This window comes from Campylobacter sp. CNRCH_2016_3089 (genome assembly GCF_025772505.1).
GTDB classification, from domain to species: domain Bacteria; phylum Campylobacterota; class Campylobacteria; order Campylobacterales; family Campylobacteraceae; genus Campylobacter_D; species Campylobacter_D lari_D.
The window spans coordinates 1-115,343 of record NZ_JAKMSF010000003.1 but is presented as its reverse complement, the minus strand read 5'-3'; the positions used below and the strand labels follow the sequence as shown (position 1 = coordinate 115,343).

Here is a 115,343-nt window from a genome sequence, read left to right as displayed (position 1 = left end):
TAACCACTATCATAAATATAAAGATTTTTTTGCGCATATTCATTACAAGCATCACCTACCCTACTCCACTCATCATCGTTTAAATCTGCGATTAGAATTTTTTGCAAAGGAATGGAAGTTTTTGCACTGATTAATCTTTGCATGATTTGCGTAGCAGGCATTTCTAGTGAAAACATCACAACGCCTTTATTTTGTCTTAGTGTTTTTTCTATAAAATTTAAGCAAATTGTAGTTTTTCCCATACCAGGGCGTGCAGCAATGATTACAAGATCGCCGGGTTTAAAGCCTTTTGTCATTTTATTAAGCTCACTAAAGCCTGTATCAAGTCCTAAAATATCTTTGTTTTCAGCTTCTTTTTGCTTTTTAAACTCATCCATAAGTTCAGACATAACCATAGTCATATCTTTAATACTATTACTATTTACACGGTTTGTAAGATTAAAAATCTCTTTGCCTATTTCATCTGAAATTTGAGAAATGCTTTTATCTTCATTAACCCTTGTAGGTATAGTATAAGCAAAATTTAAAAGTTGGCGTCTAATGGACTTTTCTCTTAATTCATAAGCGTATTTACTTACATCTGCTATGGAAGTAGTAGCTAAAACTTCAGCTAAAATTTGCTCATCTACTTTTTTATGTTTTCTTATAAAACTTGCACTTATAGGCTCACCTGCATTTACACAAGCTAAAATAGCTTTATAAATATCTTGATGAGCTTTGAGCGAAAAATCATTAATCTCAATATCCGAAGAAACACTAAAAAAAGAATCTTCACTATATATACAAGAACTTAAAATTGCCCTTTCAAGATCCAAATCAAAATGCTCATTATTTTGACTCATACACACCCCTAATTATAAATTTGCAAATAAATCAGTTGACAAATATCGCTCGGCTGTATCATTTAACATAGTTAAGACTTTTTTATCAGGGTTTTCTAAAGCAATTTTTCTAGCCATATATACATTTGCACCACTTGAAATTCCTGCCATTATGCCGTTTTTACCAAGTTCTAAGGCTGTATTTATAGCATCTTCATTACTTACACAAACTATCTCATCTATAATTTTTTGATTTAAAATTTTAGGGATAAAATTTGCACCTATACCTTGAATTTTATGGCTTGCAGCGGTATTTTGACTCAAAAGTGGCGAAGATGCGGGTTCTAAGGCTATGATTTTGACATTAGGATTGTGTTCTTTTAAAATTTCTCCTACCCCGCTAATAGTCCCGCCTGTACCAAAACCTGCTAAAAAAATACCAAGATCGGGTAAAGCTTTTAAAATTTCTAAAGCAGTATTTTTTCTATGTGCGTTTTTATTGTTGATATTTTCAAATTGACTTACCATAAATGAATTTGGAATTTCACTCAAAAGCTCATTAGCTCTATCAAGCGCTCCTTGCATGCCTTTACTTGCTTGAGTAAGTTCTAGCTTTGCACCAAAAAAACTCATCATTTTTCTACGCTCAATACTCATAGACTCAGGCATAGCTATGATAAGTTTAAGCTTTAAGCTTGCACAAATCATTGCTAAAGCTATGCCGGTATTTCCACTTGTAGCTTCTATAATGGTTGTTTCTTGATTGATTTTACCTTCATTTAAAGCTTGTTTTATCATCTCCACAGCCGCTCTATCTTTTATAGAATGACTTGGATTAAAATACTCGCATTTAGCATAAAGATTTGGAGCAAATTCTTTTAAAGAAATAATCGGGGTATTACCTATACAATCTAAGATATTATTATAAACTGACATTGTCTTCCTTTAATATTTTTAAAAACAATATCAAAAGAAAATTAATACTTAACTATGAAGAAAAACGCAAAAGTTTTTTAACTTTTGCGCAAAGAATTATTTTTTAGCTTTTTTAGCAGTTTTAGCAGCAGCAACTGCATCTTTAAGGTTTTTACCTACTTTAAATTTAGCAACTTTAGTAGCAGGTACTTTAATAGTAGCACCAGTGCTTGGCACTCTAGCTTCTCTAGCAGCTCTTTCAGCTACAGAAAATGTACCAAAACCGATAAAGCTAATGCTATCACCTTTAGCTAATACATCAGTAATAGTAGCGATTACTGCATCAGTAGCTGCAGTTGCATCTTTTTTAGTTAGCCCAGCAGTTTGAGCAACTTGAGAAATAAAATCTGCTTTAGTCATAAAAAGCTCCTTGATTAAAAATGATTGTTAAGTTTAACACATTTATCAAGCTTTTGCAAGAGGTTTAAACCCAAATCACAAAGAAAAATATGCTAAAAAAATGTTTTTGCTAAATTTATTACCATTTCAGGCTTTAAGTCTTTCATGCATTTGTGGTGTTTTAAAGGGCAGACCTTTTGCATACAAGACATACAAGCTAAATTTAAATGTGCTATTTTAGCATTTTCTTGCCAAGGCGAAGTTTGACTAAATTTAGTCGAGCCAAAAATAGCCACCGTTTTCACCCCATAAACTGCACCTATATGCATAGGACCACTGTCGTTTGTGATGAGCAAATCAAGCATAGAAATATTTTTACATAAAGTATAAATACTAGTTTTACCACAAAGATTTTTTGATTTGATACCTTCTTTTAAAAGAAAATGCTCAATTTCATCACAAATTTCTCTCTCACTTTCTACTCCAAAGATTAAAATTTGATGAGTTGAGCTAAATTCTTTTGCTACCCTTGCAAAATAGCTCGCTTCCCATCTTTTGGCACTTCCAAAATGCGCACCCGGGTTTATACCTAAGATTTTTTGAGTTGATTTTGCTTTTATAGGGAGTTTTAAAGCATTTGAAGTGGCTTTAAAATTTAAGGCTTTTTCTATGAAATTTAAGTATTTTAAGACTTGGTGTTCTTCTTTTAGAATATTTTTATCAAAATAAAATCTTTTTTTTGCTTTGATTAGATTTAAAATGATCTTGCTTGAAAATGCCGAGCGAAACGAAAAAGCTAGATCAAATTTACCAAGGTTTTTTCTAGCTTTTAAAAATTGCCTATATCTTTGCTTTTTATTTTCTACTAAAATTTGAGCATTTTCAAAGCGTTTAAAAAGCTCTGTGCTTACAAAAGAACCATAAAAAGTAAATTTAGCTTGAGGGTATTTTTCTTTCATAGCATAAATAGCCGCACTAGCCATCACCGCATCACCAAGCCAAGTAGGAAGGTTGATAAAAATATTCATAATTTTCCTTAAAAATAAAAGCTATAATTATATCAAAAAATAAAGAGCTAAAATGAGTCAAATTTCCATCATACTACCAACCTATAATGTGGAAAAGTATATTGCTAGAGCATTAGAAAGTTGTATTAAACAAACTTTTAAAGATATAGAAATCATTGTGGTAGACGACCTTGGCAATGATAAAAGTATAGATATAGCTAAAGAATATGCTAGTAAAGATGATAGGATAAAAATCATACATAATGAAGAGAATTTAGGAACTTTTGCTAGTAGAAATATAGGTGTATTAAATTCAAGCTCACCCTATATAATGTTTTTAGATCCTGATGATTATTTAGAGCTTAATGCTTGTGAAGTTGGACTTGAAAAAATCAAAAATGTAGATATGGTAGTGTTTGATGCATATGTACATAGGGTGAAATTTAAGAAATTTTATAGATTTAAACAAGATGAACTTTTTAAAAAAGATGAATTTTTGGAATTTTTACTTAAACAAAAGCATTTTTGTTGGAGTGTTTGGGCAAAAGTATATAAGAAAAATTTGATTTTAAAAAGTTTTGAGCATGTTGATTTTAAAGAAAAACTTTGTTATGGAGAAGATGTGCTTTTTAACTATATAAATTTTATGCCAAGTGAGAGCTTTTTTGTATCGCAAGAATGCATATACCGCTATGAATTTAATGAAAATGGTAGATATGAAAACAAAAATAAAGAAATTTTATGGCAAAATTACCAACATAAAAAGCAAAGTTTAAAATGCATTAAAAAATTAACTAATATTTTTCAATATAAGCATTTTAATGAAAAAATATTAGAAGTTTTAGAAAAAGAAATTTTAGGGTTAGAGAGTAGAGTTTGAAAAAAGTAAAAGTTTTTATCATCAATCTAGAACGCTCAGAAGATAGAAAAAATTTTATGCAAGAACAAATTCAAAAACTCTTCACATACAATCCGGATTTAAAAAATCAACTAGAATTTGAATTTTTTAAAGCCATCGATGGTTCTAAAAATGAACATTTGCAGTTTAAAAACCACTTCCCATGGTGGTGTCAATTTGTACTTGGGCGTGAACTTAGCGATAGTGAAAAATCATGCTTTGCATCTCATTATAGTTTATGGAAAAAATGTCAAGAACTTAATAACCCCATCATCATTTTAGAAGATGATGTCATCTTTAGCGATGAGTTTTTAAACAACTCAAATGTCATTGAAAAATTACTAAATAGTAACTATAAATACATAAGATTTTATTACCTTTTTGATAAAAAAATACACCATTTAAATAATAATTTTTATATAAGTTACGAAAATATTGGTGGCACGCAAGGATATTTTATACACCCAAATGCTGCAAAAAAGTTTATTGAAAAAGCGAGATATTGGTTTAAGCCTGTAGATGATTATATGGATATGTATTATTATAATAAAATACAAAACATTATATATAAACCATTTTTGCTTGACTTAAATCATGTAGAAACTACCATAACACAAAGAAAAAAGAAGCTTAACATACCATCTAAAATTATAAGAGAAATTATAAGATTTTATTTTTCAACTTTAAAAATTATTTATAAATAAAAAATTCTTTGCTTTTAAATGTGCAACTTGCAAGTGATAATTATTAGATTTCTACCAAATAATAAAAACAATCATTCTAAAGCAAAATTATTATATGTATTTATAATTCTATCTTTATTTAACAATTTCTCATCAATCCTTGAATTTATAAGGTAAGAAAATTGATCTTTAAAATCACTTAACAATATCCAATCATTTCGAATTTTTAATTTCCTATGCTGCTTTACAAATGGAAAATGCCAATTGGTTAATTCTGTATGATATATATTTCTTCCTTTTAAACATAATATTTCATATGAAGAAAAATTATCATATTGATATAAATTATCTTTAGAAATTTCTATCCAATCAAATCCATCTTCTACAATCAAAACTTCCTCCCATTTTAATTGATTATTTTTTATAAGCCAGTGATCGGCAACATCAACAAAATAATGAGGGACAATATATACTTTATTATTTTCGACAGCAATATTTAATCTAGCTATACTGACTACATCGTTATCTTTTTTGGGTATATAAAAACTTTTATATAATTTTTTAGCATCATAAATATGATCTACATCTATTTTTACAAGCCATTCTCCTTGAGGAATAAAACTTGCAACATAATTATAATAACTATAAAGTTTATTTTCTTCACTTTGAGGATTTTCAATTTGTACTTCATAAGGGTATTTTACTGGTATAAAAGAAGGGTATTGTTTACAAAATTCCAAAATAATTTCTTCACTTCCATCAGTACAATCATTATATCCTATAACGCCTCTTTGTATTGCAGGCAATATACTTTCTAATGAAGCTCTTAAAGTAATAGCTTCATTTTTGACTCTTATAAAAGCCCAAGGATTTAAAGAAGATTTTGTATCTTTTGAGTTTGGATCAAAGTCAAAATAACCATTATGCCCCCCCATTAATGGTTTTATTAATTTTATAAAAATACTTATTATTGTATGTTTTTATTTTATTTAAAATATTTTTGGGTAACTTAAAATCAGTTTTTTGTAAAGATATGGTTTTATTGTTTAAATTATATCTTATCTTTTTTCTTATAGATTTTATTGGTATAAATATAAGCAATAAATTTATAAATATTTTTCTAAATTTCATATTTTTTAATGTTTCCTTATACATAATAAAATAAAAAGAAAGTATATATGAATAATCCTTTAATTACAATTATCATCCCAATATATAATGCAGCACCTTATTTAAGAGAATGTTTAGATAGCGTAATAAATCAAACTTATAAAGATCTAGATATTATTTTAGCAGATGATGGAAGCTTGGATATGTCTTTGGAATATTTGAATAAAGATGAAAGAATATTTTTAATCTCCAAAGAAAATTGGGGATTAAGTTCTGCAAGAAATATGGGATTAGAATTTATAAAAGGAACTAAATTAAGAGATTTTTTTGAAAACGAAGAAAATATATCAGTTATGAAAAATCAAATAATTTTAAAATAGTATAAAAGAGCTCGTAAAAGAATAAAAAAACTTTACCAAACTTAGTAAAAATATAGTCCAAACAAAGTTAAAAAACATTAATGATTTTATCATTCAAGATTTACCTGATGATATTATTCATTTTTTTAGATTCTGTGATTATTTAAAGCTTAATACATACGAGCTTAGGTTTGAGAAAATTAAAAATATTGATATGAAAACAAAAATAAAGAAATTTTATGGCAAAATTACAAACATAATTAATAAAATACATAAATAAATTTTATTTGTTTTTTAAGTTAATATAAAAATCTTTAAAAAATAAAAGGAGATTTTTGGATAATAATCTAATAAAAGACTTTCAAAGAAAACAAAAATGCATTTTTATACATATACCAAAAACAGCAGGAACAAGCATAGAAAAAGCTATTTTTCAAACAGATAAATGGCTTAGTGGACACATTAAAGCTCAAGATTACATACAAAGTGATCCCAAAGAATTTAAAAATATTTTTTCATTTGGATTTGTAAGAAATCCACATGATAGACTTGTTTCTGCTTTTTTCTATCTTAAAAAAGGAGGTGGTAACATAGAAGATTTGCAATGGTCACAAGAACATATGCGAAAATACAGCTCATTTGAGCAGTTTGTTTTAGATCTAGAAAATATAAAAATTAGAAATAAAATTTTTAATTGGATTCATTTTATCCCTCAATATTGTTTTCTTTGCGATAATCAAAAAAATATATTGGTCGATTTTATAGGAAAAGTAGAAAATATTCACAATGATTTTCAATTTGTTTTATCAAAATTAAACATAAAAAGAACATTAACAATATCCAATCCAAGTAGCCATCGACATTATTTATCATATTACAACAAGACAACTTATAAAATTGTCTACAAGCTTTATCACTACGATTATAAATTATTTAATTATAACTCTGAAGAAGAAAAAATAAAAGAAGATTTTTCTTTTTTCTTTAAAGTTCAATTATTCCTAAAAAAAATATGCCATAATTTAAAATTTTACTTTCATCATCCTAAAAAAATTTTTCAGGATAGAACATGAGTCAAATTTCCATCATACTACCAACTTATAATGTAGAAAAATATATTGCTAGAGCATTAGAAAGTTGTATTAAACAAACTTTTAAAGATATAGAAATCATTGTGGTAGATGACCTTGGCAATGATAAAAGTATAGATATAGCTAAAGAATATGCTAGTAAAGATGATAGGATAAAAATCATACACAATGAAGAGAATTTAGGAACTTTTGCTAGTAGAAATATAGGTGTATTAAATTCAAGCTCACCCTATATAATGTTTTTAGATCCTGATGATTATTTAGAGCTTAATGCTTGTGAAGAATGTATTAAAATTTTAAACAAAAATGGTAAAATAGATTTAATATGGTTTGATTTTTTATATCGTTCCAATAACACTGTAGTAAAAAATAAAATCTTACAAGATAATATTTTTTCTATTAATGAATACTGTCGATATGTAATATCACACGACGGTTTATGCTATTGGACTCTTTGCTCAAAAATAATAAAAAAAGAAATCTACACAAAAGCAATGACTCTTTTAGAATATATTAAAACAAAATTAACCATGGCAGAAGATGCTTTAATGTATTTTTTTATCATACAACATTGTAAAAACATCCAAACAAGCTCTCTTAATATATATTATTATTATCAAAACAGCACAGGTTCCATGCTAACAAATAATAAAGAAAGAATTCAAAACTATATAAAACAAGAAACACAAATCATAAAAATAATGAACAATTATCTAAAAAACAATAAGCTCGACACTCTTTTATGTATTTTCCTTACTATTCTAATACAGAATATCAAATTTGGACAAAACGAAAGAAAAATACAACTATATAAAAAAAATTATCTAACCTACTTAGTATGCTTCAAATTACCCTTAAAAATAAATAGAAAAAGAATTATACTCTTAAAAAAATATCTAAAATTTATCTTTAATAAAAAGTTTTATCAATGAAAACAACACTTTCCATCATCATACCAATATACAATGTGGTACCTTATTTAAAAGAATGTCTAGATAGCGTTGTCAATCAAAGCTATAAACATTTAGATATTGTTTTAGTAGATGATGGAAGTGATGATGGAAGCTTAGATATAGCTTTAGAATATCTCAATAAAGATGAAAGAATATTTTTAATCTCTAAGGAAAATGGAGGATTGAGTTCGGCAAGAAATATGGGATTAGAATTTATAAAAGGAACTAAACTTAGAAGCTTTTTTGAAGATGATAAAGAACAAGATATAATCTCTTTTGCCTCAACTCATACCTTTGACAAAAATACAAAAATAATCAACAAAGAAACTATAAAATCAAATTTTATACAAATTCAAAAAAGATACATAAAAACAAATATAGAAAATATAAATGATTTATTAGTGCAAGAGTTGCCAAATTCTATAATTCACTTTTTAGATTCAGATGATTATTTTTTAAATGATTGTATAGAGCTTTGCGTGAAAGAAATGATTGAAAAAGATTTGGATATTTGTGCGCATGGGTTTGAAGAATATCATGAAGAAAATTCTTGTTTTTTAAAAAAACCGCCAACAGACCTAATACAAAAAAGTAAAAAAATATTTTTTAATACCGGTATAGAGCTATTGCAAGAAAATAACTTTTTTCAGTTTTATTTTGCTTGGCAAGGAACTTTTAAAGCTAAAATTTTAAATCAATATAATCTTCGTTTCACACATGGAATTTATCATGAAGATCATGATTTTGGAACTATATTGTTTTGCTTGGCAAAAAAAGTTTTTTATATCAATACAACCTTAATGATATATAGAATTAGAAAAGGCTCCATAACAAATATCCAAAATACTTTAATACCGCAAAAATTACCTAAATATCTAGAGCCACTAAAAGAGCATTTTAGTGATTATAAAGAGCTTAGAGAATATTTTAGAATTTATTGTCTTGTTAAAATAGCGAAACAATTATATATTTTTAATATTGATATTAAAAATGATTTTTTTAAAAAAAGCATCAAAGATTATTGTATGTATTATTTTAATATGCAAATAGCTAAAGATCCTCTAAAAATCAAAAAAGAAATTATTTTTTTTAAAAAAAATATTGAAATTTATAAAAAATACCTGAAATTCAAAATAATTATTCGTCATCCTAAAAAAATTTTTCAGGATAGAACATGAGTCAAATTTCCATCATACTACCAACATATAATGTAGAAAAATATATTGCTAGAGCATTAGAAAGTTGTATAAACCAAACTTTTAAAGATATAGAAATCATTATAGTAGATGATTGCGGTAATGATAAAAGTATAGATATAGCTAAAGAATATGCTAGTAAAGATGATAGAATAAAAATCATACATAATGAAGAGAATTTGAAACTTTTAAGAGCAAGATATGAAGGTGTTAAAGTAGCAGCTTCACCTTATATTATGTTTTTAGATCCTGATGATTATTTAGAGCTTAATGCTTGTGAAGAATGTGTTAAAATTTTAGATAAACAAAAAGTTGATTTAATATGTTTCAATTATTACGAATGTGATGATTATAAAAAAGAATGGAATTTTTTTGAAAGTGCATTTTATAATAATGAAAATTTTTGCTATTTTTTATTTTCAAGGTATCCTAAATTTAGTTGGAATATTTTCAATAAAATATTGAAAAAAGAGTTATATCTTAAAGCTTTTAATACAATTAGTCTTCAACCAAATGAAAAAAATACTATGGCTGAAGATTTTTTATTGGTTTTACATAGCCTAAAATTTATAAATGCAATTGGTATCACAAAACAATATTTATATAATTATAATATTTCAAATGAAAATTCATCAACTAGGGAAAAAAAAGATCTTAATAAAATTAAATCTTATATCCATGACTTATCTTTTGTTTCAGAAAAAATTTCAAGTCTTACTCAAAATCAAACAAATAAACTTCATTCACTGATTTTTAAAATCGCTATATACGATCTAAACATCCATAAAATAGATTTAACATATAAATACACAAATAAAAATTTTTTTGAAAAAATTTTCCTTAAAATACAAAGAAAAAAAATTAAAATTAAAAAAAATATCCGAATAAAAAATGCTAAAAATATCCTAAAGGAAGCAAATGTATCACATTGTTTTTAGTGCAGATGAAAATTATATTAAATACACAGCTGTTTTGATTACAAGTATTATTAAAAATACAGATAAAAATAAATTTTATCAAGAAAACGAAATATATTATTTTCATATTTTAAGTAATTCTATTAGCAATCATACTAAAAATAAACTTCAAAAATTAGAACAAGAACTTAATTTAACTTTCCCATGTAAAATACAAATTCATATTCAAAACGATGATAATTTTAAACATTATCCTATCAGTGGAGCTGCTCATAGCTCAAAACTTCCTTATTATAGATTAAAATTAAATTCTATATTAGATGATGAAATAAATACTTGTTTATATTTAGATTCTGATATGCTATGTTTGTGTGATATAAGAGAAATTTTTACTATCAACTTAGAAGGAAAAATAGCCGGTGTTGTAGGCGATCCTGGCTCCAAACGTACAAAAATAAAATTTAAAGAAAATAACCAAAAACACACTTTGCATTTTGATGAAAATTATTTTAATTCAGGTTTTTTACTTATCAATCTAAAAGAATGGAAAAAACACAATATAGAACAAAAATGCGAGGATTTAGCTAGCAAATGCTACTACATAAAAGCCGCAGATCAAGACTTACTTAATGCCACCATAAAACCACAATATCAGCTAAAGCTTAATTTTTCATATAATTTCAATATCATTACTCTTTTTTATGCTATATGTAAAGATGAACAAGCAAATAGACTTAACTACACAAGAGATGAATTTACCAAAAGTGCAAAAACACCTAAAATTTTACATTATGGAGAAAAACCTTGGAAATTTTTAAAATCATACACAGATTTGCAAGGTAAAAATATAAATGATTATTGGTGGCAAATAGCAGAAAAAACACCTATTTTTAATGAAGAATTACTTGAACAAAAAGCAAACATTAAAGATTATTTGCTTTATAGTGCTTTGGGATTTGAGCTTTTAAAAGCTATAAAAAGTTTTAATTTTGCAAAAATATCATCTTTAATACATAATACCAAGCAAGATGAGTATTTTTTAGAAAAATCACAAAAGATTAATGATGATATTTTTGGACTTTGTTGCATGCTCGGAGAAAGTATTTTATATGCAAGAAAAAACCAAAAAAACACTTTCAGTGTTTTTTTAAAAGCTATCAAAATGCTCAAAAATTTTAAAAAATACGCAAACAAATCAAGAGTTTAACAACTCTTGCCATTTTTGCATAACTTTTTCTTTAGAGAAGTTATAAGAAATATTTTCTTTTGCACTTTGTCCCATTTGTTTTCTTAAATTTTCATCATCCATAAGTAAACAAAGCTTATTTGCAAATTCTTGCAAATTACTATCCTCGATTAAATATCCACTTTTACCATTTTCTATAATATCACTTGGTCCTGTATTTATGTCAAAGGCAATGCTAGGAATTTGATAATTTGCACTTTCTATTAAAACCATTCCAAAACCTTCCCATTTGCTTGTCATTACATAAACGCTAGCATTTAAATATTCTTTTTCTATGTCTTTAGTAAAAGGTTTTAAGATAATTGAATTTTCTAAATTATTTTCTTTTATTTTATTTTCTATAGTATTTTTAAACTCACCTTCTCCAACTATAGTTAAAGTCCATTCTTTGTATTTTACATTTTTTTGCACAAGCTTCCAAATTTCAATAAGTCTTAAAAACCCTTTTTCATCATTTGCTGTCATACGGCCTATGCTTAAAATATTTTTTTGACTTAAAGTAGAATTTATATCAGACAAATAAGGCAAAAAATTTGGTATAACCCAAACATTCTTATGATATTTTCTCCACTGATTAATTTGCTTGGCTGATAATACCACTAAAGCATCAAAATAATTATTTTTAAATCGATATTTTTTAAAATGATTATGAATAAAATTAATATATTTTGTATTCTTATTTTTAAATAAAGGAAAATGAGGGCAATTATTAAAAATCATCACATCAACATCTTTATATCTTTGTTTTAACAAAAAACTCTCATAATACTTATAATATAACTTATAAAATAATTTTTCTTTTTTTACATCAGCTCTTGATTTACTATGCAAGTAATCTATTTTAATATTGTTATTTAATTCATAAGCTACATCAACTCCTTGTTTATAAAAACTAAAAATTTTTACATCATACCCAAGCTCAAAAAGTGCATTTGCTAAATTTACAACAACCCTTTCGGCACCACCTCCTATAGTGATATCCCCGATAAGTAATAAAATTTTCATTTCCAAGTCACTTTTTTATTTTTTATAGTTTCAAGATAAATTTGATGATTGATTACAAGCATATTTTTACTATTTTCTTCATGGTAAATATGATAAGCTAGGGCATTAAATTTAAGCCTTTTAAACACTCCATTATTAAATAAAAATCTAGCTACAAACTCACTATCTTCCCTACCCCAACCTATAAATTTTTCATTAAATCCCTCAATGGCTTCAAAATCACTTTTATAAAAGCTCATATTACAAGTTTTACTACCTTTAACAAGTTGTGATTTTTTAAAAAAATTCTTAGTTAGTTTTGAAAATTTATATATACATTTAGCTAAAAAAATATTTCTTTGATTTTTAAAACCTTTTTTGTCAAATGCCAAACTAAAATCATTTTTGCTTAAAAGTTCTTTGCTTTCTTTTTCATTTAAAATAGTTCTTGAACCTTGCAAGATAGTCTTTAAACTAGCAAATTTTAAATGATCGCTAATGAAGTTTTTTTCTAAAATCATATCACCATCAATTAAAACAATATATTCGCTATTAGAAGCATTAATTGCCTTATTGCGACTTGCCGCAGCACGAAATCCCTCATCTTTTTGCCAAATATGCTCTAACTTACATGGAAAATCTTTCTGATAAGCTTGTATAAGTTTAGCCGTATCTTCCCTGCTTCCATCATCAGCTATTAAAACCTCATCTGGTAAAGGCTCTAAGTTTTTAACGCTATCAAGCACCAAAGCAAGCCTTTCTTTTTGATTATAAGTTGTGATGATTAAAGCACAAGTTTTTGGCTTTTGTTTTTTTAACTCATGCAATTTCATATATTTAAAAAAAGCTCCAAGACCATTACAAGTACTTATGATAAAGCCTTTATAACCATAAAAAATTCCCTTTTTTAAAGCATAATTTCTAAAAAAAGTCCAAATTCCTCTTAGCAAAGCTTTACAAACACTACTTTCTTTATGTAAATTTTGCAAAGCCCAAAGTTTGGAGTATTTTTGAAGTTTATCTAACAATCCATCGATATCATCAAAAGCAAAATGCCTCAAACCATTTTGCAGTTTAATCTTTTTACTGTCTTCGTGCAAAATCAAACTCTCATGCACCAAATTTTCATTAAAACTAGTATGAGTTTTATTAAACACACGCATTACATGATCAGGCCACCACCCACAAGCTTTAATCCACTCTCCATTGTATAAATTTTCTCTTGGTAAGGCTATGATATCTTCTTTATTAGGCTCAATTTGCTTTAGTTCTTGTAAAAATTCTTTCTTAGCAAGCTCATCTGCATCAATATTAAAAATCCAATCATTACTAGCATAACTTATAGCTAAATTTTTCAAAGGTCCAAAACCTATAAATTCATGCTGATAAATCTTGATATTTTTATAACCTTTACTAAATTCATAAGCAATTTTCAAAGTATCATCATTGCTACCATTTTCTATCAAAACGATCTCGCCAAATTCTTGCAAAGACTCCAAGCAAGCTTTTAAAGTTTTTTGGGCATTTTTAACCATCATTATCACACTAATTTGCTTTAAATCCATTTTAAATCCTACAAATACAACTCATGATTGTATCTTTTAAACCTCTTATGAAAGAAAAAATACTCATCAGGTTTAAATTTAATCATCTCTTCGCAACATTTTGCTTGGTATTTGGTAAGCTCTTCTACACTTGCCTTACTTGCATCTAAGGCCTTAAAAGTTTTTACAAAAAATTTTTCATCTTTTTGATACACAAAACAAGGCAAAATCATAGCATTTGTTTTTTTTGCAAGCACGCTTGCACCTGCTATGAAATTTACCTCTTGATCAAAATACTGTATTTTTATACTTTCACTATCTACTGCATCTTGATCAGTTAAAATTCCAAGAGACTTGCCTTCTTTTAAGGCTTTTAGCATTTTTTTAAGTCCGCCTTTTTTTTCTATAAGCTCTATGTTAAACTGCGTGCGATTTTTGCTTAAAATTTTATCCATTATCACGCTATCAAGTGCTCTTCCAACTATGGAAATTCCTTGAAATTTAGCTCCAAAAGACAAAGCCAAAAGCTCCCAGTTACCATAATGAGCCGTAATTACGATCAAGGGTCTTTTACTTTGCATTATATTTAAAATTTGCTCCTCATCATCAAAGCAAATTTTATTGATGATTTCCTCTTTGCTTGCATTTTGATTTTTGATAAAATCAATCCCAAATTTAGCAAAATTTTTATAGATATTAAGACTAGTTTCATCACGCCATTTTTGATCTTTTTCAGGAAAGCAAATTTTTAAGTTTGTGTCAATGATTTTGCGGTGTTTGTGATTAAGCCTATAAGTGATTAAAGCAACCAAATTTGCAAAAGAGTTTAAAAGCTTTGAAGGTAAAATCTTCACAAGAGCTTTTAGTATATAAAAAAGGCTTAGATATACATAATTTATCATTTTTCTAAAAGCTCACAAGCAAGTTTAAAAATATCTTTTTCATCGATATTTTGTATGCAAAAATCACTCTTATCTATATGTTTTGAATGCAGTATTTTTTTACCTGCATTGATTGTTTTGTTGATATTTGTTTCATAGGTATTTCTTTGACTAGGAGTAGCACCAAAAATCGTTATAGAAGGCTTGTTTAGTGCAAAGGCCAAATGAGTAGGCCCACTATCATTTCCGATAATCAAATCACTTGCCTTAGTTAAAGCACAAAGCTCACTTAAGCTTAATTTTGGCGCAAGTTCTATTTTCAAATGCTTTAAATTTAAAACTATATCTTTAGCAAAATTAAACTCATTAACATTGCCCCAACCAAGCATGATTTTTGCACTAGTAAAATACTCTAAAAGCATTCTACAAAGTAGTATCAAACGCTCTTTTGGGTAAATTTTATTAGGCATAGATGAGCCTACATGTATGAGTATATTTGGCGCACTTTCACTTAAAGAAAGCCTTTGTTCTAAGCTTTCTTTTAACTCATCATCTACGCTAAAACAACTTTGTTTTAACTCTATATCGCTATGATCAAAATGCTCATTTAATACATAAGCTACCAAAGAAAGATTACGCACGATAATATTTTCTTCATAATTACACGCAAATTTATGCGTATAAAAATTGCTCGCAAAGCTCTCTTTTATGCTTTCTTGATCAAAACCAAAGGTATTAGCACATAAAAATTTACTCACTAAAGCAGATTTAATCAAACCTTGCAAATCAATCACAACATCATATTTATTTTGCCTAGCTTCAAAAAGCATAGCAAAAACTTCTTTGAATTTTCTATCTTTTAAAGGCAAGGCATATACTTCATTGATCATTGGATGATCTTGCAATAATCCTGCAAATCTTGCATCTACAAACCAATCAATACTCGCCTTAGGATAATGCTTTTTAATAAATTGTAAAACAATTACTGCATGGATGATATCTCCAAGTGCGGATAATTTAACCAAACCTATTTTCATATGCTACTTTATTTTTAAATTTTCTGTTATGATTTTAACAAAGATTTTTTTAAAAAAAGGTTTATCATGCAAGAATATATTTGCGTTTTTGATTGTGAGAGCATTCCTGATGTAGAATTGATAAAACATCTTTATGATTTTAATGGCGATGATTTAAGCATTAGCAAGCAAGCTTTAGAAAGACAAAAAGAAGAAAGCGGAAGTGAATTTTTACCCCTGCCTTTTCATAAAGTTGTAAGCATTTGTGCAGTGATTGCAGATAAATTTGGAAATTTCATCAAAGTCAATAAAATCAAAGGCGCAAACGAAAAACAAATGCTAGAAGAGTTTTTTAACTTCATAGACAAACACCAACCCCGCCTTGTAAGTTTTAATGGTAAAAGCTATGACATGCCTTTGCTTGTTATAAGAGCATTAAAATACAATATCAACGCAAGTGCTTATTTGGACGCAAGCGATAAATGGAATAACTACAAAAGCAAATTTGTAGAAAATAAACATTGTGATTTATTAGAATCTTTAGGAAGTTTTGGTCAAAAAGGCTTAAGACTTGACACGCTTTGTGCTATGGCAGGACTTCCTGGAAAATATGATGTGCATGGAAATGAAGTATTAGAACTTTTTTATCAAAACAAATTAGAAAAAATTCACGAATACTGCGAAAGTGATGTGTTAAATACCTATATGCTATTTTTAAAATACGAACTCATTAAAGGTAATTTAACCCAAGAAGATTATCTTAATATTTTAGAAAATTTCAAAGAAGAACTTTTGCAAAAACATAGCGATAAAAACTATCAAAAGCCATTTTTAAAGGCCATAGAAAAAGAAAAGAGCAAGTTTTAAATTAATTAAGAAAAGTATATTAAAATAACTATTATTAAATATCACAAAAAGGATAAAAATGAAAATTTTAATCACCGGTGGCGCAGGATACATAGGCTCTCATACTTTAAAACAATTTTTAGAAACAAATCATGAAATTTGTGTATTGGATAATCTTTCAAAAGGTAGCAAAAAAAGTTTGGATGAACTTTCTAAAATCAGACCTTTTAAGTTTTTTGAGCAAGATTTAAGCGATTATGCTGGGATTAAAAAACTTTTCAAAGAGGAAAAATTTGATGCGATTGTGCATTTTGCAGCTAGCATTGAAGTTCCTGAAAGTATGGAAAATCCTTTAAAATACTATATGAACAATACCGCAAACACAAGCAACTTAATCCAAACTTGTTTAGAAACAGGTGTGAAAAAATTCATTTTTTCTTCAACCGCAGCTACTTATGGAGAGCCACAAACTCCTATCGTAGATGAGCAAAGTCCATTAGCACCGATTAATCCTTATGGACAAAGCAAACTAATGAGCGAAAAAGTCCTACAAGATGCTAATATGGCAAATCCTGAATTTAAATATTGCATTTTAAGATACTTCAATGTAGCAGGTGCTTGCATGAGTTATCCTATAGGTCAACGCTATCCAAAAGCTACTTTACTTATCAAGGTTGCTGCTGAAGTAGCCACAGGAAAAAGAGAAAAGCTTTATATTTTTGGCGATGATTATAATACTAAAGATGGTACTTGTATTAGAGATTTTATCCATGTTGATGATATTTCAAGTGCACATTTAGCTGCTTTAGAATACCTAGAAAACAATGAAAGTAATATTTTCAATGTAGGCTATGGACATGGCTTTAGCGTAAAAGAAGTTATTGAAACTATGAAAAAAGTAAGCGGGGTGGATTTCACAGTAGAACTTGCACCAAAAAGAGCTGGGGATCCTTCTGTGCTTATTTCAAATGCTGATAAAATCAAAACCCTAACTAATTGGAAACCAAAATATGATAATTTAGAATTAATCTGTAAAAGTGCTTATGAGTGGGAAAAACAGTGTTAAAAAAACTTTTTTTCATACTCAATGCCCATGATAAGAAATTTTTATTTGCTTTGCTAATTTTTTCTATTTTTATAGGATTCATAGAAAGCTTTGCTATTTCTTTGATCATGCCTTTTGTATCAGTGGCGAGTAATTTTGAGCTTTTAGAAAAAAGCTCCTATTTTCAACCTGTATATGAGTATTTAAATTTACCAAGTTATAAGATTATTGCTTATTTTGGCTGTATATTAATCGCCTTTTATATTTTTAGAGCCTTTTTAAATGCCTTTTATTTTCATTTACTTGCGCGTTTTTCTAAAGGGCGTTACCACAGCCTTGCTTGTCGTATTTTTGATAAATACTTACACCTTGAATATGAGAATTTTACTAATAAAAATCAATCAGAACTTTTAAAAACCATCACTCAAGAAGTATTTCATTTAAGCACTTTAATTAGTGCTTTTTTACTTATGCTAAGTGAAAGCTTTGTGGTGTTTTTACTTTATACTTTATTGCTAATTATCAACTATAAAATCACCCTAGCTTTAAGTGCTTTTTTACTTTTAAATGCTTTTATTTTGATTAAAATCCTCTCACCCTTGGTAAAAAAAGCTTCCATAGCTAGAGAAGAGGCGATGAAAAATTATTTTGAAATTTTAAATGCAAATTTAAACAACCTTAAAATCATCAAACTCAAAACCAAAGAACAAAGCACACAAAAGCTTTATGAAATTCAAAGTGGGCTTTTTGCCAAAGCAAACATTAGCAATGAAAGCATGTCAAGCATTCCTAGAATTTACCTTGAAGGTATAGGTTTTTGTATGCTTTGTTTTATCGTGGTGTATTTAGTTTTAAGATATGAAAGTGATATTTCATCTATCTTAGCAACCATTACTATTTTTGTGGTGGCTCTTTATAGGCTTATGCCAAGTGCTAATCGTATCATCACAAGTTATAATGAAATCACATATTATAAAAACTCTTTAGATATTATTTATAATATGCTCAATGAAAAAGAAGAAAAACTAGGCGATGAAAGTATTGAATTTAAAGAAAAAATCGTTTTGAAAAATCTTTTCTTTGCTTATAAGGGTAAGAAAAATTTATTTAAAAATTTAAATTTTGAGCTTAATAAAAATGAAAAAATCGCTTTTATAGGTAAAAGTGGAAGTGGTAAAAGTACTTTAGTTGATCTTATCATAGGACTTTTAAAACCAAGCGATGGAGCTATTTTTGTAGATGGAATTAAGCTTGATGAGAGCAATATAAAAAGTTTTAGAAGTAAAATTGGCTACATACCTCAACAAATTTATCTTTTTAATGATTCTATTGCTAAAAATATTAGCTTTGGAGAAGAAGTAGATGAAGCGCTTTTACACAAAGTGATCAAACAAGCTAATCTTGAAAGCTTTGTAAATTCACTTGAAGATGGAGTGCATACTAAGGTAGGTGATTCAGGTTCGTTTTTAAGCGGGGGTCAAAGACAAAGAATAGCCATAGCAAGAGCACTTTATCAACAACCTGAAATTTTAGTTTTAGATGAAGCAACTAGCGCTCTTGATCAAGAAAGCGAAGCAAAAATCATGGAAGAAATCTATAAAATTTCAAAAGACAAAACTCTCATCATCATAGCCCATAGGCTCTCAACCATACAAGGTTGTGATAGAGTATTTGAAGTAAAACATGGGCATTTAAAGGAACAAGTATGAAAATCACTTTCATCATAGCTACTTTAAATTCAGGCGGTGCTGAAAGAGTATTAGTCACTTTAGCTAATGAACTTTGTAAAAATCATGAAATAAATATTATTAAATTCCACAAAGAAGACTCTTTTTACAAGCTTGAGCCAAAAATCAAACTTTTTACCCTAGAGCAGTTTGACTTTTCCACTCTTTATAATAAAATAGCCTCACGCATTAAAAAATTCAAAGCCTTAAAACAAGCACTTAAAGACCACAAAAGCGATGTTTTTATCTCATTTTTAGATACAACTAATATTGCTTGCATTTGGGCAAACAAAGGTTTAAATACACCTTTAATCATTAGCGAACATAGCTCTTATACTTATTTAAAATCTAAAATTTGGAAGTTTTTACGCCGTATAAGTTTTCCTCATGCAAATGCTTTAACCGTGCTAAGTAATGATGATAAAAATTACTATGAAAACTTTGTTAAAAAAGTTATCAATATGCCAAATCCTTGTCATTTTAGCCCTATTAAAGAAAATTTAAAAAAAGAAAATAATGTCATTTTCGTAGGCAGACTTGATCATAATAAAAATGCTTCTATGTTTTTAAAAGCCATAGCAAGGCTAGATACAAATTTACAAAAACAATACAACTTTTTCATAGCAGGCGATGGAGAATTAAGACAAGATTTAGAACAAGAAGCCAAGAATTTAAATATCAAAGTTAATTTTCTAGGTAAAGTTGAAAATATGCAAGAGCTTTATAAAAAAGCAAAAATAATCTGCCTTTGCTCTTTCATAGAAGGCTTGCCAACAGTTTTACTTGAAAGTTTATATTATCAAGTAGCGCGCATTAGCACTAAATACACAAGCGGTCATAAAGATTTAATTGATGATGGAAAAGATGGATTTTTAGTAGATTTAGATGATGAAAAAGCTTTAAGCGAAAAACTCGCACTTTTAATGCAAGATGAAAATTTAAGAAAAACACTAGCGCTTAATGCACAGCAACGATGTAAAGATTATGAAGTGGCCAATGTAGCACAAAAATGGCTTGATTTAATCAAAGAAGTAAGGGTTTAAAATGAAAAAACTAGCAATTTTTATTTATTCTTTAGGAAGTGGTGGCGCTGAAAGGGTTGTATCTACGCTATTACCTGTGTTAAATTTAAAATATGAAATACATTTAATTTTAATGAATGATAAAATATCATATGATATTCCTGAAGTTAATATCCACTACCTTGAAAAATCAAGTCCAAGTGAAAGTAACTTAGCTAAATTTTTAAAACTACCCTTGCTAGCTATAAAATACAAAAAACTTTGTGAAGATTTAAAAATCAACTTGCAATTTGTATTATTAAATAGACCTAATTATATTGCGTTAATGGCAAAATCCCTAGGACTTAAATCAACCCTTATTATCAATGAATGCACCACTCCAAGTGTGATTTATAAACATAATAATCTAAATTCTTTTATCAATAAATTTCTTATTAAAAAACTTTATAACAAAGCAGATTTAATCTTAGCAAATTCTATAGGAAACAAAGAAGATTTAATACAAAATTTCAATATAGAGGCTAAAAAATGCGATATTTTATACAATGCCATAGACTTAGAAAACATCATAGAAAAATCTAAAGAAAAAATAGACTTTAAAGATCCTTTTATATTAAGTGTTGGAAGGCTTGATCATGGTAAAAATCATGCTATGCTTATAAGAGCTTATGCAAAAGTTAAAACTGATTTAAAATTAGTCATTTTAGGCGAGGGCATTTTAAAAGATGAGCTTTTAACTTTAATAGAAACTTTAAATTTAAAAGATAAAGTCTTTTTACTAGGTTTTGATAAAAATCCTTATAAATACATGAGCAAATGTGACTTTTTTGCTTTTGCTTCAAGTTTTGAAGGTTTTTCCAATGTTTTAATCGAATGCCTAGCTTGTAATACTGCCGTACTTTGCACTGATCATAAAAGTGGGGCAAGGGAGCTATTTTTAGATGATGAGTTTGGACTTTTAGTAAAAGTAGATGATGAAAAAGCCATGCAAGAAGGCTTAGAAAAAATGTGCAATGATGAAGCATTAAAAGCTTCATATAGACAAAAGGCTTTTTTGCGTGCAAAAGAATTTGATAAAATTAGCATAGCAAAGCAATTATTTGAATTTTTCAACAAGGCATAAAATGAAACTGCAACAAAATTTCACTGATAATAATTCTATAAAATATACCTGTATTTTAATCCTTATAGCCTTTGCTTTTAGTGTTTTGTGTAGGTTATACTGGGTGGCTTGGGCAAGTGAGTTTTATGAGTTTTTCTTTAATGATCAACTTATGATTACTACTAATGATGGCTATGCTTTTGCAGAAGGTGCAAGGGATATGATAGCAGGTTTTCATCAACCTAATGACTTATCTTATTTTGGAAGCTCACTTTCTACTTTGACTTACTGGCTTTATAATATTTTACCTTTTAGTTTTGAAAGTATTATTTTATATATGAGTACTTTTTTTGCTTCTTTGATTGTTGTGCCTATTATATTAATCGCAAGAGAGTATAAACTCACTACATATGGCTTTATAGCAGCCTTGCTTGGAAGCATTGCAAATAGTTATTATAACCGCACTATGAGTGGGTATTATGATACAGATATGCTAGTATTAGTTTTACCAATGCTTATTTTACTTACTTTTATACGCTTAACTATCAATAAAGACATTTTTACCCTACTTTTAAGTCCGGTTTTCATCATGATTTATTTGTGGTGGTATCCATCAAGTTATTCTTTAAATTTTGCTATGATAGGACTTTTTGGACTTTATACTTTAGTATTTCATAGAAAAGAAAAGATTTTTTATCTAGCTATTGCTTTGATGATCATAGCTTTAAGTATGCTAGCATGGCAATATAAACTTGCTTTGATTGTATTATTATTTGCTATTTTTGCCTTTAAAGAAGAAAAAATTAATTTTTATATGGTTTGGGCTTTGATTTTTATTAGCATTTTGATATTACATTTAAGTGGTGGTTTAGATCCTGTTTTATATCAACTTAAATTTTATGTTTTCAAAGCTTCTGATGTGCAAAATTTAAAAGATGCTGCCTTTATGTATTTTAATGTTAATGAAACTATTATGGAAGTAAATACTATCGATCCTGAAGTATTTATGCAAAGAATTAGCTCTAGTGTTTTAGTATTTATCCTTTCTTTTATAGGTTTTATCTTACTTTGCAAAGATCACAAAAGTATGCTTTTGGCTCTACCTATGCTTGCACTAGGTTTTATGGCTTTAAGAGCTGGACTTAGATTTACCATTTATGCAGTTCCTGTGATGGCTTTGGGTTTTGGGTATTTTTTATATGCTTTTTTTAATTTTTTAGAAAAAAAACAAATCAAACTTAGTCTAAGAAATAAAAATATCCTACTCATGCTCATTACATTTTTTAGCATAAGCCCTGCCCTAATGCATATTTATTATTATAAATCCTCTACTGTTTTTACTTCTTATGAAGCTAGTATTTTAAATGATTTAAAAAATAAAGCTCAAAGAGAAGATTATGTCGTTGCTTGGTGGGATTATGGTTATCCAATACGCTATTATAGCGATGTAAAAACCTTAATTGATGGTGGAAAACACCTAGGAAAAGATAATTTTTTCTCATCTTTTGTCTTAAGTAAAGAACAAATTCCAGCAGCCAATATGGCAAGACTTAGCGTAGAATACACTGAAAAATCTTTCAAAGAAAATTATCCTGATGTTTTAAAAGCTATGGTAAAAGATTATAACCAAACAAGTGCTAAAGATTTTTTAGAAAGTTTAAATGATAAAAATTTTAAATTTGATACCAATAAAACAAGAGATGTATATATTTACATGCCTTATAGAATGTTGCGTATCATGCCTGTGGTAGCACAATTTGTAAATACAAATCCTGACAATGGAGAACAAGAAAAAAGTTTATTTTTCTCTCAAGCTAATGCCATAGCTCAAGATAAAACAACAGGTTCTGTTATGCTTGATAATGGAGTAGAAATTATTAATGATTTTAGAGCTTTAAAACTAGAAGGTACAACTATACCTTTAAAAGCTTTTGTAGATATAGAATCCATCACTAATGGCAAATTTTATTACAATGAAATTGATTCAAAAGCTCAAATTTATTTACTCTTTTTAAGAGAATATAAAAGCTTTGTGATTTTAGATGAAAATCTTTATAATAGTGCCTACATACAAATGTTTTTATTAAATCAATACGATCAAGATTTATTTGAGCAAGTCACTAATGATGCAAGAGCAAAAATTTATAGGCTAAAAAGATGAAAATAGGAATTTTAACCCATAGTGCAATGAGTGTGTATTATTTTCGTCTTGCACTCATTAGAGCTTTAGAAAAAAATAATCATGAAGTTATAATCATCACTCCAAAAGATGATTTTGCTATTAAGTTACAAGAGCTAGGCTATAAGGTTTGCTTTTATGATTTAGCTAGATCAAGTGTCAATCCTTTAATTGTTTTTAAAAATCTACTTAGTTTAAAAAATACACTCAAAAGTTTAAATTTAGATCTTTTACAAACAAGCGCTCACAAAAGCAATACAACAGGTATTATAGCAGCTAAAATGGCGGGCATTAAATACACTTTTGGTTTGGTTGAAGGCTTAGGAAGTTTTTACATAGATGATGATTTTAAAAGCAAATTAGTAAGAATAAGCATTAATTTACTTTATAAAATTTCTTTTAAACTTGCAAATGGTTTTATTTTTGTCAATGAAAGCAATGCTTTATTTATGAAAAATTTAGGCTTAAAAGAAGAAAAAATCAAAATCATAAAATCCGTAGGGCTAAATTTAAAACAATTTTTACCTTTAAAAATTAGCACAGAAGAAAAACAAGCTTTTTTAAAAGAACACAATATGCCTGATAAACCTATCGTTTTAATGATTTCAAGAGCACTTTGGCATAAAGGAATTAAAGAATTTTATGAAGTAAGCCAAATTTTAAAAGATAAGGCAAATTTTGTTTTAGTGGGTGGAAGAGATGATAATAAATCTTGTGCACCATTAGAATTTTTAAACTCAAATGATGTTTTTTATCTTGGCGCAAGAAGTGATATTGCACATTTATTAAATTTATGCGATATTTTTGTTTTACCAAGCTATAAAGAAGGCTATCCAAGAACGGTTTTAGAAGCACAAGCTTGTAAAAAAGCATGTGTGGTAAGTGATGCTGAAGGTTGCATTGAAGCAGTGAATAATGCCATAGACGGTTTAATTTGTAAAAGCAAAGATAGCAAGGATTTAGCTGAAAAAATCGCAGTTTTACTAGAAGATGAAAAACTAAAAAATACTTTAGCACAAAATGCTTTTCTTAGAGCGCAAAATTATGATGAAAATATCATAGCTTTGAAATATCTTGACTTTTATAGGGGTTTTATAAATGTATAAAAATGGTTTAAAGCGTGTTTTTGACTTTTTTTTGGCTTTGATTTTATTGATTATTTTTTTACCCTTTATAGTGCTTATAGGTATTGTTTTAAAAATCGTTCAAGGAAGTGTGCTTTTTAAACAAGCAAGACCAGGATTAAATGAAAAAATTTTTTATATTTATAAATTTAAAACTATGAGTGATGAAACCGATGAAAATGGAGAATTACTTCCTGATGAATTACGCTTAAAGCCTTTTGGTAAGCTAGTTAGAAGCTTGAGTTTAGATGAATTACCGCAGCTTTTTAATGTATTAAAAGGCGATATGAGCTTCATAGGCCCAAGACCTTTACTTGTAGAATACTTGCCCTTATACAATCAAGAGCAAAAAAAACGCCACGATGTAAGACCAGGCATTACAGGTTGGGCACAGATTAATGGACGCAATGCTATTTCTTGGGAGCAAAAATTTAAATATGATGTAGAATATGTGCAAAATTGCTCTTTTTTATTTGATCTTAAAATCTTTTTTATGACCATTATTAAAGTTTTAAAAAGAAGCGGGGTTAATAAAGAAGGAGTAGCTACAACGGATAAATTCAATGGACACAACTAAAAGTATTTATATATATGGTTCTAGTGGGCATGGTTTAGTCTGTGCTGATGTAGCTAGAAATTTAGGATATGAAAAAATCATCTTTTTGGATGATAATAAAGGCTTAAAATATCACTCCAATTTAGAAAAACACGATATGTTTATTGCTATTGGCGCAAACTCTATTAGAGAAAAACTTTTCAAAAAAGCAAAAGATGATGGGTTTAGATTAGTTAATTTGATACACAAAAGTGCTATTATTAGCCCAAGTGCTTTTTTAGATGATGAGGGTATTTTAATCATGTCAAATGTCGTAGTTAATGCTAAAGCTAGTATTGCAAAAGGTGTGATTTTAAATACTGCTTGTGTGATTGAGCATGAGTGTTTTGTAGATGAGTTTAGCCATATTAGCGTTGGGGCTAAACTAACAGGAAATGTAAAAATAGGAAAGCGTTGTTTTTTGGGAGTTAATTCAAGCGTTATTCCTTGTATAAGTTTAAATGATGATATAACTTTAGGTGCAGGAGCAGTTGTAGTTAAAAACTTAACTTCTAAAGGTATTTATGCTGGAGTTCCTGCTAAGAAAATAAAGGAGGTAAAATGAGATTTTTTCTATCAGCACCACATATGAGTGGAAAAGAATTAGAATACATACACAAAGCTTTTGAAAGTAATTATATAGCACCTTTGGGTGAATTTGTTAATGCCTTAGAACAAAGTATTAAAGATTATACAAAAAGTTCTAACACACTTGCTCTAAATGCAGCCACTGCAGCTATTCATTTAGCTTTAAGAGTTTTGGGCATCAAAGAAGGCGATATAGTTCTAGCTTCAAGTTTTACCTTTATTGCTTCAGTAGCACCTATTTCTTACATGAATGCTACGCCTGTATTTATTGATTGTGATGAAACTTATAATTTAGATGTAAATTTATTAAAAAAAGCTATCAAAGAAAGTCCTAAAAAGCCAAAAGCTCTTATTTTAACACACCTTTATGGTAATGCTTCTAAAATGGATGAGATCGTCCAAATTTGTAAAGAAAATGAGATTTTTTTAATTGAAGATGCTGCTGAAGCTTTGGGAAGTTTTTACAAAAATAAAGCCTTAGGTACTTTTGGGGATTTTGGAGTATATTCTTTTAATGGTAATAAAATCATCACAACAGGTGGTGGTGGCATGCTTGTGAGTGAAAATCATGCTAATCTTGAAAAAGCAAGATTTTACAGTACCCAAGCTAGAGAAAATTGCCTTCATTATGAGCATAAAGAATATGGCTATAATTATAGAATGAGCAATATCTTAGGTGCAATCGGTACTGCTCAAATGGAAGTTTTAGAAGAAAGAGTGAGTAAAAAGCGTGAAATTTATAGCTGGTATAAAGAATTTTTAAGTGGAACTTTTACTTTTTTAGATGAGCTTGAAAATACCAAGTCAAATCGCTGGTTAAGCACTGCTTTACTTGATTTTGATTTAAATAAACTTAATACTTATGAAAAACATTGTATATGTGAAAATAAAAATGTTCAAATTCAAGATAAAATTTTAAAAATCATACAAGTTTTAAAAGATAATAAAATCGAAAGTCGTCCACTTTGGAAGCCAATGCATTTGCAAGAACTTTACAAAGGCTGCGATACTTACTTAAATGGTAATAGTGAGTTTTTCTTTAGTAATGGAATTTGCCTTCCAAGTGCAACTACTATGAGCAAAGCTGATGTAGAGGAAGTTTCTACTTTAATCTTAAACACCTTAAAGGACTAAGATGGATTATAAAAGCAAACGCTTAGGATTTTTTCTAGGCGCTGATATTTTACTTTTTGTTATAAGTATTTATTTATCTTTTTCTTTACGCTTTAGCGCAGACATCCCAAGTGAATTTTATGAAGGTATGTTTAAAAGTGCTGTGATTTTGATTTTACTTAAAATCATTTTTCTAGCTTTTTTTAAAATTTATCAAGTTGCTTGGAGATTTTTCTCCCTTAATGAAGCGCGTAAATTAGTCATCGCTTTAGCTTTGGCTGAGCTTGTATTTTTAGCAATTTATTATTTTTATGATGATTTTTTTAATCCTTTTCCAAGAAGCGTTATAGGAATAGACTTTGTTTTATCTTGTATGCTAATTGGAAGTTTGCGTATAAGCAAAAGAATGATAGTTGATTTTAGAAAGCCAAAATACAACGAAGAACATCCTTGTATAGTAGTTGGCGCCACTTCAAAGGCTTTGCATTTATTAAAAGGAGCTAAAGAAGGGAGCTTAGGACTTTTTCCTGTAGCTGTAGTAGATGAGCGTAAAAATTTAATAGGTACTTATTGTGATAAATTTATAGTTGAAGAAAAAGAAGCAATCAGAAAATATACCGCTGAAGGAATTCATACTGCTATCATTGCTTTAAAACTTGAGCAAGAAGAATTAAAAAAGCTTTTTGACGAACTCATTGCTTATGGGATTAATGATATAAAGCTTTTTTCTTTTACGCAAAATGAAGCAAGAGATATAAGTATCGAAGATTTATTAGCGCGTAAGCCAAAAGATTTGGATAATGCTTGCGTGATTGATTTTATCAAAGATAAAGTAGTTTTAGTTAGTGGAGCTGGTGGAACTATAGGAAGTGAGCTTTGCAAACAATGCATTAAATTTGGTGCAAAACACTTAATCATGCTTGATCATAGTGAGTATAATTTATATAAAATAAATGAAGAATTAAGCTTACATAAAGAAAAAATCGAACCTATTATGATGAGTATATTAGACAAAGAAGCGTTAGAAAAACTTTTACAAGAAAAAAACATAGATTTGATTTTACATGCAGCAGCTTACAAACATGTGCCTTTATGTGAGCAAAATCCACATTCAGCTATTTTAAATAACATCATAGGTACTAAAAATTTAATCGATCTTGCAAAAGCTTATAAGGTTGCTAAATTTGTTATGATAAGCACTGATAAGGCTGTAAGACCGACTAACATCATGGGTTGCACAAAAAGAATTTGTGAACTTTATACATTAAGCTCAAGTTGTGAAAATTTTGAAGTAGCTTGTGTGCGTTTTGGTAATGTTTTAGGGTCAAGTGGAAGTGTAATACCTAAATTTAAAGCTCAAATTGCAGCTAATGAGCCACTTACTCTTACTCATCCTGATATAGTGCGTTATTTTATGTTAGTAGATGAGGCTGTGCAACTTGTTTTACAAGCTGCGGCTATTGCCAAAGGTGGAGAATTATTTGTACTTGATATGGGTGAGCCTGTTAAAATCATGGATTTAGCTAAAAAAATGCTTTTACTTTCTAATAAAAAGTTAGAAATCAAAATCACTGGACTTAGAAAAGGTGAAAAACTTTACGAAGAGCTTTTAATCCATGAAAATGATTTAAAAACTCAATATGAAAGTATATTTGTTACCACTAGTGATCTTAAAGATTTAAAAATTTTAAATCAAGAAATAGAAAAATTACTCCAAAGCACAGATCCTGCAAAAGTTTTAAAGGAGATTGTACCTGAATTTAATCACAATAAAAACGGAGAGTGATTAAATTCTAATTTTATTTTAAAATGATATAATATAAACTTTTAATTGATTAATAAAAATAAAAACGATACAATTACAGTTTTATGTAATTACATCAAGATAAAGGAAAAAAAGTGAAGTTATTAGTAGTTGATGATAGTTCTACCATGAGAAGAATAATCAAAAATACCCTTGTAAGATTAGGCCACAAGGATGTTTTAGAAGCTGAACACGGAGTTGAAGCTTGGGATTTACTTTCACAAAATGATGATATTAAAATTTTAATTACTGACTGGAATATGCCTGAAATGAATGGCTTGGAATTAGTAAAAAAAGTAAGAGCGGAAGAAAAATATGCTGATATGCCAATTATTATGGTAACTACAGAAGGTGGTAAAGCAGAAGTTATTACCGCCTTAAAAGCAGGCGTAAATAACTATATTGTAAAACCTTTTACTCCTCAAGTGTTAAAAGAAAAACTTGAAGATGTTTTAGGAACAAACGAAGGCTAATTATAAGTTTTTATGCAAACACATTATTACGAACTTTTTTTTCAAACAGACAAGGAATATTTAGATTTATTCCTTGATCTTATCTTTTCTCTAGAGATAGACGCTATAGAAGAAAAAAACAATGGTATTTATATAAGATCAGAAGAAGATATAGAACTCATTAAAATAGCCTTGCATGATTTTCATCAAAAATTATGTCAAAAACTAAATACTCATATTAATTTCCACTCTACCTTAGAAAAAAAAGAAAATAAAAATTGGATAGAAGAGTATAAAAAAGGTATACAAGCTTTGACGATCGATAATATCCATATTCACACCACTTGGCAAGAAGCTAAACAAGATAAAATTAATATCATTATAGATCCTGCTCTAGCTTTTGGCTCAGGACATCATGAGAGTACTTATACTTGTATAGAATTTCTACAAAAATATACAGATAATTCCAAATTTTGCTTAGATGTGGGTTGTGGAAGTGGAATTTTAAGCATTATCATGGCAAAACTTGGAGCCAAAGTACAAGCTTGCGATACAGATGAATTAGCTATAGTTGCAAGTAAAGAAAACGCAAAATTAAATCAAGTTAGCTTTGATGATATTTGGGTAGGTTCTATTAATAAAAGCTTACATAAATATGATATAGTTGTGGCAAATATCATTGCCGATATATTGATCATACTAGAAAAAGATCTTAAAGAAAAAACCAAAGAAGGTGGAATTTTGATCTTATCTGGTATATTAAATAAATATGAAGAAAGGATTAAAAATAAATTCAAAGATTTCACTTTGTTAGAATGCAAACACAAAGGAGAATGGTTGAGTTTAGTTTACAAAAAGGAATTGCAATAATGAATAAAAAACCAAATGATTTAAAAGATAATCAAAACAATAATAACTTTTTTAACAAAAATCCCATTTTTATTTTTGCCATTTTTGCCATTGTGATGATTCTTTTATTTAAAGGATTTTTAGATGATGGTAGCATGGGTATTATGGGCGGAGAAAACACTAAAAAAGTTACTTATTCTGAATTAAAAACTTTAATTGAAAATAATCAAATTGCCCAAGTTAATATAGGTCAAACTACTATAAAAGCTGTATCTAAAGCAGGAAATATGGTATATATTACCAAAAAAGTTCCAAATGATGCTACTTTTGTTCCTTTACTTGACTCAAAAGGCGTTTCCTATGGTGCTTTTAATGAAAGCAATTGGTTTATAGATATCTTACTTTCTTGGGTTTTGCCAGTATTTATTTTCTTTGGTATATGGATGTTTTTAGCTTCTCGTATGCAAAAAAATATGGGTGGATCTATACTTGGTATAGGAAGTTCTAAAAAACTTGTAAATTCAGAAAAACCGAAGGTTAAATTTAATGATGTTGCAGGTGTTGAAGAAGCAAAAGAAGAAGTTAAAGAAATTGTTGATTTTCTAAAATATCCTGAAAGATACATCAATCTTGGAGCAAAAATTCCAAAAGGACTTTTGCTTGTTGGTCCTCCAGGTACAGGTAAAACTTTGCTTGCAAAAGCAGTGGCAGGCGAAGCTGATGTGCCATTTTTTAGCGTATCAGGTTCATCTTTTATAGAAATGTTTGTAGGAGTTGGTGCTTCTAGAGTAAGAGATTTATTTGAAAATGCTAAAAAAGAAGCTCCAGCTATTGTATTTATAGATGAAATCGATGCTATAGGTAAATCACGTGCAGCAAGCGGTATGATGGGCGGAAATGATGAAAGAGAGCAAACTTTAAATCAACTTCTAGCTGAAATGGATGGTTTTGGTACCGAAAGCTCACCAGTAATTGTTCTAGCAGCGACAAATCGTCCTGAAGTACTTGATGCAGCACTACTTAGACCGGGGCGTTTTGATAGGCAAGTTTTGGTAGATAAGCCTGATTTTAAAGGTAGATGTGATATTTTAAAAGTCCATATGAAAGATGTTAAAATTTCACCTGAAGTAAAAGTAGAAGATATTGCAAGATTAACAGCAGGTCTTGCGGGTGCTGATTTGGCAAATATCATTAATGAAGCGGCTTTGCTTGCAGGTAGGGATTCTAAAAAACATGTGGAGCAAAAAGACTTAGTAGAGGCAGTAGAAAGAGCCATAGCAGGACTTGAGAAAAAATCACGCAGAATTAATGATAAAGAGAAAAAAATCGTAACTTATCATGAGTGCGGCCATGCTTTAATAGCTGAAACTACAAAAGGTGCTAAAAAAGTAAGTAAAGTTTCTGTTATTCCTCGTGGTTTAGCAGCTTTAGGATATACACTCAATACCCCTGAAGAAAATAAATTTTTAATGCAAAAACATGAACTTTTAGCTGAAGTTGATGTGCTTTTAGGAGGACGTGCAGCTGAAGAAATTTTCATTAAAGAAATTTCAACAGGTGCAAGCAATGACCTTGAGCGTGCAACTGATATTATCAAAGCTATGATTTCTATGTATGGTATGAGTGAAATTGCTGGCTTAATGGTACTTGAAAAGCAAAGAAATACTTTCTTAAGTGGCGGGCAAACTGTAAAAGATTATTCTGATAAAATGGCTCAAGATTTAGATGAGTATGTAAAGAAAACATTGGATGAACGCTATGCGGGTGTAAAAGAAATTTTAAAAACCTATAGCGGTGCTATAGAGGTGATGGTACAAGCACTCTATGAAGAAGAAACTATTGATGGTGCCAAAGTAAGAGAGATTATTAAAAACTATGAAGAAGAAAATAATCTTCCAACACGCCTAGAAGAAAAAGAGCAAGAAGCTACTAAGGAAGACTAATGAAAACAAATTTTATTGCAAAAACTGGTTGGAGTTTGCTTATAGTTCTAGCTATAGTTTTTGCAATATTTCAATTTATATGGGGATTTTCTTGGCTTTTATGGTGTATTTTTATATTTTTTATTTATCTTTTTAGAGCTAAAAAAATTGATTATATAGCAGATCCAAACACCATTATAGCTCCCATAGAAGGAAAAATCAAATGTATCAAAACAAGCTCGTATAAAGAACTTGGCGAGTGTATAGAAGTGCAAATTATCAATAATATTTTTTCCCAAGGAAATATCATAGCTCCGCTTGATATGAATATAGAAGAAACTAGAATAAGGCATGGACTTTTTTTATGTCCATTTATGAAAAATACAAATTTAATGGGTGAAAGAATGTTGTTTTTAGCTAATTCCAAGAGCAAACAATGGGCATTACGCGTTATTTTTGGAGCATTGAATAGAAAAGCTCATATTGATGATTTTGGTCATCATTTAAACCATGGACAAAATATAGGTTTTATGTTTGATGGTAGTGTAAGTTTATTACTTCCAAAAGACACTAGAATTTGCGTAAATGAAAATGATAAAGTACGCATTGGTACATTAATAGGATATTTAAATCCATGAATTTTAAACTAATTTATATTTTACCTAATCTTTTTACAGCCGCTTCCATATTTTTAGGTATTATTTCAGTGATTGCTTCTATTAATCAAAACTTTGATAAAGCATTAATTTATATTATTTTATCATTAATTTGCGATGGTTTAGATGGACGCGTTGCAAGAGCTACTAACTCTACTTCTAAATTTGGAGTTGAGTTTGACTCACTAGCTGATTTAATAGCCTTTGGTGTAGCACCTGCTATGCTTTTTTATATGAGCATAGGTTATGAATATGGTCGTTTTGGCTCATTAATAGCTGGTTTATTTGTAGTTTTTGGCGCTATACGCTTGGCAAGATTTAATGTCACAACAGGAACTTATGAACCATCGGTTTTTATAGGTCTACCTATACCAACAGCAGCGGTTGTAAGTGCTTTATGGGTAAGTGCTTATTTATATTATGATTTTTTACATGATTTTTCTTTAATAATAATATGTATCCAAATGCTTCTAGCCTTTTTAATGGTAAGCAACATAAGGTATCCAAGTTTTAAGAAAATCGATCTAAAAAGAGCAAATGTTTTGAAGGTGTTAATCCTTTTAGTAATTTTATTTTCTATGCTTTATCTGTATTTTTTAGAAAGTGCATTGATTATTGCTAGTTTATATGTGCTTTATGGGATTGTTCGTAGTTTTTTTACCCTAGCTCGTAAATTTAAAAAATATTAATTTTACTTTCACTTCATTTTCTATCAATATACTTTTCATTATTTTTCAAAAAGGAGTAAAAATGAATAAAAACAAATTATTCAGACAAATTCACATTTACATTAGTTTATTTTTCTTACCACTTGCATTTTTATATGCAATCACAGGTTTTGCTTATATAGCTGGTTTTGATGGAGAAAGTGGAGCTAAAATTCAAAATTACAAAGTTCAAGCTATTATTCAAGAGGGTGCTGAAGCTGAATTTTTAATTGATTTTTTAAAGAAAAACAACTTAAAAATTCCTTCATCTTTGGAACCAAAACTCAACAAAAAAGGCGATGGCATAGAACTTGGGACTATAAATTATATAGCAAGTATTATAAAATTAGATGAGAATGACTATGAAATTACAACAAAAGATAGAAGCTTGCTTGGAAATATGATTTTGCTTCATAAAGATAAAGGTATGTGGTACTTTTCTGTACTTGGGTTAGCTTTTGCACTTGCTATGATAATACTTTATATTTCAGGACTTTTAATCACTATCATAGCTATACGCAAAGATAGAGGTAAACAAATAGCAGTTTTAGGTGCTGGTTTTATTATAACTTTAATCATAGCTTATTTCAGTGTATAAATTTAAGGTATATCTTATAAACAATAAGATATACTTTCCCTTTTAATACGGACAGATGGGTGAGTGGCTGAAACCACACCCCTGCTAAGGGTGCAGATCTTAACGGGTCTCGAGGGTTCAAATCCCTCTCTGTCCGCCACTATCTGAATACTATTTTTCCATAATAAAAGGGTATGAAAGAAATAAAAAAATAATACTTAATATTATAATTATTTATTATAACTATTATTTTTAATAAATATTTATATCAAAATCAATATTCTTTTCTAAATTATTTATATAAGAAACATAAACTTTATAAACCATTTCACAATTTGAATGACCTAAGATTTTACTTAACTCAATAGGACTTAAAGACTTTGATAAAAGTGCATTAGTTGCAAATGTATGACGCATTGAATAAAGTCGTCTATATTCTAAATTTAAATCTTTTAAAATTATTTTCCAATAATTTCGACTAAAAACATAATCATCTTTATAAGGATCTGAATACTGAGTTTCCAAAAGATAAGTATTATTTTTGTATTTATGAACATACTCATATAAATCACTATAAATAACATTAAATAAAGGTATTTTTCGAATGCTATAAAAAGTTTTAGGAGTGCTTTCTCCAAATCGCGACCGAGTAGAGTTTATATTTATAGTTTTAGCTTTAAAATCTATATCATTTATTTTTAATGCCAAAATCTCACCAGTTCTCATACCAGTAAAAAAACCTAATTTTAAAAATATTTGAAATTTATCATTATATTTTTTACTAAAATCAATAATTTTTAGAACTTCATCTTTAGAAAATGGCTTAATGCGTTTTTTTTGATGTTTTGGAAGTTTTATATTCTTTGTTGGATTTTTTAAAATTATTTCATCGTCTAAAGCTAAATCAAATATCTGACTTAAAATACCTAAATAATGCTTTTTTGACTTAATACTTACATCATTAATATTGCTTATCCAGTTTTTTATAATGGATGGTTTAATTTCACTTATATCATATTCAAAAAAATAAGAAAGACGATTTTTAATAATACCATTAACTTTATAATGTGTTGAAACTTTATAGTTATTTTGAGAAATTTTCAAAAATAATTCAGAATATGATTTAAAAGACATATTTATAACCTTTTTCAATCAAATAATCTTCTAAATCATCAATATCATTTATTTTTATTTTTTTAGCATCAATAAGCCCGCGTTCAATAGCTAAATTCACATGATATAAAATTTTTCCATCAATACCACAATATTTAAAATCATCGCTTTGAATTAATTTCATAAGTGCATAATCACTTAATGGATGTTTATTATTTCTCATTACAGAGAGAATGCCTGTATTTTCTCTTTTTTTGAATGATATTTTTTTATATCTTTTATATAATTTAGGATGTTTTTCTTTTTCATACTGATATACAATTCTTCCCATAAATTTATAAATTAATTTACAATTATCATACTCTATAGTTTCCTTATCATTCATAAAACAAAAATATTGCTTATCAAAACTCCATTCACAGACACAATCATCATTATTTATAAAATCAAATAAATTATAAAAATCTTTTTTAAAAAAATTAATTTTTCTATATATCCATAATGGAACAGGAGTTTTAGAAGTTAAAAATCTTCTTACTTTATGCTTAACATACCACGCACTTAAAAAATCTAAATCATATCTATCATTGAAATTAATAAAAGTTTTATAAATATATTTCATAACATAGCCGGTAGGATTATTTAAAGACCATTGAAAACCATTAATTTCACCATTTAAAACTTGTTCTTTTGTAAGTTTATTGCCTTGTTTTAAGTTTTGAGGTGCATAGAATATTTTTTTATATATTTCAAAAGTATAATTAAACGCATATTTAGGAATATAAATTAAAGCGTGAATATGTGGAACTCCGTCCTTTTTATGCGGTTCAAAGCACCTGATATAAAGCTTTTTTAAACCTTTATATTTTCTATGAATTCTCATAATAAATAAATTCCATTGATAATTTAATAGTTTAATTAAATCTTTAATTGTAAAAGCTTCATTAATATTTATTTTATAATTTAAAGAATAATCAAGATATTTTCTATCAAATGGTTTAAAAGAAGTAAAATCGCCTTTTAAAGCATTTCTAAAACAACCATTAAGAGTAATAGTCAAAAAAACAGGCATTAGATCGTAATCAAATTGTAAGCTTGAAATAACATTACAACGATTAACAAGCTCAGCATAATATTTTTTACCAAAATTAGCAGAATATGACAAATCTAAAAAAGATTTTATTTCACCGGTAAAAGAAGTATAAAATCTATTAGAAAGATAATTTCTTTGATTATCTAATTTTAAATTACACAGCTCTAAATCTTTTAAACTTAGTCCATAACTTAAAGGTAAGAGTTTTTTATTAAATTGACAAGAGCTGTCATTATGTGCGACTGCGTCGCTCATAATGCCATCTTTTTTTAGATTGTAATTTATTGATTGATTAAATAAATTATTTTCCATTGCAACACCTTTATATAATTTATAATATTTCTATTGAGAGAGTTAAGACAGTATTACTAACTTGATTTCTTTCTATCTTAAATAAATAACCAAGAAGCCAAATATCTTTTAATAATGGAATACCAGATTCATAATTAATATTAGTTTGCTTATTAATTCCACTTAAAACCAATAAATCGCCCCGCTTAAGTGTATAAGATGATTTTAATTCTTTTTTAGAAGTAATAGGAGTTAGATTATTATTTGATATTAAATCTTCAACAATTAAATGTAAATCAAAATCAACTAAATCACCTATAATTAAAGGTTTTAACCTAACTTGTAATCCTACATCTTTATAATCATAACTTGAATTTTGAGCAACTTCAGTATTAGAAACTTGTGTAGTAGATTTTAAAAATGGAATATTTTGAACAGAACTAAAAAACACTTCAGAATTAGATCTAGCGACCAAAAAAGGATTAGAAACGATTTTGGTAATACCTTTATTTTCTAAAAAGCTAAGAGTTGAATAAAAACTCTTTTTATCAACTTCAATAATATTATTTTCAGTTGAATAAGGAATAGTAATTAAATTAACATAGAAATTAAAATTATTGATAGAATTATTTTTTAAACGAGCTTTTAAGGTAGAACCCATATCTTTTAAATTATCAAGATTAGTTTCTAAGATAGTGATTTTAAACTTTAATTGTTTTAAATCAAAACTATCAATATCATTAATAGCACTTTTTAACTTAGAATATATGAAATCATCACTTAAAAAAGAAATAGAATTAGAACGATAAATATAGGTAGAATTAATATCATAAATATTTAAAAGAGAAGATATATCATCATAAGAATTTTTATTAAGTCTTATATATCTTAAATTCTTATTATTATTTTTATTTTTTAAATAACTTAAATTATTATCTTTAAAATTATTTTCATACACATAATAAAAAGATCCGGTAAAAGCAAGCTTTAGATTTTGAAGCTTTAAAGCACTTTCAAAAACATCTAAAGTAATATTAGGAAAATTTTTATTAGTATAAAAAATATATTTATCAGGATTAATATTAGAACTTACCAAAATATCAACATTATTATAAGTGGAAGCTAACTCAGCATATTCAAATATATTATTTGAAAAAGTATGACCAAATAAAAAACTAAAACTTAAAAGAATTAAAACTAGTTGTTTTTTCATTAGATTTATCATTTTTTTTAACACCTTTCTTAAGATTATCAAAAACTTCAATTTTAAAGACTAAAAAATAAGAATATCCCTTAAAAATTTTTGTTTTATGAATAAAAACAGGATTGTAAAAATTAAGAATTTCATCAAAATAATCTCTAGGAATACTAAAAAAAGAATTATCATCCTTATCAACAATATTACATTCAAGTTGAATACAATTAACCTTATAAACAAAAGTAGAATTAAAATCTTTAACATTATCAGAAAAATCATTTAAATAATTACTTGTTTTAAATAAAGGAAATGAAGAATTATTATCAAAGTTAAAAGTTAAGTTATTTTCATCAGAATTAATTTTAGGTATATCATTTGAATTAGTATTAAAATAATTTAAAAAAATATAGAAAAATAAAATTAAAAGAAAAAAAGAAATAAAAGCAAAAATAAAAATTTTAGTAAAAAAAGATTTATTAGAGCTAGATTTCCCAGACTGATAAAGATTAAAAACTTCTTGATTAGCTTTTAAAGAAAATCTAAAAACTAAATCTTTGCCATACATTTTATAAGATGAAAATTGAGCGTATCTAAAAGAATTTTTACTTATTCTTTTACCACTATCTAAAGCTTTATAAAAAAACTCAGCAACTCTTTTATATTCATTAGAAACTAAACTTAAATCTTGAGTGATTAAAATAATTTCTTGATGTATATGACGATGATATGTTAACCACCAAATTAAAATTTTATCATCTTTATTTTTAAAAACATTGTGTATCTCATCAATAATAAACATTGATTTAAATAATTTCAATTCATTGGCTTTAATATTTATTTCATCATCATTAGCACTATTAGAATATAAATTATAAAGTTCTGATAGATACAAATAAAAAACATCAAAATCAAACTTTAAAAGCTTATTGCTAATATCAAATTTTAAGCCATTTATATTAGTATAGCAATAAAGATAATCAAAAGTCTTAATTTTTCTTTTAATTTCAAAACCTAATATTTTTTTATTCTTTAAAGTAGGCTCAACAAAATATTCATATAGCTTATTTACCGCAAAATAAGTTTTACCACTTCCAGGATTGCCAACAATATAAGTAATAGCCATTTTTACTCCTTAATAGAAATAATTACAGCTAAAACAGAATTTCTAATATGAAAAAGAACAGACCAAAGAAGTTTAGAAAAAATTAAAACAAAAACACTAATTAAAATAGGAGAAAAAACAGAAAAAACATCATTAAAAGCCTTAAAAAATCCAAGAGATGAAAATACAGACAAAACATTTAAAAATATATCATCTGAACTTAAAAATAAAGAATTGATATATTCAAAAAAATTATTTATTTCATTAAAAACAAAAATTATAATTTTTGCAAACGATAAAAGACCAGCAAAAAAAGCCAAAAAAAATAAAGAATTTATAGCAATGATCGTAACAAAACTAGAAATTCTTAAACTAGCTTCAATAACATATCTTTTAAAAAAATCACCAAAAAAAGCAAGCGTAGCTACAATAATTTGAAACATATTATTCCTTTAAAGATTAATTAAAAACTTAAGAGAAAAACGCCAAATAACCCTGATAAAAAATAAGAAAAAAAGGCAATAAAAGAAAACATAGAAAACGCCTGATAATTTACTTGTAAATTCACAAAAATCAATTTTTATTTCATTTTTACCATCTATATAATCAAAATCAAAAGTTAAAGGACAAGTATTTGTCTGTATTGGAAAATCTATAGATTTAAAACCACTTTCAACAACAGATATAAAATCATTTATAGAATTAGAAAAAGACTTATATTGATTATTCAAATCATCAGAAAAAGATAAAAAATCTGATTTTAAAGAATCAATAAAACTATTATAGCTACCAAAATCAGATCCATCATAAGAACCGCAATTATTATCTTTACAAACATTATCGCCATTAGAACCATTTCCATTATTAGAACCATTTCCATTATTAGAACCATTTCCATTATTAGAACCATTTCCAACAGGATTAGAGCTATTACTATTATTAGAGCTATTACTATTATTAGAACCATTTCCAACAGGATTAGAAGGTTTTATAGAAGAACAATTACTACCAATACATAACTTATTATTATCCTTAATAGAAGTTCTTTCATCACTATGACCAAAATGAAAACAATTATTATCAATACAAATAGTATTATTTTTACTAAAGCCTGATCCTTTATTAATAGAAGAACACTTACCATTAATACAGATTTTATTGTCTTTTACATCAGTATTATCATCAGCTTTAAAACAACTATTACCATCAAAACAAATATTATCATTATCTTTAGAAATACTAATTTCAGAACCACTAGAAGATGGGGTAGAAGGTTTATGAAAAGGTATATTATTAGAACTAGTATTTTCATTTGAAATAAAACTACAATGATGCTCAATACAAGAAGGAGTAAAATTATCTTTAGAAAAATCAATAATATTAGGGCAATTATAATTTATATAAGTAGTTTCATCAGCACAAATACTAACACAATTATAACCTTTACCACCATTAGAAATACCAAGAACGCTATCAATGTATTTTAAACCACCATTTTCAAAACACTGAGCTTTAGCATAAGAATAGGGATTAGATATACTTTCTTTATCAATCAAAGAAACACATTTATTTTTAAAACTATCAGCTATTTCACCAGGTTGGCAAGGAACGCAAGTAACAGAATTAACGCTATCATCAATTTTAAAAATATAATTATCTTCACAAGGTTCATGAATTTTTTTATAAAAAGTTTGATAAAATTTCTGAACTTGTAAACCTCTTTGCAATTCAATATTAACATATTCTCCATTATAAGAGCCTTCGCAACCTTCATCTTCACTGTTCATGATAAAAGGAGAATTATAGTAATTATCACCGCCGTCGGTGTATATATAACCTTCTTCATAATCAAAAATAGAATCTAAAGGACGCAAACAACTATTATCAATCTCTTTCAGGGTATTTGGCTTTCCAAAACTAAGTAAAATACCAATTTCACCACCACCGAAATGAACATCATCTATAAATAATTTTCCGTAAATATAATTATCATTAATAACATGAACTTCATAAAATGCAGTATCTGGAACTTTAAAATCATACTTATCATAAAAATAGTCAGAATATGGATATCTTGAATCAGCTACAGTAAAATCTTGATAATCAGGATCTAACTCCTTAGATGAGTTAAAATAGAGTGCTCCACGCTCACTGACTACAAAACCAATCTCACTAAAAGCAAAATTAGCACTAAAATGTGCATTACCAATAAAATTTTTAGGAAAAGAACGATTTAGCCAATCCGAAGGAGAATAATACACAGGCCAAAAAGCAAAAGAAAAATCAAGAAAAAATAACAAAGAAATTAAAAAACGCATTTACTTCATCCAACGACTAACAAATAAAACCAAAATAAGCAAAATAGGAGTTATACCAACAATAAAATATATGAAAATACTAAAAAAGAAATCAAAACTAACAACGCCTGTTATGTTAAGAATACCACTCATAAAAACACCTTTTAAGACTTAAAAGAAGCTATCAAAAGCACCACAAGAAGCAAAAGAGAAAAACCACAAAGAATACCTGTTAAACTCATTAAAAAATTATAGTTTTGCTGACCCAAAATATATAAAACTTCCAAAGGTAATTCAAGTTTCATAAAAAAATCCTTTAAAATAGGCTTTGAAAGTGTTACACATCGCCGAGAAGTTTTTAAAAAGCCTTTAAGTTGAATTGTCGGCGCTAGGCACTATTTTTTTTAAAAAAATAGTGCAAAAAAAACTAATCAACAACATCATTTAAGATTTTAATTGAAATTAATACAGATTTAGCAATAAAAAAAGTTGCTATAAGTAAAGCGATAAGCGAATTAGCAAAAAGAATTAATTTACCTACATCAAATACATTGCTAAAACCAAAACCCATAAAAAAACCTTAAATTGACTTAAGCATTTTTATACCGGCTTTAACAGCAACTATAGTCCCAATAGCAGCGATGACAATAGCAACACCACCAAAAAAGGGAGCCATATCAAGAGAACCACTCATAACACCAGCTTCGCTAACAGTAACAGCAGCCGAAGCAAAAGATGCAAAAGATGCAACACCAAAAGCAGAAGCTAACATTTTATGTTTAGAAATTTTCTTTAACATAACAATTCCTTATATTTTTATTAGAGAATTTAAATTCTCTTATATTTTCAACACCAAAAAATATAAGAAAATTCAAAAAGAAGTATTTAAAATATTTTAAATACTTCAAAAAAAATTATTTTTTATCGGATTTTTTAAACTCGACACCTAAAAAATGTTCTATTGGATTATTCACTCTAACAACTCCATTATTATCAGGAATACCACCGTCAATAACAATAGTTTCTTTATTTTTAAACTTATTGCGGATAAATGAGAGAACTTGACCAGCGGTTAAATTATCAGGGCAAATAATACGAAAGATAAGTTCTTTTTTAATAGTATCCAAAACGCCGGTTTTTTCATTTAAAACATCATAAACATTAGATGATTCTATTCTAACACTAGCAGAATAAGTCCTACCATCAAAAGAACCTTCAGCAACAGATCTAACAAGACCATTTGAAAGACTATAATTAATTAAATAATCTTGACTTACAATTTCCATTTTTACACCTTTCAAAAAAAATTAACACCTTTAAAAAAACTCCCTTTCAAGGTGTTAAGAAAAAAGGGAGCAGAGCAAAAGCTCAAAAATTAAATTCTAATAATTTGACTTTTCAGCTTTTGAAAAATTTAAAAAAATTTAGTAAAATTAAAAATAATTAAAAAAATGAATTTATAATATTTCAATTATTATAATTATTTAAAATTAGAATAAACTTAAATATTATAAAAAATTTCAATTAATTAAAAAATTATAATAGTTTATAAAAAAGAAATAGCAAAAAAATAATATTTAATTTATTTGTAATATACATCAAATAAATTAAATTAAAGAAAGAAATAAAAAATGGATAAAAAAGAAATAGCAAAAAGAATAAATGTAACAATTACAACACTGTATAATTGGCAAAAAACAAAACCAGAATTAATAAAACTTATAGAATATGGATTAAAATATGAAAATGGTGGAGAAATAGGACAAAGCGAGATAATAAAATATTTTAATGAAATTAAAGAAAAGAAAAAAGAAAAAGAAAAGAAAAATAATCTAATGGAAAGCAAGTTATTAGAACTTTTTGAGAAATTAAACGAAAAGGAAAAAAAATTCTATATTGCTGATATAGAAGCTAGAATATTAAAAAAAGAAATAGAATGAGTAAAAGAATCTTGATTTAAAAAAGAAATAAAAGAAAGAAATCAAGATTCTAAAAAATAGCATTTGTAATTAATTACGATTATAAATTATAGTATATTTATTTATTATTTTTATAAAAAATAAAATAAAAAATAAAATAAAAAATAAAAATTTAAAAGAAAATGTTACTTTTATAAATACCAAGTATTATAATTTGATCTTTGTTTGTATCAATTAAATAAGGGATAACATAACCTTTAAAAATTAAATCTCTTATATTTTCATCATCAAAAGATAAAGATTTTCTATTTTTATAAGGCATAAAAGAAAGATTATGAATACTTTGTTCTAATTTATCTAAAAATAAATTAGCTTGTTTTACACTATCTAATGAAATAAAATCAGATATTACCCCTAATTCATTTAAAAAACGATCAGTTTGTATGATCTGCATTTATTTTAGACCTAACTTTTGAAAAAACTTCATCAGAAGTATATGTTTTTAATTTTCCTTGTTTATAAAGTTCTATATCTTTTTTATAATCTTCTATTCTTATCTTATGCTCTAAATAGGTTAAAGCGAGTTCTAAAACTTCTTTTTGACTTAAATTGTTATCTTTACAATAATTAGTTAAAAAATGTTCTGATTCTCTTGAAAGCTCTAAATACATATAACAATCCTTTCTTTTTTTGAAAATTATAACAAAAAAACATAATAAAATATTTTTATGAAAAAATCAATATTTATTAGGGTTCAAATCCCTCTCTGTCCGCCACCTTATAAATTTCATTTTATTTCATCTATTTTAGTAATTTTTATTGTTATAATTAATACCATCAAAACTTAATAAATCTAAAGGCAAGCTTCACATACTATGCAAATTTGCGCTTCTATTGACTTGAAATCTTTTTATGCATCAGCTGAGTGCGTTTTAAGAAATTTAGATCCTTTAACAACTAATCTTATTGTAGCAGATGAAACAAGAACGGACAAAACCATCATACTAGCAGTTTCACCCGCGTTAAAAACTTACAATATACCCGGTAGATTAAGACTTTTTGAGTTTAAACAAAAAATCCATTTAATCAACCAAGAAAGACTAAAACAAGCTCAAAAACACCACTTTAAAGCTAAAAGTTTTAATATATTGGAACTTGAAAATGATTTAAATTTAGAATTAGACTACATTATTGCTAAGCCTAGAATGGCTACTTATATAGAATTTAGCACAAAAATATACAGCATTTATTTGAAGTATTTTGATGCTAAAGATATTCATATATACTCTATTGATGAAGTTTTTATCGATCTTAGTTCTTATCTTGAAAAATACAAACTTTCAGCTTATGAGCTACTTACTAAGGTTTTACTTGATATTTCACACACAAGTAAAATCACCGCAACAGCAGGTATAGGCACAAATTTATACTTAGCTAAAATTGCTATGGATATACTCGCTAAAAGACAAAAAGTAGATGAAAATGGCTTGCTTATAGCCTTTTTAGATGAAAAATTATATAGATATAAATTGTGGCAGCATAAACCTTTAAAAGATTTTTGGCGTATAGGTAAAGGTATTGCCTTAAAACTTGCAGATTTAAACATTTATACTATGGGAGATCTTGCAAGATTTTCTTTAAAACATGAAGACTTGCTTTATAAACACTTTGGTGTTAATGCTGAACTTTTGATCGATCATGCATGGGGTATTGAAACTTGCACAATGAAAGATATTAAAAATTACAAATCACAAAATCACTCTAAAATCATGGCTAAAGTTTTACCTTTTGCATATGATAATAATCAAACAATAAAGGTTTTAAAAGAACTTGTAGATCATTTGGTACTTGAACTTATACAAAATAACCTTAAAACAAACCATATCACACTAGATATACAATATGATAAAAGCAATTTAGAAAATTCAAGTTTTTTAGGTTCTTATAAAGGAGCTATCACTAAAGATAACTACGGAAGAGCTATACCTAAAAATGCTCACGGAAGTATGAATTTAGAAAATTTTACCCATTCTTTAAAAATCATCAACAAAAAAACCTTAGAACTTTTTTATAAAATCAATGATAAAAACTTAAGTATTAGAAAAATCAGCCTAAGTTTAAATAATATCACAGATAAAGCTCAAGAAAATTTCCAAGAATTAAATTTATTTAGTGATTTTAACGCAATTTCACAAGAAAAAAATCAACTTGAAAAAGAAGAAAAGCTCCAAAAAGCAAGACTTCAAATCATGCAAAAATTTGGTAAAAAAGCTATTTTAAAAGCTTCAAGCTTGGATGATGAGACTAAAGAAATTACTTCTTTAATAGGAGGTCATAATGCATGATGATTATAAAGATATAATAGATATAAAATATCAAAAATCAAAACAATTTCCACCAATGTCAAGAGAAAAAAGAGCGGCACAATTTGCTCCATTTTCAGTACTAAATGGCTTTAGTAAAGCTATTTTAAAAACGCAAAAAGATATGGAAAAAGCATTAGAAAATAGTAAATATCAAGAAGAAAGCTAAGTTCTTCTTGATAAAATTTTATTTTGCATTAGAGTATTTTTCAAACTCTCCACTTTCATCGATTTCATTGCCATAAAGTTTGTGTAATTCATAATAGTATTTTACAAATTCTTTACACTCTTCATCAAGTGGTAAAAATACCTCATCTTCTAAAACACAAAATTCGTCTAAATAATTTTTAGCATCTTCTTTTAACATATAATGTCTTGCCAGCTTATAATAATTTTGCATAAACACAGCCTTAAAACTCTCGTAAGCTTCCTCATCAAATTTAATGTTTAATTTCTCATTTGCAAAAGATAACACCCCTGATTTAAACAGCAATGACAAATGAATCAAACCTTCTGTATAATAAGGCTTAACCTCCTCTACTCTTTGCCAAGCAATCAATCCTATGGCCCTTTTAATAAGCTCATAAAATACAGGAAGCTTTAAATCATCTTCTTCATGTAAAAAGAAATTCACAAGCCCACCCGCAGTAGCTTTAAACTCTTCTATATTTTTAAACACGCCACTTTCATTCATTTTCTTTTCACTATCATTTGCCACAAAGAAAATATGCCCAAACTCATGACCTATGGTAGAAACTTCATAAATTCTTTTCCATAATTTTTCATTGTAAAATAAAATTTCTCTACCATAATCTAAAAATTCTTTTTCAAATACCATAGAAGAAAGCTTCATAAAAGGCTTGGTTTTAGCATTTTCATAAACATAATTTAAAAAAGCAAAGATCTTTTTACCTGCTATATTGCTTACATACTCATCATTTGGCACTACTTGAGCAGAAAAAAGCCCCTTAAGCTCTGCTCCATAAAAAATCATAGGCATACAAATATAAAGCTGAGTTTTTTCAAGATTAAAATTCACTTCATCAAACAAAACTTCATTTTCTTCATCTAAATTTGCATACACCATCGCAAAGCTTTCTTTGATTTTATCTTTAAACTCGCTCCCATTAAAATCACTCACATCTTCTAAGCGTATATCCCACTCAAGTGCTACTGCATGTGTATAAGAGTCCTCATAGTATTCTAAAGGATGGCCAACTTGTAATGGACATTTTACTTCCATCCACGCAAGCTCTGCTTCTTGCCATTTTTTAACTACTTCATTATTATCTTTTTCACAAAATGCAAATTTTAATTTTTCTATATAATCAATATAAGCATTTTTTTCATCATCTAGCACACAATTTCTTAGTTTTTCTAAAAGTTTATCAAATTCATATTCAAGCTTTAAAACTTCATTTTCAAAAGCTTTTGCATAAGGTAAAAATCTCCAAAGTGTTCCTATTTTAACTAAAGCTCCATAGCTTCTTTCACAAATTTCACTATCTTGATTTAGCTGATAAAGCTCATTTTGTTTTAAAAACTCCAAAGCATCGCTTAAATTTGGAAATTGTTCTTTTAAGATTTTATTATTTGTATCTAAAATTTGCTTGCTCCAAACAAGCTCAAAAGAATTCATAACTACACCTATATTATGCACACCTTGAACTAGAGCCAAATAAAACTCATCAAGTAAATTTTTACTCTTAATCTCATCGATTAAATCTTGATGTTCTACTTCATAAAAGGCTCTTACTAAAGAAAAAACTTTATATTTTATTTGAGAAATTTCTTCTTCATTTAAACCTTTTTTCTCAAGTTCTTGGACTAAATTTTCCTCTTTTAAATCCACCAAACGACGCAACATTGCTAAAACATTGCTTTTTTCATTTTCAAGATTAGCTAGTTCTAAAGCTCTATCTATCAAAGGATGACTTTGATTAGTTTGAAGTATATTATAAAGACTATTGATATTTTGTTTCCTATTTTTCACAATTTTTGCTATTTGCTTAAAATCATTCATTTTTTACCTTTCTTTATTTTTAAAACTTAATTATAATGTTTTTTTTAAAACACAAGGAGAATGTATGAAAGATATGGGAGAACCTAAACTAAGAGTTATAGCTATGCCAAGCAATACAAACCCCGCTGGTAATATCTTTGGTGGTTGGATCATGTCACAAATTGATCTAGCTGGAGCCATTGCAGCAAGGGAGCTTTCTCCGCAAAGAGTAGTGACTGTAGCAGTGGATAAGATCATTTTTAAAGAACCAATTTTCGTAGGTGATTTGGTATCTTGCTATGCAAAAATCATCAAAGCAGGTAATACTTCTATCACCGTAGAAGTAGAAGTAGTTACCCAAAGAGCCAATGATTATGGCCGTGTATATTGCATGCATGTAACTTCAGCTGTGGTAACTTATGTAAGTGTAGATAAAGACGGAAATAAACTTCCTATTGATGCGGATTTAAAAAGATTGCACGGCTTTTGATATGTTTTATTGTATTTTCAAAAAAAATTTTATATCATCACAGAAAACTTTCTAAGGCTTATATATGCGCGGATATAAAATATTTTCTGGTTCAGCAAATGAGGAATTTGCTAAAAAAATCTCAAAATACCTTTCACTGCCTCTAAGCAATGCGGGTGTGAAGCGTTTTAGTGATGGTGAAATTAGCATTCAAATAGATGAAAGCGTGCGTGGTAAAGATGTGTTTATCATTCAAAGTACTTGTGCTCCAACAAATGATAATCTAATGGAACTTTTAATCATGACAGATGCTCTGCGTCGCTCAAGTGCAAGCTCTATCACAGCTATCATCCCTTATTTTGGTTACGCTAGACAAGATAGAAAAGCAAGTCCTAGGGTGCCTATTACTGCAAAATTAGTAGCAAATCTTATAGAATCAGCCGGTGTAGATAGAGTAGCTACCATAGACTTACATGCTGGACAAATTCAAGGCTTTTTTGATATACCTGTGGATAATCTTTATGGGAGTATTATTTTTAATGATTATATTAAAAATAAAAACTATAAAAATCCTATCATTGCAAGTCCTGATATAGGCGGTATAGCAAGAGCTAGGAGCGTAGCAAAAGCTTTAGGACTTGATATAGTTATAGTAGATAAAAGACGCGAAAAGGCTAATGAAAGCGAAGTAATGAATGTCATCGGTGATGTAAAAGATAAAGAAGTTATTTTGGTAGATGATATCATTGATACAGCAGGAACCATAGTAAAAGCTGCTGAAGTATTTAAAAGCAAAGGTGCAAAGTCAGTTATAGCTTGCTGTACCCACCCTGTGCTTAGTGGCGTAGCTTATGAAAGAATAGCCAAAGATGCGCTTGATGAGCTAGTAGTAACTGACACTATACCTTTAAAACAACAAATGGATAAAATCAAAGTCCTAAGCGTAGCACCTATTTTTGGTGAGGTAATACGCAGAGTTTATCATAATGAAAGTGTGAATTCTTTATTTGTATAAATTCTTTGCAAGGATAGCCTTGCAAAGAAAACTTATTTTAACTTAGATGACAAAAGATTATAATCCTTTTTAATATCTTTAAGTTTTAATGAATTTAATATTTTATTTTCAGTTTCGGCTGACCAATATATTTTTAATCTTTTCTTAGCTCTTGTTATAGCTGTATAAAATATATTATGTGTTATTTGTTCTTCTATTTCATCTGAAATAATTATAGAAACATTATCATATTCTAAACCTTGTGCTTTATGTATAGAAATAGCATAAGCTACTTGAAAAGGAATAGCATGCTCTTTTTCATCCTCTTCATCAGAATTTATTTCATCTACTCTAAAAGTAATTTCTGTATATTCATTATTAAATTTTTTAGTAATTTTAAAATCTTTTTCACTCTCTTCGCTTATATTTTTATAAACATTTACCACAAAAAAAGCACATCCTTTTCCTTTCTTTATGTCTACTATCGATCCTTTTAAGTTGTTGTGAATGACTTGTCCAAATCTTGAAGAGGATTCATTATTAAACAATATAGGATCGTCTATTTTATAATATAAGCTATTAAATTGAATGTATTGTTTAGGATTATTTTCTTGTAAAAGCCTATTTATATTATTTACACCATATAACCCACCATAATTAAGGCATAAAATAATCTCATCTTCTTTTTGCGTATTAAAATTAAAATTTTCTATTTTTTCAGATATTTTTTTCTTAGAAAGCTTTTCAAGTATATTTTCCCCTAGCTCTCTTACTTCTTTCCATAAATCTTGCAATCTTTCATCATTAGTTCTGTAAATATGTTTTAGCTCTATTTGCTTATCTTTAAAAAAGTTTTGAGCAAATAAAAACCAATTTCCAAAATCAATAGCTTCTATTTGATATACATCTCCAACACAAACCAAAACATCACATTTTACTTTATCTAAAAATTCAAACATATGTTTATTATCAATCGTACTACACTCATCAATAATCACAACATCATATACTTGCTCTTTTCTTTTTTTTACGCAAGAAGATACAACATTAAAACTCCATAATGGATTTTTTATTCTTCTTTTTATATTATCTAATGCTGTGTAAGTATTTGTCAAAAATAATATATTTTTATCTTTAAAAAAATTAGAAATATATTCTATTAATGTGGTTTTACCTGTTCCTGCTGCACCATATATCAATGCTAATTTTGAATCGCAAAACATTTTTTCTAGAAAATTCTTTTTTTCTTCACAATCTAAGTTGCTATTCTTTAGCCATTTTTCTATATCTTTTTGATAATTTTCTATGCCACTTTGGGTAAAATTTTTAAGCTTTAAAATAATATTTTTTATCGCTGTTTCATCTTCATTAATATATAAATATTTTTCATATAATATTTCTATATGTCTTTTTGGCTTATGGTCTTTATACTCAATAGAATCATTGTGTTTTCTAACTAGTTCTAAAATACTTTCTTTAGAAATTTGCCCAAAATCCTCAATATCCTTATATAAGTTTCCATGAATTTTAGAGTTATTTTTAATAGTTCTGGCTAATAATTCATGCTTTCTATCTTTCACATCTAAACACTCATATAAGTCAATTAATCTAGGATTATGCCCTGCCAAAGAAGTACAAAAAGGCATATCTTCAAAAGGTATGGAGGAATTTTTTAAATATAAATTTGATAATTTTTCATTAGCAAAATCACCTTTTTGATATTTTATAACAACATTATTCATACTATTTAATAAATAACTAAGGATATTTTTTCCTTTTTTATTATTTGTAATAATATCCCTTGTCTTATCAAGACATTTAAAAAAATCATTAAATTTATTTTCACTAAATTCATTCTTGATGTTTTGATATTCTATATCATTTAATTTTACAATATCTAGCAAGCTCAATTCATTGTATTTTAAAAATTGCATGATTCTCTCATACTTTGCATTTCTTGTAAAATTAACATTAGCTAATCCAAAAATAGCACAAAAATTCTTTAACTCACAAGGTCTTATGCTTACATTCCAATTGATTATTAATATAATGGGTATCTTAAATGATTTCAACCATATACTAGTATCATATAGTTTTAATTCAACAGCATAATTATCAGGAATATATTCTTTTGAAAAAGCTATGATTTTATCAAATTTACTTGTATAGTTTTTAGCTAATGCAAATGTTATCTCATAATATATTTTTTTATCTACAACAAATGGCTTGACTTTATGTATATAAAATTTATCAGTTCTTTCTCTTTCAAATACACTTGTATTATTGATTTTATTTACAACTCTTTCATAATATTGCAAACTTAGATTATCAAGCTTAATAGGAAATTCATATATATTTTGCAAGATATCTAAGTTTAAATTATTTTTACAAAATTGCTTTATTTTAATTAAAATAGAAATATATTTTAACATCAATCTTTCTGAAGTTTCCTCATCTGGAGTGTAATGTGAAGATGTTATTTGTAAAAAATTATGCATTTTTCTAATATTTACATATTTAGCTTTATCGCTTATATATACAATTGCAACTTTTATATTATCATAGTGACTACTAAAATTATTCTTTGTATCTCTATTGTAAATATACAAAGCAATATGCTCTATTAAATTCCTTAACTCATTAAGTATATTTTGAGATAAAAACCCTCTATCATCTTCATGTTTTTTTATATTTTTATTAAAATTTTGACTAATAACTATAATTTGTTCTAAAACAGATTTATCTCCCATCTTAATTCCTTAATAATGCTATATATTCACTTTGTTTTTCGTTTAAGACTTTAAAAGTGCTTATCATGTAAGAAAATTCATCATCACTTAAACTATAAAGTTCTTTAACTAATAAATCATTTTTTGCTCTTAAGACATCATAAGCTTTTTTAGTTTTTGGAATTTCATCATCTTTTATGTTAAATTCTTGTTTTAGCTCATCAAAATGATGATTTTTATCATTATAAAGCTGTAAAAGCAAGGCATTTTTAGCTAGGGTTTTATAGATTTCATTGTTTTGAATTTCTTTATCACTTGGTTGAGGCAGAGGAATTCTTTCTAAATAGGTTTTGCTTACATTGATTTGCACCATATTTCTTATGATAAAATCAACCACTAAAGAATTAAACAAAGCCAAAATAAATAAAATTCTTTCATAAGGCACTACATCTATACAAATTTCATCATCTTTTAAAATATACTGTTTTGGTGCATTTGCAAACATACTATGCCCAAAACCACAATTGTTTGGTAATAAAGAAGCTATCAAGGTTCTCTCATTAGTATCGCTTGCAACGGCTCTATAAGCAAGTCTAAAAAATTCTCTATCATATTTTATCAAATCAGGTTTTAGTTCTTTGCCGGTGGCCTTTTTAGCTCTTAAAAGTTCTTTGCTTTTTAAACGCTCATCAAATTTAGCCTTTTCTAAAAAATAAGTAGCTTGGCTAAAATTTGCATTAAATTGATGTATCATTTTACCTTCATATAAGGGCAAAAGTCCTTCCCTAAACTCTTCTATAAACAAATCTTTATCACTAGTCATATTTAATTCTTGTCTAAAATCTATATAATCAAAAGACAAGGTTTGAAAAGTATTGTAGCATTTTCTTAGAATTTCTAAGGCTTGTTTGTCTTTTAGCTCCATTAAGGCTAAGTGAGTTGGACTTAGCTTTTTGATATCTTCTAAGCTTAGAGTTAAAATTTCATCTTTGTTTTTTAGTGAGTTTATATCTGTTTTATAAAACATTGTTTTGATTTTATGAGTGTGATTTGCTTGCGTGTTTTTTATAAGCATAAGAGCAAATTTATAGCTTCTATGAACATCTATAAAGATAGCTTTGTTGTTTTCAAAACTATAAAAATACTCTAAAGTTTTATTTTCTAAAATTTCTTTTCTTAAAGTCAAGCTTCCATCTTCAAACATCAAAGCACTAGGAAGCACATAAGCTAAATTTCCATCTTGTTTTAAAAGAGAAAGATTTTTTTCTACAAAAAGACGAAATAAATTAATATCTTTTGTTAAAGAATTAGACATAAATGTGTTTTTATAATAAACATTAATTACATCTATATATGCTTTTTGTTTTTCATAATTTTGCTTTATATAATCTTTCGCTAGCAAATTGTCTTGAATTTCTTTTTTCTTGCTAGCGATTAAGCTTCTATAATCGCTTTTATATTGTGGAAAGAAATCATTGTCACTAAATTCTGATTTATCCCAAGGTGGATTACCTATGATGATATCAAAGCCTTTAAAGACTTGATTTTCTATGATTTCAGGAAATTCTAACTCATAATTAAAGAAGTTAAATTCTTTTTGATATTTGCTAATGATAGCTTTTGCTTGTTTATTTTGGCTTAAATTTTGTATATCATCTTGACTTAGGGCTTTTAGAATTTGTAATTCTTCTTTGTTAGCAAAATGAAGTGAGTTAATATAGTTTAGATATAAATTTAACTTATCAAGTTTTGGTGTGATTTCATTTTGATAGATTTGTTTGGATTGTTTGATTTGTTCTTCGTTGGTATCTTGTAGATTATCAAGCTTTTCAAATACTTCTTGTAAAATTTCAAATTCTTGAGTAATGGAATTTGTGAAAATATTTTCTTTATTTTGCTTTATTAAATTTTCAAAATCACTTATACTTGAGCCTAGCAAAGCATTGCCACATTTTATGTGATGTTCTATAAAAGAAAGTGGGGTTCCAAAGATAAAACTATCTATCCAAAGACTAAGCTTAGTAAGCTCTATACTAAATGGATTTAAATCCACTCCATAAATAATGCGTTTTAACAAAAGTCGTTTTAAAACATCACTTTCATCTAACTCATAATCTTGCGTGAAATCTTTTATATGATTTGCGATATTTTCTTTTTCTTGTTCGTGGAGTTGCTTTAAATTTGTAAAATGTTCAAAATCCGATAAAACAATATGCGTGATAGCATTTAAAACCGCAACTAAAAAATGCCCACTACCGCAAGCATTGTCTAGAATTTTAAATTTCAAAATGTTTTCATTGTTTAGTTTGTCTTTTAAAGCACTTTGGATTAAAAAATTAGCTATGGATTGAGGTGTATAAAAGCTTGCACTTGCTTTTCTTGAGTTGCTAGTATTTTTTAGATAAATTTGTCCTTCTCTATAAAAAGTGTATTTTTCTAATTTTTTTGATTTTTCTAAAATTTTAAAGTCATAATTATCAAAATAACACTCTATTTCTTTTGATTTTTCTTTATAGCTTACATAGTAAATATCTTCATTTGCTACTTCAAAAAAGTAAGAAAGCAAGCCTTCATAAATCGTGCCTAAATGCTCTATACTTAAGGTTTTATAATCTCTTTTAAAAGTTAAATTTTTATCTTTGTAGTATAATAATTGTTCTAAAATTTTCTTCAAGTCTTTATCGCTGAAAATCTTTGGTGTGTTTAAAAGAGTGGTTTTGCTCTCATCAAACAACCCACCATTGAAAACAGGCATGTCAAAATTGCCTTTGCCTTTATTATAAATTTGAAATATCATTTCTAAATCACCAAAGCCAGCACTTGAGCTTTCATCATCGCTTAAATTTTGCAATAAAGTTTTTATGCTAATTTTGCTTTTGAAGTATTTATGCTTTTCTAAGATATTTTCAAATTTATCTTCAAAATAAGCAATAAATAAAAGCCTAAACACAAAATATAAAGAATTTTCATAGATTAGCTTTAAATCAGCTTTAGTTTTGTTATAAATCTTAGAACCTATAAATTCAAATAAAGATTCATTGCCATTAGTTCCATAGATGATAGATTTTAAATCATCTTCTATTTTTATTTTTGATTCTTTATTAACTTGTAAAGATTTTTCTATGTGTTTTTCTTCCGTATAACTTGCTGAAGCAAAAATACTATAAAAATACGCAAAAGCTTGGTAGTTTTTATCTTTTATGATTTGTTCTAAATTTATCTCATAAAATACCTTGTTTGCACTAAGTGTAGAGTTATCATAAAAACGCCAAAATCTACCATTAGTTAAAAAGCCATAATTTTTCTTAAGATTACTAAGATATCTTAAAATTTGAAAATGGGGATTTTCTTTTACTTTTTTATTATCTATTTGCACATTATAGGCTTTTGATTCCATGATGATAGTAAATTCATTACTTGATTTTTTTGTTTCTTTGTCTAAATTTTCATAATTTACTTTTATATTTTCATCACTAAAAAGCAAAAAATCGGGCTTTTCTAATTTACCCTGTATGATCTTTTCATCTTGTCTTATAAATTTCCACCCTAAAATGTCTAACACTTTTGATATAAATTCATCTTCAAATTGATGTTCGTTATAATTTTGAAAATTTCTTTGAGTGGCGTTGTATAGACAGATTATATTATCTAAGGTCGTTTTATATGTGTTTTCATTTTTAGTAAAATTATAAATATTTGGAAAATCCACCTCTAGAGCATAGTTGGTAAAAAGATTATTATCAAGATATTTTTTAATTTCTTCATAAAAATTCATAGAACAGCCTTAGTATTTTTTTAAAATGATAACAAAAAGAACTTTTTAAAATGCTAAGAAATACTATCAAGCTTTATAATGAATTTAAATTTAGAATTAATAAAAACCTTACCATCTATCTAAAAAGAAGCCTTCCTTGAAGTCCTATCAATAATAAGAAACCTTTGATGAAATTAAATTATTAAAATACTAAATTCTAATAAATTGATATATGAAAGATTAAATTTGGTGGAGACGAGGGGAATTGAACCCCTGTCCAAAAATAAAACAACCACGGCATCTACATGCTTAGCAAAGGTGAAAATTTCATCTAGCCAAACTCACCTTCCAAAATTTCAAGCTAGACTAAGACTTTAACTTCAATCAAAACTTGTCAAATTTCAATCTACACTATCAAAAATGACCAAATTCTAAGCTAGATAGTATCACTTAAAATTCAGGCTCAACTGAACTTACGCAGCTTTAGCGTAAGCAGGAGCAAATTTAACGTTGTTTGCGTTTAATTTTAATTTGAGCTTTATACGCTTTGCTCAAAGCGACATGCCACCAAGGCCACTCTACTCCTGTCGAAGCCAAGTCGTCCCCGTTATTTAGAAATTTTATCAGGAACATTTGCAATTTGAGGGTTAAATACGCTTAAAAAAGAAGCATTTTTTTCATAATCACTGCAATATCTATCAAGCTGCTCACCCACTAAAAACATCCAATCCACAAATTCATCGCTAGCAGGCCCATCAAATTTAGCTGCTTCTTGCATAATTTCCTCACAAAATGTGCAAAAATTTGCAATCTCATCTAAATTTAATCTTTTAGCAGCCCAAACTACATTGTGGATATTTTGCTCTAAGTCTTTTAAAGCTTCTTTGTATTTTGAGCTATCACTGCTTAGCTTTACTATCAAAGGCTCTAAAACATCACAAAGACTTCTAAAAAAATACAAAAAACGCTCGATTTCTTCAAGCTCGTAATCTAACTCTAATTGCTCTAAAATTCCCATAAAAACTTCTATAATCTAAGTTTAAATGTTTATTTTAGCAAATTTTAGATAAAATTAAAATTTCTTAGCAAAATAAAATGGAAAAAATATGGATAGAATCGTAGAGATTGAAAAATTCTCCCCTGATGAAACTTATGAAACAAGCCTTAGACCTTCAAATTTTGATGGCTACATAGGACAAGAAAACATTAAAAAAAATTTAGAAATTTTTATTAAAGCTGCTAAAAAAAGAAATGAATGTCTCGATCATATCCTTTTTAGTGGGCCTGCAGGACTTGGTAAGACAACTTTAGCAAACATTATCTCATATGAAATGAATGCAAATATCAAAACTACCGCTGCACCCATGATAGAAAAAAGCGGGGACTTAGCTGCGATTTTAACTAATCTTAGCGAGGGAGATATTTTATTTATCGATGAAATTCATCGCTTAAGTCCCGCCATAGAAGAAGTACTTTACCCTGCTATGGAGGATTTTCGTCTTGATATTATCATCGGTAGTGGCCCTGCTGCACAAACGATAAAAATCGATTTACCCAAATTTACTTTAATAGGTGCTACTACAAGAGCAGGTATGCTAAGTAATCCTTTACGCGATCGCTTTGGTATGCAATTTCGCTTGGAATTTTATAAAAATGAAGAGCTTGCTATCATTTTAGAAAAAGCAGCTCTAAAGCTTAATAAAACTTGTGAAAAAAAAGCTTCTTTAGAAATAGCCAAACGCAGTCGCTCAACCCCAAGAATAGCATTAAGATTGCTTAAGCGTGTAAGAGACTTTGCTGATGTAAATGATGAAGAAATCATTAGCGAAAAAAGAGCTAAACAAGCACTTGATTCCTTAGGGGTAAATGAGCTTGGTTTTGACGCGATGGATTTGCGGTATTTAGAGCTTTTAACTGAAGCTAAAAGAAAACCTATAGGACTTTCTAGTATAGCTGCAGCATTAAGTGAAGATGAAAATACCATAGAAGATGTGATAGAGCCATATTTACTAGCAAATGGCTATATAGAAAGAACAGCCAAAGGTCGCATTGCAAGCTTAAAAAGCTTTGATGTTTTAAAATTAAAATATAACAAAGGTTTATTTGATGAAAAGTAGTAATTTTTTCTTGATTAGTTTTATTTTGATCATTTTATTTTGGGTACTTTTTTTGTTTAAACCTTTTTTGATGAATATAGCCATAGCAAGTTTAATGGCTGTTTCTACTTCTAATGTTAATGTTAAATTTTTAAGTATTTTCAAAGGTAAAAAAGTCGTTGCTGCAGCAGCTACTACTGCTTTTATGCTAGCTTTATTTTTTATCCCTTTTGTATATGCTATTATAGAACTAGCAAAGGCTGCAAAAGGTTTTGATATAAGCTATTTTCACAATACCATAGAATATTTTAAAAATTATTCCCTACACCTACCCGAATCTTTAAGTTTTATAGAACCTAAAATCAAAGAAGCATTAGCAAGTATTGACTTAAATTCTATCTCTAAAAATGTTTTAACCTATCTTTCAAGCGCAACTAAATTTGGCACTAAATTTCTAACTGATATGGTATTAATTTGCGTATTTTATTTCTTTGCTAATCTTTATGGAGCCCAACTCATTGGCTATATAAAAACCATAGTGCCTATGAAAAAAGAAGAAACTCAAGGCATTTTAAGTGAAGTGAGTAATGTAATGTCTGTGGTGTTTTATTCTATGGTGCTAAATGCCATTTTACAAGGGGTGCTTTTTGCTATCATTACTAAATTTTATGGTTATGATGCGATTTTAATGGGAATATTATTTTGCTTTAGCTCTTTAATCCCTGTGGTAGGTGGGGCCTTAGTTTATGTGCCTGTCTCTTTATATGAATTTGCAAATAATAATCTAAGCGGTGCTTTAGTGATTTTCATTTATAGCGTGGTAATGATATCTTTTATCGCAGATACTTTAGTAAAACCCTATATCATTAAATGGATCAATGAAAAACTTGTTCAAATTCCAACACAAATTAACGAACTTTTAATTTTCTTTGCGATGATAGCAGGAATTTCAAGTTTTGGCTTTTGGGGTATTATCCTTGGACCTGCTATTTTAACTTTCTTTATTTCTACTTTAAAATTATATGTGATTTTAAAAGAAAAGCATTTTGTATAAAAGCGATTATTTTTCAATAATTGCTAAAATTTCTTCTTCGCTTGTAAATTTTTTATTGTATTTAATCACTAAAAATTTAGAGTTTTTATACACATCTAAAACTCCATTTATGCCTTTAATCATATTTAAATCATGTTTTGTTTCTAAAGATAAATAGACATTTTTAAAATCTGCCGGACTTTGTAAAAACAAAAGCAACACAAACCAAATTACAGACAAAGCTATCAAAATAAAAGCAAGAGCAACTAAACTAAAATGGTGTAAAAAATACCCTCCAACGACACCACCTAAAAAGCTTCCAAAATAGCCAAAAGCATTAAACACACCCAAAGCTGCACCTTTTTCATTTACCTTAGCAAATTTACTCGCACAGCTTTGCATAATAGGCTCATGTAAATTAAATCCTATAAAAAACACTACAACACCCACCATAAACACTAAAGCATTATGCGAAAAAGCAAATATAATATAAGCAATGATAAAAAATGCCACACCTAAAAGCAATATCTCTTTACTTAAGCCTCTTTTTTCTCCCAAAGATCCTGATAAACCCATAGCTAAAAACCCAAGCACCATAGAGCTAACATAAACATGCCATAAATTCTCACTTGGATAATTAAACTCATGCACCAAAACCAAAGGAATACTTAAAAACGCAATACTCATAAGCATTTTTTGCATACAATTAGTAAGATTCATCAAAGCTAAGTTTTTTTCTTTTAAAAGTTTTTTTAATGGGGTTTTAGTATTTTCATGTACTATTGTATGCTCTTTTGGCACAACGCTAAATAAAAGCACGATACAAATTAGACTTAAAATGGCACTTAAATCAAACAAACTAGAAAGTCCGAATTTAGCACTCATTAAAGGAGAAAGCACTAAAGAAGCTGCAAAAGAAAGTCCTATAAATGAACCCATGATAGCCATAGCCTTACCACGATTTTCTTCATTGATAAAATCACTTATCATAGCAGTAGCTACTGCTCCTATGGCTCCTGCACCTTGTAAAAGCCTTCCAAACATCATCGTATAAATATCATCAGCATATGAACACACCAAAGAACCTATGATAAACACCACAAGTCCTATTAGCATAGTTTTTTTACGCCCTATTTTATCTGAAATAATACCAAAAGGAACTTGCAATGCCATTTGAGTTAGAGCATACACACCTACTAAAAGCCCTACTAAAAACTCATTAGCTCCTTTTAAATTTAAAGCATATAAACTTAAAACCGGCAAAACTATAAACAATCCAAAAAATCTAGTTCCTACAATAAAAGACAAAGGTAAAACAGTTTTTAACATCTTTTCTCCTTATAAAGGATAATTTTACTATGATTTTGATAAACTTTTTTTAAAGTCAAAACAAAAAGAGTAATTTATGAAGAAAAAATTAAAAATCATTCTAGCAACTTCTAATACACACAAAGTAGAAGAAATCAAAAAATTTTTAACTACTTATGAAATTTATGCCTTAAATGAAATCATCACCCCTTTTGAAATCATCGAAGATGGCATAAGTTTTAAAGAAAATGCTTTGATAAAATCTAAAGCTATTTTTAATGCTTTAGGCAAAAAACAAAATGAATTTATCACCTTAAGTGATGACAGTGGTATAAGCGTAGAGGCTTTAGACAATGCGCCAGGGATTTTTTCTGCAAGATACTCTCAAGAAGGCACTGATGAGGCCAATAGAAACAAACTCATCCAAGCCCTACATGAAAAAAATCTACATCAAAGCAAAGCTTTTTACACTGCAGCCATAGCCATAAGCTCAAAATATGGACATTTTAGCACGCATGGATATATGCATGGCCTTGCTATTGATACTCCAAGGGGCAATAATGGCTTTGGATATGATCCTTTATTTATTCCAAAAGGTTTTGATAAAACCTTAGGTGAATTAGACGAGCAAGTAAAATTAAAAATTTCACACCGCTCACAAGCACTAATGTTTGCTACTTATATCTTAAGGGTATTAGAAAAAATGGAGTATTGATGAAACAATTTATAAAATATATGCTTATTGCTTTTGGTGTTTATGTGATTTGGATTTTACTTTATTTTAATTTTGCTTTAAAATAATGATAAGTTAAAATAAAACTTGGCAATAAAAAAAGCGAGCCAAATAAAAGCAAGCTCATAGCTAAAACCGTAAGCAAACCAAAATAAATCGTCGGGATAAAATTACTGCTAATCATCACTAAAAAACCTAGAATAATCGTAACACTAGTATAATAAATTGCACTTCCTATACCCATATGTGAAGCTTTTATAGCCTCTTCTAAGCTTTTATGTTTTAATTCTTCTTTAAAACGATGAATATAATGAATCATATCATCAACCCCTATTCCTATACAAATAGCAGCTATGGTAATACTCATAATATCAAGTGGTATATTTAAAATACCCATTAAGCCAAATACTAAAGCCAAAGGTATGAGATTAGCTAAAATCGCCACAAAAGCATAAACAAAACTTCTAAAAATCACCACAAACAAAGCAAAAATCACAAGCACCACAAAGGCTAAAGTGTCAAATTGTGATGAAAAAAGACTTTGAAGCATATTATTATACAAAGGCATAATACCACTGATTTTAACCTCTACATTATCATTTTGCAAAAGTTCTTTTAAGTCTTTTTCAAGCTGTTTTAAAAAAGCATCGCGTCTTAAATTTGGATCACTATCTAGCATACGCACGCTAAATCGCAACTCATTATTTTCTACACTTACAAAAGGGGTTAAAACTTGCTTTTTAAAATTCTCATCTAAATTTTCATATAAAAATGCTAGAGCAAAATCATCTAAAGTCTTACCATCATTAATGCTTTTTCCAAGCTCTAGCAAACTTTGTAAGCTAAGCACAGAACCTACATATTTTTGCTTACTTAAAAACTCATGAACCTTAGCAGCTATTCTTGTTTTTTCACTACTAAAAAAATATCTATCATCTTTGGATAAATCATCAAATTCTTGTTCAAACTCATCTAAGCTTTCATTTTGTTTTGGATTTTGCTTAAATTTGACAATCACATCTAAAGGCATAGTTCCACCTAGCTCTTTATCTATAATCAACAAACCTTGTTTAATCCTAGAACTATCTTTAAAATAACTCACAAAACTATTTTCTACTTTAATTTGCAAAATTCCATACAAAGCAAAAGCCACACAAAATAAACTTATACCATAGATAAATTTTCTATGTTTTAAACTTACATTTGCACAAAAACTTAAAAATTTCAACGAATTTTGATTAAGCTCTTTAAAATTTAAACGCGGCATTAATACTAAAATACTTGCAAAATAAATATAAGCTAAAATCAAACTCACACTGATGCCAAGGCTCATCATAATACCGAGTTTGATAATAGGCTCAATATCTGAAAAAACAAAACTTAAAAACCCAACAACCGTGGTTAAAATAGCAAAAAAACTAGGACTTGCTTTATCAAGTAAGGTTGAGAGTAAAAGCTTATAAACGCTAGTTTTTGGGTGTTTGTGTAAATTTTCTATAAAATGCACGATTAAGTGTATCACAACAGAAACAGTGATAATGAGTACCAAAGCTACATAGTTTGAAGACACCACAGTAATATCAAAGCCCAAAAGCGCGAAAATCCCACTTGAAGTAAAAAGCGAAACCACACAAATTCCCAAAGCCAAAAACACTAAACGCAAAGAGCCAAAAAACCACCAAAGTGCTATAAATAAAAGCCCTATTAAACTAAGTCCATAAATTTTTAAATCACTTTTTACATAATTAATCATATCATTAGCGATCATTTCAACACCACCAAGGTGTAAAAAGTCTCCATTTTGACTATATTTAGATACTATTTTAGTAATTTCTTCTAATCTTTTTGCACTAAATTCCCTTGAGCTTTCTTGGTACTTTTTAATCAAGGCTCTAAAATGCTCTTTTTCATTTTTACTTTTTGCACTATCTCTTGAATTAATCAAGTCATTATAAACAAGATCAGGCGCTAGATAAATCAAAATTCCTGTTGTTTTTCCATCTTTTGAGATGATATTATTTTTATAAAAGGGTTGATTTAAAATTTCTTTTTTAGCTAGATTAACATCCACATCTTGACTAAAAATATTAGGTATATTTTGGATAAGCTCTTTTAATTCTTTACCTTTAGAACTTGCAAGTAAAGGCGCATTAGTGATAGAAAGTACCTTTTGCACACCATTGATTTTTTCTAAATCAAGGGTTAAGTTTTTGATAGTTTCTAAATTTTCTTTAGCAAAAATATCTTTATTTTTAGGAGCAAAAGCAAGCATTAAAAAATTATCATTGCCATAACGTGCTGAAACTTCTCTATATAGTTTCAAACCCTCATCATGCTCTAAAAGCAAGCTTTCAGCACTTGCATCAACACTTAAATTTTTAGCAAAAAAACTAAAAAATATACAAAAGATTAAAGTAATCCCCAAAGTTAGCTTTGGGAAATTAAGAAAGATTTTTAAAATTTTACTTAGCATTATTTAGAAAAATCAACACTAGAAAGCTTTTCAAGCAAGGTTTTAAAATCACCATTTTGTAAGACATCTTTAAATTGTGAGCGATAAGTTTGTATAATACTTATACCAAAAATATCCACATCATAAATTTGCCAGTCATTATTTTTATCATAAAATTTAAAGATTACAAAATTTTCTTTACCATCTACTATCATAGAAGTTTTTAAAAAGGCTCTTTTATTTTTTTCTTCTAAATTAATCACTTTTAATTTTTGAGAATCATACAAAGCAAGCTTATCTGTGAAACTTTTTTTAAGGTTTTTTTCAAAAGCTTTGTTAAATTCATTTTTTTCATTTTCACTTAATTTTTCATATCTTGTAGAAAGACTAAGCTTAGCCATAAGTTCATAATCAAAAACACCATCAAATAAAGCAAAGATTTTTTCCGCTGCTTTAGCTTTATCGTTTTTATTTTGATCTAGAATTTTTAAGCTCTCATCAATTTTTTCTTGCATGGTTTTAGAAATATCTTGCAAATTTAAAGCAAAAGCAAATACTACGCTAAAAAACAAAGCTATGATTTTTTTCATTTTATCTCCTTATTTGATGAGTTCTTGGCGTCTTTGTTCATACGCATCGCGTATAAAAATGTAATAATCTACACTATTTTGGTAAATATCATCTATTTTTTCATACTCAAAACTTAATTCATTGAGTTTTAATGCAGCATTTACACCCACACCAACCCAAAAATTCTCAATATACCCCTCAGGCACCATAAACCAATTTACAGGCAAAGCTAAAGCATCTCTTACATTATAAGGACCTAAAAGCGGAAGCACTAAATGCGCTCCACTACCTACTCCCCATTTACCCAAAGTCGTTCCAAAATCAGCTTCATAACTTTTTAAAGGAGTTTTACTCGCACTATCTAACAAACCAAATCCAAAAATCACATTCACACAAAATCTTCCAAATTCCTCACCAGCTTTTCTAAATTCTAAACTTAAAAGGTGATTAATAAATCTAAAAGGTGATCTTGTAGTATCAAAAGCATTTTTTACACCTGTTCTTATAAAGCTTGGAGTAATGCTTTTATAAGAAAACACAACCGGTCTTAAAAAATAAGTATAAAGATCATAATTAAATTTACTCATAGCTTTATTGTAAGTATAAAAGCTATCTTTGACTTCTTTTTTTTGATATTCTTGTTCAAAATCTTCAAAGTCATTTGCTAAAATCAAAGTGTTAAAAAATAAACACAAAGTTAGTATGTATTTTAACAAGCTTTTTCCTTTTAAAATTTCATAAATTGAAATCTTATATTATACAAAAATTAAAATAAATTTTTACATTAAAAATATTCTTTAAAAAAAATTAGTAATTTTTATTTGCTTATGAAATAAGTCTTAGAAAATATGCAAAAAATATAAATTTATTTTTGCTTTTAAAAATAAGCTATAATTTTTTAAAATTTACTATTAAAAGGATAAAAAATGAAAAAAATTTTTACCCTACTTTTTTTGTGTATTTTTGGCTATAGTGCTGATGTAAATATCGCTGCAGCTGCAAATGTAGCTTACGCTTTTAAAGCCTTACAAAAAGAATTTCAAAAAGAAAACCCTGATATTAGTATCAATGTAAGCTTAGGTGCTAGTGGAAATTTAGTTTCGCAAATCAAAAATGGAGCGCCATTTGATATATTTATGGCTGCAAATATGAAATTTGCACAAAGTTTGTATGAAGATAATTTTGCTAGTACAAAACCTGTTATTTATGCTCAAGGAGCTTTAGCTTTACTAAGTGTTAGAATGGATTTAAGCAAAGGATTAGACACGCTTAAAGAAGAAAAAGTAAAAATCATCACCATAGCTAATCCCAAAGCTGCTCCCTATGGTCAAGCTAGTATAGAAACTTTACAAAATGCTAAAATTTATGAGCAAACAAAAACTAAAATTATCGAGGCAAAATCCATAGGAGAAGCACTTACTCAAACATTAAAAGCAGCCGATGTGGGTTTTATAGCAGCAAGTGCTTTATATGAAGATACGCTAAAATCTTATAAACTCCAAGAAGGAAAAAATTATATTTTAATCAATCCAAAGCTTTATGAACCAATCAATCAAGGCATTATCATCACTTCTTATGGTAAAGATAATGCTAAAGCAAAGAAATTTTATGATTTTATTTTAAGCAAAAAGGCTAAGGAAATTTTCAAAGCTTATGGCTATAATATCCCATGATTAAAGCTAAAATAAATACTATAAAAAATCATGAAAATATAAACTGGGTAGAATTTCTTACAAACAAACATAAATTATATATGCTTGCTTTAGAACTTGATGAAAAAGCAAGCATTGATCAAGAAGTTTTACTTGCTTTTAAAAGTAGCGAGTGCTTGCTTAGTAAAAAAAATTTAGAAAACTCATTTTTAAATACCTTTTATGCAAAAATCATTGATATTTTCCAAGGACAAATCATCACTATCGTAAGATTAGAAAATGAAATTTGCACTTTCGAAGCTCAAATTAGTACCCATGAGTTTTTAGAGCAAAATTATCAAAAAAATGATTTTGTATTTGCTTATGTACATCCTAGTGCTTTATTTATCAAAGAGTATTTATGCTAAAACTTGACTTTGAAAAAATCTTTAAAAATAAAGAAAAAGAATTTAAACTTAAGGTTAAATTTGAAGTTAAAGAAGGAGAATTTTGTGCTATTTTTGGAAAAAGTGGTAGTGGTAAAACTACGCTTTTGAGAATTTTAGCGGGTTTTGAAAAAGCACAAGGAATTTGCACTTTTAATAATACGATATTTTTTGATGATAAAAACTTTCTAAACCCACAAAAAAGAAAACTTGGCTTTGTTTTTCAAGATTATGCTTTATTTGAAAATATGAATGTAGAGCAAAACTTACTTTTTGCCAAAAAAGATCTAAAATTTGCTAATGAACTTTTAGAACTTTTAGATTTAAGCAAACACAAAAAAAGTCATATTTTAGAACTAAGTGGGGGACAAAAACAACGCGTAGCTTTAGCAAGAGCCATTATGCAAAAACCCAAACTTTTACTTTTAGATGAGCCATTTAGCGCCTTAGATAATGAGATAAAACTACACTTGCATGATTATCTTTTAAATATACATAAAACTTATAAAATCACTACTATTTTAATCAGCCATGATGTAAGTGAAGTTTATAAACTAGCTAATAAAGTCATCATTTTAGAAAATGGAGCTATCATTAAAGAAGGCTCGCCTAATGAAGTTTTTTTAAAGACACAAGGCTCACAAAAATTTGCTATAAAAGCACGCATTTTAAAACTACAAAAGCAAGATAGCATATTTATAGCCATACTTGCCATAGGTAATCAAATCAGCCAAGTAGCGCTAAGCCCTTTAGAAGCTAAAGATTTTAAAGAAAATGATGAAGTGCTTTTGAGCCAAAAAGCTTTTGCGCTAAATTTAACTAAGATATAAAAACAATGTTAAAATAAGATAAATTATCACAAGGTTATAAATGACTTATGGATTTTTTATCTTAAAATTTTATACTAGCTTATGGACAAAATGGAAGATAAGATTATCTTGTGGTTATTTTATAGCCCCTACTGCACCACCTTTTATCCTTTTGTAGTTTCATTTTTAAATTAATTTAAAAGGATATATAAAATGCATTGGTTAGTATTAGCAATTAGTATAATTTTTGAAGTGATTGCAACAAGCTCGATGAAGTATGCAAGCATAAGTAAAAATAATCTTTATTTAATCGTTTTTGCGGTGTTTTTTTCATTTTCTTTAGCAGGTTTATTTTATGCTTTGAAAAAAATTGATTTAAGTATAGCTTATGCAACTTGGGCAGGTTGCGGTTTGGCATTAGTTAGTGTGGTGGGATTTTTAATCTTTAAAGAAGCAATTACTCTTAATAAAATCATTTTTATTATTTTAATCATCACTGGAGCGGTGGGATTAAAACTTAGTGCTTAAGCCTTTTGGCTTAAAGCACATTCATACTTTGTATCATTACTTTTGCTTTACATTCAGCACAGCAATATAGTGTTTTTATCTTAGCTTCATCACCCATAAATCTTGGCTTCATAATGCTAGCAATTTTCTCAATGGCCTTTTTAGTAGCAAATTCTTTCCCACACTCTACACAAGCAAAAAGTTCATCTTGAGCTAAAACCATAAAAGAAAAATACTCTTTTTCCAAATCTATCCCACTTCTTTGAAGCATTAAAGTATCTTTTTCAGCACAACTTGCCTCACAATACCCACAGGTAGTACATAAGCTTGCATTAAATTTCAAAGAATTATCCTTAGTATCAGCCACTAAAGCTCCTACATTACAAGCTCCCACACAAGAAAGACATAAAGTACAGGTGTCTGCATTGATGGTGATTTTTCCATAGCGTATCCATTCTTTACTTGGGATATTGCCTAAATTTTCTTCCTTTATAAGCTCTCTTAATCTTATAGCAAAATCTTCTCTTTTTAAAAGCGCAGGATTATAAGAAATAAATTTGAGATTTTCTATAAAATGTGCTTGATTTATAGCCTCTAAAAGTTCTTTTTCATCTTTAGCTAGAAAAATTGCGTTTTGTTTAAATTTTCTTTGAAAAATTTCATTCATCAAAGCTATCACTTCTAAAGCACCTTGTGATAAGCCATCGCTATAAAAAATCGCACTCGCACCACTTGTTTGAAGCATAGCTAAAAAATGTGCTTGATCAAGATAGTTTTCACCTTTAATCATAAAAGGCATTACATCTTCTTTTAAAGTGATATTTAAATTTTCTATAGACATTTTCTCAGGGATTATTAAAATGATTTTATCTTCATAAAATTTTAAAATTTCATAAAAGCTATTGCGTGGCATAGATGCATAATCAAGCGCTCCACTAGGACAAATTCCTACACAATCACCACAGCTTAAACAATCCACATGAGAAAATTCTAATTTTCTTTGCTCATCATCTTTTAAAATAGCCACACTAGGACAAATTTCAGCACATTTTCCACAATGGATACTTCTTCTTTCATGGTATTGGCAAATGCTATCATCATAACTAATATAATTTCTAAATTTATATTTTGGAGAATTAGAATTTAAAAGTTTTATAAGTTCTTCTTGACTTAAAGTAGTTAAATCATAACAACCACTTTGTTGATCAAAACTTTCTTTTTTTACATCATATAAGAAAAAATCACAATCAATCTCTACTTGCTCATTATCTTTTAAAGCTATCACGCAAAGCTCGCCCACGCAACCTAAAACACCCAAACATTGCTCATTACTTAATTTTAAAACCTTGTATTCTTGTTTTTTTAAGCTTTCAATAAGCTCATTTTGATCCTCATTGCTTACAATAATTACATTTTTACCCACTTCTTTGGTATATTCTAAATCAAGCCCTAAATCATAAACTTTAGATCTAATCTTATATAAAGACTCAATAGTTTTAGCTTTTTTAAGCACATCATCTTGTGAATTTTTAAGGTAAAAATTAATCTCAGGTGCATAAACTTCAGGATTTAAAAGCTTTGAATTTCCTATAAAAACTTCTTCACTACAGGCTTTTTGAACTATGCTAATATCATCACTTAAAGGAATTAAATCTTCATTTTCTAAAAATACAAAATCTTTCATAACACTCTCTTTTAAATTTTTTAATCTTAATTATATAAATTTCATTATAAAAAAGTTATAATTTTACTAATTTATTCTTAAGGTTTAAGATGAACAAATTTAGAAATTTTCCACCCATAAACACACTTATAAACGATGAAAACTTGGCTAACTACCCTTTGTATTTAAGATCTCATTTTGCAAAAATAGTTGTTTCAAATTGTAAAAAAGAACTGAGTAAAAATGAAAATTTAAATTTTAGCTTGCAAGATTTGCTAAGTAAAATTGCCCAAAGTATTGATGAGTTTTTAAACATGCAAAGTCAAAGTTTGATCAATGCTAGTGGAGTTATCATACATACTAATCTTGGTCGTAGCATTATTGATGAGAGTATTTTTGAAAGAACTAAAGAAATCATCTGTTCTTATTCAAATTTAGAGTTTAACATGCAAAGTGGTAAAAGAGGCTCAAGGTATGACGCACTTAGTGCAAATTTAAAAATATTATTTGATTGCGAAGATTGCTTGATTGTTAATAATAACGCTTCAGCTGTATTTTTAATCTTAAATACCTTAGCAAAAAATGAGGAAGTTATTACTTCAAGAAGTGAGCTAGTTGAGATTGGGGGAAATTTTAGAATTCCTGAAGTTATGCTAGCAGCTGGAGTTAAACTAAAAGAAATAGGCACGACTAATAAAACTCATTTATATGATTATGAAAAAGCTATCAATGAAAATACTAAGATGATTTTAAAAACTCATCGTTCTAATTTTGCTTTTAAAGGATTTTTCGAAGAAGTAAGCTTAAGTGAAATTCATGCTTTAGCAAAAAAGAAAAAACTCATATCTTATTATGATTTGGGCGCTGGATGGTGTGAAAAGATTAATAAACAACTTAGTAAAAATGAGCCAAGTGTAAAAGAGCTTTTAAAACATTGTGATATTTTAAGTTTTAGTGGCGATAAGCTTTTTGGCTCTACTCAAGCAGGCATTATACTTGGAAAGAAAAAATACATTCAACAATTAAAGAAAAATCAACTTCTAAGAATGCTAAGGGTTGATAAAATCACTCTAGCTTTTTTAAATGAAACTGCCAAAGCTTACTTAGAAAAAGAATATGAAAAAATCCCTACACTAAAACTTTTAAATGATGATTTAAAAACCGTAGAAAAAAAGGCTCTCTTTGTCAAAGAAAAAATTCCTATTAAATGTGAGTTAAAAGCTTCTAAAAGTTTAGTAGGCGGTGGCTCTATGCCTGATAAAAGCTTAGACACTTTTGTACTAAGTTTTGATGAGAAAGCTTTGCTTTTACAAGAAAAATTTAGAAAAAAAGGCGTAATCGGCCGTGTTAAAAATGGGCATTTTGTGCTAGATTTTAGAAGTATTTTAGAAAAAGATTTAAACAAAATAGTAAGCATTATTAAAGAGGTATTTCATGCATAGTATCATCATAGGCACTGCTGGACATATTGACCATGGTAAAACTTCACTTATTAAAGCTTTAAATGGTTTTGAAGGTGATGATTTAAAAGAAGAGCAAGAAAAAGGCATTACGATCAATCTTAGCTTTTCAAATTTAAAAAGTGAAAATTTAAATATTGCTTTTATCGATGTGCCTGGGCATGAAAGTTTAATTAAAACTATGATAAGTGGTGCTTTTGGCTTTAGAGTATGTATGTTTGTCATAGATATAAACGAGGGTTTAAAGGCTCAAAGTATAGAGCATTTAAGGGTTTTGGAATTTTTAGGCGTAAAAGATGTAGTGCTTATTTTGAGTAAGGTTGATTTATGCAAGGATTTAGTACAAAAGCAAGCAGAGCTTTTAAAAGAATTAAAAGCCTTTAAAATCAATATCTTAAAAGTTTTTCCAACAAGCATTTATGATGGGCAAAGTATATTAAATTTAAAAAACTATCTACTTAGTTTAAAGCCTAAAGAAAATGATGAAAATTTGATTTTTAGATACTACATTGATAGGGTTTTTTCTCTAAAAGGCATAGGAACGGTAGTAACAGGGAGTTTAAATGAAGGAAAAATAAGCAAAAATGAAAAAATATTTTGCCTTGAAAATCAAAAAGATATCATTGTAAAAAACATACAAATTCATGAAGAAAATGTTTTAGAAGCAAAAGCTTATAATAGGGTTGCTTTGAGTTTAAACTGTGATTATCATGAGTTAAAAAAAGGCTATATATTAAGTAAAAAAGGTGTTTTTAAAAGCTTTAAAAGTATCGATGGAGTTGTTTTTTATACAGAGATTAAACACGGGAGTATTTTAGAATTTTGTAGTGGCTCAAAAAAGCTTAATGCAAAAATTAGTGTAATCAAAGAATTTGAAGATAAAACTTATATTAGCTTAGAGTTTGATAAAAACCTACCTTTGTGTTTTGATGATAAATTCATCTTGCTTGAAAATGGGCGTATTAAAAGCGGTGGTGTGGTTCTTAATGCGGTAAGTGAGCCTTTAAAAAAAGATATAAAAGCTAAGTATTTAGCACTTTTAGAACAAAAAGATTTAAAAAAGGTATTTGAGTTTTTAAAACAAACTCACAAACTTGGCTTTGGATTACTTTCAAGCTATCAACGCTTTAAACTCACTCATGAGCAAGCCCTAAACCTAGCAAAAAGCTTAAATCATGTTTTTGTCGATGAGCAAGCTTTAAATGTATATGATTTAAATGCTATGCAAACTTTGAAAGAATTTATTGATTTTATTTTCTCTAAAAATCCTTATGCTTTAATCTCGCCTCATTCTATCGCCTTAAGGCTTAGCTGGGCAAGTGAGAGCTTTTGCGCTTATACACTCAAGCAAATGCAAGAAAAATTAGATTTTAAAGATGGCATATGGTTTTTAAAAGGACAAGATTTTGAAAAATTACAAGAAAAGGCTCATTGTGAGCTTTATGAAATTTTAAAAAAAGAAGGTATAAAACCTACTGCACCTTATAATCTTTATGAATATTTAGAGCTTGATAGGAAAAATGGGGATCTTATCTTAAAAAAACTCACCAAAGAAAATAAAGTCAAAAGATTAGCACATAATCTTTTTATAGAAAAAAATACTCTTGAAAATCTCATGCAAGAGTTTTTAAAACTTTTGCAAAATCATCATTTAGATGTAGCTTTTGTTAAAAATCATTTTCAAATTTCAAGAAAATATGCCATAGCTTATTTAGAATATCTTGATAAAAACTATCCTCAAGTGGTAAAAATCGAGGAAAAAAGAATATTAAAAATCTAAGTGTTAAAGATTACATTTTATAATGTGCAAAAATTTTAAAACAAAGGAAAATGATGAAAAAATCTTTAGCTCTCTTAACCCTTGCTAGCTCTTTATTTGCTGCAAGCAATGAAGAAATTATTAATTTTTTTAAGAAAAATCCAAATTTATCAAATGCAAACATTAGTGTTTCTAGTAGAGAAAAAATTCCTGATACTAACTTTGAAGCTGTGATAGTTAATTTTGAAATTAGTGGTAAAAATTTCCAAGAAATCGTTTTCACTCAAGATAATATCATCACAACTGAAGTAATTGATGTAAAAAAAGGTGAATTTTACTCTCAAGTTTATCAAGCAAAACTCATGGAAAAACAACAAGCTGAATTTTCAAAAAAAGCTCTAGTTGAACTTAAAAAAGAAAAAATGTTTATTTCTTTAGGCGATAAAAACAAACCTTTACTTTATGTTTTTAGCGATCCTGAATGTCCATATTGTAGAATGCATTTAGATAAAATAGAAGAAACACTAAAAACCCATCAAGTGAAATTTATCTTAACCCCTATCCATGATACTAGTGCTTTTGAAAAATCTGCATTAATTTACAAAGAAAGTAAAAATGCTAAAGATGATGCACAAAAAATCGCTATCATGAAAAAATATTATGATAAAAATTTAAAAGATTATAAAAAACCTAGTGAAGCTGAGGTTAAAGCAGTAAGAGAAACTTTCGCAAAATACTCTAAACTTGGTCTTCGTGCTGTGCCAACTATAATCGATGCTCAAAAATAATTTTTTCTTGCTTGTGTTTGCACTATTTTTAAGTGCTTGCACAGGCTCTATGCAAACTTTTATCCAAACAAATAATGAAGGTATTTTCCTGCATGCTAATAAAAATCAAAGTTTTTCTTTACACATCAATAATCCTTCAAAATTAAACACAAATTTAGAAGCCAAGCTCGCTCAAAAATTACAAAATTTAGGCTTAGTTTTAAATAATGTTCAAAGTGATTATAAAATTTATATCAATATAGTAGATTTTAAGAAATTTTCTTACGCACAAAGATTACGCGCTTCTAATGCGAGATTTTTTTATAATGACTTTGATAAAATAGATGATGTTTTTGAAATGGAAGTAGAAAATTACTATCTTTTGCAAGTTAATTTACAAATTAGCTCCAAAAACTCTACTCAAAGCACCTCGCTTTTAGCAAGAACTGCTTATCTTGGCAATATAGACAGAGCCAAAGAGTCTTTAGAAGAAAAAATCGCCAATCAAATAACAAGCTTTTTTTATATACACTAAAGATGGCATTTAAGCCATCTTTTTAAATATAACCATGATCAATCATCGCATCAGCTACTTTTTTAAAGCCTGCTATATTTGAGCCTATTACTAAATTTCCTTCATGATTATAAGCTTTTGCACACTCGTATGAATTTTCAAAAATATTTTTCATAATCTTATGTAATTTTGCATCAACTTCCTCAAAGCCCCATTGACACATACTTGCATTTTGTTGCATTTCAAGTTGAGAAGTCGCTACACCACCTGCATTAGCAGCCTTAGCTGGCGCAAATAAAAAGTCTTTTTGATTTAACATAAAATCGATCGCTTCAAGTGTGCTTGGCATATTAGCTCCCTCTGCTACCATACGACAACCATTGTGATATAAGGTTTTAATATCTTCTAAATTTAATTCATTTTGCGTAGCACTTGGAAAAGCTATATCACAAGGTATACTCCATACTCCATTACAACCTTGTTTATACGCACTTTTTGGAGTAAAAATAGCACCTTTTTTAAGCATTGCATAATCACTCACTCTAGCTCTTTTTACTTCCTTAATTTCTTTTAATAAATCCAAATCTACCCCATCTTTATCATAAACAAATCCATCGCTATCGCTTATTGTGATTGCTTTTGCACCAAGTTGATGTAATTTTTCTATGGTATAAATTGCCACATTTCCGCTACCTGAAACTGCACACTCTTTTCCTTCTAATGCATTGTTATATTTTGCTAGCATTTCTTGAGTAAAATACACACAGCCATACCCTGTTGCTTCTGTTCTTACTAAACTTCCACCCCATGGAATTTTCTTTCCCGTTAAAGTTCCATCAAAATTAGAGCTAATTTTCTTATAAGCTCCAAACATATATCCAATTTCTCTAGCACCAACCCCTATATCACCTGCTGGCACATCAGTGCTTGCACCTATGATTTTTGAAAGCTCGGCCATAAAAGCTTGACAAAAACGCATAATTTCTGCTTCGCTTTTGCCTTTAGGGTCAAAATTTGCTCCTCCTTTAGCTCCCCCTATCATTAAACCTGTTAGAGAATTTTTGAAAATTTGTTCAAAACCTAAAAATTTCAAAACATCTAAATCTACACTAGGATGAAATCTGATCCCACCTTTATAAGGTCCTAAACTAGAATTAAACTGTACTCTATAACCAAAATGCGTTTGAGCTTTACCTGCATCATCAATATATACTACTCTAAAAATAGTCGTTTTTTCAGGCATAACAATACGCTCTAATATAGCATGATCTTGATAAGTTTTGTTAGATTCAAGTAAAGGTTCTAAAGAATTTAACACCTCAGTTGCTGCTTGAAAAAAGATAGGTTGTCTTGGGGAAGTTGCTTGAATTTTTTCTAAGGTTTCATTGATATATTGTTTAGCTATACTCATAAATTGTCCTTTTTATAGTATCTTGCTGTTTGCATTGGCTAAAAATTTTTTTAGCGCCTTTTGCTCCTTTGTTCCTATTTTGTAGTAAATTAGCTTTAAATATGCACTAATTTCTTTTTGAGAAAGATTTCTTGACTTAGAATAATCTAGCAAAATATATTGCGGAATGAAAATTTTACTTTTTGTGAAATTTTTCATCATTTTTTTATAAATAGAAAAATTTTTAATACAAGAAAATCGAGCAAAAACAAAAGGTAGTTTTGTCTTTTCATACCATAATTCGCATAAATCAATATAATCTTTTGGATTTTGCAAATAAAGTTTTAAAGCCTTATCACCGATGATAACCTCCCCTTTTTGCTTTAAAACTTTTGCAAGAGCATTAGAAGTTGCAGAGCTTGCATCTTCTTTGCTTTCAGATTGTTTTTTCACTAAAACGCTTTTTACCTTTTTGCTTGCGCAAATCCCCACATTTAAGGTTTTGTATTTTTTTCTACGACTTTCAACACTTGAGATAATCGCTGCATCAATGCGTCTAAAATACAAATGGCGATTTAGCTTACTAGGAACCCCTTTTTTGTATTCTGTAGTTTGCTTAACATAGCTAGGAAAAGCTGATTTTTTAAGATAGATATGTAAAGGGAGTAAATTAAGATAATCTATCTTACCAAAAATCATCTCGACCTTTCTATGATTAAGTAAAAATATCCTATTAAAAAATATCTTAAATATAAATTAATTTTATTAAAAACACTAGTAATATCAAATTTATATAATTTAAAAAGAAAAAAAGTAACATTTAAAACATATTTTTTAAATGATTTTTAAAAAATATGTTTTTATAACTCATATAAACAATAAAAAATAGATAAAATTAAGTTTTATAATAAAAAATTATTTTAAATAAAACTTAATTTATAAAAAATTATTTTAAACTATCAAAATATCTCTGATAATCAAAATTATTTATCAAAGCTACTCCATCTTCAACCGCAGCTTTTGCTACCGCAGCACTAACTACAGCTTTTACTCTGCTATCAAATGGTTTTGGTATCACATAATCTCTACCAAAACTAAGCTCTTCTACTCCATAAGCTTGTTTTACCTCATCAGTTACTTCAAGCTTAGCTAAATCAGCCAAAGCTTTTGCGGCTGCTATTTTCATATTTTCAGTAATTTTAGTTGCCTTTACATCTAAAGCTCCTCTAAAGATAAAAGGAAAACCTAAAACATTATTAATTTGATTTGGATAATCACTTCTACCTGTTCCAACTATAGCATCGTTTCTAACTCTTTTAACATCTTCTGGCATTACTTCAGGTACAGGATTAGCTAATGCAAAAATCACGGGATCTTTTGCCATACTTAAAATCATCTCATCATCTAAAATCTTAGGTGCACTCAAACCCAAAAATACATCAGCACCTTTTAAAGCTTCTCTTAAAGTGCTATCTTTGGTATCGCTTACAAATTCTAGTTTGTATTTATTTAAATCATCTCTTTGAGTATTAATCACACCTTTACTATCTACTAAAACAATATTTTTAACCCCTAAATTTCTATACATTCTAGCACTTGCAATACCTGCTGCACCTGCACCACTTACCACTACTTTAATATCTTCAAATTTTTTACCACTAATTTCCATAGCATTCATTAATCCTGCTGTAGAAATGATCGCAGTTCCATGTTGGTCATCATGCATTACAGGAATTCCAAGATCTTGCAAAGCGGCTTCTATTTCAAAACATTTTGGTGCTGAAATATCTTCTAAATTAATTCCTCCAAAAGTAGGTGCTATAGCTTTACAAAAGGTAACAATCTCATCTATACTATGAGCATTAATTTCCAAATCATAAGCATTAACATTAGCAAATTTTTTAAACAAACAAGCTTTTCCTTCCATAACAGGTTTGCTTGCACTCGCTCCTATATTGCCAAGCCCTAAAACCGCACTACCATCGCTTACTATAGCAACTAAATTAGCTTTATTAGTGTATTTATAAGCTAAAGTTTCATCTTTTGCTATCTCAATACAAGGTTCAGCAACCCCAGGAGAATACGCCAAAGATAAATCATGTGCACTATCCATAGGCTTTCTAGCAACAATATCTACTTTACCACCTAAATGATATTCTAAAGCCTCTTCTTTTAAATTCATTATTTTTCCTTCATATAATTTAGTAAATTTTTTATCCTAAGTTTAGCCTTTTGCACTCCTAAAAATTCCAATACTTCAAATATACTAGGACTAACCGAGTTTCCTGTGAGTGCGATGCGTATAGCTTGAGCTAGATCTTTTAACTTAAGATTATTTTCTTCTAAGAATTGATTAGTTAATTCTTCAAATTCACAAGCATTTTTTTGCTCATTTAAAACCATAGCGTATTTTTCCAAATAAGTTAAATTTGTAACATTGAGAAATTTATCTACAGCCTTTTGATCATATTCTTTTGGGTCATTTAGTAACACTTTAGCCCCGCTAATAATATCATGCAAAGTTTTAGCTCTCTCTCTTAACATATCTAGCAAAAAGCCTGCTTTTTCATACTGACTTAAATCAAAACCTAAATCTTTTAATTGTCTATTGATTTCTTCAAAAGGTAAAGTTTTAATATAATGAGCATTAAGCCATTCTAATTTTTTAAAATTATAGCAAGAAGCACTTTTGTTAATATGATTTGGATCAAAAAGCTCTTGCATACTTTCTAAAGAAAAAATTTCATCATCGCCATGACTCCAACCAAGACGCACTAAGAAATTAAGCAAGGCTTGAGGTAAAATCCCCATATTTTTATATTCCATCACATCAGTTGCTCCATGACGCTTAGAAAGTTTCTTACCATCTTCACCATGTATCATAGCTACATGATAAAATTTAGGTATTTTAAAGCCTAGTGCTTCATAAAGGACAATTTGTTTTGGAGTATTTGATAAATGATCATCTCCTCTTATAACATCACTCACACCCATTAGTGCATCATCAATTACAACGGTTAAATTATAAATTGGGCTACCATCGCTTCTTGCAATTACAAAATCATCTAAAATATCTTCAGCCTTAAAACTAACCTCGCCTTTAATGCCATCTATAAATTTAATCTCTCCACTTTGTGGTGCTTTTATACGCACCACAGGCTCAATACCACTTGGCGGAATTCCTTTAAAATCTCTATATCTACCATCATATTTTGGACGCTCTTTAGCTGCTTCTTGCTTAGCTCTTAACTCATCAAGCTCTTCTTTGCTCATATAACAATAATAAGCCTTGCCCTCATCTAGTAATTTTTGAATGTATTTTTTATAAATATCAAATCTTTGAGATTGATACTCAATCGTCCCATCATAATCAAGCCCACACCATTTAAATGCTTCTATAATAGCTTGCGTAGCTTCTTGTGAATTTCTTTTTAAATCCGTATCTTCAATACGCAATAAAAATTTACCCTTATTTTTTCTTGCATAAAGATAATTATATAAAGCTGTTCTAAGCCCTCCTATGTGCAAATATCCTGTTGGAGAAGGAGCAAAACGCGTTGTGATTTCTTGCATATTTTTACCTTTTTTAAATTTTTATTGTTATAATGCTATATTTACACTTAAATAAAGGTTTTATATGAGAAAATTTTTAATATCTTGTTGTTTTGCTGCAAATATTTTATATGCTCAAACCCTTGGTGGTGTAGCAATGGTAGTAGAAAATCAACCTATTACTCTTTATGATATAGAACAAACTATGAAAGAATTAAAAACTAATGACAAACAAAAAGCTATAGCATTTTTAGTAGATGATAAAGTTCAACAAAGTGAAGCTAAAAAGCTAGGAATTTATGTAAGCACTTTTGAACTTAATGAAAAATTAGCCCAAATAGCAAAAGGCAATAAAACTGACATTAATGGTTTGCAAGCAAAGATAGAAAAAGATGGTTTAAGTTTTGAAGTTTTTAAAAACAAAGTTAGAAAAGATCTTGAAAGAGAAAAACTTTATAGAAGCATAATGCAAAATGCAAAAATCAATATTGATGATGAAACACTAAAACATTTTTATGAAAGCAATCTTGATAAATTTAGCACTTTTTCAAATATAGACTTAGTTGTTTATAATTCTACTAATCCTGAACTTTTACAACAGCTTGCACAAAATCCTATGTATAAAAATTCTCAAATTAAATCAAAAGCCATTAGTTTAAACGCAGCTAGTTTAGATCCAAGATTACTTGCTTTGTTAAATAATACAAAAATAGGAGAATTTACTCCAGTGTTAAATGGCGAAAATGCTTATATAGTGTATTTTGTAAAAGAAAAATATGGTAAAAATCCTATCGAATTTGATTTAATCAAAGATCAAGTTAGCAATGTCTATACCCTAACTCAAAAAGAACAAGCCTTAAAAAATCATCTTGATAAAATAAGAGCAAATGCTCATATAGAAGAATTAAGATAGGTTAAAACCTATCTTCAATTAATGTCTTGAAAGATAATTTGTATCATAATTATTATTGATAAAATCTGCATTATCCATCATCGCTAAATGAAAATCTTTGGTTGTTTTTATCCCACCTACGATAAGCTCTTGCAAGGCTATTTTCATTTTAGCTATAGCTGTGTTTCTATCTTCTCCCCAAACGACTAATTTTCCAATCATAGAATCATAATATGGAGGCACACTATAATCTTGATAACAATGGCTTTCCATTCTTACATTGCGTCCTGCAGGAGCTACATATTTTGTGATTTTACCTGGGCAAGGTAAGAAAGTTTTAGAATCTTCAGCAGTAATTCTACATTCTATAGAATGACCTTTAAGTTTAATTTCTTCTTGTTTTGGTAGAGGATACCCTTCTGCTACTTTAATCATAAGTTCAATAATATCTACCCCGCTTACCATCTCACTCACACAATGCTCAACCTGCAAACGCGTATTCATCTCGATAAAATAAAAATCTAAATTTTTATCCACTAAAAACTCAAAAGTTCCCGCACCTTCATAATCAATAGCCTTAGCAGCTCTAACTGCTGTTTCATGAAGTCTTGCTCTTGTTTTTTCATCTAGTAAAATTGCAGGAGATTCTTCTATAAGTTTTTGATGGCGTCTTTGCATAGAGCAATCTCTCTCACCCAAATGTATCACATTTCCAAAGCTATCTCCTATGATTTGCACTTCTATATGGCGTGGGTTTTGGATGTATTTTTCCATATACATAGTTCCATCACCAAAAGCACTCATCGCTTCACTTTCTGCTGACCAGTAAGCTTTTTCTAAATCTTTTTCATCTTCAACTACACGCATACCACGGCCGCCACCACCTGCTGCTGCCTTTAAAATCACAGGATAGCCTATTTCTTTAGCAAGTTTTTTTGCTGCTTCAACCCCACCTAAAGCCCCATCGCTTCCTGGGATTACAGGCACACCTGCTCTTTGCATTACTTGTTTTGCTTTACTTTTATCACTCATTAGTGCCATAGCAGCTACTGAAGGGCCTATGAATTTGATATTATGTTTTGCACAAATTTCAACAAAATTTTGATTTTCACTTAAAAATCCATATCCTGGAAAAATCGCATCCGCTTCGCTAATTTCAGCTGCACTAATAATAGCTGGGATATTTAAATAGCTTTCTGAACTTCTAGCATTTCCTATGCAAATACTCGCATCAGCATATTTTAAATACAAAGCATCTTTATCTGCAGTAGAATACACACAAATTGCTTTTTTTCCCATTTCTTTTACAGTTCTTAAAGCTCTTAATGCAATTTCTCCACGATTTGCTATTAAAACTTTTTTAATTTCCATTTTATAATTTCTCCACCACAAATAAAGGCATACCAAATTCTACAGGCTGACCATCTGCAACTAATACTTCTACTATCCTACAATCATATTCAGCTTCGATTTCATTCATAATTTTCATCGCTTCAATAATTGCTATAGTACTTCCTTTTTTAATAGTTTGTCCTGCTTTAGCAAAAGGTGCTGCACCTGGGCTTGGAGCTTGATAAAAAGTACCTACCATAGGGCTATTGATAGTCGGTTTATTAGAAGAGCTTGAGCTTGCTTTGGTTTCATTAACTACATTTACATTAATTGGCTGTGGAGCTGGAGCAACAGGAGCTGGAGCTGGTAATTCACAACACATATCTCTTTCAAGTTCTATTTCAAATCCATCTTGTTCTTTTATTTTAATCTTGCTTATATTTGCTTCTGCAAAAAGTTGCATTAGTTCTTTGATTTCTTCTTTTGTCATATATTCTCCTTAATTTATAAGACTTAATTTATAATTATATATAAAAATACTAAAAATAACTTCAATTATTTATTTTTTACTTTTATTTTAAGATATAATTTAAAAATTCACTTTAATTATAAAGGACAAAAATGGGCTTAAAAGCAGATAATTGGATCAAAAAAATGGCATTAGAGCACAATATGATAGAGCCATTTTGTGAAGCAAATATAGGTAAAGGTATAGTTAGTTATGGGCTTTCAAGCTATGGATATGATATAAGAGTTGGAAGAGAATTTAAGATTTTCACTAATGTAAATTCCACCGTTGTAGATCCTAAAAATTTTGTAGAAGAAAATGTAGTAGATTTTGTAGGCGATGTATGTATAGTACCTGCAAATTCTTTCGCGCTTGCAAGAACAGTTGAGTATTTTAAAATGCCAAATGATGTTTTGGCTATTTGTCTTGGCAAAAGCACTTACGCAAGATGTGGCATTATAGTAAATGTAACCCCTTTTGAGCCAGGTTTTGAAGGACATATCACTATAGAAATTTCAAACACAACCCCACTACCTGCTAAAATTTATGCTAATGAGGGTATAGCTCAAGTTTTATTTTTACAAGGAGATGAGCCTTGTGATGTAACATATGCTGATAAAAAGGGTAAATACCAAGCTCAAACAGGTATAACTTTACCAAGAATTTTAAAATAATTTTATTTTCAACCGATATAAAAACTTAGTCAAGTAATAGGAAAATATATATGTTTAATGGAAAAAGCATTTTAATCACCGGTGGTACAGGAAGTTTTGGAAAAACTTATACTAAAACTTTACTTCAAAAATACAAACCTAAAAAAATCATCATTTATTCAAGAGATGAGTTAAAACAATTTGAAATGGCAAGAGAATTTAATGATGATTGTATGCGTTATTTTATAGGTGATGTAAGAGATAAAGAAAGATTGAGCATAGCAATGAAAGATGTCGATTTTGTCATTCATGCAGCTGCTATGAAACATGTGCCAATTGCAGAATATAATCCAATGGAATGCATAAAAACTAATATCCATGGAGCACAAAATGTAATCGATGCGTGTTTGGAAAATAATGTAGAAAAATGTATCGCTCTTTCAACCGATAAAGCATGCAATCCTATTAATTTATACGGAGCTACAAAGCTTGCAAGCGATAAGCTTTTTGTAGCAGCAAATAACATCGCAGGAAATTCTCATACTAAATTTAGCGTTACAAGATATGGCAATGTAGTAGGCTCAAGAGGTTCTGTTATACCATTTTTTAAAAAACTAATCAATGAAGGTGCTAAAGAGCTTCCTATCACAGATGAGAGAATGACAAGATTTTGGATATCCTTAGAAGATGGGGTTAATTTCGTGCTGAATAATTTTGCATATATGCATGGAGGGGAAATTTTCGTGCCAAAAATTCCTTCTATGAAAATCGTTGATTTGGCTAAAACTATGGCTCCTAATTTAGCCCATAAAATCATAGGTATAAGAGCAGGTGAAAAACTACATGAAATTATGATTTCAAGTGATGATAGTCATTTAACTTATGAATTTGAAAATTATTATGCCATCAGCCCAAGTATCCAATTTAATAATATTAATGTTGATTTTAGTATAAATGCAAAAGGACAAAAAGGTAAAAAAGTTTCTAATGGCTTTTCTTATAGCTCAGATAATAATCCATCATGGATTAGCCAAGAAGAGCTTTTAAATATAATAAATCATACAGAGCTTGAAAAATGATAACTTATTCTCATCAAAATATTGACGAACAAGACATACAAGTAGTTTGTGAGGCTTTAAAAGATGATTTTTTAACCGGCGGAAAAAAGGTTGAAGAATTTGAACAAGCCCTTTGTGAATATGTGGGTGTAAAATATGCTTGCGTGCTAAATTCAGCTACTTCTGCTTTACACCTTGCGTATTTGTCTTTAAATGTAAAAGATAAAATTGTCTTAACAACCCCTATTACCTTTGCTGCAACTGCAAATGCTGCTTTAATGGCAGGTGCTAGGGTTGAGTTTATAGATGTAAAAAGCGATGGAAATATTGATGAGAAAAAACTTGCTTTAAGATTAAGCCAAGATAGCTCTAATATTGGAGCAATTTGTGTGGTTGATTTTGCGGGAAATAGTGTAGAAATGGATGAAATTTTAGCCTTAGCCAAACGATACAACATCCCACTAATTGATGATGCAAGTCATGCTCTAGGTGCTATTTATAAAAATCAAAAAGTAGGTTCTATGGGGGATTTGAGTATATTTTCTTTTCATCCGGTTAAACCTATCACAACCTTTGAGGGTGGTGCGGTTGTTAGCAATGATGAGGAATTAATCTCAAAAATCAAGCTTTTAAGAAGTCATGGCATAGTCAAAAAAAGACTTTGGGATAGCGATATGATTGAACTAGGCTATAATTATCGTTTAAGTGATGTGGCTTGCGCTTTAGGTATAAATCAACTTAAAAAACTTGATAATATGCTAGAAAAAAGAGAAATCATCACAAGTTTTTACGATAAAGAATTTGAAAAAAATCCTTATTTTAGCACTATAAAAATCAAAGATTATAAAAAAAGCTCAAGACATTTATATCCTATTTTGCTTTTCCCTGAGTTTTATTGCCAAAAAGAGATTATTTTTGAAAAATTATTAAATTTAGGCATAGGTGTACAAGTGCATTATAAGCCTACTTATGAGTTTAGTTATTATAAAAACTTATATGGAAATTTATTTTTAGAAAATGCGGATAATTTTTATAAAGCTGAACTTAGCATACCTGCTCATCAAGAAATGAGCTTAAAAGAAGCGCGATTTGTTAAAGATAGTTTATTTAAAATTTTAGAAGAAATCAAGAAAGGTTGTTCAACATGAATGAATCAATCATACAGAGCGGGGGGGGGATGTATGCTTTAGCTAAAAAACTTTTCCCTATATGTAGAAGTATTACGGGAAAGGGTTTTAGACAAAGCTTAAAAATACTTGATGAAGCTATGGGGGGGGGTATATTAAAAATTCACTCTATAGCAAGTGGAAGTAAAGTGTTTGACTGGGAAGTACCCGCTGAATGGGAGATAAATAATGCTTACATCATCACTCCAGATGGAGAAAAAATTTGTGATTTTAAGCAAAATAATCTTCATGTGTTAAACTATAGCACAGGCATAGACACAGAGCTTGATCTAGCAAGCCTACAAGAGCATCTTTACTCTATAGAAGAAATACCTGATGCCATACCTTATGTGACAAGCTATTATAAAAGACGTTGGGGTTTTTGTATAAAACACGAAGATAGGGTTAAACTAAAAGAAGGAAAATATAAAGTTTTCATCGATGCAAAACACCATGAAAATGGGGTTTTAAACTATGCTGATTTACTCATACCTAGCACACAAGAAACAAAAGATGAAATTTTAATTTCCACTTACCTTTGTCATCCATCTATGGCAAATAATGAGTTAAGTGGTCCTGTGGTAGCTACATTTTTAGCTAAATGGCTTTTAGAACTTAAAGAGAGAAAATATAATTATCGTTTTGTTTTTGCTCCTGAAACTATAGGAAGTATAGTTTATCTTAGTAAACATTTAAAGCATTTACAAAAATACACTAAAGCAGGTTTTGCACTCTCTTGCATAGGCGATGATAATGCTTACTCACTCATTCACACTCCAAGTGAAAATACTCTAGCAGATAAAGTAGCCTTGCATACTTTAAAAGATAAAAATAATTTTAAAGAATTTAGCTTTTTAAATAGAGGTGGCAACGAAAGACAATTTTGTGCACCCTTAGTAAATTTACCTATTGTAGGGGTCTGTAGGACTAGATTTGGTGATTATAAAGAATACCACACTAGCAAAGATGATTTAAATTTCATTAGCGAAGAAGGATTACAAGGTAGCTTAAAAGCTATGCAAGAAATTATCATGAATTTAGAAGTGAATGAAATTTATCAAAATACTGTATTTTGCGAACCCAATTTAGGTAAAAGAGACTTATACCATACTATCAATACTTCTTCAACTAATAGTTGCATTCCAATATCATGTAATTTTTTAGCCTATTGTGATGGTAAAAACGATGTTTTAGATATAGCTTCAAAACTAAACATACAAGCTTATGAATTAAAAGATCTAGTAGAAAAATTAAAATTTCATGGACTAATAAAATGAAATATTTCTTAGAATACAATGATAAAAAATACTCTAATGTTGACTTGATAGAAGCTTTTAAGAAACTTGGCATTGCAAAAGGCGATATTTTATGTGTGCATAGTGAACTTTTTAATTTTGGCACACCCTTGCTTCCTAGAAATGAATTTTTACAAACTATATTAGATTGTTTTTTTGAAGTTATAGGCAAAGAAGGTACTTTAATCATGCCTACATTTACTTATAGTTTTTGCAAAAATGAAGTTTATGATAAATTAAATTCTCCTACAAAAATGGGTGCTTTAAATGAATATTTTCGCAGATGGGGGGGGTAAAACGCACCAATGATCCTATATTTTCATTTGCCGTTAAAGGAGCCAAAGAAGAATTGTTTTTAAAAGACACTACAAGTTGTTTTGGAGAAAATTGTGTGTATGATGTTTTAATAAAAGAAAATGGGAAATTTCTTACTTTTGGTGGCATTGGACACACCATAACCCACCATATTGAGGAAAAATATCAAGTAGATTACAGATATTTTAAAAAATTTCAGGGTTTTATTCTTGATGAAAATGGAGAAAAAACAAAAAAAGAAATCTTATATTTTGTTAGAGATTTAAACAAGCACTCTCTTCCTAATATTAAAAATATTATTAAAATAGCTTTATCATCTTTTAAAAGCGATATGATAAAATTTGCCAATGATAACATAAGTATTTTTATTGCTCAAGAATATGAAAATGCCATAATAAGAGCCTTAAACATGAATAAAAATGCACTTATTCTAAAGGATAGTTAAAAAATGGAAAATAAATTTTATGAAATTTTAGAAAATATACTAGAAGTAAAAGTTGATGAAAATTCAAATTTAAGCATGCAAAATTGCAAAAATTGGACTTCTTTAAATCATATTGATATAATCATGAGCTTAGAAGAAGAATTTGAAATCAAATTTAACAAAGATGAATTAAGTCAGCTAAAATCACAAAATGAACTTTTGCAAGCTATCAAATCAAAGGTAAAAAATGAAAAATATTAAAAACTTATTTGAGTTAATAGCTATAAAAAATCCAATTCACGCAAAATATTTAAATAAAATCAGTCTAACAAATGAAGATGAAATAGAATTTGAAAATCTCATTTCATATTATCTTCAAAACAATATTTCTTTACAAGAGCAGTGCGAATGCTATTTAACTATACTTAATGACACTTTAGAAGAAACAAAATATTTCATAGAAAATAACTCATATAGATATAAAAGTTTTGAAGAAGTAAAAGATAAAGTCTATTTTAATGAAACTTATATGAAAAAATACATGATAGGGCTTGCGCTTTCATCTTATATTTGGATTGCTCATATAAAAGTTAGAAAGTATTTTGAAAATTATCTTCAATCAAAAAGCAAACATGATAATTATTTTGAAATAGGCCCAGGACATGGAGAATTTTTTACTAAAGCTGTTAAAAGTTTGAAATTTGATTATTATTTAGGTTTAGATTTATCTCCTACTAGTTGCGAATTGACAAAAAATATGGTGGAAAATCAAGTTAAAAATTTAATTAATAATTGTGAATTTTTATGTAAAGATTTTTTTCAATTTCAATTTCACAAAAAAGCTGATTTAATAGTAATTGGAGAAGTTTTAGAACATGTTGAACAGCCTTTAGAATTTTTAAAAAGAGCAAAAGACTTATTAAGCAATGAAGGTGAAATTTTCGCAACCATACCTATCAACGCACCTGCGATTGATCATATATACTTATTTACACATCCAAATGAAATTTTTGAAATGGCAAAAAAAGCAGATTTAAAAATAAAACAATATGAATGTTTTATGGCAAATGACTATTCTTTAGAAAAAGCTTTGAAATTTAAAAATGCTATAACTATGGCTGTGGTATTTGAAAAATGAATTTAAATTTACCAATCCACCATATAGGTGTAGCATGTAAATCTTTAGAAAAAGAAAGAAAAATATTTGAAAAGCTAGGTTTTGTTAAAGAAGCTGAATTTATAGACGAACAACAAGGGGTAAAAGGAGAATTTATCATTCCAAAAAATAACTTATTCCCCCAATATCGCTTTGAACTTTTGTCAAATTTAAATGAAAAAGGCATTTTAGATAGCTATTTGAAAAATAAAACTAAAATGTATCATATAGCTTATGAAAGCAAAAATATAGAGCAAGATTTATCTTTGCTTTTAAATGATGGTTTGTTAGTCGTTGACATAATGAAAGCAAGTTATTTTGCAAAACTTTGCTTTATGATGATGAGTAATAATTTATTAATAGAATTAGTAGAGCTAAAATGAATCTTTTTTCACCAAATTTAAAAAGAAATGATCTTATAAAACTTAGCAAGGAAAATCATTATAAAAAAATTACTATTAATGTTTTTAGAAATCACTCTTTTGAAGTGATTTCAAGCATACTAAATGCATTTTTAGCCTTTAGTAAATTAAAGGCTGAATTTAACATAAGCTCTTATGATGATAGTTTAGGTTATGATAATTTTCAAAAAGCAGATTTAAACATCATATTTATAGATTTAAACAATTATAAAAAAAATGTAGATGATTTTATCAAAGAAAAAATACAAGAACTATCAAGCATTAGCAACGCTCCTATCATCACACTTTTACTTGGCAATACAAACTTAAAAGAATATAGTATTTGTGAAATACTAAAGCCCTTTTTAGATGAAAATCTCATCATAGATGATAGTAATTTTGAAATAAATGCAAGCAGACTTAGCAATAAAGCTTGTGTAAAATTAGCCCAATTTCTAGGACTAAAAATCCTACCTAGCTTTTTACAACCAACTTTAAAAGCAATCATCATAGATCTTGATAATACCTTATACCAAGGAATTTTAGGCGAAGATGGTATTGAAAATCTTGCTTTATCTAGCAATCATAAAGCCTTACAAAGTGAGCTTTTAAATTTAAAAAATCAAGGTTTTTTACTCGCCATCGCTTCAAAAAATGAAGAAGAAGATGTAAAAAAACTTTTTACACAAAGAAAAGACTTTTTATTGCAACTTGATGATTTTAGTATGATCAAAGCTAATTGGAAAAGTAAAGATGAAAATATTAAAGAAATTGTAAAATTTTTTAATATAGCTTTTGATAGTGTGCTATTTATTGATGATAATATAGCCGAAATTGAAAATGTATCACACCTTCATATTAACACCTTACTAGCTGATAAAAATAGCGCTTATAGTTTAAAACTCTATCCTAGACTTTTAAAAACAAGCTTTAGCAAAGAAGATGAGTTAAGAAGTGCTGATATTAAAGCAAATTTACAAAGACAAGAGCTTGTCAAGCTTAGCCCTAAAGAGTATTTTGAAAAATTACAGATTTGTTTGAAATTTCATATCAACCACGCAGATGAACTTGAAAGAATTTCACAACTACTTAATAAAACTAATCAATTTATATCAAATTACTCAAGATTAAGCTTAAAAGAATGTGAAGAATTTATGCAAAAACATGCTATTTTGACTATAAGCATGAGTGATAAATTAAGCGATAGTGGTATTATAGCAATTTTTGTAGCTTATAAAGATGAAACAAATTTAATCATAAAAGATCTTTGCATAAGTTGTAGAGCCTTAGGAAGAAAGCTTGAAAAAATTATGCTTTATAAGGTTATAGAATTATTACACCTGCATTTTAATACAAAAGAATGTATTTTATACTTTCAAAAGGGCGAAAGAAATATGCCATTTTTAGAATTTTTATATAGTTTAAATGCAAATATAAAAGAAAATTTTGCTCTAATCCAAAAAGAAATGATAAATTACGAAGGACTTATAATTGAAAGCTAGTTTTAATAAAGCCAAAATAGCAGGCATAAGCGTTTGTGTGCCTAATAAATGCATAAATATAGATGATTGTTTAGAAGATGTTTTTCAAAATGATGTCAAAATGCTAAAAAGAATGAAAAAAATTTCAGGCATACAAGAAAGATTTATCGCTGATGAAAGTATTAGCACAACAGATTTAGCCTATGAAGCAAGTATAAATTTATTTAAAATGCTTGATTTTGATAAAAATAAGCTTGATATGGTGATTTTTGTTACACAAACTCCTGATTTTTTTATGCCATCATGCGCAAACTATCTTCACAAACGATTAAATTTAAAACCTCAAACCATAGCTTTTGATGTAAATCAAGCGTGTTCTGGGTATTTATATGGCTTATTTATAGCTTTTTCTTTTTTAGAAAATCAAAATGCAAAAAATATTTTATTAATTTGTGGTGATACTTTAAGCAAAACCATAAACCCTTTAAATCCAAATTTAGCTCCAATCTTTGGCGATGGAGTAAGCGCAACACTCATAAGCTGTGCAAATGAAAAATCGTTTTTTAAGCTTTATTCTAATGGAGAAGGTTTTGATAAACTCATCATACCTAATAGAGCTTTTGCTAAACTTGATGAGAGTAAAAGCTCCAATAAAGAAATATTTCAAACCAATAAGCATAGGAGCTTAGATAATCTTTACATGGATGGGGCTGAAATTTTTAACCAAGCATTTAATCTTGAGAGCCAAAGTATAAAAGAAATGCTTGATTTTTGTGAAAAAAGTAAAGATGAAGTGGATTATTTTTTATTACATCAATCCAATCAATTTTTAGTTGATTCTATTATAAATGACTTGGGTATTGATAGCTCTAAAACACCAAATTTTTTGATGTCAAAATACGCTAATTTAAGTGCTTGCTCTTTACCTGCTTTACTTTGTGAAATGCAAAAAAATGATTTTAGTGCCATTTTAAGTGCTTTTGGTGCTGGATATGCCTGGGGGAGTGCTTATATAAATTTTGATAAAAACTTTAAAACTGATACAATTTCAATTTATAAAGGAGAAAAAAATGACTAAAGAAGAATTATTAGAAGCTATTAGCGAAGCTATGCATATGGATGAAACACTAAAAGAAAATATGATTTTAGATGATATTGATGAATGGGATAGCTTAGCTTTTGTATCTATCATGGTATTATTTAAAAACTCACTTGGTAAACAAATTAGCGGTGATGATCTTAAAAAATGTGAAAAAGTAAGCGATCTTTTAGCTTTAGCTGGTGTTTAAACAAATATTTGTTTAAACCCTTTTCACACTTAAAATAATCTGCTCATTTTCCTCTTTAAAAGTATATATTAAATCATCACACTTATATGAGATTTCTTTTTTACAAGTTTTATCTTTTAAAGGTTCTTGTAAAATTTGCGGTAAGTGTTTTTTAATAAGTAATTTCATAGGTATACCCATACCATGAGTTAGATTTTTAATAAACTTACCATCTATTTGTTTTTCATCTTTTATCATACAAAAATAAACATTAAAATTTAGTTCTTTTAGTATTTCAACTAAATCTTCTTTATCTTGCGGTGGAGCTAAATCAATATCAAATTTAGAATGATAAAAAATATATTTTGGCTTTGGATATTTTGCTTGTGTGTTCAGATGATCTTTTACTAATATATCCCTAATCATTCTCCTTGCATTTGAAAAATAATTAAATGATGAAGTATTGGAAGTCCAAATGGTTTTATCAAAACAACATAATTTAATGTTTTTAAAAAAATAAAAAGTGTCAAAAGAAGGATATTTTATATAATCTATTTCTTTTCCAAATCCTATTATTCTCCACAAATCTCCAAGTAAAGCATTAGAAGAATTATCTATTACAACATCAACAAGCCAAGGAGCTAACTTTGCACATAAATTTGCTAAATATCCACCTCTTGAACTTCCAACTAAAATATGCTTTATACCCCCCCCCATAACTTTAAAAGGAGAATTTTTTCTAATATACAAAAGAGCATTTAGTATATCTGTTGCTTGCATGATGCCAAAATTTTGATATTCATTTTTGGTAGGCTGCAAGCTCACACTTAAGTCCAAATAATAATCTTTGTCAAATTCCCAACTATCTTTCTTTTTTTGAATTTCTTTATTAAGATAATCCATAGCAGGATGAAATTCTTCAAAAGTATTAAGTTTTGATATATCATAAGGAATTTCTATGTCAATAGCTTTTAAGCTTGCATCAAAAATAAGCTTATCAATATTATCAAGAAAAAATTTTGCTCCTGTTTGAGGACGATTACCTATACAATGATAATTTACACTTAAAACTGCTACATTATAATTCATAGCAAAATATTTCATATTAAAATTAAGCATAGGCTCACTTATATCACTACCAAGTCCTTGTATAACACAAACAATAGCCTCTATTTCTTTACTATCATCATAAGTTAATTTAAATTCTAATTTACTTTCTCTTTTTATATTTAATTCTACATCATCACAAGAGTTTATGAAATAAGTTTCATTTTTTAACATTTAAAAAGCCTTTGCTAGTTTTAGATATATTCTATCAAATAATATCTAAAACAAATTTATCATTTTCATCTTTAAAAGTAAAAACTTTATTTTTACAAGGATAAGATATACTATCTTTTTTCATACTAAATGTTTTATCTTTTAATTTTTCAAGCATAATAGGTAATTCTTTATTAAATAATGCCTTATCAGGAATTCCACACCCATGAGTTAAATTTTTAATAAATTTGCCATCTATATCTTTTTCATCTATTAGATGAAAATCTACTTCATAATTTAAGGCTTTTAAAATTTCTATCATAGAAATTTTATGATCAGCTGGAGTTAAGTCATCTTTAGCACTATGATAACTTGTATAAATAATATTTTTATTCTTTTGAGCTTGTAAAATCAAATGATCTTTATTAAGTAAAGCTCTTATTAAATAATTTTCATCAGCAAAATAATAAGGTGAGTTTGGGTTTTTGCGTGTCCAATAAGTTTCCACATAACAATGAACTTTACTATTTAACTCATCTTCGTTTAAAATAGCATCACCTTTATTTAAATCCCTTCCTATGATATATCTTAATGGAGGCAATGCAGCACCTGAATTATCTATTACTCCATCTACATACCAAGGAGCTATTTTAGCACACATTAATGCCACTAAGCCACCATATGACCCCCCCCCGTAAATTTTAGGTAAAGATTTAAATTGAGGATAATTTTTCATTATATCTTTTAAGGCATTGATATGATCGATAGCAGGCATAATGGCAAAATTATTATACTCATTGTTAGGTGGGATAAAAGTTACAGATAACTCAACCTTATAGTCTTGATTTAAAATTCCTTGTTCTTTTAATATACTCATTTTTTGATCAAGAATTTGATAATATTTTTCTATATTTTTTGTATTATCTAGCACTTCAAATTCTATTTCAAAATCCCTGAAAGCCTTTTCAAATGTTCTTATATCGTCTAATAAAAAAGTCATTTCAGCACTATATTTATCCACATCAGAAACTCTTTGGCAAAAGCAATGATAAAATACATTTACAGCTACTACATCAAATTTTTTAGCTATAAAATTTCTATAACTTTCTAGAAAATGTATATTTGCATTTGCTCCATATCCACCTATGATAAAAACAATAGCTTTCATTTGCTTACTATCATCATAAGTGATTCTATATTCTAATTTACTTTCTCTTTTTATATTTAATTCTACATCATCACAAGAGTCTATGAAATAGGTTTGATTTATGAGCATATTTTTCTTTCTTGATATTATAATTTATATGCTATTATAACTAATTAAAATACATTCAAAGAAAAAAGTATGAAATATATATTTAAATGCAATGATAAAAAATATTCCAATATAGACTTAATAGAAGCTTTTAAAAAACTTGGTATTAAAAAAGGTGATATTTTGTGTGTACATAGTGAATTGATGAAATTTGGTATTCCTTTACTTCCTAGAAATGAATTTTTACAAACTATATTAGATTGTTTTTTTGAAGTTATAGGTAAAGAAGGTACTTTAATCATGCCTACATTTACTTATAGTTTTTGCAAAAATGAAGTTTATGATAATTTGAATTCAAAAAGCACTGTTGGCGTTTTAACAGAATATTTTCGTAAATGGGGGGGGGGTAAAACGCACCAATGATCCTATATTTTCATTTGCCATTAAAGGAGCTAAAGAAGAATTGTTTTTAAAGGACACTACAAGTTGTTTTGGAGAAAATTGTGTGTATGAAATTTTAGCCAAAGAAAATGGAAAATTAGTTTTATTTGGCTCTAAAATAGCCGGGTACACTTTTAGTCATTTCATAGAAGAAAAAGCTCATGTTCCATATAGATATTTTAAAAATTTTAGTGGAAAAATTATTGATGAAGATGGTAAAATACTCCAAAAAAATATTAAATACTATGTTAGAAAATTGAATGAAAATTCAGATTTAGATGTTGATAAACAAGTAGCTATTTTAAAAAATGATAATAATTTTAATATTTTAAATTTTTCCAATGCTCATATAATAAATATCAACATGAAAAACTATTTAGAAAAAACATTAAAAGCTTTAAAGGATAACCCTTATTGTTTGCTAAAGGAATAAAATGACAACTCATATCAATGATTTTTTACAAGAAAGTGTTGCTAAATTTGGAAGTAAAAATGCTTTTGTTGAGTTTAATGGTAGAAGTATAGGCTATAAAGAATTTGATGATTTAAGTAAAAAAATAGCAAGTAAAATTCTTTCTAAACTTCCTACTAAAAGTACACAAGATCCTGTATTAATCATACTTCCTAAAGGAATTGATTGTTTGCTTTCTTTTTTTGGTGTAGCAAAAAGTGGAAATTTTTATACACTTTTAGATGAAAAAAGTCCCAAAGAGCGTGTAGAAAAAGTTATAGAAGTTTTGAAACCAAAGCTTTTAATTACTTCTAAAAAATTAAATTTAGATTTTAATCTTGATACCATTTTCACAGAAGATTTTGAAAGCTTTGTTATAAATGAAAATGCTTTAGAAAAAGCTTTAAACGATCACATAGATACTAATTTACTTTATGTCTTTTTTACAAGCGGAAGCACAGGAACTCCAAAAGGAGTAAGCATAAGCCATAAAAGTGTGATTGATTATACTTTTTGGGTATGTGAAACTTTTAAACTAGATCATGAAGATATACTTGCTAATCAAGCGCCATTTTACTTTGATAATAGCATATTAGATATATTTAGCTCTGTTAAAATGGGAGCTACGCTTCATATACTGCCTAATCATCTTTTTGCTTTTCCAAATAAAATTTTAGAGTATCTAGAACAAGAAAAAATAACAACAATTTTTTGGGTACCTTCAGTGCTGATTTATTTTGCTAATACCAATGCGGTAGATAGCACCAAATTAAAAAATTTAAACAAAATTCTTTTTTGTGGTGAAATCATGCCAAATAAACAACTCAACATTTGGCGCAAATACCTTCCTAGTGCTTTATTTGCTAATCTTTATGGACCTACTGAAATTACCGATGTATGTTCTTTTTACATAGTTGATAGACAATTTAGCGATGATGAGCTTTTACCTATAGGAAAAGCTTGTAAAAATACCCAACTTTTAGTCTTTGATGAAAATTTAAATTTAATTACTTCAAGTCAAGTGGGAGTTAAAGGCGAGCTTTATGTAAGAGGAACTTGTCTTTCTTTAGGCTATTACAACGATAAAGAAAAAACAAAGCAAGCTTTTATGCAAAATCCTTTGCATGATAATTACCTAGACTTGCTTTATAAAACAGGTGATGTGGTAGCTTATAATGAATTTGGTGAACTTTTATGTTATGGACGGATAGATCATCAAATCAAATATATGGGTCATCGCATAGAACTTGGAGAGATAGAAAGTATTATCAATTCTCATGAGAATGTAAGAAATTGCGCTTGTATTTTTAAAGAAGAAATTATTTGCTTTTATGAAAGTAAGGAAGAGTTAGATTTTAAAAACTTTTTAAAAGACAAACTCCCTGTTTACATGATACCTAAAAAATTTGTCAAAATAGAACAATTTGCTTTAAATGCAAATGGGAAGATTGATAGGAAGGTTTTGAGTAAAAACTCTTAAATCTCCACTCTTAAATCGCTCATAAAATCTATCTCGCACCAATTTCCATTGATTTTTATAGCTTTTGCATTTTTGTATTTATTTATTAAAATTTGTAAAAAACTTGTCATATACATATTTTTAAAATCTTTTTCATCATAAAGTAAAGTTCTATCAAGCTCATCATAAGTTTTTAAAACTTCTTTTAAAAAATGATGAGAAAATTTAAATAAGCCTATATATTGCCCTTGAATTTCATCATAACTTTTTGCTTTTTTGCCAAGCTCTACTATAAAATCATCATGTAATTTTAAAGTTTCAGCATCATCAAGTGGATTTTCAAACCTTTTTAACCATAGTTCTTTCCAAGCTTTATCCACAATAACAGCAAAATCATCTTTTGATTGTTTGAGTTTTTCTATACTATCTTTAAAATAAACTATATCAGCGTAAGAAACAATCAAATCTTGCTCATCCTCAATACACTTTTGCAAAAAATCTCTAGCACAAAATAAAGTCTGAACCATATTAGTTTTATCATAGTTTTCATTTTTATAAAACAACTCCAAATTATGATTTTTACCTACATAATCCTTTAAAACATCAAATAAATATCCACCAACTACACATATCTCATGAATATTATTTTCTTTTAAAGCTTGAATTTCATAGTCTATGATTTTTTTATTTTTATATTCAACCATACATTTTGGATTGTTCTTTGTTAAAGGCATTAACCTTGAACCAAACCCTGCTGCTAAAATTATAGCTCTCATTTTATATCCTTTAACCACGCATTAAAAATACTTTTTTCGCTCATACCATTTTCTCTTTCAATATGCCACATTAGACCGTAAATACTAAATTTTTTATGCTTAAAAGCTTCTATTGTTTCATCTTTTGCATTTGCTAACGCCTCAAGCTCATTACCTAATGTTTTAATAGCAAAATTATGATATGAATTAACATTAATTATTTGATCTTTTAAATACACTTCATGATTTCCAACATGATCTTTACAAGGACAAATAGTAGAATTAAAATAAGAAGCGATCATCTGTGCTCCTTTACAAACCCCAAGTAGTGGAATGTTATTTCGCATACAATGTTTTATAATGTTTTTTTCATACTCATCTCTTTTTTGATTAATAAAAGAAAATTTACAAGAGTTTAAATCATTACCCCCACTTAAAATCACAGCACTAATACTAGAGATATAATTTTTAAAATCAATTTCATAACTCAATGGAAGAGGCAAAAAATCGCTTAATTCTTTTTTAAAAAAACTTCCCCAATCAAGTGCCAAACACTCTCTTAATTCATAATAATCTTGATTTTCTAAAATTCTTTGACTAATAGCTATAAATTTCATAGACAAAATATCTGCTCACTTTGACAATCAATTTTAATTTTTTTTGCTTGAAGATATTTTTTAAAATTCTCTTCACCTACACCAATAACAGCAGGCATAGCAAGTTCAGAAGCTCTAATAGCCATATGTGAATTTGCACCACCATAGCAAGTGATAAAACCTGCAATATCTTTAGTAAATAAATAATCATATCCAGGATCAGCTGCATAGATTAACACTATCTTGCCTTTTAAATCTTGTTCATTTTCTAGAGCAATATTAGCACTAATGCTTTTTTGCGTGATAAAATTTGGATGAATATAGCTAGTAAAAAACCCAAATATTTGATGTGCATCAGTTAGTAAAGCCGGAAGTTTTATAGCTAAACTTAATTGATATTCTTGTTTGTTTTCATTAATTTCACTCAAAAATTTATCTTTTGGATTTTTAGAATACACACTAGAATACAAATTTAAAATACTCTTAATATCCAAATGGGCCATATCTTCTTTAGATATTCCATAATAATTTCCAAGATCCTCTATCAGTGATATAGCTTTAGATAAGAGCTTGCTAAATTCAAATTTAATAAATTCGCGTCCTTCTATAGCTATTTTCAAAAAGCTAAAAAATTCTTTTGCATTAACTTCAATTCCATGTTCTTTTAAAATTTGATCAAGTTTTTGCAATTTATCATCGCTAATCTTAAATTCCTTTTCTTTTTGAATTTCACTTTTTTGTTTTAAATCAAAATACCCATCAAAATCCTCATCATACCTTGGAGATAAAATATTATAAGTCCCTGCTCTTAAATGACCAAATTGTTTTAAAAAATCTTGTTTGTTATTTTCATTTAAAGTTGCTAATTCATAACTCAAAGTTTTACTAACGGTGTGGAGAGAATTTAAAAATTCATTTTTTTCTTCTTTGCTAAAAAATCTAATTTCCACCAAAGAATTAAGCATAGTCATGGCCACAAACGCAGCCCTTGCAACACCAGCAAATGGTAATGTTCCATATCTTTTACACTCTTCTAAAAGCCAATAAATTTTATCTAATGGTGAAAAATCTGAATGCATAATATTTTCATAATATACAATCATTTGTTTTGATTTTTCTATATCTTTTAAACACAAACCATTTTTAATATCAATAATAGAATTAGTAAGATTTAATAAAGAAAATTCAATGCGTTTGATTTCATTTTTATTAAAACCATGATCTAATAAGCGTTCTAATTTATCAGCCATATGAAAATCATAACAAGAAAATACTATATCAAATTCTACTTTATCATGTAACTCATGATTTTCATATAATTTATTTAAATAATAATTAACTAACTTTTTAGCAATACTCTCATCCAGTGTTTTTGGTATAAAAGAATTAAAAGAAAGTCTCACATCTACATAAGGAATACCTAAAAAAGAATGGATTAAAGGGTGCGATCTTAAATCTCTATAGCCATAATTATTTCTTTGATAAGCCCAAATATTATCTGTAATGATTTCTTTATAAAGACTAAAAGCTAATCTTTTTGGTCTAAGTCCTATAATTTCTGCTGGATTCCAATCAGGCATTACACCAAAAATGGCTTTATTTCCAAGCACTCTAGATCTTGGTTCTTGTAAAGATACAAATCTTTTATAAAGTCTATGTAAAGCTTCTTTAGGCAGGTTATTAAAAAGATTAATTTTTTCTTGCATTATTAAAGGTCTAACTTGCAAGCAAAAAAGTTCATCTTGCTCATTAAAAGCAAATTCTACATCTAAAAAATTACAACCATATAAACTTTCAAGTTCTTTTAATAATAAAATAACTTTTTGCATATATAGATCTTTTATATCTTCATTTTCACGGTAGTGAAAATATGTTTTAGCATTTTTAGCACTTCCATCTGTAATGGAACTATTAGAGCCGTTTTCATCATATTCTATACAAAAATATGGAGCAAAATTATCCTTATCTACACTAAAAGCAACACCACATTTTTTAATATCTAAAAGCATAGGTTGGATTAGAATTTCATCATTCTCACTAGGCATAGAATGACCTACTTTTTCTAAAGCGTTAAAAAGTTGGCTTTTATCATTAATATCTACATTAGCCAAACTTAGAAAAATTCCAGCATTGGAACTTTTTAAACTATCTTCGCTATTAGAAGAACTACGGATGATTAGTTTTTTCGCATTTAGATTGATAATTTTTTTAAGCACTTCTTCTTTATCTTGAAAGATTTCTTTTAAAGAAGTGATAACTACATCTAAAACTTTTGCATTTTTAAGTATATTTTTTAAATTCTGTAAATTTCTTGCTTTTGTTTGAAAAACTAATCTATCCATAATATCACTCTTTTATATTTTTTTTGCACTCCAAGCTCTTGTTGTATATTTGATATCAAATTCACCTGGTAATTCTTGTTTTAACTTATCAGTGATTTTCTCAAACAACTCATTACCTTCTTTAGTCTCAAGATCCCAATAAGGATTTTTTACACTTTTCCAAGCATTGATGTAATTATCTACACTTTGATGAAAGTAAAAATCTTCTTCCAAATAAATAATATTATCAAAAAGCTCTTTATGTGCTTCTATAATAGGGCGTTGATCTTCTCTTCTTGTGCCTCTTGTATAATTTGGAACAAAACTAACAATAATATCTTCTGCCATTTTTTGAATAGGATCATTTAAATCTCTATGATTCCACATACAAGTAAAATAACATCCTTTTTTGAGCAATCTATGACTTTCTTTTAGTGCCATTGATCTATCCATCACATTAAAACTACTTCCAAAGCTCACCCAATCAAACTCTCCATCTTTTAAAGTAGAATCAATACCGGTAGCTCTTACCCATTCTACATCTTGACCTTGAGTTCTTTCTATACCAATTTCACGCATTGCATCATTTGGCTCAACCGCTACCACTTTACAAGCTCTCCCTAAAAGCATAATACTCAAATTCCCTGTACCTGCTCCAATATCTGCAACTTTTATCTTTGAACTTTGACTAGTTCTTTTAGCAAGCTCTACTAGCATATCTATACTAAGTGGTGCATAATTTGGTCTATATGAATAAAATTTTGCATGCTTAGTATAATCCCAAACTTGTTCTACTATTTTTTCCATTTTTTTCCTTTAACTTTAATAGCAAAGCTAAAAAAGCTAAAGGATTTTACTATGCCTTATGCACCGTCCATGCACGGATTTTATAAGGAATTTCAATCATATCCATAGAAGAAATTTTATTTTCTATCATTTTTAAAATTTCTTCCCATCTAGCTTTTCCAGCTTGTGCTTGAATATCATTTACAGAATGCCAAGCCCCAAGATAACGCTCTTTACTCCAAAGCTCTTTATAATCGCACTCCATAAAAAAGCAGTCTGTGAAATCTCCAGTACTTACTAAGATTTCTTCCCAGTTTTTAACATTTTGCACCCCACTACTTACACGAGTAAGCTCTGGTACAATATGTTTAATTTCCTCTTCAATTTCATAAAACACAGAGCCTTTAGCTATATGGCGTGGATTCCATATGGCAGTGAAATACCCCCCCCCGTAAGCACTCTTGCGAACTCAGGTAAGGATTTTTTAGGATCTGTCCAGTGAAAAGAACTGGCCATGATTACCCAATCAGCATAATTACTAGGCATGGTAGTTTCTTCTCCACTGCCTTTATACCAAGTAATATTTTGTGAATTTTGAGTAAATTTAATACCCTCTTCACGCATATTATCATTTGGCTCGACTGCATCTATACAAAGGTTAAACTCATCAGCAAGCATTTTAGTAAGCTTTCCCGTACCCGCTCCTACTTCTACAACTTTTAATGTGCTTTTATTTTGATCATTTACACATTTTATGAGCTTTTCTATAAGCATACTTGAGTATGCTGGTCTATTGTGATAATGTTTTGCAACTTCACTAAAGTCACCTTGTTTCATGAAACTCCTTTGTTACTAAATCAAATATTATATCGACCTTTTTATCTAAATTATCCTGCAATGAATTATCTAGTATAAAATGTGCATTTGGTTCATCATATTTTACATCAACACCTACAACATTTTTAATTTCACCATTTAAAGCTTTTGTATAAAGTCCTTTTTGATCTCTTTTTATTAATTCTTCCATTGGACATTTAATATAAATCTCAAAATAATTTTTTAAATTTTCTCTATTATGTTTATAAATTTCACTAAACATAGATATGGTTGTTACAACTACTATCATACCTTGATCATTTAAAAATTTAGCAAATTGGGATCTTTTTAATGCTACATCTATACGACCTTGCTTATCATAGCTATAATGTCCTAGTAAATCTCTTAATTCATCTCCATCAAGATAGATAATGTTTTTATGTTCATTTTTTAATTTCTCATATAATGCTTTACCTATAGTACTTTTTCCACTACCTGCTAAACCTGTAAGCCAAATAACACTTGCAATCATTTAAAACTTTCTCAAATTAATAAAGATAATATATTATCAAATTCTTATAAATTTCAATATTAATAAGATATAATAATCATTATTATTTTAAACAAAAAAAGGATAAATATGCAAAATATTAAAAAGTTTTTTATGAACATAGAGAGAACCGATATTGATGAAACAATGCAAAATTTAGTAAGTGAAGACATTATAGATAGTATTGATATTATGGCTTTAGTAGCTGAAATTGAAAAACACTATGGAAAAAGTCTCAATGCTGAATTTATAAGTCCTGAAAATTTTGAAGATTTTCAAAGTATCAAAAATATGCTAGAAAAAGCATATAATTAACGCAATGTTAAAACATTGCGTTAATTACTTTTTAAAGACTGGATAATTTTATTTTTAGACACAATAATTTCTGCTATAAAATCAGCTATTTTATCCCAATCACTTTCTTTGGTTTGGGTTAAGGTTGGATTTTCTTCATACTCATCCCAATTAATCGGCTCAAATAAATTTTTTCTGTGTGGAAAATACTTAGCTCTAACCCACTCAAGTGAAGGAGCATAATAATCAACATAAGCTTTTGCTATTTCTTTTTGCACTCTAAATTTCAACCTATCCTCATTAGCACCTTCAAAAATTTTTCTAGCCGTATAAAGTAAAGAATTTATGTTTTGCCCATGCAAATCTTTTTTTATAAGTCTTCCTTGAAGCTCCATACCTAAAAGATTAAAACTTTCATTTTTATTTTGCTTTAATGAAAATTCATCATCCCATTCTAAACCTAAATGATATACAAAATCTTTAAGTAATGTTCCGCCAACATATTCTTCCTTCAAAAGTCTCACTATTAAACTTTTTTCACCAAATACTTCTATATGGCTCTCACAAATCCACTTATAATCAAATATATATTTTCTAGGATGCTCATCAGGCTTAAAATCAGCACTATAAAACCCCATATTATTTTTAATATCTTGAGAACAATGAGAATTTAAATATCCAAGAGTATCTCTAAAGTAAATAATTTCATAAATTTCATCAAATCCTAAAGCATTTAAAACACTTTTAAGAATTTCTATATGTCTTTTAGTAGAAAAATCCCAAACTATCCCTTCTGCAGAAAATATAAATTTCTTATCTTTATGTATTGTGGCCTCTATTTTGAAATTCTCAACAGCCTTAATCAAACGCACATCTTCTAAATCGTCCAATGGATTTTGACTTAATTTATCTTTTTTTATAAGCTCTAAAACTATATCGACTAAAACCCAATGTCTATTTGCCATTCTAAGAGATTTTGGATAGATATAACCTTGTTGCAAAAGTTTATTTTCATTTTGCATTAAAAAGCCTTGTCTTTCTTGATTGCCACTATTGGTTGTTCCTATACTAATATACGCTGTCATTTTTTCCTTTTCATATTTTAAAAATCTATATCTAGTAATTATATCAAAATCACATAATTTCCAATATAAATTTATTACCCTTATCTTTAAAGGTAAAAACTTTATTTTTACAAGGATAAGATATACTATCTTTTTTCATACTAAATGTTTTATCTTTTAATTTTTCAAGCATAATAGGTAATTCTTTATTAAATAATGTCTTATCAGAAATTCCACCTCCATGCGCTGAATCTTTTATATATTTACCGTCTATATTTTTTTCATCAATTATATTAAAATTAACTTGATAGCCTAAAAATTGATAAATTTGCAATAATTGACTTTTATGCTCAAAAGATACCAAAACATCTTTAGCGCTATGATAACTTGTATAAATAATATTTTTATTCTTTTGAGCTTGTAAAATCAAATGATCTTTATTAAGTAAAGCTCTTATTAAATAATTTTCATCAGCAAAATAATAAGGTGAGTTTGGGTTTTTGCGTGTCCAATAGGTTTTTACTTGACAATGTACAATAGTGTTTGGATCGTAAAATACACAATCTTCTTTATCAAATTCTTTTCCTAAAAAATATGTAAATGGAGGCAAAGCTCCACCTGAATTATCTATCACTCCATCTACATACCAAGGAGCTATTTTAGCACACATTAGCGCTAAATAACCTCCATATGATCCTCCCCCGTAAATTTTAGGTAAAGATTTAAATTGAGGATAATTTTTCATTATATCTTTTAAAGCATTGATATGATCGATAGCTGCCATAATTCCATAATTTTGATATTCGTTATTTGGAGGAATAAAAGTAGCATTAAAATGTGCCCTATAAGGCTGAATTAACATCTTCTTATCTTTTAATTCACCTATAGTTCTATTTAAAAGCTCATAGTATTCCCAAGCAGTATAAATATTTAAAGCATTGGTATTGATATTAAATTGTTCTAATACAAGTTTTAAACTAGGTAAATCTTCTTCTATAAATGCAGTAGCTGCACTATATTTTTCTATATCTGATCTTCTTTGACAAAAACAATGATACAAAACACTTACAGCTACAACATTATATTTTTGAGCCAAAAACTTCCTATTGAAATCAACAAAAGTCATATGAGCATTAGCTCCATATCCACCTATGATAAAAACAATAGCTTTCATTTGCTTACTATCATCATAAGTGATTCTATATTCTAATTTACTTTCTCTTTTTATATTTAATTCTACATCATCACAAGAATCTATGAAATAAGTTTGATTTATGAGCATGTTAAGCCTTATATTTACATTTTTTATATTATACCTAAAACAATAATATTATTAATAAAAGAATATTTCTACAATTAAATATACTTAAGATTACATAATTTTAAGCTCAAATCGATCTTTAAAATCTTTAAAAGTAAATATCTTATCTTTGCAAGGATAAGATATGCTATTTTCTCTCATATTAAATGTTTTATTTTTTAGTTTTTCAAGCAATATAGGTAATTCTTTTTTAAATAAAGCCCTATCTGTCATTCTCAAACCATGCTCTAAGCTCTTTATATATCTACCATCTACATCATTCTCATCTTTAACAATATGCAAAGTTGCATCAAATCCAAGTTGTTTGCAAAATTCATAAAAATTACTCTTATGTTCCACTGGAGCTCCCTCATCTTTTGCGCTATGATAACTGATAAATATTGTATTTTGATTTTTTTCATTTTGCAAACTTAGATGCTTTGAGTTTAAAAGAACCCTTATCATATAATTATCATCACTTAAAAAATACGGAGAGCTTTCATCTCTAGTCCAGTATTTTTTTACAAAACATAATAAAATATAATTATCACCTCTAATAGCAAATTCACCGCACTCACTTTCTCTACCTAACAAATGAGGCAAATGAGGCAATGTTACTCCTGAATTATCTATCACTCCATCAACATACCAAGGAGCTATTTTAGCACACATTAGCGCTAAATAACCTCCGTATGACCCCCCCCCGTAAATTTTAGGCAAAGATTTAAATTGAGGGTAATTTTTCATTATATCTTTTAAGGCATTGATATGATCGATAGCTGCCATAATTCCATAATTTTGATATTCGTTATTTGGCAATACAAAATCACAAGAAAGATTTATCAAAAAATCTTTTTTCAGTCTTCCTTCATGTTTTATTTGTTTAGATCTTTCATCAAGTTTTCTTATACAATTTTTAAAATTGCTTTTTTCATAGTCATAAATTTCCATATCGCAAATTTTTGCTATTTCACAAAAACTTTCCCAATCTTTTTCATTTGGCATAAAAATCGGATTATATTTCTCATCTATAGAAGGCCTAGCACTAAAGCAATGATAAAAAACATTTACAACAATAATATTAAATTTTTTAGCAAGATATTCTCTATCAAAATCTAAAAAAGATATATTAGCATTTGCCCCAAATCCACCTATGATAAAAACAATAGCTTCCATTTGCTTACTATCATCATAAGTAATTCTATATTCTAATTTACTTTCTCTTTTTATATTTAATTCTACATCATCACAAGAGTCTATAAAATAAGTTTGATTTATGAGCATGTTAAGCCTTTTAAAATAAAAATTCAATTATACTTACTTTTTTATAAATTTAAAGAGAAATCATGAAAAATCTTTGTATTATCCCTGCGCGCGGTGGTTCTAAGCGTATTCCTAGAAAAAATATTATTGATTTTTTGGGAAAACCATTGATTGCTTATAGCATAGAAAGTGCTTTAAATTCGGGTATTTTTGATGATGTAATTATTTCAAGTGATGATTATGAGATCATAGAAGTGGCTTTAAAGTATGGTGCTAAGGCTCCTTTTGTGCGTAAAAAAGAACTAAGTGATGATTATGCAAGTTCAACCGCTGTAATCCAAGATGCCATCATCACTCTAGAAAAACAAAGTAAAATCTATGAAAATGTGTGTTGCTTATACGCAACTGCTCCACTTATAGATGAGTTTATCTTAAAAGAAGCTTTTGAACAATTTAGTCAAGAAGAATGTAAATTTTTATTTTCAGCTTGCGAGTTTGAATATCCTATACAAAGAGGTTTTTACCTTGATGATCAAAATAAAGTTTATATGTTTGATGAGTCAAATTACGATAAACGCTCACAAGATCTTACTAAAGCTTACCATGATGGTGGTGCATTTTACTTTGGCAAAAAAGAAGCGTGGCTAGAAGAAGATTTTATGTTTAAATCTCATTCTAAAGCTTTTTTACTTCCAAGAAATAAAATTTGCGATATTGACACTTTTGAAGACTTAGAATTTGCTAAAATATTGTATCAATTCCATGAAAGAAACAAATGTTTATAAATAAAATCAAAGGTTTTAAATATCCTGATATGGAACTTGTAAGATGGTTTTTTAAAAACAAACTTGATGCTTTAAAAAATGCAAAAGTTTTAGAATTTGCTTCTCATAATGGCAATAATCTTTCTTTATTTGCAAATTATAATTATGCGTGTATCGGTGTAGAACTTAGCAAACAAAATCATGAAAACGCTATTTATAATTTTAAAGAAATTATGCATTATAAAAAGGCAAGTTTTTTTAATGAAAATATGCTTGATTTTGCTAAAAATCATCAAAATATAAATGCAGATGTATTTTTAATACCTAATGTTATTAATTACATTACTAAAGATGAATTTAAAAATTTACTACAAAGTGCAAAACAAAATAATCTTTATCAAGCAAATGGGGGGGGGTATGCTCACTTTTTCTTAAGAGCAAGAAGTATTAAAGATCATCGCTATGGGCTTGGAGAAAAATTAAAAAATGATAGTTTTATTTTAAGCTATGATGAATTTAGTGGCGAAAAAAATTGTCTTTGCACAGCATACCAAGAACATGAACTTGTGGAAATTTTAAAAGAAAATTTAAATTTATATGATTTTGAAGTTATCACAAGTGAAAATATTAATATAAAAAATAAAGTTTATATCAAAGATAGCGATATAATTATATATGGAAAAATCACTAAGGAGTAAAAATGTATTTAAAAAATTTAAAAGGCTTAAAATTTCCAGATTTAGCCGTGATTAAATTTTTTTTCAAACAAGGACTGCATCAAAAAAGCAACCAAAAAGTTTTAGAATTTGCCTGTTCTAATGGCAACAATCTCTCTTTATTTGCAAATTATGATTATGAGTGTATCGGAGTTGACTTAAGCAAAGAAAGTATCAGCGATGCTAATTATAACTTCAAAGAAATAATTCAATGTAAAAACTATCAGTTTTTTCATGATAATATCTTAGATTTTCCTTTAAAAAATCCAAATATTAATGCAGATATTTTTATGATTCCCAATGTGATTAACTATCTATTGAAAGAAGATTTTTTAAAATTATTAAAAATTTCTAAAGAAAATTCTATGTATAAAGAAAATGCTTTGTTTTTTTTAAGAACAAGAAGCATAAAAGATTATAGATATGGCTATGGAGAAAAAATAGCTCATAATTGTTTTAAAATCACAAATGATAATACTACAGGAGAGCTTGGATGTATTAATACTCTATATCAAGAATACGAACTTGTAGAAATTTTAAAAGAATATTTAAATTTATATGATTTTAAAGTACTTACTTATGAAAATACCAATATCATGGGAGAAGATGAAAGATTAGTTAATGATAGCGATATTGTAATTTATGGAAAAATTAAGTGAAAATAGCTATCATGCAGCCAACCTTTAATCCATGGCTTGGCTATATATATATGATACAAAGTGTTGATACTTTTGTCTTTTTGGATAATGTGCAATTTGAACGCAGATCATGGCAAAATAGAAATAAAATTAAACTACAAGATAAAACCTTTTTATTGGGATTAAATTTACAAAAAGCGTCACAAAAAACATTACTTCAGGATATATTATTTGATAAAGATGATAAATGGAAAATTAAATTTTTAAAAACTATTCATCATGCCTACTCTAAAAGTATTAATTTTAATAAATACTACAATATCTTAGAAAAAGTCTTATTTAAACATACACATTTAGTACAATTTAACATGGAGCTAATCAGAATTTACTGCGAGCATTTGAGCATCAAAACACCCATTTTGCAAAGCTCTTCTTTAAATTTAAAAAATGAAAAAAAAGAAAAATTACTACTTGAAATTTGCCAAATACTAAAAGCTGATCATTACCTTTCCCCAGAAGGTTCAAAAAACTATCTTGAAAAAGAAACAGCAAAAGAAATTTTTAAAAATGCAAATATAAAAATTGAATATTTTGATTTTATCCATCCAACCTATACTCAATTGGGTGCAAATTTTATAGCTTATTTAGGAATTTTAGATTTTTTATTTAATGAAAAAGAGCCTTGTGCAAAATTTCAAGAATGTATCAAAATTAACGAGCATAATACATGAAAGTTCTTTTTAGAAGTGATAGTTCTAGCACCATAGGACACGGACATATCAAAAGAGATCTTTTGTTAGCTAAGCAATATCATGATGTATCTTTTGCATGTTTAGCTCTAGAAGGTTCTTTGATAGATGAAATTCCTTATCCTGTATATGAGCTAACAAGTGCTAGTGTATATGAGCTAATCAATCTCATCAAAAAAGAAAAATTTGATCTTTTGATTATTGATCATTATGAAATTACTGCAGATGATGAAAAACTCATCAAGCTAGAAACAGGGGTTAAAATTCTAAGTTTTGATGATGAGATAAAAGAACATTTTTGTGACATTTTACTAAATGTTAATGCTTATGCTAAAGAAAGCGATTATGAGAATTTAGTGCCAAAATATTGTGAATTAAGATGTGGTTTTTCCTATGCTCTAATACGCGATGAGTTTTATGAAGAAAGCAAGATAAAAAGAGAAAAAATTTATGATTATTTTATCTGTATAGGAGGAAGTGATCCAAAAAATATTTCCTTTGATATAGCAAACAAACTTAACAAAAACAAAACTATCATCATAGCTACTACAAAAGCAAATTCTCATCTAAACTCGCTTCGAAAATTAAGCCAAAAAAACCCTAATATACAAATTCTCATTGACCAATCTAATCTTGCAAGATTGATGAATGAAAGCAAAAAACTCATCATTAGCGCAAGTTCATTGGTAAATGAAGCTTTAATTTTAAAAGCAAATTTTAAAGCCATAGCTTATGCTAAAAATCAAGAAAAACTTGCAACATGGCTTGCTAAAAAAGGCTATGAAGTGGAGAATTTTATATGATAATTTTAAAAGATTTTATCCATTTGACTCAAGAAGAAATCAAACTTGTTTTAAAATGGCGTAACGATGAAAGCATTGCTAAATTTATGAAAACGCAAAATATTAGCCTAGAAGAGCATTTAAACTTTTTATCTAGCTTAAAAACAAACACAACTAAAAAATATTTTTTAGTATATGATGATGAAAATATCATAGGTGTGATTGATTTTATCAATATCACTAAACTTTCTTGTGAATTTGGGCTTTATGGTATAAAAAAAGGCGTAGGTGAGCTTTTAATGCAAGAAGTTAAAAACTATGCTTTCAATGTTTTAAAAGTTCAAACTTTAAACGCATGTGTTTTCAAAGAAAATACAAAAGCTTTGAATTTATATTTAAAACATGGTTTTGAAGTTATTAAAGAAGATAATAATTTTTATTTTGTAAATTTGTCTTTTGCATACATGGGGGGGGGGTAACAACTTAAATATATTTAATCAAATATATGGAGTTGCAGTTTGAATATAATCATAGCAACTCTTAGAGAGCACAATATTAATAATTTTTATAAACTAAAAGAATTATATAAAACATATACTTTTTACCTCATAACAAAAAAAGACGATCTTACTTTAGAAAAAATAACAAAAATAAACCCAGATTATATATTCTTCCCGCATTGGTCTTTCTATATACCTCAAGAAATTTACAATAACTATCAATGTATTATTTTCCACCTTGGAAATTTACCATTTGGAAGAGGAGGTTCACCTTTACAAAATTTAATCATAAGAGGGGTATATAAAAGCAAAATTTGTGCTTTAAAAGCTTGTGATACATTAGATGGTGGAGAAATATATCTAAAACACAATATTAGTTTTAAAATTTCAAATGCACAACGAATTTATGAAAAAATCTCAAAAATCATATTCTTTAAACTAATACCAAGAATTTTACATACAAAAATCAACCCTCGCATACAAAAAGGGAAAGTAGTAATTTTCAAAAGAAGAACAAAAGAACAAAGTAATATCAATACACTCGAAAATCCAAATTTGATAAAAATATATGATTTTATACGCATGCTTGATGCCATTGATTATCCAAAAGCTTTTTTGGAATTTGAAAATATAAAAATGGTTTTTCAAAACGCAAAAAAACACAATAATAAAATAAAAGCAGAGGTAATATTTTATGAAAAATAACAAAATTTTAATTATAGCAGCTCACCCAGATGATGAAGTTTTAGGATGCTTTGGAACTATAGCAAAATATATTCAACAAGGATATGAAGCTTATACTTTAATACTTGGAGAAGGTAAAACAAGCAGAGAGATAAATAGTGAAAATGAACAAGAAATTTTAGAAGATGAGTTATTTAAAGCAAATAATCTTTTAGGCATTAAAAAAGTTTTTAGAAAGTTTTTTCCTGATAATGCTTTTGATAAAATACCATTATTAGAAATAGTCAAGAGTATAGAAGAAGTTAAAAATGAAATTAAACCAAATATAATTTTTACACATTATGAAAAAGATCTCAATATAGACCATCAAATTACATACAAAGCAACAATTACTGCTACAAGATCTCTACAAGAAGAAAGTGTTAAAGAAATTTATAGTTTTGAAATTCTTTCGAGTACAGAATGGAACTATCCATTAAGCTTTCAACCTGATGTATTTTTTGATATTAGTGAGACGCTTGATTTGAAGCTAAAAGCTATGTCTTTTTATCAATCAGAACTAAGAAATTATCCCCATCCAAGAAGTTTAGAGGGGATAAAAATAAATGCACAATACCAAGGAATGAGAGTTGGTCTTCAATATGCTGAAGTGTTTAAAAGTATAAAGGTTATAAAGTGATTTTTTATAAAAATTTTACTAATCTTACAAAAGAAGAAAAAAAGGAAATTTTTTATATAAGAAATTCTCCAAATATCTCTAAATTTATGAAAACAAAAAATATAAATTATAAAAATCACTTAATATTTTTAAAAGAACTAAACAAAAATAAAAATAAAAAATATTTTTTGTTGATAAAAAATAACGAGAAACTGGGAGTAATATATTTTAATAATATCATAAAAATATCCTGTGAATTTGGGCTTTATGGTATAAAAAAAGGCGTAGGTGAGCTTTTAATGCAAGAAGTTAAAAACTATGCTTTCAATGTTTTAAAAGTTCAAACTTTAAACGCATGTGTTTTCAAAGAAAATACAAAAGCTTTGAATTTATATTTAAAACATGGTTTTGAAGTTATTAAAGAAGATAATAATTTTTATTTTGTAAATTTAAACAATCCTCACGGGGATATCATTTTTTAAAAGCTCATTTTTAACATCATTTGGAGTATATTGACTAAAATGAAATATATAAGCACCAGCCAATGCATTCGCACCAAGTTGTATAGCTTTTACCCCATCTTGAGGCTTAGAAAGTCCTCCATTGATAATGAGTGGAATTTTTAATTTACCTTTGAAATACTCTAGTAATTCCCAATCATACCCCAAAGAACTTCCTTCTTTATCAACACTTGTTAAAAGTATCTCCCCTGCTCCTAAAGATTCGTATTTTAATGCAAGTTCTAGCGGATCAATATCTAAAATTTCATTATTAAAAACTTTAAATTTATTTTTGTCTTTTTTAACATCAATCGAGCATACTACGCAAGAACTTCCAAAAGTATTTGCTGCCTTTTTAACAAAATCTGGATTTTGCAAAGCCATAGAATTAATACTAATTTTATCAGCACCTATATCTAACACTTTTCTAATATCTTCTAAAGTTCTAATCCCACCTCCAATAGTTAAAGGCATAAAGCACTCATTAGCTATATCTTCTAAGCTTTCAAAATCTATAACACCATTTTTATTGATATCCAAAACTATAAGCTCATCAACATTTCTAGCATTATATATCCTAGCTGTGCTTATTACATGCCCAATAGTTCTAAAAGAAGAAAAATTGATACTTTTTACAAGCTGATGATCTTTTAATAACACGCAAGGTATAATTCTTGTTTTAAGCATACTAGGCCTTTAAATTTGCAAAATTTTCCAAAAGCTTCAAACCTACATTTTGGCTTTTTTCAGGGTGAAATTGCACAGCAAAAATATTATCTTTTTCAAAACTTGTACAAAAAGGTTTTTCATACTCACAAAAAGAAGTTTCCACACTTTCTAAACACTCTACATAATAAGAATGCACAAAATAAAAATCACTTTTTTCTAAAATTCCATCAAATAGCTTGCTTTTTTTATCACTAAATTGTAAATCATCCCAACCACTATGCAATAATTTTTCTTTACTTAAATCAAATTTCAAAACCTTTGCTTTTATAAAATCAAGCCCTTCGCACTCTCCGCCCTCATATCCCTTACTAGCAAAAAGTTGCATACCAAGACAAATCCCCAAAATAGGCTTTTTATCTTTTAAAACACATTCTTTTAAAAGCTCATCTAGTGCAAGTTTTTTTAAATTTTCCATACCTTGTTTAAAAGATCCAACGCCTGGTAAAACTAATTTAGAGGCATTTTTTATATCTTCTTTTTTAGAACTTATAATCACTTCTTGATTAAGTTTTTCAAAAGCTTTCAAAACAGATTTAAAATTTCCAAGATGATAATCAACAATACAAATCATTTCAAAACAAACTCATCTTTTTTTATCAATGACCCATCACTATCTCTTAAAAATTTACCATTTTCATCGCGTTTAAATATCTTTTTATTAGTATAAGAATCGACAATTTTTTCAAATTCTTTTTCACTAAAACCACTAAATTCCAAATACTTTTTAATAGCCTTTTTAGGTGGCTTTCCATCATATTTATTTACAAGTCTCACGCCCTCTTCACGGCTAATATAGCCAAGTCTTATATCCAAGCACGCATTATCCGTAGCTCTTCCAAAACCATATTTGCAGTATTTTAAATAATCATGCACGTGATTTGAATAACAATCTAAATTTTCAAAATTCTCATAAGTAGTTTCAACTGGTTTTGTACTAGTTTTAAAGCCATTTTCTTTAGATATTTTTAAATTATACTTATAATCCCATTTAAAATAATATCCCAAAAATAACCCTGTAACTCCTACTCTTTGAAGCTCTTCATCACTTGGATAAGTATAAAAATATAAATCCTTTTCTCTAATACCATCAACACCAATCATATCAGAAATTCTATTACCCAAAAGTCCGCCAAATTCTTCAAGCCACTCTCTACCTAAAGTGTTTTTTTCTTTAGAGCTAGCTGGCCCACCATACTCAATCTGCGGACTTTCCCCCCAAATAATCAAAGGAATACCAAAAGCAACAGCTACTTTTGGAACACATGTAAAAATCCCCAAATGGTTTTGCCATTCATTATCACCCGTTCTTATAAAAGCTTCGCGGGCCAATTTTTTATACACCAAAGGATTTCTTTTGATATGGATTAAATCAACACCAAGATTGTTTAAATTTTTTAAATTTTTTTTACCTATTTTAGTAGGAATACTTGGTTCAAAACAAACACACAAAGGATTAAGTCCAAGTTCAAGACATTTTAAAACTTGAAAGGTAGAATCCTTACCACCACTTACTCCTATCACACAATCATACACAGGATGTTTTTTATATTTTTTCACGAGTTCTAGAAATTCTTTTTCACGCTCTTGCCAATTTATCTCATGATTTTTAGCTTCTTGCGAGCAACACGCATCACAAATTCCCTCATCATTAAAATGCAAATCAGGTTTAGTATCTGGCATAACGCATTTTTTACAAAATTTCATATTAACTCCAAAAAATCTTTATAGTCATCATAAATCGACTATGATTATATTTTCTAAAGATAAATAAATTTTATTTTGTTACAATATTTTTTATTTAAAGGTTTATAAATTATGGATTTAACTTTACTTCCTTATATGATTATAGGAATTTTTTCAGGTATGGCTTCAGGGGTTTTTGGCATAGGTGGTGGTATGATTATCGTTCCTTTCATGCTTACTTTAGGACTTAGCTCTCATCATGCTGTTGCAATTTCTGTTGTACAAATGATTTTTGCTTCTATTTTTGGCTCCTATTTAAACTATAAAAAGAAAAATTTAATCTTAAAAGATGGACTTATCATAGGCTTTGGAGGCTTTTTAGGTGCGATGTTTAGCGGGCTTTTACTCTCATATTTTTCAGATATAACCTTAACAAGTATTTTTCTATGCGTGAGTATTGTATTCTTTTTAAAATTTGCTTTTAATCAAAAAAGCACCATTGGAAACATTAACCACTCTAATATCTTAAAAAATTCTATTTTGCTAATTTGTGGCGTATTTACAGGAATTTTTGCTATATCTTTAGGAATTGGTGGTGGGCTTTTAATTACCCCTATTTTAGCTTATTTTTTAGGCTATGATACTAAAAAAGTAGTGCCACTTAGTTTATTTTTTGTAATATTTGCTTCAATTTCAGGAATTAGTTCTTTTGTATATAATGACATCATTGATAAAGAAGTGTTACAAAATGGAAGCTTAGTAGGATTTAGCTCTATGCTAGGAGTTTATCTTGGTATAAAAATCATGGAAAAAATCAATCTTAAATCCCACCGCATAGCACTTTTAGGTATTTACACCCTTTCTATAACTATGACCATTATAAGCTTGATTAAAAAGCTAAATTTATTTTAATCTATCGGCAAATTTTTGTCTATTGGAAGTATAAACAAAGCTTAAAACCTCTGCCACTGCTTTAAAAAGCTCTGGTGGAATAAGATCATTTACCTCGCAAGCTTTATAAAGTTCTCTAGCTAAAGGAGGATTTTCATAAATCATAACATTGTATTCATATGCCATATCTTTAATACGCAAAGCTAAAAAATCCACCCCTTTAGCTAAAACTTTTGGTGCAGCTTCTTTGGAACTATCATAACGCAAAGCAACCGCATAGTGGGTAGGGTTAGTAATCACAACATCAGCACTAGCAACATCTTGCACCATTCTACGCCTTGCTGCTTCCATTTGCAAACGACGAATTCTTCCTTTTACCAAAGGATCTCCCTCGCTTTGTTTAAATTCATCTTTAACCTCTTGCTTACTCATGCGTAAGTTTTTAAAGTATTGATACCTTACCAAAAGTACATCTAAAAGCCCTATAATCAAAAAAGCTATAATAACAATAGCTGCAAGTATAATAGCTTTATCCCTAAGCCATAAAAGTTGTGGATAAATCGTATAAAGTTCTACTCTAGGAAGTTCTTTCATAAATTGCAATAAAAAAACAAAAGCTATACCAAATACAACACCGACTTTAAGTATAATTTTCAAAGCTTCAATAATCTTTTTTAAAGAAAAAAGATTTTTAAGCCCGTTAATAGGATTAATTTTATTAAAATTTGGAGTAATGGGCTTAGTAGTAAAAATAAAACCAAACTGCATTAGATTTCCAAGCACACCCGCTACCATAATTACTAAAGTAATGGGCAATACCATAATAAACATCTCTATCATAGTTTTTATAATGATTTTTTGTAAAATCTTTAAATCAATTTCAATGCCTATAAAACTTTGATAAAAACGATATAAACCGCTAATTCTCTCACCTATAAAAGGCATCATAAACAACACCACAACCACAGCTATAATAAGTACAGCCACAGCAGATGCATCTTGGCTTTTTGGGACATTTCCTTCTTGTCGCGCATCTTCTATTTTCTTGGATGTGGGTTCTTCTGTTTTCTCTTGATCATCAGCAGCCATAAAAAAACCTTTAAAAAATTTAAAGCAAGATTATAGCATTTTATCAAGTATCTGCTAA

Annotated in this window: 114 protein-coding genes, 1 tRNA gene, 1 other RNA gene and 4 pseudogenes (1 of these 120 running past the window's edge); 67 read left to right on the top strand and 53 right to left on the bottom strand. The window is 28.1% G+C overall.

The features are described 5' to 3' along the window. The 4 genes from L8W69_RS02915 to waaF all read right to left on the bottom strand — a co-directional run. Nucleotides 1-842: the 5' portion of a replicative DNA helicase gene (locus tag L8W69_RS02915; protein ID WP_257938844.1), read on the bottom strand. It extends 544 nt beyond the left edge of the window; 842 of the gene's 1,386 nt are visible here — the first part of the coding sequence; its start codon is at nt 840-842; its stop codon lies off the left edge, out of view. A gap of 12 nt (nt 843-854) precedes the next feature. Then, complete coding sequence (cysK, locus tag L8W69_RS02910) at nt 855-1,757, bottom strand: cysteine synthase A (RefSeq protein ID WP_263664830.1); 903 nt, start codon at nt 1,755-1,757, stop codon at nt 855-857. Between the two features lie 96 nt (nt 1,758-1,853). Then, complete coding sequence (locus L8W69_RS02905) at nt 1,854-2,156, bottom strand: HU family DNA-binding protein (RefSeq protein ID WP_039619003.1); 303 nt, start codon at nt 2,154-2,156, stop codon at nt 1,854-1,856. A gap of 92 nt (nt 2,157-2,248) precedes the next feature. Next, complete coding sequence (gene waaF / locus L8W69_RS02900; RefSeq protein ID WP_263666404.1) at nt 2,249-3,163, bottom strand: lipopolysaccharide heptosyltransferase II; 915 nt, start codon at nt 3,161-3,163, stop codon at nt 2,249-2,251. Between the two features lie 52 nt (nt 3,164-3,215). On the opposite strand from waaF, the gene L8W69_RS02895 reads away from it, so the two are divergent. Beyond that, nucleotides 3,216-4,022 carry a glycosyltransferase family 2 protein gene (locus L8W69_RS02895; protein ID WP_263666403.1) on the top strand — a complete coding sequence of 269 codons (807 nt, stop codon included), beginning with the start codon at nt 3,216-3,218 and terminating at the stop codon, nt 4,020-4,022. Then, nucleotides 4,019-4,744 carry a glycosyltransferase family 25 protein gene (locus tag L8W69_RS02890; RefSeq protein WP_263666402.1) on the top strand — a complete coding sequence of 242 codons (726 nt, stop codon included), beginning with the start codon at nt 4,019-4,021 and terminating at the stop codon, nt 4,742-4,744. Before L8W69_RS02895 ends, L8W69_RS02890 begins: the two co-directional genes overlap by 4 nt. A gap of 71 nt (nt 4,745-4,815) precedes the next feature. Here the strand turns inward: L8W69_RS02890 and L8W69_RS02885 are convergent. Continuing rightward, nucleotides 4,816-5,854, bottom strand: a pseudogene (locus L8W69_RS02885) (beta-1,4-N-acetylgalactosaminyltransferase). 47 nt (nt 5,855-5,901) lie between these two features. On the opposite strand from L8W69_RS02885, the gene L8W69_RS02875 reads away from it, so the two are divergent. The 6 genes from L8W69_RS02875 to L8W69_RS02850 all read left to right on the top strand — a co-directional run bounded on the left by L8W69_RS02875 (nt 5,902) and on the right by L8W69_RS02850 (nt 11,556). Further along, nucleotides 5,902-6,213: a glycosyltransferase family A protein gene (locus L8W69_RS02875; RefSeq protein WP_263666399.1), complete on the top strand. Its 312-nt coding sequence runs from the start codon at nt 5,902-5,904 to the stop codon at nt 6,211-6,213. 314 nt (nt 6,214-6,527) lie between these two features. Next, nucleotides 6,528-7,265, top strand: coding sequence for a sulfotransferase family protein (locus L8W69_RS02870; RefSeq protein ID WP_263666398.1), 738 nt, complete (start codon nt 6,528-6,530; stop codon nt 7,263-7,265). Beyond that, the gene (locus L8W69_RS02865; RefSeq protein ID WP_263666397.1) at nt 7,262-8,215 is read left to right on the top strand and encodes a glycosyltransferase family 2 protein; all 954 of its coding nucleotides are present in this window, start codon (nt 7,262-7,264) and stop codon (nt 8,213-8,215) included. Before L8W69_RS02870 ends, L8W69_RS02865 begins: the two co-directional genes overlap by 4 nt. Then, nucleotides 8,212-9,414, top strand: a complete 1,203-nt coding sequence (locus L8W69_RS02860) for a glycosyltransferase family 2 protein (protein WP_263666396.1) — start codon at nt 8,212-8,214, stop codon at nt 9,412-9,414. Before L8W69_RS02865 ends, L8W69_RS02860 begins: the two co-directional genes overlap by 4 nt. Then, nucleotides 9,411-10,370, top strand: coding sequence for a glycosyltransferase family 2 protein (locus L8W69_RS02855; protein WP_263666395.1), 960 nt, complete (start codon nt 9,411-9,413; stop codon nt 10,368-10,370). Before L8W69_RS02860 ends, L8W69_RS02855 begins: the two co-directional genes overlap by 4 nt. Then, nucleotides 10,351-11,556, top strand: a complete 1,206-nt coding sequence (locus L8W69_RS02850) for a glycosyltransferase family 8 protein (protein WP_220567213.1) — start codon at nt 10,351-10,353, stop codon at nt 11,554-11,556. Before L8W69_RS02855 ends, L8W69_RS02850 begins: the two co-directional genes overlap by 20 nt. Here L8W69_RS02850 and L8W69_RS02845 read toward each other — a convergent pair. Genes L8W69_RS02845 through waaC form a run of 4 tightly spaced genes read right to left on the bottom strand, consistent with a single transcriptional unit; the run spans nt 11,545 to nt 16,041 of the window. Beyond that, nucleotides 11,545-12,600 carry a glycosyltransferase family 4 protein gene (locus L8W69_RS02845; protein ID WP_263666394.1) on the bottom strand — a complete coding sequence of 352 codons (1,056 nt, stop codon included), beginning with the start codon at nt 12,598-12,600 and terminating at the stop codon, nt 11,545-11,547. The genes L8W69_RS02850 and L8W69_RS02845 overlap by 12 nt on opposite strands. After that, nucleotides 12,597-14,144, bottom strand: a complete 1,548-nt coding sequence (locus tag L8W69_RS02840; RefSeq protein ID WP_263666393.1) for a glycosyltransferase family 2 protein — start codon at nt 14,142-14,144, stop codon at nt 12,597-12,599. Before L8W69_RS02840 ends, L8W69_RS02845 begins: the two co-directional genes overlap by 4 nt. A gap of 8 nt (nt 14,145-14,152) precedes the next feature. Beyond that, nucleotides 14,153-15,025: a lipid A biosynthesis lauroyl acyltransferase gene (locus L8W69_RS02835; protein WP_263666392.1), complete on the bottom strand. Its 873-nt coding sequence runs from the start codon at nt 15,023-15,025 to the stop codon at nt 14,153-14,155. After that, nucleotides 15,022-16,041, bottom strand: a complete 1,020-nt coding sequence (gene waaC / locus L8W69_RS02830; protein ID WP_214116235.1) for a lipopolysaccharide heptosyltransferase I — start codon at nt 16,039-16,041, stop codon at nt 15,022-15,024. The genes L8W69_RS02835 and waaC overlap by 4 nt, the downstream gene beginning before the upstream one ends. 66 nt (nt 16,042-16,107) lie before the next feature. On the opposite strand from waaC, the gene L8W69_RS02825 reads away from it, so the two are divergent. From L8W69_RS02825 to L8W69_RS02740, 18 genes are all read left to right on the top strand, one after another. Beyond that, nucleotides 16,108-16,887, top strand: a complete 780-nt coding sequence (locus L8W69_RS02825) for a 3'-5' exonuclease (protein ID WP_263666391.1) — start codon at nt 16,108-16,110, stop codon at nt 16,885-16,887. 58 nt (nt 16,888-16,945) lie between these two features. Further along, nucleotides 16,946-17,932 (top strand): UDP-glucose 4-epimerase GalE, encoded by a 987-nt coding sequence (galE, locus tag L8W69_RS02820; RefSeq protein WP_012661952.1) that lies wholly within the window; start codon nt 16,946-16,948, stop codon nt 17,930-17,932. Continuing rightward, nucleotides 17,926-19,620, top strand: coding sequence for an ABC transporter ATP-binding protein (locus L8W69_RS02815; protein WP_263662223.1), 1,695 nt, complete (start codon nt 17,926-17,928; stop codon nt 19,618-19,620). Before galE ends, L8W69_RS02815 begins: the two co-directional genes overlap by 7 nt. Beyond that, complete coding sequence (locus tag L8W69_RS02810) at nt 19,617-20,681, top strand: glycosyltransferase (RefSeq protein ID WP_263666390.1); 1,065 nt, start codon at nt 19,617-19,619, stop codon at nt 20,679-20,681. Before L8W69_RS02815 ends, L8W69_RS02810 begins: the two co-directional genes overlap by 4 nt. A 1-nt stretch (nt 20,682) precedes the next feature. Further along, a complete protein-coding gene (locus L8W69_RS02805; protein ID WP_263666389.1) occupies nt 20,683-21,783 on the top strand; it encodes a glycosyltransferase in 1,101 nt (366 codons plus the stop codon). 1 nt (nt 21,784) lies between these two features. Next, nucleotides 21,785-23,923 carry an STT3 domain-containing protein gene (locus L8W69_RS02800; protein ID WP_263666388.1) on the top strand — a complete coding sequence of 713 codons (2,139 nt, stop codon included), beginning with the start codon at nt 21,785-21,787 and terminating at the stop codon, nt 23,921-23,923. Further along, nucleotides 23,920-25,047 carry a N,N'-diacetylbacillosaminyl-diphospho-undecaprenol alpha-1,3-N-acetylgalactosaminyltransferase gene (gene pglA, locus L8W69_RS02795; RefSeq protein WP_263666387.1) on the top strand — a complete coding sequence of 376 codons (1,128 nt, stop codon included), beginning with the start codon at nt 23,920-23,922 and terminating at the stop codon, nt 25,045-25,047. The genes L8W69_RS02800 and pglA overlap by 4 nt, the downstream gene beginning before the upstream one ends. After that, on the top strand, nt 25,040-25,642 hold the full coding sequence (gene pglC, locus L8W69_RS02790) for an undecaprenyl phosphate N,N'-diacetylbacillosamine 1-phosphate transferase (RefSeq protein ID WP_039626890.1): 603 nt from the start codon (nt 25,040-25,042) through the stop codon (nt 25,640-25,642). The genes pglA and pglC overlap by 8 nt, the downstream gene beginning before the upstream one ends. Beyond that, on the top strand, nt 25,629-26,225 hold the full coding sequence (pglD, locus tag L8W69_RS02785) for a UDP-N-acetylbacillosamine N-acetyltransferase (RefSeq protein ID WP_263666386.1): 597 nt from the start codon (nt 25,629-25,631) through the stop codon (nt 26,223-26,225). Before pglC ends, pglD begins: the two co-directional genes overlap by 14 nt. Next, on the top strand, nt 26,222-27,382 hold the full coding sequence (gene pglE / locus L8W69_RS02780) for a UDP-N-acetylbacillosamine transaminase (RefSeq protein WP_263666385.1): 1,161 nt from the start codon (nt 26,222-26,224) through the stop codon (nt 27,380-27,382). Before pglD ends, pglE begins: the two co-directional genes overlap by 4 nt. Nucleotide 27,383: 1 nt before the next feature. After that, on the top strand, nt 27,384-29,147 hold the full coding sequence (pglF, locus tag L8W69_RS02775; RefSeq protein ID WP_263666384.1) for a UDP-N-acetylglucosamine 4,6-dehydratase (configuration-retaining): 1,764 nt from the start codon (nt 27,384-27,386) through the stop codon (nt 29,145-29,147). A 113-nt stretch (nt 29,148-29,260) separates the two neighbouring features. Further along, nucleotides 29,261-29,638: a chemotaxis response regulator CheY gene (locus tag L8W69_RS02770; protein ID WP_039619063.1), complete on the top strand. Its 378-nt coding sequence runs from the start codon at nt 29,261-29,263 to the stop codon at nt 29,636-29,638. A gap of 12 nt (nt 29,639-29,650) precedes the next feature. Continuing rightward, complete coding sequence (locus L8W69_RS02765) at nt 29,651-30,487, top strand: 50S ribosomal protein L11 methyltransferase (RefSeq protein ID WP_133319740.1); 837 nt, start codon at nt 29,651-29,653, stop codon at nt 30,485-30,487. Then, nucleotides 30,487-32,409 carry an ATP-dependent zinc metalloprotease FtsH gene (ftsH, locus tag L8W69_RS02760; RefSeq protein WP_263666383.1) on the top strand — a complete coding sequence of 641 codons (1,923 nt, stop codon included), beginning with the start codon at nt 30,487-30,489 and terminating at the stop codon, nt 32,407-32,409. Before L8W69_RS02765 ends, ftsH begins: the two co-directional genes overlap by 1 nt. After that, complete coding sequence (locus L8W69_RS02755; protein WP_263665399.1) at nt 32,409-33,026, top strand: phosphatidylserine decarboxylase; 618 nt, start codon at nt 32,409-32,411, stop codon at nt 33,024-33,026. The genes ftsH and L8W69_RS02755 overlap by 1 nt, the downstream gene beginning before the upstream one ends. Further along, nucleotides 33,023-33,733, top strand: a complete 711-nt coding sequence (gene pssA / locus L8W69_RS02750) for a CDP-diacylglycerol--serine O-phosphatidyltransferase (protein ID WP_133319743.1) — start codon at nt 33,023-33,025, stop codon at nt 33,731-33,733. The genes L8W69_RS02755 and pssA overlap by 4 nt, the downstream gene beginning before the upstream one ends. A gap of 61 nt (nt 33,734-33,794) precedes the next feature. Then, complete coding sequence (locus L8W69_RS02745; RefSeq protein ID WP_133319744.1) at nt 33,795-34,349, top strand: hypothetical protein; 555 nt, start codon at nt 33,795-33,797, stop codon at nt 34,347-34,349. A 49-nt stretch (nt 34,350-34,398) separates the two neighbouring features. After that, nucleotides 34,399-34,488: transfer RNA gene (locus L8W69_RS02740), tRNA-Ser, on the top strand. 92 nt (nt 34,489-34,580) lie between these two features. Here L8W69_RS02740 and L8W69_RS02735 read toward each other — a convergent pair. From L8W69_RS02735 to L8W69_RS02685, 11 genes are all read right to left on the bottom strand, one after another. Further along, nucleotides 34,581-35,462, bottom strand: coding sequence for a tyrosine-type recombinase/integrase (locus tag L8W69_RS02735; RefSeq protein WP_133319745.1), 882 nt, complete (start codon nt 35,460-35,462; stop codon nt 34,581-34,583). Further along, nucleotides 35,452-36,846, bottom strand: a complete 1,395-nt coding sequence (locus L8W69_RS02730; RefSeq protein ID WP_263666382.1) for a hypothetical protein — start codon at nt 36,844-36,846, stop codon at nt 35,452-35,454. The genes L8W69_RS02735 and L8W69_RS02730 overlap by 11 nt, the downstream gene beginning before the upstream one ends. A 19-nt stretch (nt 36,847-36,865) precedes the next feature. Further along, the gene (locus L8W69_RS02725; protein WP_263666381.1) at nt 36,866-38,038 is read right to left on the bottom strand and encodes a type II secretion system protein GspD; all 1,173 of its coding nucleotides are present in this window, start codon (nt 38,036-38,038) and stop codon (nt 36,866-36,868) included. Further along, nucleotides 38,001-39,146, bottom strand: a complete 1,146-nt coding sequence (locus L8W69_RS02720; protein WP_133319746.1) for a zonular occludens toxin domain-containing protein — start codon at nt 39,144-39,146, stop codon at nt 38,001-38,003. Before L8W69_RS02720 ends, L8W69_RS02725 begins: the two co-directional genes overlap by 38 nt. Before the next feature lie 2 nt (nt 39,147-39,148). After that, complete coding sequence (locus L8W69_RS02715) at nt 39,149-39,568, bottom strand: hypothetical protein (RefSeq protein ID WP_133319747.1); 420 nt, start codon at nt 39,566-39,568, stop codon at nt 39,149-39,151. A 9-nt stretch (nt 39,569-39,577) separates the two neighbouring features. Continuing rightward, on the bottom strand, nt 39,578-41,443 hold the full coding sequence (locus L8W69_RS02710; protein WP_263666380.1) for a hypothetical protein: 1,866 nt from the start codon (nt 41,441-41,443) through the stop codon (nt 39,578-39,580). Next, nucleotides 41,444-41,575: a hypothetical protein gene (locus L8W69_RS02705; protein ID WP_263662597.1), complete on the bottom strand. Its 132-nt coding sequence runs from the start codon at nt 41,573-41,575 to the stop codon at nt 41,444-41,446. 11 nt (nt 41,576-41,586) lie between these two features. Further along, nucleotides 41,587-41,727: a hypothetical protein gene (locus tag L8W69_RS02700; RefSeq protein WP_165955277.1), complete on the bottom strand. Its 141-nt coding sequence runs from the start codon at nt 41,725-41,727 to the stop codon at nt 41,587-41,589. 122 nt (nt 41,728-41,849) lie between these two features. Further along, complete coding sequence (locus L8W69_RS02695) at nt 41,850-41,993, bottom strand: hypothetical protein (RefSeq protein ID WP_165955278.1); 144 nt, start codon at nt 41,991-41,993, stop codon at nt 41,850-41,852. 9 nt (nt 41,994-42,002) lie between these two features. Further along, nucleotides 42,003-42,221: a hypothetical protein gene (locus L8W69_RS02690; RefSeq protein ID WP_133319749.1), complete on the bottom strand. Its 219-nt coding sequence runs from the start codon at nt 42,219-42,221 to the stop codon at nt 42,003-42,005. 115 nt (nt 42,222-42,336) lie between these two features. After that, on the bottom strand, nt 42,337-42,708 hold the full coding sequence (locus tag L8W69_RS02685; RefSeq protein WP_263666379.1) for a hypothetical protein: 372 nt from the start codon (nt 42,706-42,708) through the stop codon (nt 42,337-42,339). 345 nt (nt 42,709-43,053) lie between these two features. Here L8W69_RS02685 and L8W69_RS02680 point away from each other — a divergent pair, with 345 nt between their 5' ends. Next, a complete protein-coding gene (locus L8W69_RS02680; protein WP_263666378.1) occupies nt 43,054-43,362 on the top strand; it encodes a TetR/AcrR family transcriptional regulator in 309 nt (102 codons plus the stop codon). Between the two features lie 151 nt (nt 43,363-43,513). Here the strand turns inward: L8W69_RS02680 and L8W69_RS02675 are convergent, their stop codons facing one another. Then, nucleotides 43,514-43,795, bottom strand: coding sequence for a type II toxin-antitoxin system RelE/ParE family toxin (locus L8W69_RS02675; protein WP_133319751.1), 282 nt, complete (start codon nt 43,793-43,795; stop codon nt 43,514-43,516). Beyond that, nucleotides 43,776-44,012, bottom strand: a complete 237-nt coding sequence (locus L8W69_RS02670) for a hypothetical protein (RefSeq protein WP_133319752.1) — start codon at nt 44,010-44,012, stop codon at nt 43,776-43,778. Before L8W69_RS02670 ends, L8W69_RS02675 begins: the two co-directional genes overlap by 20 nt. 204 nt (nt 44,013-44,216) lie before the next feature. On the opposite strand from L8W69_RS02670, the gene L8W69_RS02665 reads away from it, so the two are divergent. Beyond that, nucleotides 44,217-45,686, top strand: a complete 1,470-nt coding sequence (locus L8W69_RS02665) for a DNA methylase (protein WP_263666377.1) — start codon at nt 44,217-44,219, stop codon at nt 45,684-45,686. Then, entirely contained in the window at nt 45,679-45,873 is a 195-nt protein-coding gene (locus tag L8W69_RS02660; protein WP_039668753.1) for a hypothetical protein, read from the top strand. Before L8W69_RS02665 ends, L8W69_RS02660 begins: the two co-directional genes overlap by 8 nt. 18 nt (nt 45,874-45,891) lie before the next feature. Here the strand turns inward: L8W69_RS02660 and ciaB are convergent, their stop codons facing one another. Further along, nucleotides 45,892-47,727: an invasion protein CiaB gene (ciaB, locus tag L8W69_RS02655; RefSeq protein ID WP_263666376.1), complete on the bottom strand. Its 1,836-nt coding sequence runs from the start codon at nt 47,725-47,727 to the stop codon at nt 45,892-45,894. Nucleotides 47,728-47,791: 64 nt separating this feature from the next. Between ciaB and L8W69_RS02650 the strand changes: the two genes are divergently transcribed. Together L8W69_RS02650 and L8W69_RS02645 are read left to right on the top strand one after the other, a co-directional pair. Continuing rightward, on the top strand, nt 47,792-48,196 hold the full coding sequence (locus tag L8W69_RS02650) for an acyl-CoA thioesterase (RefSeq protein WP_133319755.1): 405 nt from the start codon (nt 47,792-47,794) through the stop codon (nt 48,194-48,196). Nucleotides 48,197-48,260: 64 nt separating this feature from the next. Then, nucleotides 48,261-49,190, top strand: coding sequence for a ribose-phosphate pyrophosphokinase (locus L8W69_RS02645; RefSeq protein ID WP_039619082.1), 930 nt, complete (start codon nt 48,261-48,263; stop codon nt 49,188-49,190). A 32-nt stretch (nt 49,191-49,222) separates the two neighbouring features. Here the strand turns inward: L8W69_RS02645 and L8W69_RS02640 are convergent, their stop codons facing one another. The 4 genes from L8W69_RS02640 to L8W69_RS02625 all read right to left on the bottom strand — a co-directional run bounded on the left by L8W69_RS02640 (nt 49,223) and on the right by L8W69_RS02625 (nt 56,670). Then, the gene (locus tag L8W69_RS02640; RefSeq protein WP_263666375.1) at nt 49,223-51,919 is read right to left on the bottom strand and encodes an AAA family ATPase; all 2,697 of its coding nucleotides are present in this window, start codon (nt 51,917-51,919) and stop codon (nt 49,223-49,225) included. Between the two features lies 1 nt (nt 51,920). Next, nucleotides 51,921-55,673, bottom strand: coding sequence for a class I SAM-dependent DNA methyltransferase (locus L8W69_RS02635; RefSeq protein ID WP_263666374.1), 3,753 nt, complete (start codon nt 55,671-55,673; stop codon nt 51,921-51,923). A 226-nt stretch (nt 55,674-55,899) separates the two neighbouring features. Next, nucleotides 55,900-56,258: a transfer-messenger RNA gene (gene ssrA, locus L8W69_RS02630) on the bottom strand. A gap of 1 nt (nt 56,259) precedes the next feature. After that, the gene (locus L8W69_RS02625; RefSeq protein ID WP_039619086.1) at nt 56,260-56,670 is read right to left on the bottom strand and encodes a hypothetical protein; all 411 of its coding nucleotides are present in this window, start codon (nt 56,668-56,670) and stop codon (nt 56,260-56,262) included. 88 nt (nt 56,671-56,758) lie between these two features. Between L8W69_RS02625 and ruvB the strand changes: the two genes are divergently transcribed. After that, nucleotides 56,759-57,769 carry a Holliday junction branch migration DNA helicase RuvB gene (gene ruvB / locus L8W69_RS02620; RefSeq protein WP_220566281.1) on the top strand — a complete coding sequence of 337 codons (1,011 nt, stop codon included), beginning with the start codon at nt 56,759-56,761 and terminating at the stop codon, nt 57,767-57,769. Then, nucleotides 57,759-58,802, top strand: coding sequence for an AI-2E family transporter (locus L8W69_RS02615; RefSeq protein ID WP_263661257.1), 1,044 nt, complete (start codon nt 57,759-57,761; stop codon nt 58,800-58,802). The genes ruvB and L8W69_RS02615 overlap by 11 nt, the downstream gene beginning before the upstream one ends. Nucleotides 58,803-58,808: 6 nt before the next feature. Here the strand turns inward: L8W69_RS02615 and L8W69_RS02610 are convergent, their stop codons facing one another. Continuing rightward, nucleotides 58,809-60,110 (bottom strand): MFS transporter, encoded by a 1,302-nt coding sequence (locus tag L8W69_RS02610; protein WP_257928795.1) that lies wholly within the window; start codon nt 60,108-60,110, stop codon nt 58,809-58,811. A gap of 76 nt (nt 60,111-60,186) precedes the next feature. On the opposite strand from L8W69_RS02610, the gene L8W69_RS02605 reads away from it, so the two are divergent. Continuing rightward, nucleotides 60,187-60,804, top strand: coding sequence for a non-canonical purine NTP pyrophosphatase (locus L8W69_RS02605; protein WP_263661258.1), 618 nt, complete (start codon nt 60,187-60,189; stop codon nt 60,802-60,804). 61 nt (nt 60,805-60,865) lie between these two features. Here L8W69_RS02605 and L8W69_RS02600 read toward each other — a convergent pair whose 3' ends face one another. Genes L8W69_RS02600 through L8W69_RS02590 form a run of 3 tightly spaced genes read right to left on the bottom strand, consistent with a single transcriptional unit; the run spans nt 60,866 to nt 64,560 of the window. After that, nucleotides 60,866-63,295, bottom strand: coding sequence for an efflux RND transporter permease subunit (locus L8W69_RS02600; RefSeq protein WP_263661259.1), 2,430 nt, complete (start codon nt 63,293-63,295; stop codon nt 60,866-60,868). Continuing rightward, a complete protein-coding gene (locus tag L8W69_RS02595) occupies nt 63,295-63,864 on the bottom strand; it encodes an ABC transporter substrate-binding protein (RefSeq protein ID WP_258108135.1) in 570 nt (189 codons plus the stop codon). Before L8W69_RS02595 ends, L8W69_RS02600 begins: the two co-directional genes overlap by 1 nt. Before the next feature lie 9 nt (nt 63,865-63,873). Continuing rightward, nucleotides 63,874-64,560, bottom strand: coding sequence for a VacJ family lipoprotein (locus L8W69_RS02590; RefSeq protein ID WP_263666373.1), 687 nt, complete (start codon nt 64,558-64,560; stop codon nt 63,874-63,876). A gap of 210 nt (nt 64,561-64,770) precedes the next feature. On the opposite strand from L8W69_RS02590, the gene modA reads away from it, so the two are divergent. The 4 genes from modA to L8W69_RS02570 all read left to right on the top strand — a co-directional run bounded on the left by modA (nt 64,771) and on the right by L8W69_RS02570 (nt 67,258). Beyond that, nucleotides 64,771-65,517, top strand: coding sequence for a molybdate ABC transporter substrate-binding protein (gene modA, locus L8W69_RS02585; protein ID WP_263666372.1), 747 nt, complete (start codon nt 64,771-64,773; stop codon nt 65,515-65,517). Beyond that, entirely contained in the window at nt 65,514-65,903 is a 390-nt protein-coding gene (locus L8W69_RS02580; RefSeq protein WP_263666371.1) for a hypothetical protein, read from the top strand. Before modA ends, L8W69_RS02580 begins: the two co-directional genes overlap by 4 nt. Beyond that, complete coding sequence (locus L8W69_RS02575; protein ID WP_263666370.1) at nt 65,897-66,751, top strand: ABC transporter ATP-binding protein; 855 nt, start codon at nt 65,897-65,899, stop codon at nt 66,749-66,751. The genes L8W69_RS02580 and L8W69_RS02575 overlap by 7 nt, the downstream gene beginning before the upstream one ends. Before the next feature lie 192 nt (nt 66,752-66,943). Then, nucleotides 66,944-67,258 (top strand): DMT family transporter, encoded by a 315-nt coding sequence (locus tag L8W69_RS02570; protein ID WP_263666369.1) that lies wholly within the window; start codon nt 66,944-66,946, stop codon nt 67,256-67,258. Nucleotides 67,259-67,268: 10 nt separating this feature from the next. Here the strand turns inward: L8W69_RS02570 and L8W69_RS02565 are convergent, their stop codons facing one another. Further along, on the bottom strand, nt 67,269-68,921 hold the full coding sequence (locus L8W69_RS02565) for a 4Fe-4S dicluster domain-containing protein (RefSeq protein WP_263666368.1): 1,653 nt from the start codon (nt 68,919-68,921) through the stop codon (nt 67,269-67,271). A gap of 89 nt (nt 68,922-69,010) precedes the next feature. On the opposite strand from L8W69_RS02565, the gene selA reads away from it, so the two are divergent. From selA to L8W69_RS02545, 4 genes are read left to right on the top strand one after another with little or no spacing between them, the layout of a single operon-like run. After that, nucleotides 69,011-70,342 carry an L-seryl-tRNA(Sec) selenium transferase gene (gene selA / locus L8W69_RS02560; protein WP_263666367.1) on the top strand — a complete coding sequence of 444 codons (1,332 nt, stop codon included), beginning with the start codon at nt 69,011-69,013 and terminating at the stop codon, nt 70,340-70,342. Next, nucleotides 70,335-72,140 carry a selenocysteine-specific translation elongation factor gene (gene selB / locus L8W69_RS02555; protein ID WP_263666366.1) on the top strand — a complete coding sequence of 602 codons (1,806 nt, stop codon included), beginning with the start codon at nt 70,335-70,337 and terminating at the stop codon, nt 72,138-72,140. Before selA ends, selB begins: the two co-directional genes overlap by 8 nt. Before the next feature lie 53 nt (nt 72,141-72,193). After that, nucleotides 72,194-72,907, top strand: a complete 714-nt coding sequence (locus tag L8W69_RS02550) for a thioredoxin fold domain-containing protein (RefSeq protein ID WP_220566922.1) — start codon at nt 72,194-72,196, stop codon at nt 72,905-72,907. Then, nucleotides 72,894-73,421, top strand: coding sequence for a hypothetical protein (locus L8W69_RS02545; RefSeq protein WP_412175469.1), 528 nt, complete (start codon nt 72,894-72,896; stop codon nt 73,419-73,421). The genes L8W69_RS02550 and L8W69_RS02545 overlap by 14 nt, the downstream gene beginning before the upstream one ends. 22 nt (nt 73,422-73,443) lie before the next feature. On the opposite strand, the gene gdhA is transcribed toward L8W69_RS02545, so the two are convergent. From gdhA to gltX, 4 genes are all read right to left on the bottom strand, one after another. Continuing rightward, nucleotides 73,444-74,811: an NADP-specific glutamate dehydrogenase gene (gdhA, locus tag L8W69_RS02540; protein WP_263666365.1), complete on the bottom strand. Its 1,368-nt coding sequence runs from the start codon at nt 74,809-74,811 to the stop codon at nt 73,444-73,446. A 12-nt stretch (nt 74,812-74,823) separates the two neighbouring features. After that, nucleotides 74,824-75,489 (bottom strand): MqnA/MqnD/SBP family protein, encoded by a 666-nt coding sequence (locus L8W69_RS02535; protein ID WP_133319772.1) that lies wholly within the window; start codon nt 75,487-75,489, stop codon nt 74,824-74,826. Between the two features lie 247 nt (nt 75,490-75,736). After that, a complete protein-coding gene (locus tag L8W69_RS02530) occupies nt 75,737-76,972 on the bottom strand; it encodes a malic enzyme-like NAD(P)-binding protein (RefSeq protein WP_133319773.1) in 1,236 nt (411 codons plus the stop codon). Next, nucleotides 76,972-78,363: a glutamate--tRNA ligase gene (gene gltX / locus L8W69_RS02525; protein WP_263666364.1), complete on the bottom strand. Its 1,392-nt coding sequence runs from the start codon at nt 78,361-78,363 to the stop codon at nt 76,972-76,974. Before gltX ends, L8W69_RS02530 begins: the two co-directional genes overlap by 1 nt. A gap of 64 nt (nt 78,364-78,427) precedes the next feature. Between gltX and L8W69_RS02520 the strand changes: the two genes are divergently transcribed. Then, nucleotides 78,428-79,255 (top strand): peptidylprolyl isomerase, encoded by an 828-nt coding sequence (locus tag L8W69_RS02520; RefSeq protein ID WP_263660169.1) that lies wholly within the window; start codon nt 78,428-78,430, stop codon nt 79,253-79,255. Nucleotides 79,256-79,273: 18 nt separating this feature from the next. Here L8W69_RS02520 and L8W69_RS02515 read toward each other — a convergent pair whose 3' ends face one another. Further along, nucleotides 79,274-80,605 (bottom strand): acetyl-CoA carboxylase biotin carboxylase subunit, encoded by a 1,332-nt coding sequence (locus tag L8W69_RS02515; RefSeq protein WP_263666363.1) that lies wholly within the window; start codon nt 80,603-80,605, stop codon nt 79,274-79,276. 1 nt (nt 80,606) lies between these two features. After that, nucleotides 80,607-81,056, bottom strand: a complete 450-nt coding sequence (gene accB, locus L8W69_RS02510; RefSeq protein ID WP_263666362.1) for an acetyl-CoA carboxylase biotin carboxyl carrier protein — start codon at nt 81,054-81,056, stop codon at nt 80,607-80,609. 131 nt (nt 81,057-81,187) lie between these two features. Between accB and dcd the strand changes: the two genes are divergently transcribed. From dcd to L8W69_RS02455, 11 genes and pseudogenes are all read left to right on the top strand, one after another. Beyond that, nucleotides 81,188-81,748 carry a dCTP deaminase gene (gene dcd, locus L8W69_RS02505; RefSeq protein WP_012661997.1) on the top strand — a complete coding sequence of 187 codons (561 nt, stop codon included), beginning with the start codon at nt 81,188-81,190 and terminating at the stop codon, nt 81,746-81,748. Between the two features lie 50 nt (nt 81,749-81,798). Next, nucleotides 81,799-82,806 carry a UDP-N-acetylglucosamine 4,6-dehydratase (inverting) gene (pseB, locus tag L8W69_RS02500; RefSeq protein WP_263666361.1) on the top strand — a complete coding sequence of 336 codons (1,008 nt, stop codon included), beginning with the start codon at nt 81,799-81,801 and terminating at the stop codon, nt 82,804-82,806. Further along, on the top strand, nt 82,803-83,933 hold the full coding sequence (pseC, locus tag L8W69_RS02495) for a UDP-4-amino-4,6-dideoxy-N-acetyl-beta-L-altrosamine transaminase (protein WP_214100212.1): 1,131 nt from the start codon (nt 82,803-82,805) through the stop codon (nt 83,931-83,933). Before pseB ends, pseC begins: the two co-directional genes overlap by 4 nt. Next, entirely contained in the window at nt 83,930-85,228 is a 1,299-nt protein-coding gene (locus L8W69_RS02490; RefSeq protein WP_214125724.1) for a DUF4910 domain-containing protein, read from the top strand. The genes pseC and L8W69_RS02490 overlap by 4 nt, the downstream gene beginning before the upstream one ends. Continuing rightward, a pseudogene (locus L8W69_RS02485) lies at nt 85,225-86,006 on the top strand (AAC(3) family N-acetyltransferase). Before L8W69_RS02490 ends, L8W69_RS02485 begins: the two are co-directional and overlap by 4 nt. A 3-nt stretch (nt 86,007-86,009) precedes the next feature. Next, nucleotides 86,010-86,246: an acyl carrier protein gene (locus L8W69_RS02480; protein WP_214100214.1), complete on the top strand. Its 237-nt coding sequence runs from the start codon at nt 86,010-86,012 to the stop codon at nt 86,244-86,246. Continuing rightward, a complete protein-coding gene (locus L8W69_RS02475; RefSeq protein WP_214100215.1) occupies nt 86,233-87,123 on the top strand; it encodes a class I SAM-dependent methyltransferase in 891 nt (296 codons plus the stop codon). The genes L8W69_RS02480 and L8W69_RS02475 overlap by 14 nt, the downstream gene beginning before the upstream one ends. Further along, nucleotides 87,120-87,524 (top strand): VOC family protein, encoded by a 405-nt coding sequence (locus L8W69_RS02470; protein WP_214125721.1) that lies wholly within the window; start codon nt 87,120-87,122, stop codon nt 87,522-87,524. Before L8W69_RS02475 ends, L8W69_RS02470 begins: the two co-directional genes overlap by 4 nt. Then, the gene (locus L8W69_RS02465; RefSeq protein ID WP_263666360.1) at nt 87,521-89,044 is read left to right on the top strand and encodes an HAD-IIIC family phosphatase; all 1,524 of its coding nucleotides are present in this window, start codon (nt 87,521-87,523) and stop codon (nt 89,042-89,044) included. Before L8W69_RS02470 ends, L8W69_RS02465 begins: the two co-directional genes overlap by 4 nt. After that, the gene (locus L8W69_RS02460) at nt 89,034-90,101 is read left to right on the top strand and encodes a beta-ketoacyl-ACP synthase III (RefSeq protein ID WP_263666359.1); all 1,068 of its coding nucleotides are present in this window, start codon (nt 89,034-89,036) and stop codon (nt 90,099-90,101) included. Before L8W69_RS02465 ends, L8W69_RS02460 begins: the two co-directional genes overlap by 11 nt. Then, a complete protein-coding gene (locus L8W69_RS02455) occupies nt 90,094-90,312 on the top strand; it encodes an acyl carrier protein (protein WP_263664915.1) in 219 nt (72 codons plus the stop codon). Before L8W69_RS02460 ends, L8W69_RS02455 begins: the two co-directional genes overlap by 8 nt. Nucleotides 90,313-90,324: 12 nt before the next feature. On the opposite strand, the gene L8W69_RS02450 is transcribed toward L8W69_RS02455, so the two are convergent. Continuing rightward, nucleotides 90,325-91,572: a DUF2920 family protein gene (locus L8W69_RS02450; protein WP_263666358.1), complete on the bottom strand. Its 1,248-nt coding sequence runs from the start codon at nt 91,570-91,572 to the stop codon at nt 90,325-90,327. 34 nt (nt 91,573-91,606) lie between these two features. Beyond that, on the bottom strand, nt 91,607-92,827 hold the full coding sequence (locus tag L8W69_RS02445; protein ID WP_263666357.1) for a DUF2920 family protein: 1,221 nt from the start codon (nt 92,825-92,827) through the stop codon (nt 91,607-91,609). A gap of 69 nt (nt 92,828-92,896) precedes the next feature. Here L8W69_RS02445 and L8W69_RS02440 point away from each other — a divergent pair. Continuing rightward, nucleotides 92,897-93,680, top strand: a pseudogene (locus tag L8W69_RS02440) (AAC(3) family N-acetyltransferase). Between the two features lies 1 nt (nt 93,681). Further along, a complete protein-coding gene (locus L8W69_RS02435; RefSeq protein ID WP_263666356.1) occupies nt 93,682-95,178 on the top strand; it encodes an amino acid adenylation domain-containing protein in 1,497 nt (498 codons plus the stop codon). Here the strand turns inward: L8W69_RS02435 and L8W69_RS02430 are convergent. The 6 genes and pseudogenes from L8W69_RS02430 to L8W69_RS02405 all read right to left on the bottom strand — a co-directional run bounded on the left by L8W69_RS02430 (nt 95,175) and on the right by L8W69_RS02405 (nt 100,963). After that, complete coding sequence (locus L8W69_RS02430) at nt 95,175-95,933, bottom strand: phosphocholine cytidylyltransferase family protein (RefSeq protein ID WP_258108305.1); 759 nt, start codon at nt 95,931-95,933, stop codon at nt 95,175-95,177. The two genes, L8W69_RS02435 and L8W69_RS02430, sit on opposite strands and share 4 nt — an antisense overlap. Further along, the gene (locus tag L8W69_RS02425) at nt 95,930-96,529 is read right to left on the bottom strand and encodes a gamma-glutamyl-CDP-amidate hydrolase (RefSeq protein ID WP_263666355.1); all 600 of its coding nucleotides are present in this window, start codon (nt 96,527-96,529) and stop codon (nt 95,930-95,932) included. Before L8W69_RS02425 ends, L8W69_RS02430 begins: the two co-directional genes overlap by 4 nt. Continuing rightward, nucleotides 96,526-98,850 (bottom strand): PEP-utilizing enzyme, encoded by a 2,325-nt coding sequence (locus L8W69_RS02420; protein WP_263666354.1) that lies wholly within the window; start codon nt 98,848-98,850, stop codon nt 96,526-96,528. The genes L8W69_RS02425 and L8W69_RS02420 overlap by 4 nt, the downstream gene beginning before the upstream one ends. 12 nt (nt 98,851-98,862) lie before the next feature. Continuing rightward, nucleotides 98,863-99,636: a class I SAM-dependent methyltransferase gene (locus tag L8W69_RS02415; RefSeq protein WP_263666353.1), complete on the bottom strand. Its 774-nt coding sequence runs from the start codon at nt 99,634-99,636 to the stop codon at nt 98,863-98,865. 49 nt (nt 99,637-99,685) lie between these two features. Further along, nucleotides 99,686-100,452: pseudogene (locus L8W69_RS02410) on the bottom strand (class I SAM-dependent methyltransferase). Beyond that, nucleotides 100,439-100,963, bottom strand: a complete 525-nt coding sequence (locus L8W69_RS02405; protein WP_263666352.1) for an adenylyl-sulfate kinase — start codon at nt 100,961-100,963, stop codon at nt 100,439-100,441. The pseudogene L8W69_RS02410 and the gene L8W69_RS02405 overlap by 14 nt, the downstream one beginning before the upstream one ends. A gap of 108 nt (nt 100,964-101,071) precedes the next feature. Here L8W69_RS02405 and L8W69_RS02400 point away from each other — a divergent pair, with 108 nt between their 5' ends. Further along, on the top strand, nt 101,072-101,296 hold the full coding sequence (locus tag L8W69_RS02400; RefSeq protein ID WP_087698989.1) for an acyl carrier protein: 225 nt from the start codon (nt 101,072-101,074) through the stop codon (nt 101,294-101,296). A 20-nt stretch (nt 101,297-101,316) separates the two neighbouring features. On the opposite strand, the gene L8W69_RS02395 is transcribed toward L8W69_RS02400, so the two are convergent. The 3 genes from L8W69_RS02395 to L8W69_RS02385 all read right to left on the bottom strand — a co-directional run bounded on the left by L8W69_RS02395 (nt 101,317) and on the right by L8W69_RS02385 (nt 104,923). Continuing rightward, on the bottom strand, nt 101,317-102,360 hold the full coding sequence (locus L8W69_RS02395) for an acyl carrier protein (RefSeq protein WP_263666351.1): 1,044 nt from the start codon (nt 102,358-102,360) through the stop codon (nt 101,317-101,319). A 49-nt stretch (nt 102,361-102,409) separates the two neighbouring features. Further along, nucleotides 102,410-103,621: a DUF2920 family protein gene (locus L8W69_RS02390; protein WP_263666350.1), complete on the bottom strand. Its 1,212-nt coding sequence runs from the start codon at nt 103,619-103,621 to the stop codon at nt 102,410-102,412. Nucleotides 103,622-103,711: 90 nt separating this feature from the next. Next, nucleotides 103,712-104,923 carry a DUF2920 family protein gene (locus L8W69_RS02385; protein WP_263666349.1) on the bottom strand — a complete coding sequence of 404 codons (1,212 nt, stop codon included), beginning with the start codon at nt 104,921-104,923 and terminating at the stop codon, nt 103,712-103,714. Nucleotides 104,924-104,985: 62 nt separating this feature from the next. Between L8W69_RS02385 and pseF the strand changes: the two genes are divergently transcribed. From pseF to pseH (L8W69_RS02340), 9 genes are read left to right on the top strand one after another with little or no spacing between them, the layout of a single operon-like run. Then, the gene (pseF, locus tag L8W69_RS02380) at nt 104,986-105,687 is read left to right on the top strand and encodes a pseudaminic acid cytidylyltransferase (RefSeq protein ID WP_263659988.1); all 702 of its coding nucleotides are present in this window, start codon (nt 104,986-104,988) and stop codon (nt 105,685-105,687) included. Continuing rightward, complete coding sequence (locus L8W69_RS02375) at nt 105,678-106,364, top strand: class I SAM-dependent methyltransferase (protein WP_263659987.1); 687 nt, start codon at nt 105,678-105,680, stop codon at nt 106,362-106,364. The genes pseF and L8W69_RS02375 overlap by 10 nt, the downstream gene beginning before the upstream one ends. Nucleotides 106,365-106,366: 2 nt before the next feature. After that, nucleotides 106,367-107,041 (top strand): class I SAM-dependent methyltransferase, encoded by a 675-nt coding sequence (locus tag L8W69_RS02370; RefSeq protein ID WP_263666348.1) that lies wholly within the window; start codon nt 106,367-106,369, stop codon nt 107,039-107,041. Next, nucleotides 107,038-107,751, top strand: a complete 714-nt coding sequence (locus L8W69_RS02365) for a WbqC family protein (RefSeq protein ID WP_263659986.1) — start codon at nt 107,038-107,040, stop codon at nt 107,749-107,751. The genes L8W69_RS02370 and L8W69_RS02365 overlap by 4 nt, the downstream gene beginning before the upstream one ends. Further along, a complete protein-coding gene (gene pseG / locus L8W69_RS02360) occupies nt 107,748-108,572 on the top strand; it encodes a UDP-2,4-diacetamido-2,4,6-trideoxy-beta-L-altropyranose hydrolase (protein ID WP_263660812.1) in 825 nt (274 codons plus the stop codon). Before L8W69_RS02365 ends, pseG begins: the two co-directional genes overlap by 4 nt. Then, the gene (gene pseH, locus L8W69_RS02355) at nt 108,569-109,030 is read left to right on the top strand and encodes a UDP-4-amino-4,6-dideoxy-N-acetyl-beta-L-altrosamine N-acetyltransferase (protein ID WP_263666347.1); all 462 of its coding nucleotides are present in this window, start codon (nt 108,569-108,571) and stop codon (nt 109,028-109,030) included. Before pseG ends, pseH (L8W69_RS02355) begins: the two co-directional genes overlap by 4 nt. A 39-nt stretch (nt 109,031-109,069) precedes the next feature. Further along, complete coding sequence (locus tag L8W69_RS02350; protein ID WP_258108356.1) at nt 109,070-109,756, top strand: methionyl-tRNA formyltransferase; 687 nt, start codon at nt 109,070-109,072, stop codon at nt 109,754-109,756. Continuing rightward, entirely contained in the window at nt 109,746-110,414 is a 669-nt protein-coding gene (locus L8W69_RS02345; RefSeq protein ID WP_263666346.1) for a PIG-L deacetylase family protein, read from the top strand. The genes L8W69_RS02350 and L8W69_RS02345 overlap by 11 nt, the downstream gene beginning before the upstream one ends. After that, nucleotides 110,411-110,875 (top strand): UDP-4-amino-4,6-dideoxy-N-acetyl-beta-L-altrosamine N-acetyltransferase, encoded by a 465-nt coding sequence (pseH, locus tag L8W69_RS02340; RefSeq protein WP_263665126.1) that lies wholly within the window; start codon nt 110,411-110,413, stop codon nt 110,873-110,875. Before L8W69_RS02345 ends, pseH (L8W69_RS02340) begins: the two co-directional genes overlap by 4 nt. Here the strand turns inward: pseH (L8W69_RS02340) and L8W69_RS02335 are convergent. From L8W69_RS02335 to L8W69_RS02325, 3 genes are read right to left on the bottom strand one after another with little or no spacing between them, the layout of a single operon-like run. Then, complete coding sequence (locus tag L8W69_RS02335) at nt 110,843-111,580, bottom strand: HisA/HisF-related TIM barrel protein (protein ID WP_263666345.1); 738 nt, start codon at nt 111,578-111,580, stop codon at nt 110,843-110,845. The two genes, pseH (L8W69_RS02340) and L8W69_RS02335, sit on opposite strands and share 33 nt — an antisense overlap. 1 nt (nt 111,581) lies before the next feature. Beyond that, the gene (gene hisH / locus L8W69_RS02330) at nt 111,582-112,193 is read right to left on the bottom strand and encodes an imidazole glycerol phosphate synthase subunit HisH (protein ID WP_263666344.1); all 612 of its coding nucleotides are present in this window, start codon (nt 112,191-112,193) and stop codon (nt 111,582-111,584) included. Continuing rightward, entirely contained in the window at nt 112,190-113,326 is a 1,137-nt protein-coding gene (locus L8W69_RS02325) for an N-acetyl sugar amidotransferase (RefSeq protein WP_133319970.1), read from the bottom strand. Before L8W69_RS02325 ends, hisH begins: the two co-directional genes overlap by 4 nt. A 111-nt stretch (nt 113,327-113,437) precedes the next feature. On the opposite strand from L8W69_RS02325, the gene L8W69_RS02320 reads away from it, so the two are divergent. Then, a complete protein-coding gene (locus tag L8W69_RS02320) occupies nt 113,438-114,217 on the top strand; it encodes a sulfite exporter TauE/SafE family protein (protein ID WP_133319971.1) in 780 nt (259 codons plus the stop codon). Here the strand turns inward: L8W69_RS02320 and flhB are convergent. Next, nucleotides 114,209-115,285, bottom strand: a complete 1,077-nt coding sequence (gene flhB, locus L8W69_RS02315; RefSeq protein WP_133319972.1) for a flagellar biosynthesis protein FlhB — start codon at nt 115,283-115,285, stop codon at nt 114,209-114,211. The two genes, L8W69_RS02320 and flhB, sit on opposite strands and share 9 nt — an antisense overlap. Between the last annotated feature and the right edge of the window lie 58 nt (nt 115,286-115,343).

Bases quoted from the DNA above. Each gene is read 5' to 3' on its own strand.
- L8W69_RS02850 (WP_220567213.1), top strand. From the start codon at position 10,351: ATGTATCACATTGTTTTTAGTGCAGATGAAAATTATATTAAATACACA.
- L8W69_RS02325 (WP_133319970.1), bottom strand. From the start codon at position 113,326: ATGAAATTTTGTAAAAAATGCGTTATGCCAGATACTAAACCTGATTTG.
- L8W69_RS02680 (WP_263666378.1), top strand. From the start codon at position 43,054: ATGGATAAAAAAGAAATAGCAAAAAGAATAAATGTAACAATTACAACA.
- pseB (WP_263666361.1), top strand. From the start codon at position 81,799: ATGTTTAATGGAAAAAGCATTTTAATCACCGGTGGTACAGGAAGTTTT.
- modA (WP_263666372.1), top strand. From the start codon at position 64,771: ATGAAAAAAATTTTTACCCTACTTTTTTTGTGTATTTTTGGCTATAGT.
- galE (WP_012661952.1), top strand. From the start codon at position 16,946: ATGAAAATTTTAATCACCGGTGGCGCAGGATACATAGGCTCTCATACT.
- flhB (WP_133319972.1), bottom strand. From the start codon at position 115,285: ATGGCTGCTGATGATCAAGAGAAAACAGAAGAACCCACATCCAAGAAA.
- L8W69_RS02385 (WP_263666349.1), bottom strand. From the start codon at position 104,923: ATGCTCATAAATCAAACTTATTTTATAGACTCTTGTGATGATGTAGAA.
- L8W69_RS02565 (WP_263666368.1), bottom strand. From the start codon at position 68,921: ATGAAAGATTTTGTATTTTTAGAAAATGAAGATTTAATTCCTTTAAGT.
- L8W69_RS02515 (WP_263666363.1), bottom strand. From the start codon at position 80,605: ATGGAAATTAAAAAAGTTTTAATAGCAAATCGTGGAGAAATTGCATTA.
- L8W69_RS02715 (WP_133319747.1), bottom strand. From the start codon at position 39,568: ATGTTTCAAATTATTGTAGCTACGCTTGCTTTTTTTGGTGATTTTTTT.
- ftsH (WP_263666383.1), top strand. From the start codon at position 30,487: ATGAATAAAAAACCAAATGATTTAAAAGATAATCAAAACAATAATAAC.
- L8W69_RS02665 (WP_263666377.1), top strand. From the start codon at position 44,217: ATGCAAATTTGCGCTTCTATTGACTTGAAATCTTTTTATGCATCAGCT.
- L8W69_RS02690 (WP_133319749.1), bottom strand. From the start codon at position 42,221: ATGTTAAAGAAAATTTCTAAACATAAAATGTTAGCTTCTGCTTTTGGT.
- L8W69_RS02490 (WP_214125724.1), top strand. From the start codon at position 83,930: ATGAATGAATCAATCATACAGAGCGGGGGGGGGATGTATGCTTTAGCT.
- L8W69_RS02465 (WP_263666360.1), top strand. From the start codon at position 87,521: ATGAATCTTTTTTCACCAAATTTAAAAAGAAATGATCTTATAAAACTT.
- L8W69_RS02810 (WP_263666390.1), top strand. From the start codon at position 19,617: ATGAAAATCACTTTCATCATAGCTACTTTAAATTCAGGCGGTGCTGAA.
- L8W69_RS02480 (WP_214100214.1), top strand. From the start codon at position 86,010: ATGGAAAATAAATTTTATGAAATTTTAGAAAATATACTAGAAGTAAAA.
- L8W69_RS02535 (WP_133319772.1), bottom strand. From the start codon at position 75,489: ATGATTTTTGGTAAGATAGATTATCTTAATTTACTCCCTTTACATATC.
- gltX (WP_263666364.1), bottom strand. From the start codon at position 78,363: ATGCAAGAAATCACAACGCGTTTTGCTCCTTCTCCAACAGGATATTTG.
- waaF (WP_263666404.1), bottom strand. From the start codon at position 3,163: ATGAATATTTTTATCAACCTTCCTACTTGGCTTGGTGATGCGGTGATG.
- L8W69_RS02640 (WP_263666375.1), bottom strand. From the start codon at position 51,919: ATGGGAGATAAATCTGTTTTAGAACAAATTATAGTTATTAGTCAAAAT.
- L8W69_RS02455 (WP_263664915.1), top strand. From the start codon at position 90,094: ATGACTAAAGAAGAATTATTAGAAGCTATTAGCGAAGCTATGCATATG.
- L8W69_RS02705 (WP_263662597.1), bottom strand. From the start codon at position 41,575: ATGAGTGGTATTCTTAACATAACAGGCGTTGTTAGTTTTGATTTCTTT.
- L8W69_RS02615 (WP_263661257.1), top strand. From the start codon at position 57,759: ATGAAAAGTAGTAATTTTTTCTTGATTAGTTTTATTTTGATCATTTTA.
- L8W69_RS02470 (WP_214125721.1), top strand. From the start codon at position 87,120: ATGAATTTAAATTTACCAATCCACCATATAGGTGTAGCATGTAAATCT.
- L8W69_RS02650 (WP_133319755.1), top strand. From the start codon at position 47,792: ATGAAAGATATGGGAGAACCTAAACTAAGAGTTATAGCTATGCCAAGC.
- L8W69_RS02845 (WP_263666394.1), bottom strand. From the start codon at position 12,600: ATGAAAATTTTATTACTTATCGGGGATATCACTATAGGAGGTGGTGCC.
- L8W69_RS02725 (WP_263666381.1), bottom strand. From the start codon at position 38,038: ATGAAAAAACAACTAGTTTTAATTCTTTTAAGTTTTAGTTTTTTATTT.
- ruvB (WP_220566281.1), top strand. From the start codon at position 56,759: ATGGATAGAATCGTAGAGATTGAAAAATTCTCCCCTGATGAAACTTAT.
- gdhA (WP_263666365.1), bottom strand. From the start codon at position 74,811: ATGAGTATAGCTAAACAATATATCAATGAAACCTTAGAAAAAATTCAA.
- pseG (WP_263660812.1), top strand. From the start codon at position 107,748: ATGAAAGTTCTTTTTAGAAGTGATAGTTCTAGCACCATAGGACACGGA.
- L8W69_RS02400 (WP_087698989.1), top strand. From the start codon at position 101,072: ATGCAAAATATTAAAAAGTTTTTTATGAACATAGAGAGAACCGATATT.
- selB (WP_263666366.1), top strand. From the start codon at position 70,335: ATGCATAGTATCATCATAGGCACTGCTGGACATATTGACCATGGTAAA.
- L8W69_RS02375 (WP_263659987.1), top strand. From the start codon at position 105,678: ATGTTTATAAATAAAATCAAAGGTTTTAAATATCCTGATATGGAACTT.
- L8W69_RS02755 (WP_263665399.1), top strand. From the start codon at position 32,409: ATGAAAACAAATTTTATTGCAAAAACTGGTTGGAGTTTGCTTATAGTT.
- L8W69_RS02745 (WP_133319744.1), top strand. From the start codon at position 33,795: ATGAATAAAAACAAATTATTCAGACAAATTCACATTTACATTAGTTTA.
- L8W69_RS02735 (WP_133319745.1), bottom strand. From the start codon at position 35,462: ATGTCTTTTAAATCATATTCTGAATTATTTTTGAAAATTTCTCAAAAT.
- L8W69_RS02710 (WP_263666380.1), bottom strand. From the start codon at position 41,443: ATGCGTTTTTTAATTTCTTTGTTATTTTTTCTTGATTTTTCTTTTGCT.
- pssA (WP_133319743.1), top strand. From the start codon at position 33,023: ATGAATTTTAAACTAATTTATATTTTACCTAATCTTTTTACAGCCGCT.
- L8W69_RS02450 (WP_263666358.1), bottom strand. From the start codon at position 91,572: ATGTTAAAAAATGAAACTTATTTCATAAACTCTTGTGATGATGTAGAA.
- L8W69_RS02550 (WP_220566922.1), top strand. From the start codon at position 72,194: ATGAAAAAATCTTTAGCTCTCTTAACCCTTGCTAGCTCTTTATTTGCT.
- ciaB (WP_263666376.1), bottom strand. From the start codon at position 47,727: ATGAATGATTTTAAGCAAATAGCAAAAATTGTGAAAAATAGGAAACAA.
- L8W69_RS02905 (WP_039619003.1), bottom strand. From the start codon at position 2,156: ATGACTAAAGCAGATTTTATTTCTCAAGTTGCTCAAACTGCTGGGCTA.
- L8W69_RS02605 (WP_263661258.1), top strand. From the start codon at position 60,187: ATGAAGAAAAAATTAAAAATCATTCTAGCAACTTCTAATACACACAAA.
- L8W69_RS02610 (WP_257928795.1), bottom strand. From the start codon at position 60,110: ATGTTAAAAACTGTTTTACCTTTGTCTTTTATTGTAGGAACTAGATTT.
- L8W69_RS02685 (WP_263666379.1), bottom strand. From the start codon at position 42,708: ATGGAAATTGTAAGTCAAGATTATTTAATTAATTATAGTCTTTCAAAT.
- pglD (WP_263666386.1), top strand. From the start codon at position 25,629: ATGGACACAACTAAAAGTATTTATATATATGGTTCTAGTGGGCATGGT.
- pseF (WP_263659988.1), top strand. From the start codon at position 104,986: ATGAAAAATCTTTGTATTATCCCTGCGCGCGGTGGTTCTAAGCGTATT.
- pglC (WP_039626890.1), top strand. From the start codon at position 25,040: ATGTATAAAAATGGTTTAAAGCGTGTTTTTGACTTTTTTTTGGCTTTG.
- L8W69_RS02370 (WP_263666348.1), top strand. From the start codon at position 106,367: ATGTATTTAAAAAATTTAAAAGGCTTAAAATTTCCAGATTTAGCCGTG.
- L8W69_RS02420 (WP_263666354.1), bottom strand. From the start codon at position 98,850: ATGGATAGATTAGTTTTTCAAACAAAAGCAAGAAATTTACAGAATTTA.
- L8W69_RS02530 (WP_133319773.1), bottom strand. From the start codon at position 76,972: ATGAATTTAAAAGAAGAGGCTTTAGAATATCATTTAGGTGGTAAAGTA.
- L8W69_RS02345 (WP_263666346.1), top strand. From the start codon at position 109,746: ATGAAAAATAACAAAATTTTAATTATAGCAGCTCACCCAGATGATGAA.
- L8W69_RS02625 (WP_039619086.1), bottom strand. From the start codon at position 56,670: ATGGGAATTTTAGAGCAATTAGAGTTAGATTACGAGCTTGAAGAAATC.
- L8W69_RS02660 (WP_039668753.1), top strand. From the start codon at position 45,679: ATGCATGATGATTATAAAGATATAATAGATATAAAATATCAAAAATCA.
- L8W69_RS02825 (WP_263666391.1), top strand. From the start codon at position 16,108: ATGCAAGAATATATTTGCGTTTTTGATTGTGAGAGCATTCCTGATGTA.
- L8W69_RS02430 (WP_258108305.1), bottom strand. From the start codon at position 95,933: ATGAGAGCTATAATTTTAGCAGCAGGGTTTGGTTCAAGGTTAATGCCT.
- L8W69_RS02425 (WP_263666355.1), bottom strand. From the start codon at position 96,529: ATGAAATTTATAGCTATTAGTCAAAGAATTTTAGAAAATCAAGATTAT.
- L8W69_RS02700 (WP_165955277.1), bottom strand. From the start codon at position 41,727: ATGAAACTTGAATTACCTTTGGAAGTTTTATATATTTTGGGTCAGCAA.
- L8W69_RS02635 (WP_263666374.1), bottom strand. From the start codon at position 55,673: ATGAATTTTTATGAAGAAATTAAAAAATATCTTGATAATAATCTTTTT.
- L8W69_RS02335 (WP_263666345.1), bottom strand. From the start codon at position 111,580: ATGCTTAAAACAAGAATTATACCTTGCGTGTTATTAAAAGATCATCAG.
- L8W69_RS02730 (WP_263666382.1), bottom strand. From the start codon at position 36,846: ATGGAAAATAATTTATTTAATCAATCAATAAATTACAATCTAAAAAAA.
- L8W69_RS02675 (WP_133319751.1), bottom strand. From the start codon at position 43,795: ATGCAGATCATACAAACTGATCGTTTTTTAAATGAATTAGGGGTAATA.
- selA (WP_263666367.1), top strand. From the start codon at position 69,011: ATGAACAAATTTAGAAATTTTCCACCCATAAACACACTTATAAACGAT.
- hisH (WP_263666344.1), bottom strand. From the start codon at position 112,193: ATGATTTGTATTGTTGATTATCATCTTGGAAATTTTAAATCTGTTTTG.
- L8W69_RS02520 (WP_263660169.1), top strand. From the start codon at position 78,428: ATGAGAAAATTTTTAATATCTTGTTGTTTTGCTGCAAATATTTTATAT.
- L8W69_RS02855 (WP_263666395.1), top strand. From the start codon at position 9,411: ATGAGTCAAATTTCCATCATACTACCAACATATAATGTAGAAAAATAT.
- L8W69_RS02600 (WP_263661259.1), bottom strand. From the start codon at position 63,295: ATGCTAAGTAAAATTTTAAAAATCTTTCTTAATTTCCCAAAGCTAACT.
- L8W69_RS02445 (WP_263666357.1), bottom strand. From the start codon at position 92,827: ATGCTCATAAATCAAACCTATTTCATAGACTCTTGTGATGATGTAGAA.
- pglA (WP_263666387.1), top strand. From the start codon at position 23,920: ATGAAAATAGGAATTTTAACCCATAGTGCAATGAGTGTGTATTATTTT.
- L8W69_RS02895 (WP_263666403.1), top strand. From the start codon at position 3,216: ATGAGTCAAATTTCCATCATACTACCAACCTATAATGTGGAAAAGTAT.
- pseH (WP_263666347.1), top strand. From the start codon at position 108,569: ATGATAATTTTAAAAGATTTTATCCATTTGACTCAAGAAGAAATCAAA.
- waaC (WP_214116235.1), bottom strand. From the start codon at position 16,041: ATGAAAATAGGTTTGGTTAAATTATCCGCACTTGGAGATATCATCCAT.
- L8W69_RS02860 (WP_263666396.1), top strand. From the start codon at position 8,212: ATGAAAACAACACTTTCCATCATCATACCAATATACAATGTGGTACCT.
- L8W69_RS02320 (WP_133319971.1), top strand. From the start codon at position 113,438: ATGGATTTAACTTTACTTCCTTATATGATTATAGGAATTTTTTCAGGT.
- L8W69_RS02570 (WP_263666369.1), top strand. From the start codon at position 66,944: ATGCATTGGTTAGTATTAGCAATTAGTATAATTTTTGAAGTGATTGCA.
- L8W69_RS02645 (WP_039619082.1), top strand. From the start codon at position 48,261: ATGCGCGGATATAAAATATTTTCTGGTTCAGCAAATGAGGAATTTGCT.
- L8W69_RS02840 (WP_263666393.1), bottom strand. From the start codon at position 14,144: ATGGATTTAAAGCAAATTAGTGTGATAATGATGGTTAAAAATGCCCAA.
- L8W69_RS02475 (WP_214100215.1), top strand. From the start codon at position 86,233: ATGAAAAATATTAAAAACTTATTTGAGTTAATAGCTATAAAAAATCCA.
- dcd (WP_012661997.1), top strand. From the start codon at position 81,188: ATGGGCTTAAAAGCAGATAATTGGATCAAAAAAATGGCATTAGAGCAC.
- L8W69_RS02575 (WP_263666370.1), top strand. From the start codon at position 65,897: ATGCTAAAACTTGACTTTGAAAAAATCTTTAAAAATAAAGAAAAAGAA.
- L8W69_RS02580 (WP_263666371.1), top strand. From the start codon at position 65,514: ATGATTAAAGCTAAAATAAATACTATAAAAAATCATGAAAATATAAAC.
- L8W69_RS02395 (WP_263666351.1), bottom strand. From the start codon at position 102,360: ATGACAGCGTATATTAGTATAGGAACAACCAATAGTGGCAATCAAGAA.
- cysK (WP_263664830.1), bottom strand. From the start codon at position 1,757: ATGTCAGTTTATAATAATATCTTAGATTGTATAGGTAATACCCCGATT.
- L8W69_RS02800 (WP_263666388.1), top strand. From the start codon at position 21,785: ATGAAACTGCAACAAAATTTCACTGATAATAATTCTATAAAATATACC.
- L8W69_RS02805 (WP_263666389.1), top strand. From the start codon at position 20,683: ATGAAAAAACTAGCAATTTTTATTTATTCTTTAGGAAGTGGTGGCGCT.
- L8W69_RS02865 (WP_263666397.1), top strand. From the start codon at position 7,262: ATGAGTCAAATTTCCATCATACTACCAACTTATAATGTAGAAAAATAT.
- L8W69_RS02390 (WP_263666350.1), bottom strand. From the start codon at position 103,621: ATGCTCATAAATCAAACTTATTTCATAGATTCTTGTGATGATGTAGAA.
- accB (WP_263666362.1), bottom strand. From the start codon at position 81,056: ATGACAAAAGAAGAAATCAAAGAACTAATGCAACTTTTTGCAGAAGCA.
- L8W69_RS02595 (WP_258108135.1), bottom strand. From the start codon at position 63,864: ATGAAAAAAATCATAGCTTTGTTTTTTAGCGTAGTATTTGCTTTTGCT.
- L8W69_RS02405 (WP_263666352.1), bottom strand. From the start codon at position 100,963: ATGATTGCAAGTGTTATTTGGCTTACAGGTTTAGCAGGTAGTGGAAAA.
- pglE (WP_263666385.1), top strand. From the start codon at position 26,222: ATGAGATTTTTTCTATCAGCACCACATATGAGTGGAAAAGAATTAGAA.
- L8W69_RS02765 (WP_133319740.1), top strand. From the start codon at position 29,651: ATGCAAACACATTATTACGAACTTTTTTTTCAAACAGACAAGGAATAT.
- L8W69_RS02670 (WP_133319752.1), bottom strand. From the start codon at position 44,012: ATGTATTTAGAGCTTTCAAGAGAATCAGAACATTTTTTAACTAATTAT.
- pseC (WP_214100212.1), top strand. From the start codon at position 82,803: ATGATAACTTATTCTCATCAAAATATTGACGAACAAGACATACAAGTA.
- L8W69_RS02435 (WP_263666356.1), top strand. From the start codon at position 93,682: ATGACAACTCATATCAATGATTTTTTACAAGAAAGTGTTGCTAAATTT.
- L8W69_RS02695 (WP_165955278.1), bottom strand. From the start codon at position 41,993: ATGGGTTTTGGTTTTAGCAATGTATTTGATGTAGGTAAATTAATTCTT.
- L8W69_RS02835 (WP_263666392.1), bottom strand. From the start codon at position 15,025: ATGATAAATTATGTATATCTAAGCCTTTTTTATATACTAAAAGCTCTT.
- L8W69_RS02720 (WP_133319746.1), bottom strand. From the start codon at position 39,146: ATGGCTATTACTTATATTGTTGGCAATCCTGGAAGTGGTAAAACTTAT.
- pglF (WP_263666384.1), top strand. From the start codon at position 27,384: ATGGATTATAAAAGCAAACGCTTAGGATTTTTTCTAGGCGCTGATATT.
- L8W69_RS02545 (WP_412175469.1), top strand. From the start codon at position 72,894: ATGCTCAAAAATAATTTTTTCTTGCTTGTGTTTGCACTATTTTTAAGT.
- L8W69_RS02415 (WP_263666353.1), bottom strand. From the start codon at position 99,636: ATGGAAAAAATAGTAGAACAAGTTTGGGATTATACTAAGCATGCAAAA.
- L8W69_RS02875 (WP_263666399.1), top strand. From the start codon at position 5,902: ATGAATAATCCTTTAATTACAATTATCATCCCAATATATAATGCAGCA.